The organism is Sphingomonas sp. GW821-FHT10F09, from assembly GCF_058809195.1.
Map to the genome: position 1 here is coordinate 338,775 of NZ_JBXASI010000001.1, position 105,675 is coordinate 444,449.

Genomic DNA, 105,675 nt, shown 5'->3' on the forward strand with positions numbered 1-105,675 from the left:
AGATTCGGTCTCGGCGCGCGGCCGGACCAGCCGCTCGCGGACGATCCCCGCGGCTGGCTGACCGCGCAGATGGCACGCTATCGCCCGGCGCCGCCGCCGGTCGCCGCGGCCCCGACCAGCGCGGCGGTGGCGACCGATCTCGTCGCCTATCAGGCCGAACAGCGCACGATCCGCCAGACGATGGGCGCGCCGACTCCGTCGTCGGGGCCGGAACCGTTGATGGCGGGGCAGGCGATGCAGCCCGCGGCGGTCCCGCCGGCGCGCGACGCCCGGATGGCGGCGCGGCAGGCGGCGCGCCGCGTCGCGCAGGATCGCTACGTCGCGCTCGTCGGCGCGCGCACCGCCGCCGCGGTCGCCACCGACACGCCGTTCGCCGAGCGGCTCGTCCATTTCTGGTCGAACCATTTCGCCGTCTCCGCCGACAAGCTGGAGCTGGTCGGCCTCGCCGGCACGCTGGAGATGGAGGCGATCCGCCCGCATGTGATGGGCCGCTTCGCCGACATGCTGTTCGCGGTCGAGCGGCATCCGGCGATGCTGCTCTACCTCGACCAGGCGGTGTCGGTCGGTCCCGACAGTCCGCTCGGCGCGCGCATCGCCGGGCGCGGCCGGCGCAAGGTCGGGCTCAACGAGAATCTGGCGCGCGAGATCATGGAACTGCACACGCTCGGCGTGCGCACCGGCTATACCCAGGCCGACGTCACCGAATTCGCCCGCGCGATGACCGGCTGGACGGTCGGCGGCATCGGCGGCGGTCCCGGCGCGCGTCTTGCCGGAGAGGCGACGCCGGGCAGCTTCGTCTTCGCCGCGGCGATCCATCAGCCCGGCGCGCGGACGATCATCGGCAGGACCTATCCCGAAGGCGGCGAGGCGCAGGCGCCGGCGGTGCTCGCCGACCTCGCGGTGCATCCCGCCACCGCGCGCCATGTCGCGACCAAGCTCGCCCGCCATTTCGCCGGCGACACGCCGCCGCCGGCGATGGTCGCGCGGCTGGAGCGGGCGTTCCTGTCGTCGGGCGGCGACCTGCCGACCGTCTATCGCGCGCTGATCGCCTCGCCCGAGGCGTGGACGCCTGCGCCGGCCAAGTTCCGCACGCCGTGGGAATGGACGATCGCCACCTATCGCGCGCTCGGGCTGGCGGAGGTGCGGCCGCAGACGGTGCTCGGCCTGCTCAACCAGCTCGGCCAGCCGGTGTGGAAGCCGGGGCAGCCGATCGGCTACGACGACACCGCGCCGTCATGGGCCGGCCCCGATGCGATCATGCGCCGGGTCGAGGCGGCAGAGCGCTTCGCCGCGCGGTCGGGCGCGAGCATCGACGCCCGCGCGCTCGCCCCCCGGCTGTTCCCCGCCGCGGTGTCGCCCGCGACGACGCAGGCGCTCGCGCGTGCCGAAAGCCCGGGGCAGGCGCTCGCGCTGCTGCTGGCATCCCCCGAAATGATGCGGAGATAATCCCATGGACCGTCGCGCCTTCATCGCCGCCGGCCTGCTCGGCAGCTTCGCGCCCCGGATCGCCTTCGCCAGGGCGGCGACCGCGAAGCGCTTCGTCTTCGTCATCCAGCGCGGCGCCGCCGATGGGCTCGGCACGATCGGGGCGATCGGCGACCCCGCCTTCGTCGGCGCACGCGGCGACCTCGCGGCGGACCTGACCGCGGGGACGAAGCTCGACGCGATGTTCGCGCTGCACCCGGCGATGGCCAATGCCGCCGGCCTGTACGGCAAGGGACAGGCGCTGTTCGCGCATGCCATCGCCTCGCCCTATCGCGACCGGTCGCATTTCGACGGGCAGAACGTGCTCGAGACGGGCGGGACGGGCGCGTATCAGCTCAAGGACGGCTGGCTGAACCGGCTGCTCGGCGTCGTGCCGACCGACGATGCGCGCGCGATCGCCATCGCGGCGACCGTGCCGATGGCATTGCGCGGGCGACGCGAGGTGGCGAGCTATGCGCCCTCGTCGCTGCCCGACGCCTCCGACGACCTGCTCGCGCGAGTGACGCAGCTGTATCAGGGCGATGCGCAATTGCATGCCCTGTGGGGCGAGGCGCTGGCGACGCGGCAGCTGACCAGCGACCTGGCGCAGGACAATGGCCGCAACGCCGCCGCCACCGGCGCGCTGGCGGCGCGGCTGCTCGCCCCCGCCAACGGGGCGCGGATCGCGATGATCGAGACCGGGGGCTGGGATACGCATGCGGGCCAGCGCGGGCGGCTCGCCGCGCAGCTCAAGGGGCTCGATGCGATGATCGGCGCGCTGCAGGCGGGGCTCGGCCCGGTGTGGGACGATACGCTGGTGCTGGTCGCGACCGAATTCGGCCGCACCGTCGCGGTCAACGGCACCGGCGGCACCGATCACGGCACCGGCACCGCGGCGATGCTGTTCGGCGGCACGGTGAAGGGCGGGCGGGTGGTGGCCGACTGGCCCGGCCTCGCCGCCGCCGATCTGTACGAGGCGCGCGACCTGAAACCGACGATGCAGCTCGACGCGTTCATCGGCGGCGCGGTGGCGAGCCACTTCGCGGTCGATCCCGCCCGGGCGATGGCGGCGCTGTTCCCCGCCAGCGCGCGGACTGCGGCGTCCGGGGGATTGTTGCGCAGCTGATTTGAACCCGCCCCCGTTGTGGGGTAGAGCGCGGCGCTTTTGCCGAACGGACGCTCATGACGCTTTACACCCGCTTCGCCGCGCATGTCGCGACGGCTCTCGACACGCTGACCGCCGCCGGCACGCTGCCGGACGGTCTCGATCGCAAACACGTGACGGTCGAGCCGCCGCGCGACGTCACCCATGGCGACCTCGCGACCAACGCCGCGATGGTGCTCGCCAAGCCCGCCGGCATGAACCCGCGTGCGCTGGGCGAGGCACTCGCGGCCGAACTCGGCAAGCTGGACGACGTCACCACGGCGAGCGTCGCCGGCCCGGGCTTCATCAACCTGACGCTGACCGATGCCGCGTGGCGCGACGAACTGACGCAGATCGACGCCGCCGGTGACGATTACGGCCGCTCGACGCTGGGGCAGGGGGTGACCGTCAACGTCGAATATGTCTCGGCCAACCCGACCGGACCGATGCACATGGGCCATTGCCGCGGCGCGGTGGTCGGCGATGCGCTGTCCAGCCTGCTCGAATTCGCGGGGCATACGGTCATCCGCGAATATTACGTCAACGATGCCGGCGGGCAGGTCGACGTGCTCGCCCGCTCCGCGCACCTGCGCTACCGCGAGGCGCTGGGCGAGACGATCGCGATCCCCGAGGGGCTGTATCCCGGCGACTATCTCGTCGGCATCGGGCAGGAACTCGCCGCCGAATATGGCGACCGCTACGTCGCGGCGCCCGAGGGCGAATGGCTCGCGCTGTTCCGCACCCGCGCGGTCGCGGCGATGCTGGTGATGATCAAGGACGACCTCGCGCTGCTCGGCATCCACCACGACCTGTTCTCGTCGGAGGCCGAGCTGCAGGCGGCGGGCAAGCCGGAGGCGGCGGAGGCGGAATTGCGTGCGCGCGGCCTCGTCTATGACGGCGTGCTCGAAGCGCCGAAGGGCGAGACGCCGGAGGATTGGGAGCCGGTCGAGCTGCCGCTGTTCCGCTCGTCGCAGTTCGGCGACGACCAGGACCGGCCGATCAAGAAGTCGAACGGGCAATGGACCTATTTCGGCGCCGACCTCGCCTATCATTTCCAGAAGAGCCAGTCGGCCGACCAGCTGATCGACATCTGGGGTGCCGATCATGCCGGCACCGTCAAGCGCATCGTCGCGGCGGTCGCGGCGCTGACCGGCGGCAAGACCCGGTTCGACGTCAAGCTCGTGCAGATGGTGCGGCTGCTGCGCGGCGGCGAGCCGGTCAAGATGTCGAAGCGCGCGGGCAATTTCGTGACGCTCGCCGACGTGGTGCGCGAGGTCGGCAAGGACGTGGTGCGCTTCACCATGCTGACCCGGCGCTCGGACGCGCAGATGGACTTCGACTTCGCCAAGGTGGTGGAGGCGTCGAAGGACAATCCGGTCTTCTACGTCCAGTACGCGCATGCGCGGATCGCCTCGCTGCACCGCCGCGCGGGTGAGGCGGGGATCGCCGCGGGGGCGGCCGACCTGTCCCGGCTTGACACGGAGGAGCTGGCGCTGGTGAAGCTCGCCGCGCAATTCCCGCGTGTCGTGGAAACCGCGGCGACGGCGCGCGAGCCGCATAGAATTGCGTTTTATCTCTATGACTTGGCCGCCGGTTTCCATGCCCTGTGGAACGTCGGCAACGACCGCCCCGACCGCCGTTTCCTGGTGGTCGAGGACCATGATGCGACGCGTGCACGTCTGTTCTTGGCGACGGCGGTCGCACAGATTATCCGTAACGGGCTGAGCATCATGGGTGTGGTCGCGGTTTCGGAGATGAAGTGATGGCGGACGACATGGACCTGCGTGAGGAGGACCGGCTGCCGTGGCTCGAGACCGTCGAGCCCGACGAGGATCGCGGCGCGCCGGTCGGCAAGGTGATCGCGCTGGTCGTTCTCGGCCTCGCGGTGCTCGCGGCGATCATCTACGGCATCTACGCGCTGCAGGCGCGGCAGGCCGCCGACGGCCAGCTGATCGCGGCGCAGGCGGGCGACTATAAGGTCAAGCCCGACGATCCCGGCGGCCTGAAGGTCAAGGGCGAGGGCGATGCTGCGATCGCGACCAGCGACGGCAAGGCGGGCAACGGCTCGATCGACCTCAATGCGGTGCCGGAAAAGCCGGTCGAGGGCCGCCGCGTCGCCCCGAGCGCGAAGCCGTCGGCGACCGGCGGCAGCAACGCCGTCGCGCAGGTGCCGGCATCGGGCGGGCGCCTCGTCGCCGCGGAGCCGGTGACGGTGCAGCGCAATCCGTCGGCGAATGCGGCGGGCAGCGGATCGCTGGTCCAGCTCGGCGCCTATCCGACGCAGGCGGCGGCGGACACGGCATGGAACGGCTTTTCGAAGCGGTTCAGCTATCTCGCCCCGCTCGGCAAGTCGGTCCAGTCGGTCGCCACCGGCGGTCGCACGTTGTACCGGCTGCGCGTGAATGCGGGCAGCGCCAATCAGGCCGCCGACATCTGCGGTCGCCTCCGCGTCGCCGGCGAAAGCTGCTTCGTCGCGAGCTGAGGCAATCCATCCGGGTACGGGGGGCGGGCCTTGCGCAGCCCCCCGTTCCGGGAAGGAATGGCGCATCGTTCGCGGTACGCCCGAACTAGCGTCGCCCCCGGCAACCGGCTAACCACGCGGCCATGAAGCCCGTCATCTTCGGCATCGCCGGCCTCGCGCTCACTCCCGACGAGCGCGCCTTCTTCGCCGCGGCGGAGCCCGCCGGCTATATCCTGTTCAAGCGCAACATCGAGACCCGCGCACAGGTCAGGGCGCTGACCGATTCCCTGCGCGACCTGACGGGGCGGGCGGACCTGCCGATCCTGATCGATCAGGAGGGTGGTCGCGTCGCGCGGATGGGACCGCCGGAATGGCCGGCCTTTCCCGCGGGACCGGCGTTCGACGCGCTCTATCAGAAGGCGCCGATGTCGGCGATCCAGGCGATGCGCGCCAACGGCCAGTCGCTCGGCCTGATGCTGTCCGAGGTCGGCATCACCGTCGATTGCGCGCCGATCGTCGACGTCGCGCAGCCCGATACGACCGAGGCGATCAGCTGCCGCAGCTATGGCAGCGAGCCGATGCAGGTCGCCGCGCTGGGCCGGGCGATGCTCGAAGGGCTGGCGGCGGGCGGCGTCGTCGGCGTGGTCAAGCATATGCCCGGCCACGGCCGTGCGCGCGTCGACAGCCATCACCTGCTGCCCACCGTCACCGCCGACGCCGCCGCGCTGGAGGTCGACCTCGAACCCTTCCGCACGCTGGCGCACGCACCGATGGGGATGACCTCGCACATCGTGTTCGAGGCATGGGATCGCGAACGCCCGGCGACGCTGTCGCCGATCGTCATCGACCGGGTGATCCGCGGCGCGATCGGCTTCGACGGGCTGCTGATGACCGACGATATCGACATGAAGGCGCTGTCCGGCACCGCCGGCGACAAGGCGGCGGGCGCGATCGCCGCGGGGTGCGACCTCGTGCTCGACTGCTGGGCGCGGATGGACGAGATGGTGGCGATCGCCGACCGGCTCGGCCCGATCGGCGAGGCCGCGCGCGCGCGGCTCGATCGCGCGATGGCGAGCGTCGGCGCGCCGACGGGCGATTTCGCCGAACTGATCGCCCGCCGCGACGCTTTCCTCGCGCTCGCCTGATGGGATGAGCGCGCCCGAACAGCTGACGCTCGATCTGGACGGCTGGGAAGGGCCGCTCGACCTGCTGCTGACGCTCGCGCGGTCGCAGAAGGTCGACCTGCGCCACATCTCGATCCTCGCGCTGGTCGAGCAATATCTGCGCTACATCCACCAGCGCCAGACGGTGCAGCTGGAGGTCGCCGCCGATTATCTGGTGATGGCGGCGTGGCTCGCCTATCTGAAATCGGCACTGCTGCTGCCGTGCGATCCCGGCGTCGAACCCGACCCCGAGGAACTGGCACTGCGGCTGCAAATCCGGCTCGAACGACTGAACGCGATGCGCGAGGCGGGTGCGCGGCTGATGGCGCGCGACCGGCTGGGCCGCGACGTCTTCGTCCGGCGCGCGCCCGAAGGGCTGCGGGTGGTGCGCCGCGCCCGCTGGCAGGCCGACATCTACGAACTGATCGCCGCTTATGGCCGGGTCAGCGCGCGCACCCGGCCGGTGATGCACGTCGTCGCCGACCGCGAGGTGATGACGCTGGAGGCGGCGCTGGAGCGCGTGTCGCGGCTGGTCGGCAGCCGCCTCGACTGGGCGACGCTGGACAGTTTCCTGCCCGACGGGTCGGGGCGGCTGCGCACGTCGGCGCTCGCCTCGTCCTTCCTCGCCGCGCTGGAACTCGCCAAGCAGGGCAAGGTCGAGCTGCGCCAGCATGCGCCCTTCGCGCCGCTCTATGTGCGGGCGATCGGATGAGCCCGCCCGACGCCGACGTGCGCGCGGTCGAGGCGCTGCTGTTCGCCGCGCCCGAGCCGATGAGCGTGGAATCGATCCGTGCCTATGTCGGCGACATCGACGTGCGCGCCGCGCTCGCCCGGCTGGAACGGGATTATGCCGGCCGCGGCATCGCGCTCGTCCGCCGTGGCGAACGCTGGCACTTCCAGACCGCGCCCGACCTCGCGCATTTGCTGCGCCGCGAATCCGACGAGCCGCGCCGGCTCAGCCGGGCGGGGATCGAGACGCTGGCGATCATCGCCTATCACGAACCCGTCACCCGCGCGGAGATCGAGGCGATCCGCGGGGTGCAGACCGCCAGGGGCACGCTCGACGTGCTGATGGAGGCGGGCTGGGTGCGCCCGGCGGGGCGGCGCGAGGTGCCGGGACGGCCGCTGATGTTCGCGACGACGCCGGGCTTCCTCGCGCATTTCGGGCTGGCGAGCCGCCGCGATCTGCCGGGCGTCGACGACCTCAGGGCGGCGGGACTGCTCGATCCCGTCGACGTTGCATTGGAAGGTGCGCTGGACGCCGCTTTGGAGGTGGAAAAGGCTAGCGATAGCGACTAGATGGAACGGCATTCTAGGAGATATGCCATGGGCAGCTTCAGCCCGATCCATCTGCTCGTTCTCGCCGTCGTTGCGATCCTGCTGCTCGGTGGTGGTCGATTCTCCAGCCTGATGGGCGACGTTGCCAAGGGCGTGAAGAATTTCAAGAAGGGCATGGCCGAACAGGACGACGACGTCCCCGCCAAGCCCGCGCCCCGCATCGAGGCGAAGAAGGCGGCCGAGCCCGCGTTCGACCGCGACGGCGAGCGCGTCCGCGACGACCGCTAAACCAGACCCGATACAGAGCTATAGCGCCCGATGTTCGGCGTCGATTCGTCCGAATTCCTGCTGATCGCCATCGTGGCGCTCGTGGTGATCGGACCCAAGGATCTGCCCAAGGCGATGCGGGTGGTCGGCTATTGGGTCGGCAAGGCGCGTGGCGTCAGCCGCTCGTTCCGCCAGGGCTTCGACAATATGGTCCGCGAGGCCGAGCTGGAGGAGATGGAGAAGCGCTGGGCCGCGGAGAATGCGCGGATCATGGCGGAACATCCCGCCTCCTCCGACGCCGAATCGCTCGCCGCCGCCGAGCCGGTCGCCGACCAGCCCCCGCCGGAACCTGGGCCGGAACCCGAGCCGGAACCCGAGCTTCACGCGCCGGTGATGGTCGAAAAGCCGGTCGTGGCGCCCGCACCCGACCACCAGCCGGCCCCGCGCCCCGATAGCACCCCGTCATGAGCGAACCCGAGATCGAAAACGAGATCGACGCCAGCCGTGCGCCGTTGCTCGATCACCTGATCGAGCTGCGCCGGCGCCTGCTCTATTGCATGGCCGCGCTCGTGGTCGCGTTCGGCGTCAGCTATTTCTTCGCCGAGGATATCTTCGCCTTCCTCGTCCAGCCTTTGCTGTCGGCGGGACAGAAGACGGTGATCTACACGCAGATCTTCGAGGCGTTCTTCGTCAAGGTGAAGGTCGCGTTCTTCGCGGCGATGATGATCTCCTTCCCGGTGATCGCCAACCAGCTCTGGCAGTTCATCGCGCCCGGCCTGTACCGCAAGGAAAAGCGCGCGCTGCTGCCCTTCATCCTCGCGACGCCGGTGCTGTTCATCGGCGGCGCGGCGCTGGCCTATTATATGGCGATCCCGATGGCGCTGCATTTCCTGCTGAGCTTCCAGGGCAATGTCGGCGGCGTCCAGCAGGAGGCCCTGCCGGCGATCGGCAACTACCTCTCCTTCGTCATGCAGTTCCTGTTCGCCTTCGGCCTCGCCTTCCTGCTGCCGGTGCTGCTGATGCTGCTGGAGCGGGCGGGGATCGTGACGCGCCAGCAGCTGATCGCGGCGCGGCGCTATGCGATCGTCGGTGCGACCGCGATCGCGGCGGTGCTGACGCCGCCCGACCTGATGAGCCAGGTGCTGCTCGCGGTGCCGCTGATCCTGCTCTACGAGGTGGCGATCATCGGCATCTGGTTCACCGAGCGCAAGCGGCAGAAGGACGCCGGTACCGACATCGTCGAGGCGTGACGCGCACGCCGTCGGTAGACGGCGGACGACGGCGCACGGCATGAAAAAAGCCCCCGCTCTTGCGAGCGAGGGCTTTCCAGCCGGGTGAGGCGAAACGCGCTTACTTGGCGTCGTCGGCCGTCTTGGCGACGGTGCTGCCGGCGGAGCTCACGTCCTTGCCGACGCCTTCGACCGTGTTGCAAGCGCTGACCATGAGCGCGCCGGCGACGACGACCAATCCGAGAACCTTACGCATAGAACCTCCTGATGCATGAATGCCGGGGATGAAATGTTCGGCACGGCCATTCGTTCCGGCTGCGCAACCCATCGATCAGGCCGGACCGGCAGTTCGCCGCCGTCATGCGATATCGCTGAAACGTAGAAGGCCCGAAAGCATCACCGGGGGGGGGGGGGGGGAGGGTGGATGCTTTCGGGCCTATGTCGTGGATCGCGAGAGCGGGGGGGCATAAGGTCGCGATCCGTATTGCATAACACCGACCCGGCGACCCGGTTCCGCACGTTTTGCACTTTTTGCGAATCTTTTTGGCGGGTCAGTCGCGGCCCAATATCGCGATCGCGATCTCATAGGCGCCGGTCATCGGATCGTGGTGCAGCGGCGCCCGCAGCTGGCGCGACAGCCCCTCGATCACGCGGCCGTAGCGGGTCGACAGCAGCGTCTCGAGCGTCTCGCTCTCGACGAAAGCGCGCGACACGACGCGCAGCTTGGCCTTCTTGTCGTCGTCGCCCGGCTTGACCGCGACGCGGATCTGCGCGGCGGGGTCGCAGCTCATCGCCAGTTCGATCGTCTCGGTGACGAGGAAGGCGACCGCGACCGCGACGTCCTGGCTGACCAGATAGGGATCGATGTCGAGCGCGATCGACAGGCTGGTTGCGCCTTCGGGGGCGGTGGCGCGGATGTTGGAGGACAGTTCGCCGATCACCGAGCGCAGGTTGAGGCCGCGATTGTCCTCCATTTCCGCAAAGTGGTTGCGGTGGACGACCGCCAGCGCATCCACCCGGCGCTGGATCGACGCATAGGCGGCGGTGGCGTCCGGGCTGGGTGCGCCGCGCGCGTGGAAGTTGATGAGGCTGGAGATGACCTGCAGGTTGTTCTTGACGCGATGGTGGACCTCGCGCGTCAGCTTGGTCTGGCGGACCACCGCCTCGGCGAGGCCGGCCTCGTGCAGCGCGACGGTGCGGCTGATCGCACGGAAGGTGTCGCCGAGTTCGCGGATCTCCTGCGCGGGCAGCGGGCCGAGCTTGCCCGGGTCGATCACCTCGCCCGGCGTATAGGCGGCGACGCTGGCGCGCAGCAGACGCAGCGGACGGATCAACAGCCGGTCGACGATGAACCACGACAGCCCCGCCGCCGCCGCCCACATCAGCAGCGGCAGCAGCAGCGCGACGAGGAAGGACGAGGTGATCGGCGCGCTGCGGATGCTGGTGCGCAGCGCCAGTCCGCCGAGGCCGAGGTCGGTTTCGACCGTTTCGACGCGATCCAGCCGGCCGAGATCGGGGATGGTGGCGAGTTGCAGCGCCTCGTCGTCGTGGATCAGCGCGCTCGCCAGCGGCATCGCCCGGCTCGCCGGCGCCGCGAGGCGGGCAAGGAAGGCCTGCGGGAAGAAAACGCGCGCGCTAGGCCCGCGACGGGGGCCGGCGACGGTGAGGATCAGCCCCTTGTCCGGCAGCACCGTCGCGCCGACCGCGGTGCCGGTATCGAGCGGGACGGTGGCATCGAGCGGTTCGCCGCAGAGCAGGCGTCCGTTGCGATCGACGATCGAGAAGCGCGTGCCGGTGGTCGCCTGTTGCGCGAAGACGCCCTGCGCGCGGGCGCAGCTGGGCGCGTCGGCGGCATCGACCTGCAGCGCGTTCACCGCGACGCGGAGCGCGGTCATGTCGCCGATCAGCTCGATCGCGATGCTGCGCGCGCTTTCGTTGGCCGCGATACGCAACCGCGCACGCGCCTCGGCATCGGCGGTGCGGCCGGTCTGCAGCGTCGCGCCGATCGCGATGAGCGCGAGCAGCAGCAACGCAATGCTCAATGTGATGAACAGCTTGGCCCCGGTCGGCAGGCGCGACAGCGCCGACACGGGGACCATGGCCGCGCGTCGGGTGGAGGAGGCGGCGTCGAAGGTGGAGGCCATGCCCCCTGCTAGGCGAGCTTGTTCAGCAGGTCGAGCATTTCATCGGGAACGCTCTCGTCGACCGTCCGCTGATAGGCGGAGCGCAGGGCCGCGCCCATGTCGCGATCCTTGCTCTGAACCTTGGCAGGAGACTTCTTGGAAGACGTTTTCGTGACCTTGTCGCTGGGCAATTCCAACATGTCCCCCTGGTGGCCCGGCGGTCCGGGCATCGACGCAAACGCAACTTGGGGCCGCTTTCGACGAAGCGGTTTACCCAATCAATGGCCGATGAAACCAAATTCGCGTTCGTTGGTTCCATCGACGCGCGAAAATTCCGCATGTCCGAGGGGGCGGGTGGGTTCTTCGACAAACATCGTTGCAAAGCCGCGGACGCAGGCACAGATCAGGCGTCCGCTCAGAATTTCAGGGAGTGATTACCACCCATGTCGCTTGGACAGCAACTCGCACCGCATCTTCCCTTCCTGCGGCGCTACGGCCGGGCCCTGACCGGCAGCCAGCACCAGGGCGACAAATATGTCCGCGCCACGCTGGAAGCGATCGTCGCGGCGCCCGACCAGTTCCCGCGCGACGTCGATCCGCGGCTGGGCCTGTACCGCATGTTCCAGGGCATCTGGGCATCGGCCAATATCGATGGCGAGGAGCAGACGTCGCCGAACGACGCCGAGGGCACCGAGGCGGTCGCCCGCGCGCGCCTCGCCCGGATGACGCCGCTGTCGCGTCAGGCGCTGCTGCTGACCGCGATGGAGGGCTTCACGCCCGAGGACGCGGCCTATCTGATCGAGGTCGACACCAGCGAGGTCGAGAGCCTGGTCGCCGAGGCGCTGGCCGAGATCGAGAAGCAGACCCGCGCCCGCGTGCTCATCATCGAGGACGAGCCGATCATCGCGATGGATATCGAGACGATCGTCCGCGACCTGGGTCATGAGGTGACCGGTGTCGCCGTGACCCGCGACGAGGCGGTTGCGCTGGCGATGGAGGATCGTCCGGGTCTGGTGCTCGCCGATATCCAGCTGGCGGACGACAGTTCGGGCATCGACGCGGTCAAGGACATCCTTGCCGAATTCGAGGTTCCGGTGATCTTCATCACCGCCTTCCCCGAGCGCCTGCTGACCGGCGAGCGGCCCGAGCCGACCTTCCTCATCACCAAGCCGTTCCAGCGGTCGACGGTGAAGGCGGCGATCAGCCAGGCGCTGTTCTTCGACGAAGCGACGATCCCGGCGGCGATGGCCTGACCGGGCCATCGATCGGTGGCGTGATCGGGAGCCCGGCAGGGCGCCCGATCACCGCCCGGCGCAGAAAGTTACGGACCCAAAACGGACTTCGGGGGTTTGACGATCATGGCTGATCCTGACGAAACCGTGCATGTGACCACCACCGAAGCGCGTGCAGGCGCGACACCGGGCGTAACGCGCTATGTCCTTGGCATATCGCTGGTTCTCGTGATCGCGATCTTCGCCTTCCTGATCCTGCGATAACGCAGCGTCTTCCGACGCTTCACTGGCATTTGCCGGAGAGGGCTCTTATCTTGCCGTCACAGGCGGCGATGATGTCCCCGGCTTCGAACGGATTTGCATGACCCAGCCCGCTCCGCGTGACGACGATTACGAAGACGACGACGCGCCCGTAGAGCCCGTTGAACACGTTGCGCTGTCCGATCCCGAATTCAAGAAACAGCTGGCGCAGGTCATTCCGCACCTGCGCGCGTTCGGCCGTTCGCTGTCGGGCAGTCGCGACCTCGCCGACGATCTGGTGCAGGAAACGCTGTTGAAGGCATGGGCAGCGCGCCAGCGCTTCCAGGCCGGCACCAACATGCGCGCCTGGACCTTCATCATCCTGCGCAACCTGTACCTGTCGCAGATGCGACGCGCGCGCTTCAAGGGCGAGTGGGACGATCTGGTCGCCGACCGGATTCTCGCGGCCCCGGCAAGCCAGGATCGCCACGTCGAACTGGGCGACATGCAGCGCGCATTGCTGCATCTGCCGCAGCCGCAGCGCGAGGCGCTGATCCTCGTCGGTGCCGGCGGTTTCGCCTATGAGGAAGCCGCGGAAATCTGTCAGGTCGCAGTCGGCACGATCAAGAGCCGGGTCGCACGCGGCCGCGTCGCGCTGGAGAATATCCTCAACGACGGATCCTTGCCGTCGCGGCGCGAGCATGAAACCGACGTCAACAAGACGGCGCTCGACACGATCATGGGCGAAGTCGACGAACTCAGCCGCGGCCGTTGAGGCTGCCGCGGGTTCGTCAGTGCGTCACCCGGTCCAGTCGATCCAGCAACGCCCGAAGGTCGTCGGGCAGCGGCGTGTCGTTGAACACGCCGCGCAACGTGTGGCCGAGCGCATCGGTCGAGCGCGGGGTGCGCACGACGTAATCGCCGTGTTTGGCCTTCCCGGACAGATGCATTTCGATGTTCATGTCCCCTCCAACGACCGGCCGACCGAAACGTTGCGCGCGTCTTACCGTGGTATGCGGCAATGTTGCCGGACATAAGCGGCGCGCTCGCCCGGGCGCGTGCCAATGCACCCTTCCTCGCGTTGCTGCTCGATCGCGAACCGGTCCTCGCGGAGCGGCTGGCGGCGGGGCAATTCGATCCTGCCTTCACCAGCGCGACACCCGATATGCCGACGGCACGGCGGCTGCGGCTCGACCGGCGCGCGCTGGCGCTGACCGTGGCGATCGGCGACCTGTCCGGCGCGATGGACCTGACCGCGGTGACGCAGACGTTGAGCGATTTCGCCGACCGTGCGCTCGACCAGGCGATCCGCGCCGCGATCGAGGAGCGCACGCCGGGGGCCGAGCCTCGCGGGTTCGCCGCGATCGCGCTGGGCAAGCAGGGCAGCCGCGAGCTCAATTATTCCTCCGACATCGACCCGATCCTGATCTTCGATCCCCGCACCTTGCCGCACCGGCCCCGCGAGGAGCCGGAAGAGGCGGCGGTGCGGATCGGCAAGCGCGTCGTCGAACTGCTGCAGGCGCGCGACGGGGACGGCTATGTGCTGCGCGTCGACCTGCGTCTGCGCCCCTCGCCGGAGGTGACGCCGATCGCCCTGCCGGTCGAGGGCGCGATCGGTTATTACGAATCGCAGGCGCTGGCGTGGGAGCGCGCCGCTTTCATCCGCGCGCGTGCCGCGGCGGGCGATCTGGCGCTGGGGCGCTATTTCCTCGACGCGATCCGGCCGTTCGTCTGGCGGCGCGGTCTCGATTTCGGTGCGATCGGCGAGATCCGCGACCTGTCACGCCGCATCCGCGATCATTATGCGAGCGGGCAGGCGCTCGGGCACGGCTACGACCTCAAGCGCGGGCGCGGCGGTATCCGCGAGGCGGAGTTCTTCGCGCAGATCCATCAGTTGATCCATGGCGGCCGCGATCCGGCGTTGCGCGCGCCCGCGACCCGCGACGCGCTGGCGCAGCTCGCCGCCGCCGGGTGGATCGCGGAGGAACAGGCGGCGGCGCTGACCGCATCCTACACCTTGCTGCGTACGATCGAACATCGCGTCCAGATGATCGACGACCGGCAGACGCATACCCTGCCGACCGGCGACGCGCTCGATCGCGTGGCGCGGTTGCACGGCGTGGCCGACGGGGACACGCTGGTGGCGGTGCTGCGCGGCCCGGTCGAGCAAGCGGGCCGGATCTACGACGCGCTCGACGAAGGCCGCTCCGCCGGCCTGCCGCATGAGGCGGGCGCGCTGGCGCAGGCTTTGGGCGAGGCCGGCTTCGGCGACGGGGACGCAGCCGCCGCACGCATCGCCGACTGGCGGGCGGGCCGCTATCCGGCGTTGCGCAGCCCCGCCGCGCGCGCGGCGCTGGAGGCGGTATTGCCCGTGCTGATGCCGGCGCTGGCCGGCGCGCCCGATCCGGCGGCGGCGCTGCTGCGGCTCGACCGGCTGCTCGAACGCTTGTCGAGCGCGATCAACATCCTGCGCCTGCTCGAGGCGCGGCCGGGTCTGGCAAACCTGCTGGCGACGATCCTCAGCCATGCCGCGCCGCTCGCCGATGCGCTCGCCGTCCGGCCCGAGCTGATCGACTGGCTGATCGATGCCAGCGCGTTCGAACCGCTCGGCAGCGTGGCCGATCTGGCGGTGGAGATGCGCGGCGACGGCGGCGATTATCAGGCGCTGCTCGACCATGTCCGCCGCTGCGTCGGCGAGAAACGGTTCGCGCTGGGATCCCAAGTGGTCGCCGGCGCCGCCGATCCGCTCGATGCCGCGGCGGGCTATGCGCGGCTGGCGGAGGCGGCGATCGCGGTGCTGGCGGCGGCGACGATCGCCGGCTTCGCAGAGGTGCACGGCCGGGTGGCGGACAGCGAGCTGGTCATCCTCGCCTTCGGCCGGCTCGGCGGCGGCGCGCTGACCCATGCGAGCGACCTCGACCTCGTCTATCTGTTCACCGGCAGCTTCAGCGCGGAATCGGACGGGGCGAAGCCGTTGGGCGCGACGCTCTATTACAACCGGCTGGCGCAGCGGATCACCGCGGCGCTGTCGGTCGCGACCGCGGCGGGGCCGCTCTATCAGGTCGATACGCGGTTGCGCCCGTCGGGGACGCAGGGGCCGTTGGTCGTCTCGCTCGAATCCTTCGCCCGCTACCAGCGCGAGGAGGCATGGACGTGGGAGCATATGGCGCTGACCCGCGCGCGGCCGGTGTTCGGCTCGGCGGGGGCGCGCGCGGCGGCGGCAGCGGTGATCGCCGGGGTGCTGGACGGCGCCCGCCCGGATCGTGACCTCGCCGGCGAGGCGGCGGGGATGCGTGCCGACATGGCGCGGCACAAGCCGCCGGCGGGGCCGCTCGATGCGAAGCTGCTGCCGGGCGGGCTGGTCGACCTCGAATTCGCCGTCCACCTGACGCAATTGCGCCATCGCACCGGCTTCGCCCCGCATCTCGCCACCGCGATCGCGGCGCTGGTCGATGCGGGACTGCTGCCGCCGGGGCTGGCGGCGGCGCACGATCTGCTCACCCGCCTGCTGGTGACGCTGCGTCTGGTCGCTCCCGATGCCGCCGAGCCGCCGCCGGCGACGCGGGCGCTGATCGCGCAGGTGCTGCGGCGTGACGACTGGGATGCGGTGCTTGCCGCCTTCGCGACGACGCGGCAGGAGGTCGAGGCGGCCTGGGCCGGTATGACAGGAGAGACGAATGGATGACGGTGCGACGATCCCCGCGGTGACGGTCACCGCGCCCGACGGCACGCCGATCCGGCTGACCGATATGGTGCTGCCGGCGGTCGTCTATTTCTACCCCAAGGACGATACGTCGGGTTGCACGCGCGAGGCGCAGGACTTTTCCGCGCTCTCGGACGATTTCGCCGCGGCGGGCACCAGCGTGATCGGGATCAGCAAGGACCCGCCCGCCAGCCACGGCAAGTTCATCGCCAAGCACGGCCTCACCGTCGGCCTCGCCAGCGACGAGGACGGCAGCGCCTGCGACGCCTTCGGGGTCTGGGGCGAGAAGCAGATGTACGGCAAGACCTATATGGGGATCGAGCGCGCGACCTTCCTGTTCGGCGCCGACGGCCGGCTGGCGAAGGCATGGCGCAAGGTGCGCGTGCCCGGCCACGCCGCCGCGGTGCTGGAGGCGGTGCACGCGCTGTAGCGCCCGGGGGACGTCCGCCGGGGCGGGGATCAGCCGCCCAGGACGATCGTCCCCTTGGCGGTATCGCCGCCGCTGCCGTCGAATTCGAGGCGGAAGGGCTTGTTCTCGTCGGTGGTGCCGGTGAGGCCGCGGCCGTCCTGCTTCAGCGTGAAGCCCGCCTTGGCGAGCCGCTCCTGGAACCAGCCGCGGACCTGTTCCGCGCTGGCCGGGCTGGTGAAGCCGAGCCGCAGCCCGCCGTCGCGCCCCGCGGTCGCGACGTTGACCGTGTCGATCGTCGATCCCGGGTAGAGGCGCACGCCGTTGAGGTCGAAATCGGTCGCGTCGAGCTGGACCTTGGGCAGCTTGAACTGGCCCGAGAAGCCCGGCACGTCGACCTTCACCTCGCCCGATGTCGCGTCGATCGAGCCGAGCGCGTTGCCGCCGTCGGCGTTGATCGACACCGACGTGCCGTCGCCCGAACGGTCGCAGGCGGCGAGCGGCAGCGCCAGCGTGGCGGCGAGGAGGAGCAGGCGCGTCATCGGCTTATCCCTTGTGTGTTGACGGTACAATACACGTAGGCGCGCGTGCCGGCCGGTTCAAGCGGGGTTCCGGAGGCGGCCCGATGCCGGTAGGGGAGGGCCATCGTGACGACCATGCCCAAATCCACCATACCGGTCGACGCCGGTACCGATCCCGACGTCGCCCCCGGCCCCGCCGGTGCGCCGATCGGTTTCGCCGAATTCGTCGCATTGGTCGCCGCGCTGATGTCGCTGGCGGCGCTGGGCATCGATTCGATGCTGCCCGCGCTGCCCGCGATCGGCACCGCGCTGGGCATCGCGACCGAGAACCAGCGCCAGTTCATCATCACCGCCTTCGTCCTCGGCTTCGGCATCGCGCAACTCGCGCACGGGCCGCTGGCGGATCGTTTCGGCCGGCGCACGGTGCTGCTGTGGGCGATCGGCGGCTATGCGATCGCCAACGTTGCCTGCGCGATCTCGGCGAGCTTCACGCTGCTGCTCGCCGCGCGCGTGTTCGGCGGCGCGATGGTCGCCGCGACGCGCGTCGCGACGGTGGCGATGGTGCGCGACTGCTATCACGGCCGGCCGATGGCGCGGGTGATGTCGATCGCCTTCATGGTGTTCATGATCGTGCCGGTGCTCGCCCCCGCCTTCGGCCAGACGGTGCTGCTGTTCGCCAACTGGCGCGGCATCTTCTGGGTGGTCGGCGCGCTCAGCATGGGCATCTGGACGTGGTTCTTCGTGCGGATGCCCGAAACGCTCCACGTCGATGCGCAGCAGCCGCTGTCGGTCGCGCGGATCGTGGCGGGGTGGAAGCAGACGCTGGGCGACCGCTGGTCGCTGGGCTACACGCTCGCCTCGACCTCGCTGATGGGCGCCCTCTACGGCTATCTCAATTCGGTCCAGCAGATCATGTTCGACACGTTCGAGAAGCCGAAGCTGCTCGCGGTGATGTTCGCGCTGACCGCGATGCTGATGGCCGCCGCCAACCTCACCAACGCACGCCTCGTGATGCGGCTCGGCACGCGGCTCATCAGCCACAGCGCGGTGACTGCGCTCGTGGTGCTGAGCGCGATCCATCTCGCCATCGCGCTCGCCGGTTACGAGACATTGGTCGGCTTCGTCGTGCTGCAGGCGCTGACGATGGGCTGTTTCGGTCTCGCCACCTCCAATTTCTCGTCGATGGCGATGGAGAATATGGGCGGGATCGCCGGCACCGCGTCGAGCGTGCAGGGCTTCACCAGCGTCACCTTCGGCGCGGTCATCGGCGTCGTCATCGGCCAGGCGTTCGACGGCAGCACCGCGCCGCTCGCCGCGGGCTTCCTGATCTGCGGCACGGTCGCGCTTGCCGTCGTGCTGGTGACCGAGCGCGGTCGCCTGTTCCGGTCGGCCTGACGCAAGCCCGCGGAACCGCCGTCCCCGTCCCGCCGTTCGCACTTCACACATATGGAGGTTGCAATGGGTGGACATCAGGTCATGGGCCATGGATCGGGCGACGACGGCTACGACGAGGAAGGCTATGACGAGAGCCAGCGCGCCGAGATCCTCGAGGCGACGCGCAACGGCCCCAGCGACGGCATCGTCCTGACCGATCTCGACCCCGACCTCGGCGACGACGACGCCGAAGAGGAATCGATCGACGACCTCGACATGGATTCGACCGAGGTCGGCGAAAGCGACGCCAGCGTCACCATGGACGAAGAGGACATGGACGAGGATGACGCGCAGGACGATTTCGACGCCGGCACCGGTGCCGACGATGCGGACGTGACCGACGCGGACGACGTCGCCCTGCGGCCCTGATCCCGTGCCGCCGGCCGGGGGACGATCCCCGGCCGGCGGGCGGAACGATGCGGCAGGGGCGGCGTTCGTGCTGCCTTCCTGTGTATCGGAACGGCCCCATGCGTATCTCTCGATCCCTTATCCTGCCGCCGGTCTGCCTCGGCCTGATGCTCGCTGCGGCGGGCTGCTCCGGTTCGGACGAGCGCAGCACGAACAGCGTCGACGTCGCGGCGGCGGCCTCGCAGGCGCAGTCCGACATCGCCAATTACGCCGCCGCGCCGCCGCACGGGCAGGTTGTGCCGACGCCCGCCCCCTCCGCCACGCTGGTCGCCGCACCCGCAGCCACCGCGGCACCGCTCCCGGATGACGCCGCGCCCGAAGCGGTCGTCCGGCGCTACACCGATGCGCTCGCCGCCCGTCGCTACGACGAGGCATGGGCCTTGTGGGATGAGGATGGTCAGGCGTCCGGCATGACGCAGGCGGCATTCGCGGCGAGCTTCGCCAAATATGCCAGCTATCGCGCCACGATCGGCACGCCGTTCGATGCGGATGCCGGCGCCGGCCAGCGCTATATCACGGTGCCGGTCACCGTCACCGGCACGCTGACCTCGGGCGGCCCGTTCCGGCTGGAGGGACCGGTCGTGCTGCACAAGGCGGCGGCCGGCATCGAGAGCGACGATCCGCATGCGCAGGCGTGGCGCATTCGCAGCAGCGAGATGAAACCGCGGCCCTCATCGTCCCGGATGGCGGAGCGCTGATCCACGCAATTCCGCCACTTCGTTCATCGGGGCGACAGGAAGTGTTGCGTGAACGCAACAGTTTCAGGGCATCGGTCCAAATGCGACAATGCGGTGCAACAAAGCCGTAATCCTGGTGTTTGGACGGGCCTGGGTTGATCGACGATGCGTCGTCGCGGCCCGAGTTGAGGCAATACAAGGTAATCACACATGCGTAAGCTCGCCCTCGCGGCCGCCGTTGCGGCCGCGTCCTTTGCCGTCCCCGCCTTCGCGCAGGACATGTCGACCACCGGCACGACCGACACCACCGTCGCCACCGATGCGCAGGTCGACACCGCCCCCAGGGCACCGGATGGCACCCGCGCGTTCGGTATCGAGCCGTACGTCGCCGTGATGGGCGGCTGGGAGCAGTTCGACCGTGAAGCGGTCGCCGGCATCCCTGCGCAGCCGCGCGGCTACAAGCTGGACGGCGCGCTGGTCGAAGGCATCGTCGGCGTCAACGTGCCGCTCGGCCCCGTCTTCGTCGGTGCCGAAGGTTCGGTCGCCAAGGGCGTGTCGGGCGACATCGACTGGCAGTATGGCGCCTATGGCCGCTTCGGCTTCCGCGCCGGCGACAGCGGCCTGTTCTACGGCAAGGTCGGCTACCGCTGGAACAACTTCGACAAGTTCGCTCCGGGCGTCGCCGGCGACCTGAACCGCGATTACCACGCGACCGTCTATGGCATCGGCGCCGAGATCGGCCCGAAGGACATCGGCCTGGGCGGCATCACCGGCAATTCCGGCCTGCGCCTGCGCATGGAGGTTTCGACCTTCGACGACGCGAACAGCTTCCGCCCGATGGCGGGTGTGGTCGCGCACTTCTAAGTCCCCCAACCGGGCAAGAGGTGAGGGCGGGTCTGCTTCGGCAGGCCCGCCCTTTGCCGTTCAAGCGGCGGAGCGCGTTCCTATATCCTGCGGCATGGTCGGACGGGTGAAGCGCAAGGCGGGACTGGCGGAGGCGGCGGCACGGGCGGCGCGCGAGGTCGCGATCCCGCCATGCCCGGTCTGCGAGCGACCGCTGGGGACGAAGGTGGAATGGCATCATCTGGTGCCCAAGGCGGAGGGCGGGCGGATCACCGCCGCGGTCCACCCCATCTGCCACCGCACCGTCCATGCGCTGATCCCCAACGCCGAGCTTGCGCGGACCTATGCCGATCCGGCGGCGCTGCGCGCGCATCCGGGCATCGCGCGCTTCGCGGCATGGATCGCGGACAAGCCCGCGGACTTCACCGTGCCGGTCCGCCGCCGACGATAATCGTCCCCGATTCGTTCCGGTCATTGATCCTTCAGTCTTTTATGTCCATGCCGGTCCCATGGAGTATGTCTTTGATTTTGCTCGCGCGATCAGCGGCGGGGCGTCGGGTCGCGGGCGGCGGCGACAGGGCGCGGGTGCATGGGCGCAGCTGCGGATCGCGATCCTGGGGGTGATGCTCGGGCTGGCCATACCATCGCTGCGCGGCACCGACTGGCAGGCGCTGCTGCCGGCAGGGATGACGGTCGAGCTGCCCCGCCCCGGCCGGGTGACATGGCCCGCGGGCGCGATCGCGCTGCCGCCGCTGCCCGCCGGCCTGTCGGTGCCGCCGCTGCCGCGCACCGCGCCGGCGGGCCCGACGGACGGAGCAGACGGAACGGCCGGGGTGGGCGGAACGGCCGGGGCGGTGACGGCGCAGTTCGCGCGCTGCCGCCGCGGCCATGCCGGCGATTGCGTCGTCGACGGCGACACCTTCAAACTCGCCGGCGAGACGATCCGCATCGCCGATATCGACACGCCGGAGACGCATCCGCCGCGCTGCGCGCGCGAGGCGCGGCTCGGTGAGCGCGCGACCGTGCGGATGCAGGAGCTGCTCAACGCCGGCCCGGTGACGATCGCACCCTATAAGCGCCCGCACGACCGCTATGGCCGGCGGCTGGCGCTGGTGACGCGCGACGGGGCATCGCTCGGCGAGCGGCTGGTCGCGGAAGGGCTCGCGCGCCGCTACGACGGCGGCCACCGCCGCGGCTGGTGCGGCTGGACCTGAGCGGCGGCGGACCGCGGCAACAAGGACAGGATGAATAGCTGACGCGAGCGATCCTCCCCGATCGTTTCCATTCCTGTGACGATCACGAGCAGCCGTGCGGCGCCCCGCCGGGGCGACGCCGCGGCGTGCAGGACCGCCAGATCGTGGCGGGGCTGGTGTCGGACGGCAAAAGCGGCGCCGTGGACCGGGGGGCCGATCCTATTCGTCGATGACGTTGGCCAGCGCGCGCAGGTCGGCGGCGTTGACGGCGTCGCTATCGGCATCCGTCAGCGCGGCGGCATTGTCCGTGCCGCCCGGTGCCGATCCGGCGACGTCATAGGCGAGCCACAGGATACCCCCGGCCCAGAGCAACGCCGTCCAGCGGCTGCGGAAGAGGCGCGGGGAGAGGAGCATGCCGGCGGCAGCATGGCGCAACCGGTCTTGCCGCCGGGTTAGCCGGGACGGTTAACCGCGCTTGACGGTCGGCGGCAAACGTGATGACATACCATCACATAGCCAGGAGATATCCGATGCCACGTCCGCGTGCTTTCTCCCCCGCCCGTCGTTTCGCCGGATCGCCGGCGTTCGAGGAGCCGCTATCGGAGCTGAACATCACGCCGCTGATCGACGTGATGCTGGTGTTGCTGGTGATGATGATCCTGACGCTGCCGACGGTGCTGCACAAGGTCGCGGTCGACCTGCCGCAGGGCAGCGCGCCGCCCGCCGAAACGGTGACGCACCCTCTGGTGCTGGCGCGGAACGGCACGGTGACGCTGGATGGTCGTGCGCTGACCGATGCGGCGATGCCGGCACGGTTCGGGGCGCTGCGCGCCGACCCCGCCGCCCTGCTGGTGATGCGCACCGCCCCGGAGGCGCGCTACGACCGCTTCGACGCCGTGCTCGCCGAGGTGAAGCGCGCGGGGATCACGCGGCTGGGGTTTGCGGGGAATGAGGCGATGGTGGAGTGAAGGTTATCCTGACGCCAGCTTCTTAGCGCCTTTTCGATCGACTTCAAATTCGATGCCAGTCGTTCCTATTTTCGCTCTGGCTGTCGCGTCAAAGAGTGCAGCAAATGCTTGCAGCGACTTAGATTCATTCTCTTCATTGTAAGAGGTTGCAAAAAGATCACGGCAAACACTCTGTAGCCATTGACTAGGAACGTCACTTTTTTCTGCGCTATTCATCTGCAGTATGGTTTCGACAATCCAACTGGCTCGGTCCATATCAAAAGCGTATCGCTGTATTGATTGTTCATAGTCCCTAGTCGCGACTGCTGAGCTCTTTAACCCGGCCAGTCCGGACCAAATAAAGGCTGCTCCTGCCGCACCTGCGGAAAATGCCTTTATCAGTCTCGCCCACAGTAGTACTGTGTAAGAAGTCCCTAAATTCTGGCTATTCGTAGATAGAAAGACTGATAGTGCTAAAAAAATAAGGCCAGCTATCAAGTAAAAATAATAAGAGCGCCGTTCGATAACGCCGGTTTGAAGACGAGGTTCTGCGATTGAGGATTGTAAGCGAAGAGTTAAGTGCTCGCGAAGACGTCTTCTCTCGTGTTGAGGTTCGCGGTCATTAAGCTCGTCGCGACGATTTTGGAGTTCGGTTTCCCGTTCGGCGAGGTATTGTTCCCGCTGAGATTGTATTTCATCAAGAGATTGTTGTCTTGCTAAAAATAGCCTGTCCGATTCTTGGCGGGCTTCTGCTAGGCCTCGCGTCATATCCAAGTTGAGCGAGCGAAGGTCTGCTATTTGGCTCGCGGTGGCATCGCTGACATTGGCCGCGCCCTCAATCTGTCCGACATGGGTCGAATCGACAGCATAGGAGTTTACAATACGTAGTATTGCAAACACGGTTTCTCTCTCCAGCGTATCTGGAGGAGCGGGTCGAGGATTGCCATAATTTGGTTCTGATCTTGCCTGCAAGAAGGCAAGTTCATCGAAATAGGTGTCAGGCAAGGTGGCGTTATATCCGCCCACGTATGGGTTGCTTTTCCATGTTTCAGGATCAACGACACCCCGGTGGAACGCGACTTTCTCTCTGACCGTGCCCGGGAAAGACACGGTCATTGTCTGAATAAGTTGGTCCTTACTGTTCAGAAGGGACTTCGTAAATTTTGTGTTCTTATTAATCTTGGCTGATTGCCCGGCCGGGTATTCGATCATCGCCTCACTATCAGGCAGTAGATCGATGATCTGCTTGGCTATATGATGAAGATCACCATCTTTTAGCTTGCCGGTGCGGACAATAGCGCTCGTCATACTTATTCAGCCGCCACGCCAGCGCGCGAGAACATGTCGCCGCTTTCCAGCAGCCCCAGATCCTGCTCGGTCGGGCGGATGATCTTCGCCTTCTGGCGCTTGTCGAACGAATCCCAGACGTCGTTCCACTGGCCCTTGGTCGCGGCCTTCGAATATTCGGTGGCGCGCTGTTCGAAGAAGTTGGCGTGCTCGACGCCGTTCAGCATCGGCGCGAGCCACGGCAGCGGGTGTTCGTCGATCATGTAGATCGGCTTCAGGCCCAATTGCCCCATCCGCCAGTCGGCGATGTAGCGGATGTACTTCTTGATCTCCTTGGGCGTCATGCCGTTGACCGGGCCCATCTCGAACGCGAGGTCGATGAAATTGTCCTCGAGCCGGATCGTGGTCTGGCAGACGTCGGCGATGTCGTCCTTCACCGCCTTGGTCAGGCACTGGCGCTCCTGACAGAAGGTGTGGAACATCTTGATGATGCCCTCGCAATGCAGGCTCTCGTCGCGGATCGACCAGGTGACGATCTGGCCCATGCCCTTCATCTTGTTGAAGCGCGGGAAGTTCATCAGCATCGCGAAGCTGGCGAACAGCTGCACGCCTTCGGTGAAGCCGCCGAACATGGCGAGCGTGCGGGCGATGTCCTGATCGTTGTCGACGCCGAAGTTCTGCATGTAATCATGCTTTTCCTTCATCTCGGCATATTCGAGGAAGGCGCCATATTCGCTCTCGGGCATGCCGATCGTGTCGAGCAGATGGCTGTAGGCGGCGATGTGCACCGTCTCCATGTTGCTGAACGCGGTCAGCATCATCTTGATCTCGGTCGGCTTGAACACGCGGCCGTATTTCTCGTGGTAGCAATCCTGCACCTCGACGTCCGCCTGCGTGAAGAAGCGGAAGATCTGGGTGAGCAGGTTGCGCTCGTGATCGGTCAGCTTCTGCGCCCAGTCGCGGCAATCCTCGCCCAAGGGCACCTCTTCGGGGAGCCAGTGGAGCTGCTGCTGACGCTTCCAGAATTCGAACGCCCAGGGATATTCGAACGGCTTGTACTGCTTGGAGGCTGCGAGAAGGGACATTGGGGGTACTCCGACGGGATTTCAGGAAAGGGGGGAGGCGGGGACGCTCCACTGCCACATGGCATGGGCGGAAAAGGCGAGGACGATGGCGAGGCTGACCGCCATGATGCCCGCCATGCGATAGACGTAGACGCGCGCGGGCGGCTGGGCATGGCGCAATTGCAGCAGCATCCACGCGCCGGCAAGGCCGAACACCGCGGCGACCGCGAACATGATGAGGCTTTGCAACGGCATCAGCGGCGCATCCCGGTGGCGGCGGATGCATCCAATTGCCGGGCGGCTCGTTGCACATCCGAACCCATCACAGGAGACGAACGATGCACGATCACAGCAACATCAAGGAGCATATGACGGTCATCGGCGCGGACGGCGTGCATGTCGGCACGGTCGACCATGTCGACGGCGAGCGCATCAAGCTGACCAAGAACGATTCGCCGAGCACGCAGGACGGGACGGGCGGCAAGCACCATTACCTCCCCGCCGGCCTGGTCGCCGAGATCGAGGGCGACACGGTGCGCCTCTCGGCCACGGCGGCGAATGCCGTGGACATGTTCGAAGAGGCCGAGTGAGACGCGGGCGGCCCGGGGCTGCTCCGGCAATCCCGGGACCCGCCGCGGCGTGCAGCGGAGCCAGCAGGGCTGGCTTCGTCTGACGGCACGGCGCGGACGCCGGTTGATGAGGGCGGTGCCGGTCATGCGGTGCCGCCCTTTTCGTGTGTGGTGCTGGCCTCATCCTTCCCACACGGCTGCGCCGTGCGGGCCCCTTCCTTCTCCCGCAGGGAGAAGGAGATGTGCGCGATTACGCCTTGCGGGTTGGTCATCACGTCGAGGTTGGTAAAGCGGAGCACGTGGTAGCCTTGGCGGGTGATATAGAGGGTGCGGGTGGCGTCTTGGTCGGTGGTGGCGGCGTGGGTGTTGCCGTCGACTTCGATGACGAGCCCGGCCGCGATGCAGAGGATGTCGGCGTAATAGGGACCCAGCGGGGCCTGATGACGCCACTTCAGATGCGGGAACGATTCCCGCAATGCCCGGAGCAGGCGGCGCTCGGGTTCGGGGGCGGCTTTGCGCAACTGTCGGGCGCGCGGGACCGTGCCGACCGGCTGGTTCGCATAGAGGCGCATCTGTCCTCACCCTTCCGCCGCTGCGCGGCTCCCTCCCTCTCCCGGAGGGAGAGGGAATTGTCTGCCTTCACCCCTCTCCCTCCGGGAGAGGGAGGGGCCCGCCCGGCATCGCCGGGTGGGAGGGTGAGGACAGCCGGTTACGCTCCGCTCACTGACACGCCAGACACTCGTCGTAATCCGTCGTCTCGCCGATCTCGAACGTCGGTGCGGCGATCGTGTTGTCGGCCTCGACCCCGCCGCTGCCGGCGAAACCGGCGCGCTGCACCGACTTGGACCGCAGGTAATAGAGCGACTTGATCCCCAGCTCCCACGCGCGGAAGTGGAGCATCAGCAGGTCCCACTTCTCGACGTCGGCCGGGATGAACAGGTTCAGCGACTGCGCCTGGTCGATGTACGGCGTGCGGTCGCCGGCGAGTTCGAGCAGCCAGCGCTGGTCGATCTCGAAGCTGGTCTTGTAGCAATCCTTCTCCTCGACAGAGAGGAAGTCGAGATGCTGCACCGAACCGCCATGTTCGAGGATCGAGCTCCACACCGCCTCGCTGTTCTTCGATTTCTCGTTGAGCAGCTTTTCGAGATAGGGGTTCTTGACCGAGAAGCTGCCCGACAGCGTCTTGTGCGTGTAGATGTTGGCCGGGATCGGCTCGATGCAGGCGCTGGTGCCGCCGCAGATGATGCTGATCGACGCGGTCGGCGCGATCGCCATCTTGCAGCTGAACCGCTCCATCACGCCGACGTCGGCGGCATCGGGGCAGGGGCCGCGCTCGACCGCGAGCTGCATCGACGCCTCGTTCACCTGCGCGTTGATGTGCTTGAAGATGCGCAGGTTCCACGACTTGGCCATCGCGCCCTCGAACGGCAGGCCACGCGCCTGGAGGAAGGAGTGGAAGCCCATCACGCCGAGCCCGACCGAGCGTTCACGCGCGGCGGAATAGGCGGCACGCTCCATGCCGGGTTCGTGGCGGTCGATATAATCCTGCAGGACGTTGTCGAGGAAACGCATCACGTCCTCGATGAAGACCTTGTCGTCCTTCCACTGGTCCCACGTCTCGAGGTTGAGCGAGGACAGGCAGCAGACCGCGGTCCGGTCGTTGCCGAGATGGTCCTTGCCGGTCGGCAGCGTGATCTCGGAGCAGAGGTTCGAGGTCGAGACCTTGAGGCCCAGGTCGCGGTGATGCTTGGGCATCGTCCGGTTCACATGGTCGGCGAAGACGATGTACGGCTCGCCGGTCTGCAGCCGCGTCTCGACCAGCTTCTGGAACAGCGAACGCGCATCGACCGTCTGGCGGACGGTCTGGTCCTTGGGGCTGAGCAGGTTCCACTCGGCGCCGTCGCGCACCGCCTCCATGAAGGCGTCGGTCAGCAGCACGCCATGGTGCAGGTTGAGCGCCTTGCGGTTGAAGTCGCCCGACGGCTTGCGGATCTCGAGGAACTCCTCGATCTCCGGATGGCTGATGTCGAGATAGCAGGCGGCCGAACCGCGGCGCAGCGAGCCCTGCGAGATCGCGAGGGTGAGCGAATCCATGACGCGGACGAAGGGGATGATGCCGCTGGTCTTGCCGTTGAGGCCGACCGGCTCGCCGATGCCGCGCACGTTGCCCCAATAGGTGCCGATGCCGCCGCCGCGCGAGGCGAGCCAGACGTTCTCGTTCCAGGTGTCGACGATGCCGTTGAGGCTGTCGGGCACCGAATTGAGGTAGCAGCTGATCGGCAGGCCGCGCCCGGTGCCGCCGTTCGACAGCACCGGCGTCGCGGGCATGAACCACAGGCGCGAGATATAGTCGTACAGGCGCTGCGCATGCGCGGCGTCGTCGGCATAGGCGGAGGCGACGCGGACGAACAGGTCCTGATAGCTTTCGCCCGGCAGCAGGTAGCGGTCGTTCAGCGTTTCCTTGCCGAAATCGGTGAGCAGGGCGTCGCGGCTGTGGTCGACCTCGACCGGATAGGGACGCGCGTGCACGGCCTTGCTGCCGGTGCCGACGTCCTGCGTCACGGCGCTGGTGGTGGCTTCGATCGTGTCGGTCATTGCTTCACCCTGCGTGTCCCTGAAATCCATCGAACCGATCCTTGCGTTCTCTAAGTGTTCGAATCGGCGGCGCATTTCCATGCTACCACCATGGCGGCCCCATGGAGAGAACAAAATGAGCACATCGCGGCGTCGCGGCGTGCGTCGGGCCGACATCCCATATGGGTGTCGGGCCTGCTCTCTACCAGCAATTGGGTCCGCCCCCGAACTCAACCCCCACAAATTGTGGCAAAGCGGCGCGGCAGGCAAGGGGGTAATGATCCGGAGGCGATGCCGTTCCCCCTTGATCCGGTCCGGCGCGATCCGCCGCCGCGAACGACGCGTGGACTTCCGCGGGTTTCGCAAAGCGCAAGGGAACAGAGCGGCAACGAAAATTTTTTGGATGACGCTGCCGGTGCCATGGGTGGGTGCGGAACGGACGTTTCCGGCGCGCCGCGACGGCGATCGGGCGAGGTCCGGCCGCCGCCGGCGTCACACCATCCGGCGCTGGCTGCGTCCGGGTTGCAACTGGTTGAGGCGGTTGAGATTGAACGCCTCGACGAACTCCAGGCCGGCCTTGCCGTCCTTCGCCCAGGCGACGCGGGCGGCGAACATCTGGTCCTCGATCAGCTCGATCAGCACGTCGAGGCCGATCGCCCCGTCGTCGATGTCGACGCCGTCGATCATCGCGCCGCTGGTCGAGATGTTGCGGATGCGCACGTCGCCCTGGTTGCGGCCGATCGCCAGCCGCGCCGACCGCAGCATCGTCGTCCGCGGCGCGCGGCTGATCTTGTGGCCGACGGGGTCGACCTGCACCACGCCGCCCAGCTGCTCGATCACCGCGTCCGCCGGCACGCTGCGGCCGTAGACATAGCCCTGGATGTGGCTGCACCCCAAGGCGCGGACCAGCTCGATCTCGTCCTGCACCTCGACCCCCTCGGCGGTGGTCTCCATGCCGAGCGTATCGGCCAGCGTCACGATCGCGCGGATGATCGCGGCGTTGCGACTGCCCGGCTGCGCGGCACCGCGCACGAAGCTCTGGTCGATCTTGATCTTGTCGAACGGCGCGGTGCGCAGATAGCCGAGGCTCGAATAGCCGGTGCCGAAATCGTCGAGCGCCAGCCGCACGCCGATGCCCTTCAGCGCCTTGAACATCGCATCGGTCGATCCCGATTCGTCGAGGAACACGCCCTCGGTGATCTCCAGCTCGAGCCGGTCGGCGGCGAGGCCGGCATGCGCCAGCGCCGATGTGACGAGGCCGGGAAAGGCCGGGTTGGCGAACTGGATCGGCGAGACGTTGACCGCGATGCGGACGTCGCGCGGCCAGCGCGCCGCCTGGACGCAGGCGGTGCGCAACACCCATTCGCCCAGCGCCTCGATCAGCCCGCATTCCTCGGCGACCGGGATGAAGTCGGCGGGCGAGATCGGCCCGCGCGTCGGGTGGGTCCAGCGCAGCAGCGCCTCATAGCCGATGATCTGCGTCGTCCGCGTCGACACGACCGGCTGGTAGCCGAGTGCGAATCCGCCCTCGTTCAGCGCGATGCGCATGTCGTCCTCGAGCGCCTTGCGGCTGCGCGCGCCGGCCAGCATGTCCTCGGAATAGAAACGATGCACGCCGCGCCCGTCGGCCTTGGCGGCGTAGAGCGCGAGATCGGCGTTGCGGATCAGCTCCTCGGCATCCTCGCCATGCTGCGGCGCGATCGCGATGCCGATCGAACAGCCGATCGTCACCGAGGCGCCGGCGATGAAATAGGGCTGCGACAGCGCGCCGATCAGGTCGCGCGCCAGCGTCGCCAGTGTCTCGCGATTGTCGATGCCGGGCAGCAGCACCTGGAATTCGTCGCCGCCGAGCCGCCCGACGAGGCCGGCATCGCCGACGCCGCGTTGCAGCCGCTGCGCGACCTGCTTGAGCAGCGCGTCGCCGGCCTGATGGCCGAGCGTGTCGTTGACCGCCTTGAACCGGTCGAGGTCCATCAGGAACAGCGAGGCGGGGCGATAGGGGCCGACCTGCTGCTGCAGCGTCTTGTCGAGGCTGGCGCGCATCCGCTGGCGGTTGGCGAGGCCGGTCAGCCCGTCGAACAGCGCGAGGCGGGTGATCTCCGCATCCGACCGGCGCTTCTCGGTCAGATCGCTGCCCGATCCGATGAAGCCCTGGAACCGGTCGAGCTCGTCGACGACGGGCCGGCCGGAGATCGACCACCAGCGCTCCGGCTCTTCGCCGCCGTCGCCGTCGTCGGCGGCGCGGACGGTATAGTCGGAGAAGGAGGTGCGCGAGGACAGGTGGAAGGCGAGCGTGCGTTCGGTGCCGGGCGCGGCACTGTCCATGCGGAACACGTCGGTCAGCAGCCGCCCGACCGGGTTGCGATGCGCCGCCGACAGCTCCGCGGCGACCTTCGCCGACAGATAGGTGAGCCGGCCGTGGCGGTCCGCCTCCCAGAACCATCCGGTGCCATGGCCTTCGAATTCGGCGATCATCTTGGCGGCGAGCCGGCCCTCGCGTGATTCCGCGTTGCGATCGTGCGCGTGGCAGGCATCGATGCGCGCGAGGCGGATCGTCGCCACCGCGAGGCAGGCGAGGAAGGCGCAGGCGACGACCGAGGGCAGGATGCTGACCGACAGGATCGGCAGCATCAGCACCAGGCCGGCACCGAACCCCAGCGTCGCGGCGCGCACCGGGTGCAGCGCGATCGCGGTCATGCCGATCGCGCCGGCGACGGCGACGAAACAGCCGACCTGCACGGGTCCGGCGGGCAGCCGCGTCGACGCCCAGAGCAGGGACGACAGCGCCGCCGCGATTCCCGTCGCCGCGATCGCGAGGCAGCGGACGCGCAGGTGCGGCGTCCACCGGCGCGAGCGGCGCGCGGTCAGGATTGCCCAGGCGGTGAGCGAGGGGACGATCAGCAGCAGGGCGGTCGCGGCGACCTCGACGAGGTTGCGGGTGGTGTCGGCGAGCGTCGCGCCGAGCAGCACGGCGCAGGCGACGACCTGCGCGGTCAGCCCGAACGGCCAGGCGGCCAGCACCGCGTCGAGGCGGGTGGCGTGGAGCCGGGCCTGATGGTCGGGTCCCTCGCCGCTCAGCCCGAGCAGCTGCCATATCGACGCGGTGACATGGCGCGTATCCGGCAGGGAACGGGAAACCAGATACGGCATGATCGCGACGATACGCGACGATGGTTGAGAAACCTTTGCACGGGCTCGCAATTTATCGGGGGGTGGGCGCATCCGGTCGCACGCGCTTGGCGAGGGCGCGGCGGCGTCCTAAAGGCGGCGGCGAAGGAGCCTCGCTTGTGACCACCATGATCCGCGCCGCAGACCTGATCGAGAGCGTCGCCGACGCGTTGCAGTTCATCAGTTACTATCATCCGATGGATTACATCCGCGCGCTCGGCGAGGCCTATGAGGCGGAGCAGAGCCCGGCGGCGAGGGACGCGATCGCGCAGATCCTGACCAACAGCCGGATGTGTGCCGAGGGGCACCGGCCGATCTGCCAGGACACCGGCATCGTCACCGTCTTCGTCCAATGGGGGCAGGATTGCCGGCTGGAGGGCGACCGCTCGCTGCAGGAGGTGATCGACGAGGGCGTGCGCCGCGCCTATCTGCACCCCGAGAACAAGCTGCGTGCGTCGATCCTCGCCGACCCCGCCTTCACCCGCCGCAACACGAAGGACAATACGCCGAGCGTCCTGCACGTCGAGATGGTGCCCGGCGCCAAAGTGTCCGTCGACGTCGCGGCCAAGGGCGGCGGGTCGGAGAACAAGTCGAAGTTCAAGATGATGAACCCCAGCGATTCGATCGTCGACTGGGTGCTCGAGATGATCCCGCAGATGGGCGCCGGCTGGTGCCCGCCCGGCATGCTCGGCATCGGCATCGGCGGCACCGCGGAAAAGGCGATGCTGCTCGCCAAGCAGTCGCTGATGGGCGCGATCGACATGGGCCAGCTCCGTGCCCGCGGCCCCCGGAACGACATCGAGGCGCTCCGCATCGAACTCATGGACAAGGTCAATGCGCTCGGCATCGGCGCGCAGGGGCTGGGCGGGCTGTCGACCGTGCTCGACGTCAAGATCCTCGACTGGCCGACGCATGCCGCGTCGAAGCCGGTCGCGATGATCCCCAATTGCGCCGCGACCCGCCATGCGCATTTCACGCTCGACGGCAGCGGGCCGGTGTATCTGGAGGCGCCGAAGCTGAGCGACTGGCCGCAGGTGAACTGGACGCCGGACAAGGCGGCGATCCGCGTCGACCTCGACACGCTGACGCCGGAGGTGGTGGCGACGTGGAAGCATGGCGACCGGCTGCTGCTCAACGGCAAGATGCTGACCGGGCGCGATGCGGCGCACAAGCGCATCGCCGACATGCTCGCGAAGGGCGAGGAGCTCCCGGTCGATTTCCGCGGCCGGGTCATCTACTATGTCGGCCCGGTCGATCCCGTCGGCGAGGAGGTGGTCGGCCCCGCCGGCCCCACCACCGCCACCCGGATGGACAAGTTCACCCGCATGATGCTCGACCAGGGCCTGCTTGCGATGGTCGGCAAGGCCGAGCGCGGGCCGGCGGCGACCGAGGCGATTGCCGAGGCGAAGAGCGCCTATCTGATGGCGGTGGGCGGCGCCGCCTATCTGGTCGCGCGCGCGATCAAGGGCAGCAAGGTCGTCGGCTTCGAGGATCTGGGCATGGAGGCGATCTACGAATTCGAGGTCGCGGATTTTCCGGTCACCGTCGCGGTCGATAGCGAGGGCAAGAACGTCCACCAGCTGGCGCCGCTGGTCTGGCGCGAGAAGATCGCGCGGGAGGGTCTGCTCCAGCCGGCGTGAGCATTTTAACCGGCTGGAAACCCGGATGTTGTTATCGTAGATCAAGTATCGCCGGTCAGGTGATGCGGGATGGGACGACGCCGCGGGAGAACAGGCGATGCTCGATCGGAAAATGCTGTCCGCGGAACATCGGGAGCTGGCGGAGCTGGCCGCCGCGCTGCTCGACCGCGTCGCCTCGTCCGAACCCGCGCCCGAACGGATCGCGCAGCTGCGCTGGCAGATGACGCGCAAGCTGCTCGCGCATCTCGCCAAGGAGGATACGTTGCTCTACCCGCGGCTGATCGCGGGCAGCGACCGGCGCACCGCGGCGCTGGCGGCGCGCTTCGCCGACGAGATGGGCGATCTCGCGCAGACCTATCGCGACTATGTCGCCAACTGGTCGTCGGACCGCATCGTCGCGGACTGGGGCAATTTCGCGAGCGAGACGCGCCGTGTCATGCAGGCGCTGATGCACCGGATCGGGCGGGAGGAGACGGTGCTCTACGCGCTGATCCCGCCGCCGCCGAAACAGCGCACCGTCGCCTGATCCGCGCGGCGCCCGGGCCGGGCGCGGCGGAACGGCCCGGGTGGCGGGGGGTTGGAGCCTGATCTCCTCTCATCATGTCCGGGACCCAAGCCATGAAGACGCTCCTTGCCGCGCTGCTGCTCGCCATCCCCGCACTGGCGGTCGCGCAGACCGTGCCGGCCCCGACGCCCACGGTCGCGCCGGCGACGACGGCGCGGAGCGGCGGCCTGCTCGGACAGGCCGGCGGTCTGCTCGGCGGCGGGCTGCCGCAGGTGGGTACGATCGGGGCGGGCAATGCCGCCGGGCTGCTCGGCTATTGCGTCAGGAACAAGCTGCTCGGCGCCACCGGCGGGCAGACCGGCGCGGCGGGCGTGCTCGGCCGGCTGACCGGGCAGAAGGACGTGACGACCCTGCCGGGCTATCAGGCGGGCCAGACCGGGCAGGTGCAGGCGGCGAACGGCCAGACGCTGTCAATCGATCCCCTCCGCGGCCAGATCAAGACGCAGTTGTGCAATCTCATCCTAAACCGCGCCCGCTCCTTCCTTTAAGGAGTGACGGTCGGGTTCTCATCAGCGGGGGCGTTTCGGGAAGAGTAGGGCGGGGTTCGCGCGGAGGCGCGGAGGGCGCAGAGGTGTTGCGACCGCGGTAGTTGTAGCCTTGCACATCGCTGCATAGCCACGACAGGGCCGTGCTGCCGGATGCGGCGTTCTTCCACGCTTACAGGGGCGCGTCATCAAACGCTGTCGCGCGATGGCGTATCCGCAGAAATGAGAAGAGGGTGCCGGGCGCCTCCCGGCGACCCGACACCCCCCAAACATGGTCAGCGGCCGGAGAGCTCCAGCCCGGGAGACCATGAGGCCTCTTCGAACCCTCGTCATGCCGTTGATTGGGGGAGGATACCCCCCGGCATGAGTATAACGGGTACTTAGAAGCCGATCCCCCGAACGAACTGAACCGACCCCACTGCTGAACCATGAGACATCGGATCACCTCCTTTCGCTTGTTGATAGCCATGTGACCGGTAGTCCGATCACGCGATCAATGTGCGCATGGCTTCGGATACATGCAAGACTTGTATTGCGCCGCGTTTTGCACGACCTTCGGCACTTCGCCCGCAGGCTCAGCCGCGGCAATCCTCCGTCACCCGCTCGATCTCCGCCCAGGCCGGCACGACCAACGTCGGGGCCCCGGGCTGCTCGACCACGAACCGCCCGCGGCTGAAGCCCATCGCGTCGAGCAGGCCATCGTTCGCCGCCAGCGCGGCGGCGACCTGCGCAGGCACGCCGCCGGTCGGCTGCACCGGCACCGCACGCGTCAGGCTGGTGGTGCGGATCGTCAGCGACGCCGGCGCGGCGCCCGCGACCGAGAGCATCACCTGATGGCGATCGACATCGCAGCGCAGCGTCAGGCGCGGGTCGGCACCGGCGACCCCGAATGCGGCGATGCTGCCGCGGCCATCGCGCCGATAGACCCAGGTGCCGGGTGTCAGCGGCCAGTCGCGCCAGTCGCTCGACGTCGCGACCGGCGGCGGCGCGGGGCGGACGACGGGGTCCGGCGCGGGCGCGGGCGGCGGCGCGACCGGCTGGGGCACGCAGGCGGTCAGCAGCGCGCCCGAAGCGGCGATGGTCATGGCGAGGCGGGGAAAGGCACGCATGCCGCGGCTTATGCGGGAAGGGCGGGCCGGCCTCAACCCGTCGCGGCGTGGAACCGGCGCGGGGGCCGGGCGGTTCACCGGCGTAACAATCAGGAGTATCCGATGTCGACCGATACGCAGGCCACCACCACCGCCACCCAGCTGCTAGTCCAGGCCAACATCCCCCATTCGCTCAAGGTGGAAAGCCGCGACGGAGACCAGGTCGGCTCGGTCTATGCGCTGATGGTCCACAAGGGCTCGGGTCGCTCGACCCATGCGGTGCTCAGCCTCGGCGGCTTTCTCGGCATGGGCAAGAGCTTTTACCCGCTCCCTTTCGAACTGCTGCAGTTCGATCCGGTCCGCGACCTCTATGTGGTGACGATCGACCGTCGCATGCTGGAAGGCGGCCCGAGCTGGGCGAACAACGCGCCGGTGTTCGACCAGGCCTATGCCGATCGTGTCGCGAGCTATTACGGGGTGAACGCAGCGAACCTGACGACGGGTTAAGCGATCACGCGGCAAATTTGGCTGCGTAGATCGCGGGGCGGTAGCGGGGTTCCGGTATGTCCTTGCCGGACGCCGTTGCCGCATCGAGCCAGCCGGCGATGGCGTCCTGAACGTTGGCCAGCGCCTCGTCCGGGTTTGCGCCATGGGTCGCGCAATAATGCAGGTCAGGCACGTCCGCGATCCAGCAATCGTCGTCCTGCGACCAGAACAGATTGATATGATAGCGCGGCGTATCCATCATTCGACATCTAGGCCATATTCGTCGACGATTTCAAGGAAGCGGCGCACGAGGTAGGGCTTCACGCCCTTGCCGTCCGGTAACGCCGTCAGGATGTAAGGCACCGTGGGGTGGCTGTAATGCCGATGGCTGCCCCTTATCCTGACCAGCTCAAATCCGGCGGCGGCAAGCAGACGTTCGAATTCCGCAAAGGTGATCGATGCCCGCGGGTTGGCTGTGATCGTCGCATAGAGCTTTGCGATGCGGGTCATCGGTGACGATGTATAGTCGGACGGTTTGATTGGCTACGGATCACGGCGTCATCCTTTCACCGCGATCCGTATCCGTCCCGCAAGACAATCTGTTACGGCTGATGGCGTCAGGCGACGCCCGACGCCATCTTCACCGCCCCCCGCGCTTGCCGCCCATCCGCATCGCCTGCGCCTTGCCGTAGCGCGTCTTGCGCGTGCCCGGCTTGCCTTCGTTGCTGCGGCCCATGATCGGCGCCTTCTGTTCGTCGACCGGCAGGCCGAGTTCCTCGTTCTCCAGCTGGCGGATCTCGTCGCGCAGCCGGCCGGCGGTTTCGAATTCCAGATCCGACGCCGCTTTCCGCATCTGCTTCTCGAGGTCCTCGATATAGGCGCGCAGATTGTGGCCGACCATGTGCGGGCGGTCCTCGTCGATCGGGATCGTGACCTGATCGCCCTGCGACACATGTGCGATGATGTCGCCGATGTTGCGCTTGATCGTCGTCGGCGTGATGCCGTGTTCGCGGTTATACTCTTCCTGCTTCTCGCGGCGGCGCGCGGTTTCGTTCATCGCCCGCTCCATCGATCCGGTGATCCGGTCGGCGTAGAGGATGACGCGGCCGTCGACGTTGCGCGCGGCGCGGCCGATCGTCTGGATCAGCGACGTCTCCGAACGCAGGAAGCCTTCCTTGTCGGCATCGAGGATCGCGACCAGCCCGCATTCGGGAATGTCGAGCCCCTCACGCAACAGGTTGATGCCGATCAGCACGTCGTAGACGCCCAGCCGCAGGTCGCGGATCAGCTCGATCCGTTCCAGCGTCTCGACGTCGGAATGCATGTAGCGGACCTTGATCCCCGCCTCGTGCATATATTCGGTCAGATCCTCGGACATGCGCTTGGTCAGCGTCGTCACCAGCGTGCGATAGCCGAGCGCGGTGGTCTTGTGGCATTCCTGGATCAGGTCCTGCACCTGCTCCTCGACCGGCTTGATCTCGACCGGCGGATCGATCAGCCCGGTCGGGCGGATGACCTGTTCGGCAAAGACGCCCCCGGTCTGCTCCATCTCCCAATTGCCCGGCGTCGCCGAGACGCTGACCGTCTGCGGCCGCATCGCGTCCCATTCGTTGAAGCGCAACGGCCGGTTGTCGATGCAAGAGGGCAAGCGAAAGCCGTATTCGGCGAGCGTGATCTTGCGGCGGTGATCGCCGCGCGCCATCGCGCCGATCTGCGGCACCGTCTGGTGGCTCTCGTCGACGAACAGCACGGCATTCTCGGGCAGATATTCGAAGAGCGTGGGCGGCGGTTCGCCGGGCAGGCGGCCGGTCAGGAAGCGGCTGTAATTCTCGATCCCCGCACAGCTGCCGGTGGCGGCGATCATCTCGAGGTCGAAATTCGTGCGCTGTTCCAGTCGCTGTGCCTCGAGCAATTTGCCCTCCACGACCAGCTCCTTGAGCCGTTCGGCCAGCTCGTGCTTGATCGCGTCGCCCGCCTGTTTGAGCGTCGGGCCGGGCGTGACGTAATGGCTGTTGGCATAGACGCGCACGCTGTTGAGGCTCGCGACCTTCTTCCCCGTCAGGGGATCGAATTCAGTGATGTCCTCGATATCGTCGCCGAAGAAGCTGATCCGCCACGCGCTGTCTTCGTAATGCGACGGGAAGATCTCCAGCGTGTCGCCCTTCACGCGGAAATTGCCGCGCTGGAACGCGGCGTCGTTGCGCTTGTACTGGAGCGCGACCAGCTTGCGGACGATCTCGCGCTGGTCGACCGCGGTCCCCTTCTTGAGGTCGAAGATCATCGCCGAATAGGTTTCGACCGAACCGATGCCGTACAGGCACGATACCGAGGCGACGATGATGCAATCGTCGCGTTCGAGCAGCGAGCGGGTCGCCGAATGGCGCATCCGGTCGATCGATTCGTTGGTCGAGGATTCCTTCTCGATGTACGTGTCCGACCGCGGCACATAGGCCTCGGGCTGGTAGTAATCGTAGTAACTGACGAAATACTCGACCGCATTCTCGGGAAAGAAGCTCTTGAACTCGCCGTAGAGCTGCGCCGCGAGGATCTTGTTGGGCGCGAGGATCAGCGCCGGGCGCTGCAATTCCTCGATCACCTTGGCCATGGTGAAGGTCTTGCCCGAACCGGTGACGCCGAGCAGCACCTGATCCTTCTCGCCCGCGCGCGCGGTCGCGGTCAGTTCCCGGATCGCGGTCGGCTGGTCGCCGCTGGGGCTGTATTCGCTGACCAGCTTGAACGGCCGGCCGCCCTCGACCTTGTCGGGGCGGGCGGGGCGATGGGGGACGAAGCTTTCGCCGGTTTCCGGCTCGGCGAGGCTGGTGCGGATCTGGATGGCCATATCGGGAACGAATATGGGGCCGCCGGGTAGGGAGAGCAATGCACGGCCAAGCTTTGCTTTGGTTGACCGTGGGCCGCAGGGTTCATAATGCGATCCCTTCGCAAACAACCCGAAGCCCCCGATCGATGACCGATGTCCGTACACCCGTAACCCTGCCCGAGACCAAGGCGTTCGCCAACGTCAAGGTGCTGTGGGTACGCCACTGGAACGACCGGCTGTTCAGCTTCGCAGTCGAACGCCCGGCGAGCTTCCGCTTCCGCTCGGGCGAGTTCGTGATGATCGGCCTGCCCGGTGACGGCGAGGGCGCCAAGCCGATCATGCGCGCCTATTCGATCGCCTCCCCGCATTATGCCGAGGAGCTGGAATTCCTCTCGATCAAGGTCGAGGACGGCCCGCTGACCTCGAAGCTCCAGCTGATCGAGCCCGGCGACGAGGTCTATATGGGCAAAAAGCCGACCGGCACGCTCGTCACCGACGCGCTGGTCGGCGGCAAGCGCCTGTTCTTCTTCTCGACCGGCACCGGCCTTGCGCCGTTCCTCAGCCTCGCGCGCGATCCCGACGTCTACAGCATGTTCGATCAGGTGATCCTGGTCCACTCGGTGCGGCAGGTCAGCGATCTCGCCTATCACGACGAACTGCAGGCGCGGCTGGCGGACGATCCCCTCGTCTCGGACGAGGCGGTGACGCAGTTCCACTATATCCCGACGGTGACGCGCGAACCGTTCCGCACCACCGGCCGCATCGGCGACCTGATCGAGAGCGCCGCGCTGTTCGGCGACCCGGTACAGGGCGCCAAGAAGCTCGATCCCGAGACGGACCGGATCATGCTGTGCGGGTCGATGGCGATGATCCGCGAAACCGCGGCGATGCTCGATTCGATCGGCTTCGAGGAAGGCTCGAATGCCAAGGCCGGGACCTATGTGATCGAGCGCGCCTTCGTCGACTGATCTATGGACGGGCAGGGGGCGTGCGATATCGCGCCCCCGCCCGTCATCCTGCGCTCAGCGCAACGCCCTGACCGCGGGCGTGTCCATGCACCGCAGCATCGCTTCGCGCGTCGTCGGCCGGCCCGCCTGCGGCGGCGCATAGACCGGCACCTTGAACGGCACGCCGATCCGCGCAGCATCGAATCCGCTGCCGCCGGTGCAACGCATCGCCAGCGCCAGCATCCTGGGCGGCGTGTCATAGCCTTCGTAGGACAGGCGGAACGTCCCCCAGTGGATCGCCAGCGATCGCGCCGCGCCGAGCCGCTGGTGGATCAGCGCCGCCTCCGCCGGTCCGACATGGCTGCCCGAACTCATCTGGCCGGGCGCGAAGCGGAAAGCGCCGATCGGGATCATCGCGAAGCGGATCGGGCCATAGGTCGCCGCCTCCGCCGGCCACAGGCCGTCGCCGAAGCCGGTGTCGCCGGCGAAGAAGATGTTGCCGCCGCCCGGCAGGGTGACGACGAAGCTCGACCAGAGCGCGCGGTTGCGGTCGGTGAACCAGCGGCTGCCCCAATGGTGGTTGCGGGTGATGAAGATGCGCGCGCGGTCACCGGGGCAGGCGCCGTCGGGGTCGCAGCGCAGGGCGTCGCTGCTGTTCTCCAGCCCCTTGTCGGTCAGCGTCGCATTGCCGCCCCAGTCGAGCGCCATCGCCTTCGCCCCCGTCGCCGCGATGACGCTGTCGTTGCCGAGGCTGGTGACGATATGCGGATGGTCGCGCTGCCACAGCCGCTTCAGCGTCGCCAGGTCGAGATGGTCGTAATGGTTGTGGCTGACGAGCACGAGGTCGATCCGCGGCAGGTCGTCGAAGGCGACGCCGGGCGCGGCGACGCGCTTGGGGCCGAAGCCGAGCGGGCCGGCGCGCTCCGCATAGACGGGGTCGGTCAGGATGTTGAGGCCGTGGGTCTGGACCAGCACGCTTGCATGGCCGATCCAGGTGACGACCATCCGGTCGCCCTCGACGCGGGCGGCGGGCTTCGCCGCGGCAACGGGCACGCGTACCGGCCAGACCGGGCGACCGTCGCGGCCGGTCAACTGGCGCCACAGGAACCCCGCACGCCCGCCGCCGCCCGGCGTGCCGGCCGTGTCGCCGTCATTGTCGGGGTTGAAGAAGCGTTCGCCGTCGTAATGGTCGCTGGCGTGGCCGCGATAATAGATACGGTCGAGGAAGCGCGGCACGATCGTCACCGCCAACCCGACCGCCACGACCAGCAGCAGCAGGATTCCACCGATGATCTTCGATACGCGCGCCACAGACGTCCTTATGGGTTGATGCAGATCAATGTCGAGGAGTGGCGCGGGATCGTCTCCGGGTCAATCCGGCGTCGCTCCCTTGCGCCGGCCCTGTCTGGCGGTAGCATCGCTTGGACAGGACAGGGGGTTCCATGCGCCGGATATTTCTAGGGTTTCTGCTCGCCGCCACCGTCATGCCGGTCGCACCGGCGGCGGCGAGGTCGGTCAAGGTCGAGGAGGTGTCGCTCGAACGGGCGCAGGCGCTGATGACCGCGGGACACGCGACCAGCGTCGATCTGACGCGCGCCTATCTCGACCGGATCGCCGCGATGGACCGCAAGGGGCCGACGCTGCGCAGCGTCATCGCGGTCAACCCGGATGCGCTGGCGCAGGCGAAGGCGCTGGATGCCGAGCGCCGGGCGGGGCGGCTACGCGGTCCGCTGCACGGCGTGCCGGTGCTCATCAAGGACAATATCGAAACCGCCGACCGGATGGCGACGACGGCGGGCAGCCTCGCGCTCCGGGACAATGTCACCGGCCGCGACGCGCCGGTGGTGGCGGCGCTGCGCGCGGCGGGCGCGGTGATCCTCGGCAAGACCAACCTGTCGGAATGGGCGAACATCCGCTCCAGTCACGCGATGAGCGGATGGAGCGCGGTCGGCGGGCTGGTGCGCAATCCCTATGCGCTCGATCGCACCGCCTGCGGATCGTCGTCGGGATCGGGCGCGGCGGTGGCGGCGAGCTTCGCCGCGGCGGCGGTGGGGACGGAGACCGACGGATCGGTGGTCTGCCCCTCGTCGATCAACGGGCTGGTCGGGCTGAAGCCGACGATCGGCCTCGTCAGCGGCGTGCATGTCGTGCCGATCAGCCATTCGCAGGACACGCCGGGGCCGATGGCGCGCAGCGTCCGCGACGTCGCCATCCTGCTGCAGGCGATGACGACCCGCGGCGGCGCGCCCGATTATGCCGCCGGCCTGTCGGTCAGCGCGCTGTCGGGAGTGCGCGTCGCGGTGCTGCGGCCGGACGGGCTGTCAGCCGATCTCACCCAGCGCTACGACGCCGCGCTCGCCGTGCTGCGCAGCGCCGGCGCGGTGCTGGTCGACGTCACCGCGCCGAAGCTCGACGGGATCGGCGACGCCGAATTCATCGTGCTCAAGACCGAGCTGAAGGCGGACCTCGACGCCTATCTCGCCACCACCCCGCCGACGGTGACCGCGCGCACGCTCGACCAGCTGATCGCGTTCAACCGCGCGCATGCGGCCGAAGAGATGCCCTTCTTCCAGCAGGAGATCTTCGAGGAGGCGGCGAAGACGAAGGGGCTGGACGATCCCGCCTACAAGGCAGCGCGGGCGAAATCGCTCCGGCTGGCGAGCGAGGCGATCGACTTCATGCTGCGCAGCGCGCGGGCGCAGGTGCTGGTCGAGCCGACCTATGCCGGCGCATGGCTCAGCGACCCGGTCTATGGCGACCAGTATAACGGCCCCTCCGCCTCCGAACTGCCCGCGGTCGCGGGCTATCCGCATCTGACGGTGCCGATGGGGCTGGTGAAGGGGCTGCCGGTCGGCCTGTCGTTCATCGCGACGCGCGGCGGCGACGCGACCGTGCTCGGCGCGGGCTATGCCTATGAACAGCGGGCGCAGGCGCGCGTCGCGCCGCGCTATCGCCCTCAGGCGGACGTCGGCGAGGGGCTGGAGGGCGCACGACGGTAGCGCCGCGCGAAGCGCGCCTGCCACAGCATCAGCAGCGGCACCGCGCCCAGTTCCATCGCGAAGCCGAACAGATGCCCCGTGGACGGCGCGCCGACCGCGGCCAGCGACACCAGCCGCGCCGCGCCGCCCGCCACCACCAGCGCGCCGAGCAGGCGAAAGCGCGGGCCTTTGGTCTCGATCCGCGGCACGCAGGTCGCGAACGCGACGCCGACCGCGAGGAAAATGCCCGAGATGTAGCGGAAATGGCTGTCGACATCGGTAGGGATCACCGGCGGATGGCCGAGGAAGCCGGGGCCGTGGAGCACGCTCTGCCCGCCGACGCTCAACGGCACGACACAGGCGAGCGCGACTACCGCCTGCAACAGCCGGCGCTCGCCTGCGAGGCTCACGACAGGATCTCCTTGCGGACGTGGATCGCGCGCAGGCTGACCCGCACCTCCCACATGAAGGCGGTGAGGCAGCAGATCAGCAGCGCCACCGCGAGGATGAAGGCGAGCGCGATCCAGGTGCCGATGTGAAAGCTCGCGATATTGGCGATGAACAGCAGCGCGATGACGATGCACGCCATCACCGCGCTCGACACCGACAGGAACAGGGCGGCGTTGATGATCGACATCCGCTCGTCGAGCAGCTTCAGTTCCCAGATGTAACGCTGCCGATCCGCGCCCTCGCTGTCGAGCACGCGATCCTCCAGCACCCGCGCGCGGTCGATCACCCGCGCCAGCCGCCCGGCGAGCACGTTGAGGATCTGCCCGATCGCCGCGAGCATGAACACCGGCGCGAGCGACAGCTGGATCGTCTGGGCGATCGTCGAAACCTGGAAGAACGTCGGCATGGCGCGTATCATAGGTCGATTCGCGCGGCGCGAAAGGGTGCACGGGCCGCCGCTTTCTGCACAGCTTGGTAACGCATCCCGGCTACACCCCGGTGCCGTGACCAGGCCGATGTTCCTCGCCGATTTCCAGCGGCTGCCCCCGGTGGCGCGCGGCAGCGTCGCCGACGGCCTCGCCGCCGCGATCGACACGGTGGCGCAGGGTGCGGCACCCACCCACGCCTTCCTGCGCTACGGCTGGTATGCCGCGGCGCTGGCGGCCTATGGCGGCCATGCCCGCACGTTGCTGGTCGAGGAGGATGGCGAACCGACGCTGGCGCTGCCGCTGGTCGGCGTCGGCCCCGCGATGCTCCGCCTCGCTGCGGTGCCGGGCTGCTACTGGCCGTTCCGCAGCTTCCCGCTTGCGCTGGGCGCCGGCGAGGCGACGATCCGGGCGGCGCTGTCGACGCTCGCGGGCGCGGTCAACGGCCTGCGCATCGGCCCGGTCTATGACGACGATGCCGCGGCGATGCCGCTGATCGCGGCGGCGCGGGCGAGCGGCTGGGCGGTGCTCGACCGGTTCGTCGCCGACAGCTGGCTGCTCGACATGACGGCATTGCAGGCGGAGGGCAGCTGGCCGCGCGGATCGACGCTGCGCAAGAACCGCTTCCACGAAAAGCATCTCGCCGCGCACGGCACGCCGGACTGGCGCTTCCTCACCGGTGCCGACTGGCCCGCCGCCTTCGACGCGCTCGCCGCGATCGAACAGGCAAGCTGGATCGCCGCGCGCACCGACGGGTCGGACGCGAAATTCACCACCACCGGCCATGGCGCCTTCTGGCGCGCCGCGGCGGCCGATCCGGTGATCGCCGGCATGCTCCGCGCCGCATTGCTGACGATCGACGGCAGGCCCGCGGCCTTCTCCTTCGACCTCGACGCCGGCGACCTCAAATATGCGATCGCCAACAGCTACGACCCGGCCTACGCCAAGCATTCGCCCGGCAAATTGCTCTATTACCGCAATCTGGTCGAGGCGCTCAGCCGCGGCATCGCGCGCGTCGATTGGGGCGCGGGCGACAGCGGCTACAAACAGGTGATCGGCGCCGAACGCGGCCCCGCGATTCGTGACTGGCTGCTGCTCCGACCGGGCCTGCCCGCGCTCGCCGGGCGCCTCGCCCGCGGCGCATGGCGGCGATCGGGTCACTAGACGGCACCCCTTTGCCGCGCCTAGGCGTTGACGCGTCATGCTGGTGTTCCTCGATTTCGAAGCCTCGTCGCTCGCCAAGAGAAGCTATCCGATCGAGGTCGCCTGGGTGTTCGAGGACGGGCGCGAGGAAAGCCACCTGATCCGCCCGCCGCTGCAATGGGACGACTGGGACGACGCGGCCGAGGCCATCCACCATATCCCGCGCGCAAAGCTGGAGGCCGAGGGCACGCCGCACGACGTCGTCGCGCGCCGAATGGTCGAGGTGCTGAGCGGCCACGACCTGTTCGCCAGCGCGCCGTCATGGGACGGCAAATGGCTGAGCGCGCTCCTGCGCGCCGCCAAGCTGCCGCGCCACGCGCTCCGGCTGCGCGACACCGAAGAGGCGCAGCGCGAGACGGCGACGGCGATCCTGCGCGATGCGGTGCCGGCAGCGGCGCTCGGCGTCGCGGTCGCCGACGTGGTCGCGCTCGCCGAATTCCGCGACCGCGACATACCCGCGCATCGCGCGCTCGCGGATGCGCGCGACGAATGGGAGCGCTGGTGCGCCGTCCGCCGCGCGGCCCAAGACCGCGCCGCCGGACGATAGCCGCGCGATGGCCGAGATCATCAACCTCCGCCGCGCCCGCAAGGCCCGCGACCGTGCCACCGCCGCGCAGGCGGCCGAAGCGAACCGCGCGAAATTCGGCCGCACGAAAGCGGAACGCGACGCCGACGCGGCCGACCGCGCAAGAGCGGACCGCACCCTCGACGGCGCGAAACGCGAAGACTAGGTCAGACCGACATCCGCGGGACCCCGAAAGTTCGTCATTCCCGCGAAGGCGGGAATCCATAGACGCTACCGCTTCGATTCCGTCCGCGAGGTCGGCGCGTATGGACTCCCGCCGTAGCGGAAGTGACGGCATGGATTGTCACGACCGACTATAGCCATCCCGCTCGTGGTCGATCGGCCCTCGCCATCCTCACCCGGCGCGTCCGACGGGAGAGGTAAGAGACGCCAAAGGCGGCGAAGGGTAAGGCCAGGCCATCAGCCCGACCGGCTATCCCCGCCGCCGCACCCGCCACGCCATCCCCGCGACCAACAGCGCCAGCCCGAACCACGTCAGCGCATAGACCATATGGCTGTTGCGGAACCGCACCACGGTCAGCCCGCCGCGCGGCCAACCGGTGCGCGGTGCGCCGGCGTCGATGAAATAGGGGGCGATCGTCCCGGCCCGCCCCGCCGCGGCGATCGCTGCGACGTCGCGCGAATACCAGCGGCCGGCGGCGGGATCGTTGCGGCGGAGGAAGCCGCCGCCCGGCTCGCTCAGCCGCAACAGCCCGCGCACTGTCTGTAAGTCGGGAGAGGGGGCGACGCGTCCGCGCTCGCCGGCGGGCACGAAGCCGCGGTTGACCAGCAGCGCGAAGCCGCGGGTCGTGTCGAACGGGGTCAGCACCCAGAAGCCGCCGCCGATCTCGGTCACCGCCTGGACATAGGTGTCGGCGTCGCGCCGGTAGCGGCCGGTGGCGACGACGGGCGTATAGACGTCGCCCGCACCGACCGCGGCCCAGCGGGCCGGTCCCGGCGCGGGGACCGGCGTCCGCGCCAGCTGCCGCTCGGTCTGCGCGATCAGCGCGAGCTTCCATGCCCGGCGCTCGAGCTGCCAGATGCCCAGCCCGACGAGCAGGGCGATCGCGGCCAGCAGCAGGCCGGTGACGATCGCCCGCCGCATGCTCACATGCCGGCCATGTCTCCGGAGGTCATGCCGGGCATCATGTTGGCGTTCATATGGAACATCACCCACAGCGATCCCGCCAGACAGATGGTGACGACGATGATCGTGAAGATCAGCGCCATCAGCGTCCAGCCGTTCTCCGACTTGGAGTTCATGTGGAGGAAATAGATCATGTGGACGACGATCTGCACCAGCGCGAACACCATGACGATGCCGGCGGTGATCCGCGTGTCGGCGATGATGCCGCTCATCACCAGACCGAACGGGATGGCGGTCAGGATGACCGACAGCACGAAGCCGATGATATAGTCCTTGCGGGTGCCGTGCGGGGCTCCGGACGCATGATCGTCATGGCCGTGGCCATGGGTGTCGGCGCTCATCGCAGCACTCCCAGCAGGTAGACGAAGGTGAAGACGCCGATCCAGATCACGTCGAGGAAGTGCCAGAACAGCGACAGGCATTGCAGGCGGCGCTGGTTGGCGTCGATCAGGCCCTTGCGACCGACCTGCACCATCAGCGTCACCAGCCAGATGATGCCGAAGGTGACGTGCAGCCCGTGCGTGCCGACGAGCGTGAAGAACGCCGACAGGAAGGCGCTGCGCTGCGGCCCGGCACCCTCGTGGATCAGCTCGGAGAATTCGTAGAGCTCGATCCCGAGGAAGGCGAGGCCGAACAGGCCGGTGATCGCCAGCCAGCCCTGCACCGCCTTTACCTTGCCGTCGTTCATCGACAGCATGGCGAAGCCATAGGTGATCGACGACAGCAGCAGCATCGACGTGTTGAGCGCGACCAGCGGCAGCTTGAAGATCTCGTGCGGCTGCGGACCGCCGGCATAGCTGCCGCCGAACACGCCGTACGAGGCGAACAGCATCGCGAAGATCAGGCAGTCGCTCATCAGGTACAGCCAGAAGCCCAGCATGGTGCTGCCGCCGGCGTCGTGATGATGCTCGTCCGTCTCGTAGAAGATCGGCGCCTCGGCGCCGGGCGGGATGGTTGCTTCGCTCATGGTCCTCAGGCCCCCGCCACCGCGGCGCGCGCGTCGAGCAGCCGGGTACGTTCGTCCTCGGCTTCCGTCACGTCGGCGGCGGGAATGTAATAATCGCGGTCGTAGTTGAAGGTATGGCCGATCGCGACCGCCAGCAGGGCGACGAACGCCAGCCCGGCAAGCCACCACATGTACCAGATCATCGCGACGGCGAAGACCGCGGACAGGCCCGCCAGGATCACGCCGGTGCCGGTGTTGCGCGGCATGTGGATGTCGCGGAAGCCCTTGAGCGGCCGCTCGGCGTGGTTCGACTTCATGTCGTACCAGGCGTCGAGGTCGCGGACGACCGGCGTGAACGCGAAGTTATAGGCCGGCGGCGGCGACGAGGTCGCCCATTCGAGGCTGCGGCCGTTCCACGGATCGCCGGTCGTGTCGCGCAGGGCCTCGCGGTTGCGGACGCTGACGAAGATCTGGATCAGGAAGGCGGCGATGCCGACCGCGATCATCGCGGCGCCGATCGCGGCGATGACGAACCAGATCTGCAGCGACGGATCCTCGAAATGGCGCAGGCGGCGCGTCACGCCCATCAGGCCGAGCACGTAGAGCGGCATGAAGGCGACGTAGAAGCCGATCGTCCAGAACCAGAAGCTGATCGTGCCCCAGAACTTGTCGAGCGTGAAGCCGAACGCCTTGGGGAACCAGTAGTTGATCCCCGCGAACATCCCGAACAGCACGCCGCCGATGATGACGTTGTGGAAATGCGCCACCAGGAACAGCGAGTTGTGCAGCACGAAGTCGGCGGGCGGCACCGCGAGCAGCACGCCGGTCATGCCGCCGATGACGAAGGTGATCATGAACGCGATCGTCCACATCATCGGCAGTTCGAAGCGGATGCGCCCCTTGTACATGGTGAACAGCCAGTTGAAGATCTTCGCCCCCGTCGGGATCGAGATGATCATCGTGGTGATGCCGAAGAACGAATTGACGCTTGCCCCCGACCCCATGGTGAAGAAGTGGTGCAGCCAGACGAGGTAGGCGAGGATGGTGATGACCAGCAGCGCGTAGACCATCGACGTATAGCCGAACAGGCGCTTGCCCGAGAAGGTCGAGGTGATCTCGCTGAACACGCCGAACGCCGGCAGGATCAGGATATAGACCTCCGGGTGGCCCCAGATCCAGATCATGTTGACGTACATCATGGGGTTGCCGCCCATGGTGTTGGTGAAGAAGTGCGTGCCCAGATAGCGGTCGAGGCTCAGCATCGCGAGCACCGCGGTCAGCACCGGGAAGGCGGCGACGATCAGCACGTTGGTGGCGAGCGCCGACCAGGTGAAGATCGGCATCTTCATCAGGCTCATACCCGGCGCGCGCATCTTGACGATCGTCGCGAGCAGGTTGACGCCAGATAGCAACGTGCCGACGCCCGCCACCTGCAACGCCCATATGTAATAGTCGACACCGACGTCGGGCGAGTAATCGAGCCCCGACAAAGGCGCCATCGCCAGCCAGCCGGTGCGCGCGAACTCGCCGACGAACAGGCTGACCATGACGATCGCGGCACCCGCCGCGGTCATCCAGAAGCTGAAATTATTGAGGAACGGAAAGCTGACGTCGCGCGCGCCGATCTGGAGCGGGACGACATAGTTCATCAGTCCGGTGACGAACGGCATCGCCACGAAGAAGATCATGATGACGCCGTGCGCGGTGAACACCTGGTCGTAATGGTGCGCGGGCAGGAAGCCGTCGTTGGCGCCGAACGCCATCGCCTGCTGGGCGCGCATCATCAGCGCGTCGGCAAAGCCGCGCAGCAGCATGACGATGCCGAGCACCATGTACATGATGCCGATCTTCTTGTGGTCCACGCTGGTGAACCACTCCTTCCACAGATAGCCCCACACCTTGAAATAGGTGAGGGCGCCGACCACCGCGGCCCCGCCGATCGCGACCATGGCAAAGGTCGCGATCAGGATCGGCTCGTGGATCGGGAAGCTTTCGAGCGTCAGCCGCCCGAAAATGGTCTTGAGCAATGCGTCGGACATCGTGCGGGTCCTAGGATCGAGCGGCCGCGGCACCGGCAAACGGCGCGCGCAGGGGGTCGATGGAAGTCATGGAGCGATTGTCTTCGCTGCCGGGCTTGCTGCTGCCGGGGGCGGCGTCGCGGGGCGCGTTGCGGTGCGGGCTGCTGCCCTTCTCCTCCGGCTCCTTGAGCAGCGCGCCCTTGGCCTCGCTGCCGCGCATATGGCCGCCGTTGTTGACCGGCGCACCATGGCCGCTGTCGCGTTTCGGATCGTGCGCACCGTCCTGCATCATCGTCGCCTGCATGCAGGTCTCGCCCGGCTTGGTGCACATGCCCAGGATCCGGTCGAACAGCTGCGGCGCGAAGGTGGCATAGCGGACCGCCGCGACCTTCTCGCTCGGCTTTTCGAGCTGGAGATAGGCCGGCATGTCGAGCCGCTTCGGCGCGGTCCGCGCTTCGGACGCCCATTTGGCGAAGCCGGCATCGTCCATGCTGTCGACGGTGAAGCGCATGTCCGAGAAGCCGGCGCCGCTGTAATTGGCGCTGAACCCGTCGAACCGGCCCGGCTTGTTGAGCACCGCGTGCAGCCGCGTCTCCATGCCCGGCATCGAATAGATCATGCCGGCCATCGCGGGGACGTAGAAGGTGTTCATCACCGACGACGAGGTGATCCGGAACCGGACCTGCCGGTTCATCGGCAGCACCAGCTCGTTGACCGTCGCGACGCCCTGTTCGGGATAGATGAACAGCCACTTCCAGTCGAGCGACACCACCTGGATCTCCAGCGGCTTGTCGTTCTTGGCCAGCAGCTTGCCCGGCTCTAGCCGCGCCAGCGGGCGATAGGGGTCGAGGCTGTGCGTGCTGATCCAGGTCAGCGCGCCGAGCGCGATGACGATCAGCAGCGGCGCCGACCAGATGATGAGCTCGAGGCCCGTCGAATGGTCCCAGTCGGGGGTATATTCCGCATCCTCGTTGGTGTGGCGGTATTTCCACGCGAACAGGATGGTGAGCGCGATCACCGGCACGATGATGAGCAGCATCAGGCCGGTCGACCACAGGATCAGGCTGGCCTGCTGCTTGGCGACATCGCCGGACGGGTTCATCACCACCCAGTCGCACCCACCCAGCAGGGCAGGCGCGAGGAGTGCGACGGCAGCGGTTCGAAGCCGCATGGGGGGGAACGAGGGAGTTCGCATCGTCATTGCCGCTACGCCTGTGTGCTGCAGCGCAAAATAGGACATTTTGTCCTATCCCGCGCGATCGACCTGTGCGGTAAGGGGACATGTTGGTGCTGCGTCCGTTTCCGGGCGAGGCGCGTTGATGACCGGTGGCCCTCGGGCTGCGAGACGACAGGACTGCGATACATGTCAGTGGCTTCCGCCCATTCCGCACCGCTCGAACGCGATGCCCGTGCCGTCAACACCCGGGGCGACCATGAGGTCCGCCCGGGCGAGATCGCGATCGGCGTCGTCATCGGTCGCACCTCCGAATTCTTCGACTTCTTCTGCTACGCGATCGCGTCGGTCATCGTCTTCCCGGCGCTGGTCTTCCCGTACGTCGATCGCCTGACCGGCACGCTCTGGTCGTTCGCGCTCTTTCCGCTGGCGTTCATCGCCCGCCCGATCGGCACGCAGATCTTCATGTGGGTCGACCGCGAATATGGCCGCGGCACCAAGCTGACGATCGCCCTGTTCCTGCTCGGCACCTCGACCGTGTCGCTCGCCTTCCTGCCCGGCTATGGCGAGGTCGGTGCCGCGTCGGCCTTCCTGCTCGCCGCCTTCCGCATCGGCCAGGGGCTGGCGCTCGGTGGCGCCTGGGACGGCCTCGCCTCGCTCCTCGCGCTCAACGCACCGCCCGAAAAGCGCGGCTGGTATGCGATGGTGCCGCAGCTTGGCGCGCCGCTCGGCCTGATCGTGGCGAGCGCGCTCTTCGCCTTCTTCCTCGCCAACATGGACATGGTCGACTTCCTGTCCTGGGGCTGGCGCTATCCGTTCTTCGTCGCCTTCGCGCTCAACGTCGTCGCGCTGTTCGCGCGGCTGCGCATCGTCGTGACGCCGGAATATACCGAGCTGTTCAAGAGCCGCGAGCTGACCCCGTCGCGCGTCACCGCGACGGTCAAGGCGCAGTGGCGCAACATCATCATCGGCGCCTTCGCCCCGCTGGCGAGCTTCGCGCTCTTCCACATGGTGACGGTGTTCCCGCTGTCGTGGATCGCGCTCTACACCAGCGAGAATATCGCGAGCTTCCTCGGTATCGAGATCATCGGCGCCTTCTTCGGCCTCGGTTCGGTGGTCATCTCCGGCCTGCTCGCCGATCGCATCGGCCGGCGCTCGGTGCTCGGCTATACCGCTGCGGCGATCGCGGTGTTCAGCGGCTTCGCGCCGCAATTGCTCGCCGGCGGCCGCTCGGGCGAACTGGCGTTCATGATCGGTGGCTTCGTGCTGCTCGGCCTCGCCTTCGGCCAGTCCTCGGGCGCGGTGACCAACAACTTCCCCAAGCGGGCGCGCTACACCGGCGCGGCGCTGACCTCGGACCTCGCCTGGCTGTTCGGTGCCGGCTTCGCGCCGCTCGCCGCGCTGGTGCTGGCGAGCCAGTTCGGCCTGATCGCCGCGGGCGGCTACCTGCTGTCGGGCGCCATCGCCACGCTGGTCGCGCTCGGCCTCAACAAGGAACTCGCGCGCCGGCTGGACTGATCGATGCCGGTGCGTCACCCCCTGATATCCCGCGGAAACATTTCTGCGGCATGAGGGGGCGATGACGCACCGACATGCCGATACCGCCGCGGGGGACGAACCGGCCGCGATCCTCGTCGTCGACGACGATCGCGAGATCCGCACCCTGTTGACGCAGAGCCTCGGCGCGCGGGGCTATCGTGTCAGCGCCGCCGCCAACACGCGCGAGATGGATGCGGTGCTGGAGCGTGAGCGGATCGATGCGATCCTGCTCGACGTGATGATGCCGGGCGAGGACGGCATCTCCGCCTGCCGCCGCATCACCCGCGACGGCGGCCCCGCGGTCATCATGCTCAGCGCGTTGGGCGAGGAGCGCGACCGCATCGTCGGGCTGGAGATCGGCGCGAGCCATTACCTCCCCAAACCGTGCAGCGCGCGCGAAGTGCTCGCCACCGTTCGCGCCGCCTTGCGCAGCCGCCAGCAGGCCGAGCCGCAGGATCGTTCGCGCCTCACCTTCGACGGCTGGACGATGGACCTGTTCGCGCACGAATTGTTCGACGCGCAGGGCGTGCTGGTCGGCCTGACCGACGGCGAATTCGCCCTGCTGCGCGTCTTCGCCGAACGGCCACGCCGGGTGCTGTCGCGCGAATGGCTGCTCGAGGCGGCGCGCGGCCCCAATTCCGACGCCTTCGATCGCGCGATCGACGTCCAGATCAGCCGGCTGCGGCGCAAGCTGCGCAGTGGCGGCGACGAGATCATCCGCACCATCCGCAACGAAGGCTATCTGTTCGTGCCGGCGGTCAGCCGCGCATGACCCGGCCGGACCGGCCCGCCCGGGGGCCATGGGGCGGGGTGCGCCGGTCGTTGTTCTGGCGGGTGTTCCTCGTCATGCTGCTCAGCGTCGCGGCGGTGCAGGCGCTCAATGTCGCGCTGGTCGTGTCGATCGCGCCGCCGACGCCGCGCATCTATTCGGTCCCGCAGGTGGTGGCGGCGCTGCGCCATGGCGGCGACGCAAGCGGCGAGCTGCTGCTGTCGCGCGATGCGGAGGACCCGGAGCCGTTCGACGATCGCGGCAACCATCTCGCCGGGGTGATCGCCGGTCAGCTCGGCGTCGCTGCGGAGCGGGTGCGCGTCCATTTCGGTGGCGGCCCACCGCCGATGGTCTTCGGCCCGATCCCCCGTCGCGCGGGGCCGCCGGAGCGGCGCCGCTCTCCCGATGCGCGCAGCCAGATCATGTTCGGCCATTTCACCGTCTCGGTGCAGCAGCCCGACGGCAGCTGGCTGAGCGCGCGGGGCGCGCGCACCGGCTTCGAAAGCTGGCGCGGGCGGGCGTTGCTGTGGCTGCTCGCGGCAATGCTCGCGGTGGCGCCCTTCGCCTGGCTGCTCGCGCGGCGGCTGACCAAGCCGATCGCCGCCTTCGGCGCTGCGGCGGAACGGCTGGGCCGCGATCCGCGCGCCGCGCCGGTGCCGCTCGGCGGCCCGGCGGAGATCGCCGATGCCGCGGCGGCGTTCAACCGGATGCAGGCGCGGCTCAACCGCTATGTCGAGGATCGCACGACGATGATCGCGGCGATCGCGCACGACCTGCGCACGCCGCTGATGCGGCTCGGGCTGCGCCTCGAACAGGCGCCCGAGCCGCTGCGCACCACCAGCGAATCGGACATCCGCGACATGCAGGCGATGATCCAGGCCGCGCTCGCCTTCTTCCGCGACGACAATCGCATCGGCGAGCGTCGGCGGCTCGACCTGCGTTCGCTGGTCGAGAGCGTCACCGACGATCTTGCCGACCGCGGCGAGCCGGTAACGCTGCACGACGGCGACCCCGTGGTGATCGAGGGCGATGCGGCGGGGCTCAAGGCGTTGGTTGCCAATCTGGTCGGTAACGCCCTGAAATATGCCGGCGACGCCGAAGTGACGCTCGCCGAGCTCGATGGCCATGCGGTGATCGCGGTGCGCGACCACGGCCCGGGTATCGACCCCGACGACCTCGACCGCCTGTTCGAACCCTTCTTCCGCGGCGAACGCTCGCGCAATCGCGACACCGGCGGCATCGGCCTCGGCCTCAGCAGCGTCCGCGGCGTCGCCCGCGCGCACGGCGGCGACGCGACCATCGCCAACCACCCCGACGGCGGCGCCATCGCCCGCGTCACGCTGCCGCTGTAACCGAAACCCGTCATCCCCGCGCAGGCGGGGATCCGGACACGCTGGCGTTTCGACTCTTTCCGTACCCTTCGCGTCCCAAGACCCCCCTTGCACAGGGGGGGGACGAAAACAGATCGCGCCAGTCGGTTCGCCCCATCGACGCCGGACCGCGAGAATCACCCAAGCCGGTCGGCGATGATCCAGCGCCGGCTGATCGCGGTGCGCATCAACTGCAGCCCGCAACACAGGCAGCGCGCGCGGCGCACGCCGCCGACGCTGGTCTGCTTGCGCGCGGGCCGGTGCCGGCTCGCGAGACAGGGGGCAGGGCTGGGGGCGGGGCCGGAAGCGGACGGGACGGGCGGCGAGGCGGACATGCGCGGGGCTCCTTCGCCCCATGCATCGCCGTCCCGGATTGCACCGCGATGTCCCGGCGGAAATATCGCCGCAACATGAGGGCGATATCCCACGTTGGTCGGCGGCGTTCTCTCCCAGACACGGCACCGCCGGCATTCGGGTGCTCCCCGGTGCCCGACGGTCGAGCTACGGGACCAGCGATGGTCGCGTAGCTCGGCTCATATCCGGGCCCGGCCGCTCAGACCCCGTCGATCGGCTCGACCCCCAGCACTCTGATCGCATCGTCCCGGCCGTTGAACGGCAGCACGTCGCCCGGCTCCGCGCCGATCAGCGCCCGCGCCAGCGGCGCGCCGAACGCCAGCCGGTCGGCATGCGGATCGGCCTCGTCGTCGCCGACGATCGCGATCGTACGCGGCTTGCCGCCGATCGTCGCATGCACCCGCGTGCCGAATCCGGCGCTGCCGTCCTCCGGCGCCGCCGTCGGGATCGCGGTCGTCCGCCGCGTCTGCCAATAGCGCAGGTCGCGGCGGATCGCTTCGGCATCCTCGGTCGCCGCCTGCGCCAGCGCCGCCTCCAGCGCCGCGATCCGCGTCTCGATCAACGCCTTGCCCGCCCGCGTCACCAGATTGGGACCGGCGGGGATGGGCAGCTCGAACTTCGGCTCCAGATGCTCTTCGTCGCTCTCGCGGCGGAACGCGACACTCATGGCACGGCCTCTCTCATTGTGTCCCATCCGCGGACAGGTCCGGTTTAACCACCTTTGCGGCTGGTCGTAATCGTAAACAGGACGTTAACATGTCCATGATGACCAGACGCCTTGTCCTGACCAACGAAGCCGCCCGCCATCCGTTTCGGCAGACCCTGCCGCCACCGGTGACGCCCGATGTCCGCAAGCGCGACGACGAGGACTGGAAGCTGTTCCTGCTCAGCTTCGCCGCCTTCTTCACCTGCTTCTACACGCTGATCTTCTGATCGCCTCGCCGCCGGGGGTATGAGCGGTTCGCCCAGAGGCGGGGAGATGGGGCTCGTACGGCCCTGTCATCTTCTTGCCCGGGAAGCGAAGGCTGCCGATGCCGGCACCGCGACCCCTCTGCGTCCTCCGCGCCTCCTCGCGAATTTATTCTTCCCGAACGCGCGCGGATCGCCGCGAACCCCCGGTACGTCCTAGTCGCAGGCGGCGTGCAGCTTCTGCGCGATCCAGGCCGATACCAGGCACATCGCCGCGACGAGGAACAGCATGTCGACCGACCGGACGCCCATCAGGTCGATGCCGATCGCGGCGATCGACCCCAGGGTCATCGCGCCCGAATTGACGACGTTGTTCGCGGCGACGGTGCGCGCGGTCTGGTCCTTCTCGACCGTCGTCGTCAGGAACGCATAGAGCGGCACGACGAACATGCCGCCGGTCGTCGCGATCGCGAGCAGGCACAGCATGATCGGGATCGCGCGCGGCTGCGCGACGAACTGGCTCCAGTCGTAGAAGCTGCCCGGCGCCGCCGGCACCCAGCTGCGGCACAGGAACGAGAAGATCACGACGAACACGCCCATCGCGATCACCGAGACGGGCGAATAGCGCGCGCTGATCTTGCCCTTCAGCATTGTGTTGATGACCACGGACCCGATCGCTACCCCGACCGAGAAGACCGCGATCGCCCCGCTCGCGACGCGCTCGTCGGCGGTGAGCACGTTCTTCACCAGCGGCGGGAAGATGATGATGAGCAGCGCCCCGATCGTCCAGAAGAAGCTGATCGCGCAGATCGCGAGGAACAGCCGGGGGATGTGCATCGTCGTGCGGATCAGCCGCCACGATGCGGTGAACGGATTGTAGTTGAGCTTCAGCCGCGGTCCCTCGCGCGGGGCGGGCGGCACCTGCCGCGCGGTCGCCCAGCCGATCAGCGCGACGACGATCACCAGGATCGCGGCGCCCTCGATCGGCACCCAGCCGGCCATGATCGTGCCGAGCAGGATGGCGAGATACGTTCCCGCCTCGACCAGCCCGGTGCCGCCGAGCACGTCGCAGGGCTTCAGATGCTGCGGCAGGATCGCATATTTGATCGGCCCGAAGAACGTCGAATGCACGCCGAGGAACAGCACCGCGCCCAGCATCAGGCCGATGCCCAGCGTCGGATAGCCCGCGCGCGCCACCATCAGCCCGCCCGCGCCGAGCAGCATGATGCCGATCTCCGCGGTCTTGACGATGCGGATGATCCGCGCCTTGTCGTGGCTGTCGGCGAGCTGCCCGGCGAGCGCGGAGAGCAGAAAGAAGGGCAGGATGGCGATGCCGGTCGCCAGCGCGTTGAAGTTCGATTCCATGTGCGGATCGTTGAAGATCGCATAGGTCGCGAACAGCACCATCGACGTCTTGAACAGATTGTCGTTGAACGCGCCGAGGAATTGCGTGGCGAAGAGGGGCAGGAAGCGGCGCTGCTTCAGCAACCCCATGGCATTCAGCATGCGAACGTCGGCCTTCGATCGTGGCGAGATTGCGGCAGGCATAGCCCAGCCGGTCGGGCACGCCAACGGCTTAGGTCATGCAAGCCGCTGCACGGGGGTTACGTCCGCCCGCCGGCCGCGGTAGGAGGGGGGTACGATGCTGACCCTGCCCAACCTTTTGACGCTGTCGCGCATCGTCGCGGTCCCGCTGCTCGTCGCCTTCCTGTGGTGGCCGCGGTGGGAGGCGGGGTTCGGCATCGCTTTCGCGCTCTACTGCCTGATGGGCATCACCGATTATTTCGACGGCTATCTCGCGCGTGCGCAGGGCGCGGTGTCGAAGCTTGGCGTGTTCCTCGATCCGATCGCGGACAAGATCATGGTCGCCGCGGTGATCCTGATGCTGGTCGGCACCCGCCACGACGACATGGCGCTCATCACCGGCGTCCACCTGATCGCCGCGCTCATCATCCTGCTGCGCGAGATCGCGGTGTCGGGCCTGCGCGAATTCCTCGCCGGACTGCAGGTGTCGCTGCCGGTGTCGAAGCTCGCCAAGTGGAAGACGACGCTGCAGCTCGTCGCCTTCGGCGCACTGATCCTCGCCGGCGCGCTGCCCGCGCAGGCGTGGATCAAGGTGACCGGCCTCGGTTGCCTGTGGGCGGCGGCGGCGCTGACCTTGGTGACGGGCTGGGATTACCTGCGCGTCGGCATCCGGCACATGGACTGATCCGATGGCGATCGAGATGCTCTATTTCGCCTGGGTGCGCGAACGCATGGGCTGCGCGCAGGAAATCGTGTCGCCGCCGCCGACCGTGACGACGGTCGCCGCGCTGGTCGACTGGCTCGCGGCCCGCGACGCCACCAGCGCCGATGCGCTCGCCGACCGTGCCCGGCTGCGCGCCGCGGTCGATCAGGATTTCGTCGCCATGGACGCGGGCATCGCCGGCGCGCGCGAGATCGCTTTGTTCCCCCCGGTGACCGGCGGATGATCCGCATCGTCGTCGGCCGCGACCCGATCGACATCGCCGCGGAAATGACGCGGGCGGAGGGTGCCGCCGGCGCCGGCGCGGTCGCGACCTTCACCGGGCTGGTCCGTGCCGACGATTCGGTCGGCGTGCTCGAACTCGAACATTATCCCGGCGCGACCGAAGCGGCGCTGGCCCGCGTCGCCGAAGGCGCGGTCGCGCGCTGGTCGCTCGGCGCGGCGACGATCGTCCACCGCGTCGGCCCGATGATCCCGGGCGAGCGCATCGTCTTCGTTGCCGCCGCCGCCCCGCATCGCGCCGCCGCGCTCGAGGCCTGCGCCTATCTGATTGACCGGCTCAAGACCGACGCCCCCTTCTGGAAGCGCGAAACCCGCGGCACCGACGCCCGCTGGGTCGAGGCGCGGGATACCGACACCGCCGCCGCGGAACGCTGGAAAAAGCTCTGACGCCAGCGTCGCGGACCGTCGATCGGCCCTACGGCAGCACCGGCACCAGCACGCCATTCACGACATGGATGACGCCATTGACCTGCGCGACGTCCGCCGCCTCGACATAGCTGCGGTTGCCGGTGACGCTGGTCAGCGTGATGACGTCGCCGGTCATCGTCGCGGCGATCGGCTGCCCGCCCAGCGTCGTCAGCGTCACGCGCCCGCCGCCGGCGCGGATGCGGTCGGTCAATTGCTCGGTCGTCACCGTCCCCGCGACGACGTGATAGCGCAGCAGCGCGACCAGCGCCGCGCGATTCTCCGGCGCCAGCAGGTCGCTGGCGATCCCCGGCGCGAGGCGGGTGAACGCCGCATCGGTCGGTGCGAACAGCGTATAGGGCCCGTCGCCGCCGAGCAGCTGGTCCAGCTCCGCGATCCGCAATTCGGTCGCCAGCGTGCGCAGCCCCGGGGTCGCCGCGATCGAGGTCGCGATCGTCGCCTCCGATTCGATCCGTGACGGGTCGACCGGCACCGGCGCGCTGGCCACCGGCGGCGGTGCGACGACGGGAGCGGTCGCCGGCGGCACGCAGCCGGCGAGCAGGACGAGCGAGGCATAGACGGCGATCCGCCGCGCCTGGCTGGTAAGGGACCGGGGGCTGGTCAAGGACCGGGGGTTGGGAAAGGACTGGGTCACGTACCCTCTTCTACGCCCGAAGCCGGGCGGGGTTGCATCAGCGCGCCTCGGCCAGCGCCTCGGCGAGCAGCTGGAAATCCTTCTCGCGCGGGGAAGCGCGGCGCCAGACCAGCGCGATCCGCCGCACCGCATTGTCGGCGTCGAGCGGCCGCGCGACGATATTGGTATGGTCGAGAATCCCCGCCTTCAGCGCCATTTCCGGCAGCATCGTCATGCCCAGGCCATTGTCGACCATCTGCACGATCGTGTGCAGCGAGGTGCCGAGCATCGTCGCCTCCGCGCGCAGTTCGGGCCGGTTGCACGCGGACAGCGCATGGTCCTTCAGGCAATGCCCGTCCTCGAGCAGCAGCAGCCGCGTCTCGTCGATCAGCGCCGCGGGAATCGTCGGCGGATCGCTCGGCATGTCCTGCGGCTGATAGGCGACGAACAGCCGGTCGTCGAACAGCGGGTGCGACGCGACGTCGCCGCAGGCGAAGGGCAGCGCGAGCAGCACGCAATCGGTGCGGCCGTTGTGCAGCCCCTCGCATGCCGCGCCCGACGGTTCCTCGCGCAGGAACAGCTTGAGGTCGGGATAGTCACGGCGCAGCCGCGGCAGGATATGCGGCAGCATGAACGGCGCGATCGTCGGGATGACGCTCATCCGCATCTCGCCCGACAGCGGCCGCCCGGCGGCGCGCGCGATATCGCCCAGCTCCTCCGCCTCGCGCAGCACGCGCCGCGCCTTGTCGGCGATCCGGTCGCCCAGCGGCGTGAAGCGGACGACGCGGCGGGTGCGCTCGACAAGGGTGACGCCGATCAGCGTCTCCAGTTCGCGCAAGCCCGCCGACAGGGTCGACTGGGTGACGAAACACGCCTCCGCCGCCCGTCCGAAATGGCCGGCGTCCTTCAACGCGACCAGATATTGCAGCTGTTTGAGCGTGGGAAGATAGGTCGCCGCCATGCCCCGCCGGATAGAGGCGCCGCCGCCGCGACGCCACCCTCATAATCCTCCCCGGTACGGGGAGGAGCGCACCCTTACTCCGCCGCTTCCTCCCAGTCGTGCGTCTCTTCCGCCGGCAGGCGGATGAGGTGGTCGAACGCCGACAGCGCCGCCTTCGACCCTTCGCCCATCGCGATCACGATCTGCTTGAACGGCACCGTCGTCACGTCGCCCGCGGCGAACACGCCCGGCTGCGAGGTATGGCCGCGATGGTCGATCTCGATCTCGCCGCGCGGGCTCAGCGCCACCGCGCCCGCCAGCCATTCGGTGTTCGGCACCAGCCCGATCTGGACGAAGATCCCCTCCAGCGCGACGCGGTGCATCGCGTCGGTGTTGCGGTCGCGATACGACAGCGCCGTCACCTTTTCGCCGTCGCCATGCACCTCGGTGGTCAGCGCCGAGGTGATGATCGCGACGTTGGGCAGGCTGGCGAGCTTGCGCTGCAGCACCGCGTCGGCGCGCAGGTCGCTGTCATATTCGATCAGCGTGACGTGCGCGACGATCCCGGCGAGGTCGATCGCCGCCTCGACGCCCGAATTGCCGCCGCCGATCACCGCGACGCGCTTGCCCTTGTAGAGCGGGCCGTCGCAATGCGGGCAGTACGCCACCCCCTTGTTCCGGTACGCATCCTCGCCCGGCACGTTCATCTGCCGCCAGCGCGCGCCGGTCGACAGGATGACGGTGCGTGCATGCAGCGACGCGCCATTCTCCAGCACGACCTCGTGCAGCCCGCCTTCGCCCGCCGCCGGGATCAGCTTTTCCGCACGCTGCAGGTTCATGATGTCGACATCGTAATCGCGGACGTGGCGCTCCAGCTCGGCGGCGAGCTTCGGCCCCTCGGTATGCGGCACCGAGATGAAATTCTCGATCGCCATCGTGTCGAGCACCTGCCCGCCGAACCGCTCCGCCGCGATGCCGGTGCGGATGCCCTTGCGCGCGGTGTAGATCGCCGCCGCCGCACCGGCCGGGCCGCCACCGACGACAAGCACGTCGAACGGCGCCTTTGCCGCGATCTTTTCGGCGGCGCGCGCGGCCGATCCGGTGTCGAGCTTGGCGACGATCTGTTCCAGCTCCATCCGGCCCTGGCCGAACGGTTCGCCGTTCAGGAACACCGTCGGCACCGCCATCACCATGCGGGTCGCGACCTCGTCCTGGAACAGCGCACCGTCGATCGCGGTGTGCGTCACCCGCGGGTTGAGCACCGCCATCAGGTTGAGCGCCTGCACCACGTCGGGGCAGTTCGCGCAGGACAGCGAGAAGAACGTCTCGAAATGGAAGTCGCCGTCCAGCGCCTCGACCTGCTGGATCAGCTCCTGCGCCGCCTTGGACGGATGGCCGCCGACCTGCAGCAGCGCGAGCACCAGCGAGGTGAATTCATGTCCCATCGGCAGGCCGGCGAAGCGCACGCCGATATCGGTGCCGGCGCGGCGGATCATGAAGCTCGGGCGGCGGCGGTCGTCGGCGGTGACGACCGCGATCTTGTCCGACAGCGCGGCGATCTCGTCGAGCAATTCGCCCATCTGGCGCGACTTGGCGTCGTCGCCCAGGCTCGCGACCAGCTCGATGGGCTGGCGGATGTTGACCAGATAGGCCTTCAACTGCTGCGTCAGATTGGCGTCGAGCATGGCGGAAACTCCTGGGTAATGCGGGTCGTCATAAACAAGCGGCCCGGGGTGGAAGGCTTCCACCCCGGGCCGCGATCACCCTGACCCTCGGGGAAGGGCGGGGATGGGGCTGGACGGGACGCCGGCTACGGATGCAGCCGGACGGTCCGTCCGAAACCTCAGATCTTGCCGACGAGGTCGAGGCTGGGGGCGAGCGTCTCTTCGCCCTCTTCCCACTTCGCCGGGCAGACTTCGCCCGGATGCGCGGCGATGTACTGCGCGGCCTTGATCTTGCGCAGCAGCTCGGCGGCGTTGCGGCCGACGCCTTCCGACGTCACTTCGATCAGCTGGATCACGCCCTCGGGATCGATCACGAACGTGCCCCGATCGGCCAGGCCCTGGCCCTCGCGCAGGATCTCGAAGTTGTTGCTGATGCTGTGGTTCTGGTCGCCCAGCATGAAATAGTTGATCTTGCCGATCGCGGGCGAGCTGTCGTGCCACGCCTTGTGGCTGAAGTGGGTGTCGGTCGACACGCTGTACACCTCGACGCCCATTTTCTGGAGCGTCGGATACACGTCGGCGAGGTCTTCCAGCTCGGTCGGGCAGACGAACGTGAAGTCCGCCGGGTAGAAGAAGAAGACCGCCCACTTGCCCAGCACGTCCGCGTCGCTGACGCTGACGAACTTGCCCTCCTTATAGGCCTGGGTGGTGAACGGCTTCAGCTTGCTGCCGATGAGGGCCATGTTGGTCTCCGGTTGAATGGTGTGGACCGGATATGGGTGCCTCATGCCGCAGTGCAAAATTAATCTATTTGCGTTGCGTGATCGAATGAGGCGATCAGCAGCATTTCCGCGGGTTTAGCTGTTCGCAGGCGCGAAACATTCAGTGCGCGAACGCCGCATAGACCGACCAGGCGCTGGTGAGGGTCAGCAACACGCCGACCAGCGCCATCAGCCCGCGAGTCGGCACCCGCTTCGCCAGCACGCCGCCCAGCGGGGCCGCGACCAGCCCGCCGATCAGGATGCCGAGCGTGTGCAGCGTGAACGCCGACCAGCCGAGCGCGATGAAGAAGGTCACCGACGCGGTCGCGGTCAGGAAGAATTCCGCGGTGTTGACGGTGCCGATCGTGTGCCGCGGCGTCGCCCCCTGGATCAGCAGGTTGCTGGTGACCACCGGCCCCCAGCCGCCGCCGCCCGCCGCATCGAGGAACCCGCCGACGAGGCCCAGCGGCGCGATCACCTTGGGCGTGCGCGGCTCGATCCGGCCCTTCACCGCGCGGAACAGCAGGTAGAGGCCGATACAGGCGAGATAGAGCATGACGAACGGCTTGGCGACCGAGGCGTCGATGTTGCTCAGCAGCGTCGCCCCCAGGATCGCGCCGATCACGCCGGGGATGACCAGCCGGCGAAACAGCTTCCAGTCGACGTTCCGGTGGACGATGTGGCTGACCCCCGACGCCGCGGTGGTGAAGGTCTCGACCGCGTGCACGCTGGCGGAGGCGACCGCCGGCGGCACCCCCATCACGGTGACCAGCAGCGTCGAATTGATGACGCCGAACGCCATGCCGAGTGCCCCGTCGACCACCTGTGCGGCAAAGCCGATCGCGATGAACGGCAGCACCTGGCTCCAGTCGATGGCGGTAAGAAAATCGGGCATCGGCGGCAGGCACTCCGGAGGGATACGAACGGGTAGGACGTGCCGCATCGTGCACGGCGCGCGCAATCCCTACAACAAAGCTGGAGTTTGCTACGCCAAAGCTGCGGCGGGTCGGGCATGGAAATCGGCTGGCGGAAGGATTACATGCGCGGGTCTGTAAGGGGAACGACGGATGTTCGGACGGTTGGCCGCCTATCTCGATTCGATCCGGGCGCGCGACCCGGCACCGCATTCGCGGGCCGAAATCCTGCTTTATCCGGGCGTCTGGGCGCTGGCGCTGCACCGCGTCGCGCATGCGCTCTACCGCCGGCGCTGGTTCTTCCTCGCGCGCCTCGTCAATCACATCGCCCGCGCCTGGACCGCGATCGACATCCACCCCGGCGCGAAGATCGGCCGCAACTTCTTCATCGATCACGGCTTCGTCGTGATCGGCGAGACCGCGGAGATCGGCGACGACGTCACCATCTACCAATGCGTGACGCTGGGCGGGACCAGCCCCGACAATGGCGTCGCGGGCAAGCGCCATCCGACGCTCGCCGACGGCGTCATCATCGGGTCGGGCGCGCAGGTGCTCGGCCCGATCCTCGTCGACCGGCGTGCGCGCGTCGGCGCCAATGCGGTGGTGACGAAGGACGTGCCCGCGGGCGCGGTGATGGTCGGCATCCCGGCGCGCGCGACGATGGTCGAGGGCGGGGCCGCGACCAGCCCGTCGCGCTTCGTCCCGTACGGCACGCCGTGCAGCGACATGTTCGACCCCGCGACGCAGAAGATGGAGATCATGCGCTGCGAGCTCGAATCGATGCGCAAGCGCCTCGACGCGCTGCTCGCCGAACAGCTGCCCGAGCAGGAGCGCGACCGCGCCTGATGGGAATCGTCACGCCGTTTCCGCAGGGCGGACAGCCGTCGCAGGTCGGTTTCGACCGCGCCGAACTCAACCGCATCCTCGACCTGTACGGCCGTATGGTCGCCGCCGGTCACTGGAAGGATTATGCGATGCAGCTCGGCAGGGACGCCGCGATCTTCGCCGCCTTCCGCCGCGCCGCCGAACGCCCCGAATTCCGCATCGAGAAACGCCCCGCGCTACGCGCCCGGCAGGGCATGTGGGCGCTGATCGGCGAACAGGGCATGGTCCTGAAGCGCGGCCACGACCTCGGCCCGATCCTCGCCCCCGTCGAACGCCGCCTGATGAAGCTCGTCGACTAGAACGACATTCGCCTTCGCCGCCAGCTGCCGCGCGAACCAGAAATCGCCTATTCGTCGCCCCGCGCCGCCGCCAGCCGCTCCAGCGCCGGGATCAGCTCGCCATAGCCGTCGATGACCGTATCTGCCCCCAGCTCGGCGACCGGCTGCATCAGGAAGCCGAACGAGCAGGCCACCGTCGGCAACCCCGCCGCCTGTCCGGCGCGGATGTCGAAGATCGAATCGCCGACGAACGCCGCCGTGCCGCCGCCGCACCGCGCCAGCATCTCGTAGATCGGCTTGGGGCTCGGCTTGGCGTTGCCCGGTCCCATCGTGTCGCCACCGATGATACAGGCGAACCGCCCGGTCAGGTCCAGTGCATCCAGCACCTTGCGCGCCAGCGCCTCCAGCTTGTTGGTAACGATTCCGATCCGCGCACCGCGCGCCGCCAGCGCGTCGAGTGTCGCCAGCGCGTCCGGATAGGGCCGGGTCAGCACCGCGATATGCTCCTCGTAATAAGCGAGCAGCCGCCGGTGCAGCACGTCCAGCGTCGCCTCGTCGCAGCCGCCGGTCGCCGCCATGCCCTGCGCCAGCATATGCCGCGCGCCGCCGCCGATCATCGGCTTGACCGCCTCGACGCCCAGCGCCGGCCGCCCCACCGAGGCGAGCGCATGGTTGACCGCCGCGGCCAGGTCGCCGCTGGTGTCCAGCAGCGTGCCGTCGAGGTCGAATCCGACGATGTCGAACGGCGAACGGGGCGATGAATTCTGCGTCATAACCGCGCGCGGTGACGGCTACCTATGGAAATGGCAAGACTTCCATGGCAGGCGATGGGGCCATGAGCGATCCTCTTGCCGTCATCATCCTCGCCGCGGGTAAAGGCACGCGGATGAAGTCCGACCTGCACAAGGTCCTGCATCCCGTCGCCGGGCGGCCGATGCTGCTCCACCTGATCGACAGCCTGAACCGCGCCGGCGCGACCCGCCGCGTCGTCGTCGTCGGCGCGTCGGGCGAACAGGTCGAGGCCGCCGTCGCCGCGACCGGGGTGGAGATCGCGTGGCAGCGCGAACAGCTCGGCACCGCGCATGCGGCGCTGCAGGCGAAGGCGGCACTCGCCGGGTTCGACGGCATCGCCATCGTCTGTTTCGGCGATACGCCGCTGCTCGCCACCGACACCGTCGCGCGGCTCGCGGCGCGGCTCGATGCGGCGGATGCGCCGACCGTCGCGGTGCTCGGCTTCCGCCCCGCCGACGCGCGCGCCTATGGCCGCGTCATCGCCGGCGCCGACGGCACGATCGCCAAGATGGTCGAATACAAGGATGCGACCGAGGCGGAGCGCGCGGTCGACCTGTGCAATTCGGGCGTCACCGCGGTCCGCACCCGCGACCTGTGGCGCCTGCTCGAGGCGGTCGGCAACGACAATGCCGCGGGCGAATATTACCTTCCCGACGTGGTGACGCTGGCGATCGCCGAGGGCGGCCGCGCGGTATGCATCGAGACGGGCGAGGACGAGGTCGCCGGCATCAACAGCCGCGGCGAGCTGGCGGCGGTCGAGGCCGGCTGGCAGGCGGCGCGGCGCGCACAGGCGATGGCCGACGGTGCTACGCTGATCGCCCCCGACACCGTCTGGTTCAGCCACGACACGCGCCTCGGCCGCGACGTGGTGATCGCACCCAACGTCGTCTTCGGCCCCGGCGTCACCGTCGCCGACGGCGTCACCATCCACGCCTTCAGCCATATCGAGGGCGCCACCATCGGCACGGGTGCGGAGGTCGGCCCCTATGCCCGCCTGCGTCCCGGCGCGACGCTCGGTGCGGGCTCCAAGGTCGGCAATTTCGTCGAGATGAAGAAGGCGACGCTGGGCGAGGGCGCCAAGGTCAACCACCTCTCCTACATCGGCGATGCCGAGGTCGGGGCAAAGGCGAACATCGGCGCCGGCACGATCACCTGCAATTACGACGGGTTCTTCAAATACCGGACGACGATCGGCGCGGGCGCGTTCATCGGCTCCAATTCCGCGCTCGTCGCGCCGGTGACGGTCGGCGAGGGCGCGATCGTCGCCGCCGGATCGGTGCTGACGCAGGACGTCGAGGCGGGTGCGCTCGCGCTCGTCCGCCCGCCGCAGGTCGCCAAATCCGGCTGGGCCACGCAATTCCGCGCCCGGATGCGCGCGAAGAAGGACAAGCAGTAACATGTGCGGAATCGTGGGAATCATCGGCACCGAAGACGTCGCCGACCGGCTGCTCGACGGCCTGAAGCGGCTCGAATATCGCGGCTACGATTCGGCGGGCATCGCCACCGACCATGACGGCCGGATCGAGCGCCGCCGCGCCTCGGGCAAGCTCGTCAACCTGACGAAGGAACTCGCCGCCGCGCCGCTGCCCGGCACCACCGGCATCGCGCACACCCGCTGGGCGACGCATGGCGGCCCGACCACCAACAACGCGCATCCGCACGCCACCGAAGAGGTCGCGGTGGTCCACAACGGCATCATCGAGAACTTCAAGCCGCTCCGCGACGAACTGATCGCCCGCGGCCGCGTCTTCACCAGCGAGACGGATACCGAGGTCGTCGCGCATCTCATCAGCGAAAAGGTCGAGGCGGGGATCGAGCCCGTCGCCGCTGTGCGCGAGGTGCTGCCGCGCCTCCACGGCGCCTTCGCGCTCGCCATCCTGTTCCGCAAGCATCCCGAACTGCTGGTCGGCGCGCGGCTCGGCTCGCCGCTGGTCGTCGGCCATGGCGACGGCGAGACCTATCTCGGCTCGGACGCGCTCGCACTCGCGCCGCTGACCCAGCGTATCGCCTATCTCGACGAGGGCGACTGGGTCGTCTGCACCACCGAGGGCGCGCAGGTCTACGATCGCGACAACCGGCCGGTCGAGCGGCCGGTCACCATCTCCGGCATCACCGGCGAACTCGTCAGCAAGGGCAACCACCGCCATTACATGCTGAAGGAGATCTACGAACAGCCGATCGTCGTCGCGCAGACGCTGCGCTCCTACCTCCAGCGGATGGAGGAGCGGGTAACGCTGCCGATCCCCGATTTCGATCTCGCCGGGATCAAGCGCGTCACCATCGTCGCCTGCGGCACCAGCTATTACGCCGGCATGGTCGCCAAATACTGGTTCGAACAGTTCGCGCGCGTGCCGGTCGACATCGATGTCGCCTCCGAATTCCGCTATCGCGCGCCGGTGATGGAGCCGGGCGGGCTGATGATCGTCATCAGCCAGTCGGGCGAGACCGCCGACACGCTCGCCGCATTGCGCCATGCCAAGGCGGAGGGGCAGACGATCGCCGCGGTGGTCAACGTGCCGACCAGCAGCATGGCGCGCGAGGCGGACCTGCTGCTGCCGACGCATGCCGGGCCGGAGATCGGCGTCGCCAGCACCAAGGCGTTCACCTGCCAGCTCGCCGTCCTCGCCGCGCTCGCCGCCAACCTCGCCCGCGCCAAGGGCAAGTTCAAGGACGGCGAGGAGCGCGAGATCGTCCGCCACCTCGCCGAGGCGCCCGCCGCGCTCAACGGCGCGCTCGCCTATGACGAATCGATCGAGGCGATGGCCGGCGTCATCGCCAGCGCGCGCGACGTCCTCTACCTCGGCCGCGGCACCGACTATCCGCTGGCGCTGGAGGGGGCGCTCAAGCTCAAGGAGATCAGCTACATCCACGCCGAGGGCTATGCCGCCGGCGAGATGAAGCACGGCCCGATCGCGCTGATCGACGAAAACGTCCCCGTCATCGTCATCGCGCCGTCAGGCCCGCTGTTCGACAAGACCGTCAGCAACATGCAGGAGGTGCAGGCCCGCGGCGGCAAGGTCGTGCTCATCAGCGACTATGACGGCATCCAGGCGGCGGGCGAGAATTGCATCGCCACGATCACCATGCCCAAGGTCCACCCGCTGATCGCACCCCTGGTCTATGCGGTCCCGGTCCAGCTGCTCGCCTATCACGTCGCCGTCGCCAAAGGCACCGACGTCGACCAGCCCCGCAACCTCGCCAAGTCGGTGACGGTGGAGTAACCGGCCCGCCGTCACGCCCCTCCCCGGACGGGAGGGGCAGAGGACGGGCAGGCCAGCGAAGCAGCGCAACGTCCCTCCACGGACCGCCTCACCGATATGCTTTCACGCAGAGGCGCGGAGGACGCAGAGCCCTATCCCGCGCGACAGCGCGATCCCGTCATCGCGACGCCGGGTCGCAGGCGTCAGCCGATGCCGCAAACGCACCCCCTCCGCGCCCTCCGCGCCTCTGCGCGCACCATATCGCTCTCACGCCCGTACCCCGAGCGCAGGGGCGACCGATCAGACCTGCCGATAGAAGAGCACGCGTCCGGACGGCACCAGCTGCTCGATCAGGTCCATGTCGCCGATGTTCCGGGAGAGCAGCACGGCACCGTTCTCCAGCGCCTGCAGGAACAGCGTCGCATCGTTCATGAACGGCTGGCGGTCCGTCCGGGGCAGGTCGCGCAGCCGGGCGACGACGCCGGTGACGATGCCGGCCTCGGCAACAGCCTGAACGCTCGGCGTGGACAGGCGGTGGGCGGGGATGCTCTCGATCGCCGTGCGGATCGCGCCGAGGACCGCACCGGTGCCCGGATGCGCCGGATCGAGCCGCCCGAAAGGATGCACCAGCTCGCCGATCGCCACGGACGAATGGGTCACCTGCCGTACGCGCAGCAGATCGTCCAGCGCAGGTGGCGCACGGTCCTGAAGGACGTCGATATAGACGGTGGTATCGAGCAGCAGCGGCGGTCCGGCCAGCGCCGCGTCATCGACGAAATCAAGTGCCCCGTCCGGTCGGCGAACCAGTGGCTGGGTCCGCTTCTCCGGTTTCAGCCGGCGCAGGGCACCCGCAAGGTCAAGCGCCAAGGTCCACGTCCTTGGGGATCGATCCCTTCAACGCGATCAGCCGGTCGGCGAAGTCGTCTTCGAGCGCGACCTTGGCCAGCGCATAATCGATCAGTTCCGTACCGCGCAGGCCGGATCTGGCGGCGGCGGCCTCGAACAGCGTCTCATGTACGCGGCCCGACAATTGCTTGCCCTTCCGGCCCGCGGTCAGCCCGGTGGCGGCGGCCGTCGTCAGCGTGGCGTTGACGCGCTGGCTCATCGCAGCATCGGCAATGCCCTTCCGGCGCGTCGTGCCGCGGGGCGATTCCTCCGTCCGTTCCGTAGCCATGCCTGCCTCCCATGCGCCGACGTATGACATATAGTCGATTTTGAATGACACGACAACGCGCTGCGTCTGCCGCCGTTTTGCCCGGCCCGACAGGGCGTATCTGCGCCACGTTAGCGCTCTCGCAAAACCGTCCATTCTCCGCTAACCACCCCGCCCGAAGGAGAACAAGATCGTGGTGAGCGTCCCCCCGTTGGTAGCCGGCATCGAATTGGGCGGGACGAAGATCGTCTGTCTGCTGGCGCGCGGGCCCGACGCGATCGAGGACCGGGTGCAGCTGCCGACCACCCGGCCCGAGGAAACGCTCGCCGGGATCGAGGGCGTGCTCGACGGCTGGGGCGCGTTCGACGCGCTCGGCATCGCCAGCTTCGGCCCGATCTCGATCGACCATGAGTCCGCCGATTACGGCCACATCACCTCGACGCCCAAGCCGCACTGGGCCGGGACCGACGTCGCCAAACGGCTCGCCGCGCGCTACGACGTGCCGACCGGCTTCCACACCGACGTGGTCGGCGCCGCGCTCGCCGAGGCGCGCTGGGGCGCCGCCAGGGGGCTGCGCGACATCGCCTATGCGACCGTCGGGACCGGCATCGGCGTCGGCCTGATCGCCGGCGGCCTGCCCGTCGACGGGCTGACCCACAGCGAATTCGGCCATATCCGCCCCGATCGCCTCGCCGGCGACGACTGGATGGGCGTCTGCCCGTTCCACGGCGGCTGCCTCGAAGGGCTCGCCGCCGGTCCCGCGATCGGCGCGCGCGCGGGCAAGAAGGGCGAGGATATCGCCGCCGACGATCCCGTCTGGGATCCGGTCGCCCACGTCCTCGGCCAATTGTGCCATACTCTGGTGCTCACCGGCGTACCGCGCCGCATCGTCATGGGCGGCGGCGTGATGGTCGGCAACGACCACCTCTTCCCCCGCGTCCGCGCCGCGATGGTCAAGAGCCTCGCCGGCTATATCGCGCTGCCCGAGATCACCGAGCCCGGCTTCGTCGTCCCGCCTGCGCTTGGCGGCAACGCCGGACCGCTCGGCGCGATCGTGCTCGGCGCGCAGGCGCTCGAAGGGCAGCTGAAGACGTTTACGACCCTTTAACCGTGTCTGCTTACGCCCTCGTCAACCATCTGAGGGAAGTATGCCGCCATGATCGCCGTTGCCCCGAAGCGCCTGCTGATCGTCGACGACGAGCCGGCGATGCACGACAGCTACGCCCGCAGCTTCGGGGGCCAGCGCGGCGTGGCGGAGGATGCGCTCGGCGCGATGGCGGCGGAGCTGTTCGGCGACGACGCGCCGGATGCGGTCGATGACGGCGAACGCTTCGACCTGACGCACTGCCATCAGGGTCTGGACGCGGTCGCCGCGGTCGAGGCTGCGCGCGCCGCCGGCACGCCCTATGCGGTCGCCTTCATCGACGTGCGCATGCCGCCGGGGATCGACGGCCGCGAGACCGCGCGCCGCATCCGCGCGCTCGATCCCGAGATCAACCTCGTCATCGTCACCGGCTATTCCGACTTCTCCCCGCTCGAGATCAGCAAGGTCGCCGGCCCCGCCGACAAGATCTTCTACATCGCCAAACCGTTCGAGGTCGCCGAGGTGGTGCAGACCGCCACCGCGCTCGCGCACCGCTGGCAGGTCGACCGCGAACTCGCCGCCGCCCGCGCGCAGCTCGCCGCCCAGATCGTCCAGCTCGAGGAACAGAGCGCGGAACTCGCCGCCAACGAAAGCCGCGCGATCCACATGGCGACGCACGATTCGCTCACCGACGCGCCCAACCGGCTCGCCTTCCTGCGCGCGCTCGGCGAACGCGCCCGGCGCCCCGGCCTGTTCGCCACCGCGATGTTCGATCTCGACCGGTTCAAGATCGTCAACGACACGCTCGGCCATCTGGCGGGCGACGCGCTGATCCGCGAGGTCTGCGGCATCCTGCAGGCGCAGGCGCCCGCCGGCGCGATCGTCGCGCGGCTCGGCGGCGACGAATTCGGCATCCTGTTCGACACCCCGGGGGAAGAGGCCGCGGCGATGGCCTGCGACCGCATCGTCGCCGCCTGCGCCGGCACGCATCAGGTGTTCGGCAATTCGGTGCAGAGCGGCGCCTCCGGCGGCGTCGTCGTCGTCGAGGGCGCGGACTGCGACCCGATCGACGCGCTGCGCCGCGCCGACCTCGCGCTCAACGACGCCAAGCGCGCCGGCCGCGGCGTCACCCGCGTCTTCGACGAGAGCATGGACGAGGGCATCCGCTTCCGCCGCCGCATCGAACAGGGCCTCGCGCAGGCGATCGACAAGGGCGAGCTCAGCCTCGTCTACCAGCCGATCGTCAGCCGCAGCGAGATGGAGGTGATCGGTTTCGAGGCGCTGGTGCGCTGGAACACCGAGGAATATGGCCCGATCAGCCCGGCGACCTTCATCCCGATCGCCGAGGAATCGAACGTCATCCACGAACTCGGCGACTGGATCCTCGATGCCGCGCTGACCATGGTGCAGCGCTTCCCCGACCAATATGTCTCGGTCAATTTCTCGCCGCGCCAGTTCCGCCGCAGCAATTTCGTCGGCCATATCATGGAAAGCGTCCAGCGCGCCGGCGTGCTGCCCGGCCGCGTCCAGATCGAGATCACCGAGACCGCGATCTTCGACGACGCCGAACGCGCCGCCGAAACGCTCTACAAGCTGCGCCAGATGGGCTTCCGCATCGCGCTCGACGATTTCGGCACCGGCTATTCCAGCCTCTACAACATCCGCAAGTTCGCGCTCGACAGTCTCAAGATCGACCGCAGCTTCATCGACGGCATGGGCCGCGAGCGCGAAAGCGCGGCGATCGTCCATTCGATCATCCACCTCGGCCGCGCCCTGGGGCTGGAGGTGATCGCGGAGGGGGTCGAGACCGCGGCGCAGGTACAGGCGCTCCGCCTCGCCGGCGCCAGCCACCTGCAGGGCTATTATTTCTCGCGCCCGGTCGCGCCGGACCTCGCGGTCGAACTCGCCGCGCAGCGCTTCCTGGGCAGCGACCTGACGCAGCCGCAGCCGGGCACCGGGACGCACGGCTGATGCGTCGCGCCCGGCCCCGGGCCTGGTTCCGCGGCCCCGCCTCGCTCGGCGCCAAGCTGGTGCTGATCCTGACCGTGGTCGGCGTCGCCGGCGCGCTCGGCATCACTCTGCTGCTCGCCGGCGTCATCACTCCCAGCTTCAGCGCGCTGGAAACCAAGGCGATCGACGGCCATGTCGAGCGCACCCGCGCCGCGCTCGGCGAATATGCCGCGAAGGTCGAGAATGCCGTCCGCGACTATGGCGACTGGACGCAGAGCTACGCCTACATGGGCGCGCCCTCCTCGGCGCAATCGGCGGCGTTCGAACGCGACAGCTTCTCGCCGCTCGCGATGACCAACCTCGGCGTGCAGGGCATGGCCTATGTCCGCCTCGACGGCCGCGTCCAGATCGCCCGCTGGCTCGACGCGGCGACCGGCCGCGAACGGGCCGACCTGCGCGCGGCGATGGTCCGCCTCGCCACCCGCACCGATCTCGCCCGCATCGTCGGCGCCGGCAATTCCGGCCATGTCTACGCCCGGCTCGGATCGACCGTCGCCGCGGTCGGCGTCGCGCAGGTCCGCCGCTCCGACGGCACCGGCACGCCGCGCGGCTATGTGCTGATGGCGCGCCAGATCACCTCGCGCCAGATCTCCGACCTGCTCCAGCTCGACGCGCGCATCGATCTCGCGGCGACCGGCGACCGCGAGGGGGTCGTGCCCGGCCGCAACACGATGGGGATCGCGGTGCCGATCCCCGGCGCGGACGGCCATGCGATCGCCGCCGCGCGCTTCCACATCGTCCGCGACGTCTCGCTGCTCGGTCGCCGCATGCTGCTGCTCGCCGTCGCCGGCTCGACATTGTTGCTGCTGATCGTCCTCGTCGTCCTGCGCCGCGTCATCGCGCGGCTGGTGCTCGGCCCGTTGCAGCGCGTCGAGCGCCACATGCAGCGCGTCCGCGCCTCCGGCTCGATGGCGCTGTTCGACGACGACGGCCGCCGCGACGAATTCGGCTCGCTCGGCCGCAGCCTCAACGCGATGCTCTCGCAGCTCAAGGATCTGCGCGAACAGATCGAGGTGCAGAGCTTCGCGCTCGGCCGCAGCGAGAGTGCGGTCGCGGTGATGCACAACGTCCGCAACGCGCTCAACCCGATCAGCACGATCCTCAGCCACGGCATCGCCCAGGCGCCGCCGATCGACCGCGCCACCGTCGAGCGCGCGCTTGCCGAGCTCGGCCGCGACGACCTCGCCCCCGGCCGCCGCGCCAAGCTCGCCGCCTTCGTCACCGCCGCGCTCGCCGCCGAGGTGCAGGGCCGCGAGACGATGCGCGGCGAATTGCAGGTCGGTCGCGAGGCGATGGCGCACGTGCTCGAAATCATCGGCCAGCAGCAGCAGCAGGCGCACGAACGCCCGACGTTGGAGGTTTGCGACCTCAGCGAGATCGTCGCGCGCAACGCCGCCATCGCGCGCTATTCCGACGCCGCGTCGATCGCCTTCAGCTTCCCCGCCGGCTCGCACCACGCGCTCGCCAACCGCGTCATCCTCAGCCAGGTGATCGGCAACCTGCTCGGCAACGCCGCCGAGGCGATCGCCGCCAGCGGCCGCGACAGCGGCTCGATCGGCGTCACCATGTACGAGAACGGCACCAGCGTCGTCGTTCACATCCGTGACGACGGCGAGGGCTTCGACGCCGCGACCGGCGCGACCCTGTTCCAGCGCGGCTTCTCGACCCGCGCGCACAAATCGGGCGGCCTCGGCCTCCACTGGTGCGCCAATTCGATGAACGCGATGGACGGCAGCCTGCGCCTCGAGAGCGAGGGCCGGGGCAGGGGCGCGGTCGCCGTCCTCACCCTCAGGGGCGCGCAGCCCCACACCATCGCACAGGCCGCCTGACGCCGCCGGTCGCCGGTCGCCACGCGACGGCGCGCGGTTCGCGGTCGCAACGGCCGCCCCATCGCATCGTCACCCCGGACGGGTTCCGGGATCCACGGTTCCGCACACCGAAGGTCCATCGCGCTTGCGCAACGGTGGCCGCCGGGGGGCGGCATGACGGAACGGCGGCCGAGGTTCGTCGGCCCCGCGGCCACGGCCGTTCGCCATGCCCGCTCCGATCCGGTGCTTTCCCCCACCGCGCCCTCTTCCAATGTTGGATCGGCCGGCGCACGCCATGCGAATCATGCCGAGACCCTTTACCCGCGCACAGGCGCTGCAGAACGCGGCCTTCCTCGCCATCCTCCGCCGCACCGGCAACGTCCGCGCCGCCGTGCGCGAGATGGGGGTCCACCGCGCGATGTTCACCCGACGCCGCGCCCGGCACCCCGCCTTCGCCGCCGAATGGGACGCCGCGCTCGCCATCGCCCATGCCCGCCTGCAACGCGCGGCCGACGCGTCACCCGCCGAACCCGTCCCCGAACCCGTCCCCGAACCCAGGGCGATCCGCACCCGCAACGGCCGGCTCCAGCTCCGCGCCCACCGCAAGGGCCAGCTCACCCGCGCCGCCGAACAGGCGTTCCTCGCCGCCTTGTCCGCCACCGCCAACGTCCGCCTGTCCGCCGCCGCCGCGGGGTTCAGCCACGCCACCTTCTACGCCCGTGCCCGGGCCAACCCCGGCTTCGCCCGCGAGATGCGGCTCGCGCTGCAATGGGGCTACGACCGGGTCGAGGGTGCCTTGCTCGACAGCTTCGACGTCGCCGCCGCGCGCGACGACGGCTGGCGCCACAATGATTTGCCGCCGGTCGCGCAGGTCACCGGCGACCACGTCATCCACCTGCTCAACCTCCACCACAAGGCCGCCCGCCTGTGGGCGACCCGTCCCGACTACCGGCGCCGCCGCGGCGAGACCGGCGACCAGCAATCCGCCCGCATGGCGCTGCAATGGCAGGCCGAACGCGCCCGGGATGCCGAAGACGACGCGATCGCCCGCACCGCGCTCGCCGAACCCGCCCGCCGCGACCCCCACGAACACCCGCCCGCGATCCTCCCCGCGCTCGACCAGGTCACCGGCTGGAGCAAGGCCGACCCGGCCCGGACGCCCCGTCGCCCCGGACACGGCATCGCCGGCGGCTGGCGGATCGAGGACTGGAAGGGCGGGGGCGGGTAGGGGGGGCATAACCGACACCCAAGGTCCCGCCGGGCACGATCCGTACATCCGCCGTTTCTCGCAATGCGATCCATTGGGAACACCCCGCCCGGTATTCCCGCCCCGCGCGATCGGCCGAGCCAAACAGCCTCGGCCGGGGCACCGGCGATCCGGTAGGCGACCCGCGCCGCTCACATGTCCTCCGCGACCGCATAGACGCGCAGCCCGTGTCCATCGGGATCGAGCGCGACGAAGCTGCGCCCGAAGTCGAGGTCGGTCGGCGGCAATGCGGTGGTCGCACCTTTGGCCTGCCAATCCCCGTGCATGCTGTCGATCCGTGCCGCGCCGTCCACCCGGAAGCCGACCTCGCTGCCGCCCCCTCCCGCGACCGGCGCCGGCTCCACGCCGTCCTTCCCCCACAGGCCGAGCGCGAGGCCCGAGCGCAGGAGGAAGAGCGCAAAGGGCGGGCTCGTCTCGACAGGCGCGATCCCGAGCAGCCGGGCACGAGCCCGTCCGGGGTTTCACGCGCCGGCAGTCGACTAGGTGATCGAAGAGAGAACGGCATTCGTGCCGACAAGACCATTCCTCAGTTGCGACGAAACCGGACCAATGGAAAGTCCCGGAATCGGGCATCCGACGAAGAGGAATAGTATCTTCCTTCTTTGTCTTTATATATCGTGATGCAGAACGGATAATGCACGGACATACAGACCCGATCCTTCTCGATCCGATAGGGAGCCTGAAAGTCCCAGTTCTCGAACCTGCTTATAAAGCTGAAACGCATGTCTTCCCGGAACACGTACCACGTAGTCGGCGGTTGATGAGCGTCGGCGAATTCCATCGTCGAGCCCACGACCAGCTCGCGGAGTGCTTTGCCCGTAACGAGACGGATATGTTCCCTGGCCGGGTTGGCGATCGATGGTCTGGCCGGGCTGGCCACCGCTGGAGATGCGATCGTCATCGCGGCAGACGCCAGAAACAGACCGGCAGCAAGATGGCGTGATCGTACAGTCATAAGAGACACGATATCCCTTTCCAGCCGCATGGTGCGCGACTCCGGAAACTTGTCGTGGACCCGTATGCAGGCACAACTCTTGGGGTGCGGGTGTCAATATCCGCCAGACAAGCTGCTGATATCGGAAGGTTGTACGCACGGCCTTGCGGCGAAGAGGATCGGCAATGACGCGATCCGTCGAATTGCTGGCCGCATCAGAGTGCGCCGATCGCGACGGGCGACCCCGTCACCCGGTAGTCTTGATCGGGCATCCGGCAGGCAATACCCGGTCGGTACCGGACGCCGGGACGCCAACCCGCCGCGCCTGTGAAAAAAGGCTGCATGGTGGCCCGCAACCTGCTCACGCCACGTTCGGCATCGCCTTGTGCCGCGCCAAAAGCCGGCGTTACGGCGCCGGATTCATCACCGCTTCGATCCGGTAGCCATCCGGATCGAACACGAACGCCGCATAGTAACGGTCGCCATAGTCGGGCCGTGGTCCCGGCGGCCCATTGCAGCGTCCGCCATGGCGCAGCGCGGCCGCGTGGAAGCGATCGACATGATCCGGCTCGGACGCGGCAAATGCCAGATGAAATCCCTCGCCGGGGACGTTCACCCGGTCCTCGAGGTTCAGCAGCAGCTTGTCCCCCTGTCCGGGATAGCCATAGCCGACGGCCTCATCGCCGGTGAAGACGCGGGCATAGCCCAGCGGCGTCAGCGCCGCATCATAGAAGGCGGCTGCGCGACCCAGATCGGTGACGGCGATAGAGAGATGATGCAGCATGTGTTCGGTGATCCTGATCGGGGCCTCGCATGACCTGTAACGGTGATGCCGTCCTTTCGCGAACCATAAGGCAGGCCCCTGTCCTCACCGGACGCTGGTCGCTCAGGGTGCCGTTCAGCGCGGTCGGCCCCCGCGCCGATCCGCGCCAACATCCACGCAAAGGGCAGCGGCAATGCCGTTTCGCGAACTGTGCTCGTGCGTGGACGCGGGCAGCGCCGCGCCTGTCGTGGCGATGCGTCGATGACGATCTGCGGCGGCGCGCACCCGATCGCGACGGGCGACCCCGTCACCCGATTGCCCGATCGGGCATCCGGCCGGCACGCCCCGACCGCGCACGACGAAAACCGGAGCGTCGCCGCCCCGGCTTGCCTGTGGTTGAGTGATGATGCCCGCGCCGGCGATGTCCCGCCGGCCGCGTGCGCCTTACTTCGAGCGTTCGACCTGTTCGAAATCGAGTTCGACCGGGGTGGCGCGGCCGAAGATCGACACCGACACCTTGACCTTCGACTTGTCGAAATCGAGTTCCTCGACGATGCCGTTGAAGCTCGCGAACGGGCCTTCCAGCACCTTGACCGCGTCGCCGATCTCGTAATCGACCTTGACCTTGGTCTTGGGGGCGGCGGCCGCCTCTTCCTTGCTGTTGAGCATGCGCGCGGCCTCGGCCTCGCTGATCGCCTGCGGCTTGCCCATGCTGCCGAGGAAGCCGGTGACCTTGGGCGTGTTCTTGACGAGGTGATAGACGTCGTCGTTCATGTTGAGCTTGGCGAGGACGTAGCCGGGCATGAACTTGCGCTCGACCGCGATCTTCTTGCCGCGGCGGGCCTCGGTCACCGTCTCGGTCGGGACCTCGATCTGTTCGACCAGCTGCTCGAGGCCGAGCCGCGTCGCCTCGGCCATGATCGCGTCGCGGACCTTGCCCTCGAAGCCCGAATAGGCGTGAATGATGTACCAGCGCGCCATTGGATCTACCCTTACTTCGCGAGCTTGAGCAGCGCCTGGACGACCGCGTTGAAGAACGTGTCGACGCCCAGGAAGAACAGCGCGAGGATGGTCGTCATGATGACCACCATGACGCCCGTCATGATCGTTTCGCGCCGGGTCGGCCAGACGACCTTCTTGGTCTCGGCCTGAACCTGGCGGATGAATTCGATGGGGGTCGTCTTCGCCACTGTTTTGTCTCAAAACCCGCTGGAATCACGAAAACCGGATCGCGAGGCATAAGACCGCTGCCGCTTCCCCTGGGGTGGGGAACCGGCGTGGCCCGTCCTCGCTGTCGGATGGCCTGCGCAGATAGCCGTACGGGGCGGCGAACGCAAGGCCGGTGCGCGGGGCCGGTGCGCGGGGGTGTCGGCGGGGCGGCTCAATGGCCGTAGCGCTTGATCCCGCGGCGGCGCAGCTTCTCGCGTTTGCGGCGGCGCAGGTGGACGATCAGCGCGGGGACGCCGATCAGCAGCAGCGTTCCGACGATCGCATAAACAAGGGTGTATCGCGTGGCCTCATCCATGGCCCGCCTATAGCAGCCCGGACGCGTGCGTCATCGCCTCGCGTGACAAAAATTTCATGGGCGTACCGGCGCGCGATACTGGCAGGAGTGCACGGACTCGAACCGTGGGCCCTCGGTTTTGGAGACCGATGCTCTACCAACTGAGCTACACTCCTGCAGCGCCGCACCCCCTACCTCCCCCAAAAAGAAAGGGCAAGTCGCTCTTGTGGCATCACGATGAAACCTGAATCGCGGCTGTTCGCGGACCGGGGAGTGTCAGGCGGCAAGTCGAATCGTTCGCTGGCCAAGAACATTGTCATTGGCAGCATCGAGACGCGGTCGCTTAGGCAGGGGGAGGACTGCAAGCATCAATACGATACCGAGGGCGCTCATTGGTAATGGCAGCACGCCCGCCATCAGGATCGCGCCCAATCGCGCTTCATGCATCAGCCCGCTTGGGGTCGAGACGGACGCGCGTGCCGCCAGCCACGCGGCTATGCCGATACCGACTGCCGCGCTCAGGGCCAAAGTATCGGGATACGTAGCGACCACCGCCACGAGATTGGGAAGCGGCGGCGCCGGTGTGGGCCACGGGAGCGCAATATTTGCGAGCGCCGCAGTCACCGCTGCATATGGCAACAGCTGTATTGCGCGACGCTTCATCGCAAGGCCCAGGCACAATGGCGCGAGCAGCAATCCTGCAGGCGCCAGTCCGGCAGCCAGGCCCGCCGCCACAATCATTACGCCGGTGCGTCTTTCATGTGCTGCGCAGAGCGCCGCGATCGACGCAAGCAGGGCCAGGCCGTCGCTCCACCGCCCGCCCGGCAGCAAGACCGCAAGCATTGCCCCCGCAACAACGGGCACAACGAGCGAGATAGGAGGGGTAGGCGCGGTAGAACGCGAGATGGGCGTCATCGCGGCGTCATGCGCGCGGTCCGGTTGCGGCCGCGTTAAGGGGCCGCCCCGTTGACCATTGGCGCGACTCTGCGTATAGGCCCGCCCCGTTCGCCGGAGTGATCCGGTGGGCAAGCTTGAACATTGCTGGATGCAAAGTTGTGGGGCCGGGGTGGCGCGTGTCGCTGCCCACGTCCCTTTTTGTATTCCGAAGTGCTGTGATGGCTCCAGCAAAGTAACCCATTCACGAGGTGAAGGCTTCATGCCAACGATCAACCAGCTGGTCCGCAAGGGCCGCGAACCGCAGAAGGCCAAGTCCAAGGTCCCTGCGATGGAGCAGAACCCGCAGAAGCGCGGCGTCTGCACCCGCGTCTACACGACGACCCCGAAGAAGCCGAACTCGGCGCTGCGCAAGGTGGCCAAGGTCCGCCTGACCAACAGCCGCGAAGTGATCAGCTACATTCCGGGTGAAGGCCACAACCTGCAGGAACACTCGGTGGTCCTGATCCGCGGTGGCCGTGTGCGCGATCTTCCCGGCGTCCGCTACCACGTCCTGCGCGGCGTGCTCGATACGCAGGGCGTCAAGGATCGTCGCCAGTCCCGCTCCAAGTACGGCGCCAAGCGTCCGAAGTAAGCCGGTCGGCCTCCCGCCAACCGACGCAAGTCGGACATCTGGCACACAGGCTCGACCGTCAGGCTGAAGTTAGAAAGGTTTTTGAAATGGCACGTCGTCGTCGCCCGGAAAAGCGTATCATCCTCCCCGATCCCAAGTTCGGTGATGAGGTCCTCTCGAAGTTCATGAATTCCGTCATGCTGGACGGCAAGAAGTCTGTCGCGGAACTGATCGTCTACGGTGCCCTGGAAACCGTCGAGCAGCGCGCCAAGCGCGAGCCGATCGGCGTGTTCCATGATGCGCTGAACAACATCAAGCCCGGTATCGAAGTGCGTTCGCGCCGCGTCGGTGGTGCGACCTATCAGGTCCCCGTCGAGGTTCGTCCGGAGCGCGCCCAGGCACTGGCGATCCGCTGGCTCATCACTGCCGCCCGCGCCCGCAGCGAGAACACCATGGCCGCCCGCCTGTCGGGCGAGTTGATGGACGCCGCCAACAACCGCGGCAATGCGGTGAAGAAGCGCGAAGACACGCATCGCATGGCCGAAGCCAACCGCGCCTTCAGCCACTATCGCTGGTAAGGCTTGGAAGCTCCAAACCTTTAACCTATATCGTGGGGAGCCGGCGGAAGCTGCGCTCCCCACATCGCTAAGGAAACACGATCATGGCCCGCAGCCATCCGCTCGATCGCTATCGCAACATCGGCATCATGGCGCACATCGACGCCGGCAAGACGACCACGACCGAGCGCATCCTCTATTATACCGGTAAGTCTTACAAGATCGGCGAAGTGCATGAAGGCACCGCGACGATGGACTGGATGGAGCAGGAGCAGGAGCGCGGGATCACGATCACGTCCGCCGCGACGACCTGCTTCTGGTCGGCCGAAGAGGGCAAGGGTCCCGAGCACCGCATCAACATCATCGATACGCCGGGCCACGTTGATTTCACCATCGAGGTCGAGCGTTCGCTGCGCGTGCTTGACGGCGCGGTTGCGTGCTTCGATGGCGTCGCCGGTGTCGAGCCGCAGTCGGAAACCGTGTGGCGTCAGGCTGACAAGTACGGCGTGCCGCGCATGTGCTTCGTCAACAAGCTCGATCGTACCGGTGCGGACTTCTACTTCTGCGTCGATTCGATCATCGAGCGTCTCGGCGCGCGTCCGGCCGTCCTGTATCTTCCGATCGGTATCGAGGGCGGTTTCAAGGGTCTCGTCGACCTAGTTGAGAACCGCGCGATCATCTGGCTCGAAGAGTCGCTGGGCGCGAAGTTCGAATATCAGGACATTCCTGCGGACATGGCCGACAAGGCCGCCAAGTATCGCAGCGAGCTGATCGAGATGGCCGTCGAGCAGGACGATGCGCTGATGGAAGCGTATCTCGAGGGCAACGAGCCGAGCGTCGCCGACCTCAAGAAGCTGATCCGTAAGGGTACGCTCGAGATGGCCTTCGTTCCGATTGTGTGCGGTTCGGCGTTCAAGAACAAGGGCGTCCAGCCGCTGCTCGACGCGGTGGTCGACTATCTGCCGAGCCCGCTCGACGTGCCGGCGATCAAGGGCGTCAAGCTCGACGGCGAAACGCCGGACGAGCGTCCGTCCTCCGACAGCGAGCCGTTCTCGGCGCTGGCGTTCAAGATCATGAACGATCCGTTCGTCGGCACGCTGACTTTCGCACGCATCTATTCGGGCAAGCTCGAGGCGGCGTCGCAGGTCCAGAATTCGGTGAAGGACAAGAAGGAAAAGGTCGGTCGCATGCTGCTGATGCATGCGAACAGCCGTGAGGACATCCAGGAGGCTTTCGCGGGCGACATCGTCGCTCTCGCCGGCCTGAAGGATACCACGACCGGTGACACGCTCTGCGCGCAGAACGCCCCGATCATCCTCGAGCGGATGGAATTCCCCGAGCCGGTGATCGAGCTGTCGGTGGAGCCGAAGACCAAGGCCGACCAGGAGAAGATGGGCGTCGCGCTCAATCGCCTCGCCCGCGAGGACCCGTCGTTCCGCGTGTCGTCGGACGCCGAATCCGGCCAGACGATTATCAAGGGGATGGGCGAGCTCCACCTCGAGATCCTGGTCGACCGCATGAAGCGCGAGTTTAAGGTCGAGGCGAACGTCGGTGCGCCGCAGGTGGCGTATCGCGAATACCTCAAGAAGCCGGTCGACATCGACTATACGCATAAGAAGCAGTCGGGCGGCACCGGCCAGTTCGGTCGCGTCAAGGTGAAGCTGTCGCCGGGCGAGCGTGGCAGCGGCTTCGTGTTCAAGGACGAGATCAAGGGCGGTAATATTCCCAAGGAATATATCCCTGCGATCGAGAAGGGCTTCCGCGAGACCGCGGAAACCGGTTCGCTGGTCGGCTTCCCGATCATCGATTTCGAAGTCCTGCTGTACGACGGCGCATACCACGACGTCGACTCGTCGGCGCTGGCGTTCGAAATCTGTGCCCGTGGCGCGATGCGCGAAGCGGCACAGAAGTCGGGCATCACGCTGCTCGAGCCGGTCATGAAGGTCGAGGTCGTCACCCCGGAGGACTATCTGGGCGACGTCATCGGCGACATGAACAGCCGTCGTGGTCAGATCCAGGGCACCGACAGCCGCGGCAACGCACAGACTGTCGAGGCGATGGTGCCGCTGGCGAACATGTTCGGCTATGTGAACGCGCTCCGCTCGTTCACCCAGGGCCGTGCACAGTACAGCATGCAGTTCTCGCACTATGACGAAGTGCCGCAGAACGTCGCTGACGAGGTGAAGGCGAAGCTCGCCTGAGGTGCGCGGGGCTAAGGCGACTTGGCCCCGAGACACCGAAGGCCGGACGAGGGGCCCCGCAAAGTAGTACTTTGCGGGGAACCCCGGCGGGGCGACGCAGTCGAACCCGTCCGACGACGGATTTACTCCGTCGTTGGCCCCGCCGTACAGGGGCTGGCGTTACATACCAACTACCGCTACAGGGCCGCGTTCGCGTGGCCCCGGCGGCACCGAATTCGAATCAGAAGGTAGGAAAATGGCTAAGGCAAAATTCGAGCGGAACAAGCCGCACCTCAACATCGGCACCATCGGCCACGTCGATCACGGCAAGACGTCGCTGACCGCCGCGATCACCAAGGTGCTGGCGGAGACGACCGGCGGCACCGCGGTCGACTTCGCGAACATCGACAAGGCTCCGGAAGAGCGCGAGCGCGGCATCACCATCTCGACCGCACACGTCGAGTATGAGACGACAAACCGCCACTATGCGCACGTCGATTGCCCGGGCCACGCCGACTATGTGAAGAACATGATCACCGGCGCGGCGCAGATGGACGGAGCGATCCTGGTCGTGTCGGCGACCGACGGTCCGATGCCGCAGACCCGCGAGCACATCCTGCTCGCCCGTCAGGTCGGCGTGCCGGCGATGGTCGTGTTCATGAACAAGGTCGATCTGGTCGACGACGAGGAAATCCTCGAGCTGGTCGAGCTGGAAATCCGCGAGCTGCTCAGCTCGTACGAGTTCCCGGGCGACGATATCCCCATCATCAAGGGGTCGGCGACCTGCGCGCTGTCGGGTTCGAACGACAAGTTCGGCAAGGATGCCGTCACCGAGCTGATGCAGGCGGTTGACGACTACATCCCGCAGCCCGAGCGTCCGCTCGACAAGCCGTTCATGATGCCGATCGAGGACGTGTTCTCGATCTCGGGTCGTGGCACGGTCGTCACCGGCCGCGTCGAGACCGGCATCGTTAAGGTTGGCGAGGAAGTCGAGATCGTCGGTATCCACCCGACCGTCCGCAAGACCACCGTCACCGGCGTCGAGATGTTCCGTAAGTTGCTCGACCAGGGCCAGGCCGGCGACAACGTCGGCGCGCTGATCCGCGGCGTCGCTCGCGACGAAGTCGAGCGTGGCCAGGTTCTCTGCAAGCCGGGCTCGATCAAGCCGCACACCGACTTCCAGTCGGAAGTGTACGTGCTGTCGAAGGAAGAGGGTGGCCGTCACACGCCGTTCTTCGCCAACTATCGTCCGCAGTTCTACTTCCGCACCACGGACGTGACCGGCACCGTCGAGCTGCCCGAGGGCACCGAGATGGTGATGCCGGGCGACAACATCGCCCTCGGCATCAAGCTGATCGCACCGATCGCCATGGACGTCGGCCAGCGCTTCACCATCCGTGAGGGCGGTCGTACCGTCGGCGCGGGCGTCGTGAGCGGTATCGACAAGTAAGATAGCGGATCGGCGCCCCGGCGCCGGCCCGATACGCGGCGGCCCGGCTTTCCTAAAAAAGGAGAGTCGGGCCGTTGCCATTTAGTGAGGGCTCCTTTAAAGGTGCCCGTTCAAGTTTTATTGAGTTACGGCTCTTTCTCGTCGCTCCCGCCCAGCGTGGGGGTCTCATCCCGCCGGTCCAGCACCAGCGGCACGAGTCCTACGCTTTCCATGCGCAGGAGACGGCCGGGGTCGTGCTCCATCGCATCGGTAGGGATCATGGACAGCAACATCCGCATTCGCCTCAAGGCGTTCGATCATCGCGTGCTCGACCAGGCGACCGGCGACATCGCCGACACCGCGCGTCGTACCGGCGCGCTCATCCGCGGTCCGATTCCGCTGCCCACGCGCATCGAGAAGTTCACGGTCAACCGCGGTCCGCACATCGACAAGAAGTCGCGCGAGCAGTTCGAGGTCCGCACCTACAAGCGCATGCTCGACATCGTGCAGCCTACCCCGCAGACGGTCGACGCGCTGATGAAGCTCGATCTCGCGGCAGGCGTTGACGTCGAGATCAAGCTGGCGTAATGGCCCGCATCCCGCGGTCGACGTCGAGTCCCGCGGGTTTGCCGTTTCCGCCCTGGCGGAGCGGCAGGTTTGGGAACTCCGCCCTGCGGAGCACCTGACAGACACGAGATACCGCCGGCTCCCCGGAGCCGGGACAGCGTCTCCCGTCATGTTCCCGGCAACGGGGACGACCAGCCCGGGACGGGGCGACGCAAAGACTTACGGGCTGGACTGACACCGTTTCGACGGTGTCGCACGCACGCACGGGAATGGTCCCGGGCGTGCCTCTGTAAAAGGAGTGCAGGATCATGCGTACTGGCGTGATCGCGAAGAAAATGGGTATGACCCGCCTGTTCCAGGACGACGGCCGCCACGTGCCGGTCACCGTTCTGCAACTCGAAGGCCTCCAGGTCATTGCCCGTCGCGAACAAGATCGTGATGGCTATACCGCCGTCCAGCTCGGTGCTGGCGTCGCGAAGGCCAAGAATGTCGCCAAGCCGCAGCGCGGCCACTTCGGCAAGGCCGAAGTCGAGCCCAAGGCGGTCGTCGCCGAATTCCGCGTCACCGAGGACAATCTCCTCGACGTCGGCGCAGAGATTTCGGCAGAGCATTACGTCGCTGGCCAGCTGGTCGATATCCAGGGTCGTACCCAGGGTAAGGGCTTCGCCGGCGGCATGAAGCGCTGGAACTTCGGCGGTCTGCGCGCGACGCACGGCGTCTCGGTGTCGCACCGTTCGCTCGGTTCGACCGGTCAGCGTCAGGATCCGGGTCGCGTCTTCAAGAACAAGAAGATGGCCGGCCACATGGGCGACAAGTATCGCACGCAGCAGAACCTCGAGGTCGTCGGCACCGACGCGGAGCGCGGTCTGATCTTCGTGAAGGGTTCGGTCCCCGGTTCCAAGGGCGGCTGGCTGTTCGTGAAGGACGCGGTCAAGGTCAAGGCGCACGCCGAGGCTCCCTATCCCGCCAGCCTGAAGCAGGCTGCCAACAGCAACACCGCAGCCGACACGCCCGCACAGACGAGCGCGCCGGAAGCTACCGACGGCCAGGAGGGCTGAACGTGAAGGTCAAGGTTCAATCCTTCGCCGGTACCGCTGCGGCGGACGTCGAGCTCAACGATGAGGTCTTCGGCCTCGATCCGCGCGCCGACATCCTGCACCGTGTGGTCACCTGGCAGCTCGAGAAGCGTCGCGAGACGGCTCGTGGCACCCGCGAGCGTGCGGACGTCGCCCGCACCGGTAAGAAGTTCGGTCGCCAGAAGGGCGGCGGTACGGCTCGCCACGGCGATCGCCGCGCTCCCGTCTTCATCGGCGGTGGTAAGGCTCACGGCGCCCGCGTCCGCGACTTCAACCCCGGCCTGAACAAGAAGGTTCGTGCGCTCGGTCTCAAGATGGCTCTGTCGAGCCATGCCAAGGCCGGCTCGCTGATCGTCATGGACAGCATCGTGGTCGAGGGTAACAAGACCAAGACGCTGGTCGGCGATCTCGCCAAGGTCGGCTTCGGCAAGACCTCGCTGGTCATCGACGGCGATGCCGTCGAGACGAGCTTCGCGCTGGCCGCTGGCAACCTCCATGGCATCAACGTGATGCCGTCGGCCGGTGCCAACGTCTATGACATCCTGAAGGCTGACACGCTGGTGCTGACCCGCGCGGCGGTCGAGAAGCTGGAGGCTCGCTTCAATGGCTAAGCAGCAGAAGGCCGTCGACAACCGTCATTATGACGTGATCGTCGCGCCGCACATCACCGAGAAGGCGACGCTGCTCTCCGAGCACAACGCCGTCGTGTTCAAGGTCGCGAACGACGCGACCAAGCCGCAGATCAAGGCTGCCATCGAAGCGATCTTCGATGTCACCGTGACCGGCGTGAACACGATCGTCCAGAAGGGCAAGACCAAGAAGTGGAAGGGCGCTCCCTACCAGCGCTCCGACATGAAGAAGGCCATTGTCACCCTGAAGGACGGCCAGTCGATCGACGTAACCGAGGGGGCCAAGTAAGATGGCACTCAAGCATTATAACCCGACGAGCCCGGCCCGCCGCGGCCTGATCCTCGTCGACAAGTCCAGCCTGTACAAGGGCAAGCCGGTCAAGGCGCTGACCGAAGGCAAGCGCAAGACCGGTGGCCGCAACAACAAGGGCCATGTGACCTCGCGCGGCATCGCCGGCGGTCACAAGCAGAAGTACCGCTATGTCGACTTCAAGCGTCGCAAGTGGGACGTCGAAGGCACCGTCGAGCGGCTCGAGTACGATCCCAACCGCACCGCATTCATTGCGCTGGTGAAGTATGCCGACGAAGAGTTGGCCTACATCATCGCGCCGCAGCGTCTGGCGCCGGGCGACAAGGTCCTTGCGGCCAAGAAGACCGACACCAAGCCGGGCAATGCGATGGAGATCGGCCAGGTCCCCGTCGGCACCATCGTCCACAACGTGGAGATGAAGCCGGGCAAGGGTGGTCAGATCGCCCGTTCGGCCGGCACCTACGTGCAGGTCGTCGGTCGTGACCGCGGCATGGTCATCGTCCGTCTCAACTCGGGTGAGCAGCGCTACATCCGTGGCGAGTGCATGGCGACGGTCGGTGCGGTGTCGAACCCGGACAACCAGAACCAGAACCTCGGCAAGGCCGGGCGTTCGCGCTGGATGGGCAAGCGTCCGCTGACCCGCGGCGTCGCCAAGAACCCGGTCGACCATCCGCACGGCGGTGGTGAAGGCCGGACCTCGGGCGGCCGTCATCCGGTCACCCCGTGGGGCAAGCCGACGAAGGGTGCGCGCACCCGTCACAATAAGTCGACCGACAAGATGATTATCCGGTCGCGTCATTCGACTAAGAGGAAGGGCTAACCATGGCTCGTTCAGTCTGGAAGGGCCCGTTCGTCGAACTGAGCCTTCTGAAGAAGGCGGAAACCGCGCAGGACGCCGGTGGCCGCGCGCCGATCAAGACCTGGTCGCGTCGTTCCACCATCCTGCCGTCGTTCGTCGGCCTCACGTTCAACGTCTACAACGGCCGCAAGTTCGTGCCGGTGTCGGTCAATGAAGACATGGTTGGCATGAAGCTGGGTGAATTCGCGCCGACGCGCTATTTCCCCGGCCACGCCGCCGACAAGAAGGGCAAGCGCTGATGAGCAAGCCAGTCTCCCCCCGCAAGGTCGGCGAAAAGGAAGCCCTTTCCGTCGGCACGCAGATCCGCGGTTCGGCGCAGAAGCTGAACCTCGTTGCTGCCCTGATTCGCAACAAGCCGGTCGGTGACGCGATGAACATCCTTGCCTTCTCGACGAAGGCGATGGCGGTCGACGCGCGTAAGGTGCTGGCCTCGGCTATCGCCAATGCCGAGAACAACCACAACCTCGACGTCGACGCACTCGTCGTCGCCGAGGCGTCGGTCGGCAAGTCGATCACCATGAAGCGCTTCGCGACCCGCGGCCGTGGCAAGTCCACCCGCATCCTGAAGCCGTTCAGCCGTCTGCGCATCGTCGTGCGCGAGCAGGAAGAAGCATAATGGGCCACAAGAGCAACCCCATCGGCATGCGTCTCCAGATCAACCGGACCTGGGACAGCCGCTGGTTCGCCGAGGGCCATGATTATGGCCAGCTGCTGCTGGAGGATCTGAAGATCCGCGCCTTCATCATGAAGACGCTGCCGCAGGCCGCCATCTCCAAGGTCGTTATCGAGCGCCCGGCCAAGCTGTGCCGCATCTCGATCTTCGCTGCCCGCCCCGGTGTCATCATCGGCAAGAAGGGCTCGGACATCGAGAAGCTGCGCAAGACGATCGGCGCGATGACCAAGTCCGACGTGTCGTTGAACATCGTCGAGATCCGCAAGCCGGAAATCGACGCCAAGCTCGTCGCACAGGGGATCGCCGATCAGCTCGAGCGTCGTATCGCCTTCCGCCGCGCCATGAAGCGTGCGGTTCAGTCGGCGATGCGTCTGGGCGCCGACGGCATCCGCGTCGCCTGCGGCGGCCGACTCGGCGGTGCCGAGATCGCGCGTTCGGAAAGCTATCGCGAAGGTCGGGTTCCGCTGCACACGCTGCGCGCGAACATCGATTATGCCGAGGCCCAGGCCCACACGTCTTACGGCGTGTGCGGCGTGAAGGTCTGGGTCTTCAAGGGCGAGATCCTCGGCCATGACCCGATGGCGCAGGACAGGCTGATGATGGAGGCTCAGACCTCCGGCGTCCGCCCGGCCCGCGACGACCGTCGTTAAGGACTGACACGATATGTTGCAGCCAAAGCGCACCAAATTCCGCAAGGCCTTCAAGGGCCGCATCCATGGCGACGCCAAGGGTGGCACCAGCCTCAATTTCGGGTCGTACGGCCTGAAGGCGATGGAGCCGGAGCGGATCACCGCACGCCAGATCGAGGCGGCCCGCCGCGCGATCACGCGCCACATCAAGCGCCAGGGGCGTTTGTGGATCCGCATCTTCCCGGACGTGCCCGTCTCGTCGAAGCCTGCCGAAGTCCGCATGGGCTCGGGCAAGGGTTCGCCCGAGTTCTGGGCCGCCCGCGTCAAGCCAGGCCGGATCCTGTTCGAGCTCGACGGCGTCGAAGGCAAGATCGCTGCCGAAGCGTTCGAGCGCGCCGCGATGAAGCTCCCGATCAAAGTCAAGGTCGTCGCCCGCCTGGGTGACACCAGCCACCTCGGAGGCGAATGATATCATGGCAAAGACCGATTTCGTCAGCCAGAGCGACGATCAGCTGTCCGAGAACCTCGGCCAGCTGAAGCGCGAGCAGTTCAACCTCCGCTTTCAGGCGGCGACGAACCAGCTCGAGAAGCCGAGCCGCGTCAAGGAAGTCCGTCGCGACATCGCGCGGATCAAGACCCTCCAGGCGCAGCGCACCAGCGCCGCGGCTGCCAAGTAAGGATAGTAGCACATGCCTAAGCGCGTGCTGACCGGGCTGATCGTCTCCGACAAGGGCGACAAGACGGTGGTTGTGAATGTCGAGCGCAAGGTCAAGCACCCGCTCTACGGCAAGATCATCCGTCGTTCGAAGAAGTACCACGCCCATGACGAGGCGAACGAGTACAAGCAGGGCGAGACCGTGCGCATCGAAGAGACTGCGCCGATCTCGAAGCTGAAAACCTGGAAGGTCGTCGATCGGGTCAACACCCACGCGACGCCCGAGCGGGTCGACGTCGACGCATAATCCGGTGCCGGCCTCGGCCGGCTGACCGGAGGAGGGCAGGGGGCTTGCCTCCTGCCAGCGGAGTGGTTACAGGGCCGCTCCCCCGGTGCAGTTCGCTGCGCCGGGGTCATTATTTTAGGCGGGGTTGGGTCGGTATCCACCCCATAGACGAGAAGGAAATGGATCGATGATCCAGATGCAATCCAATCTCGACGTCGCTGACAACAGCGGCGCGAAGCGGGTGCAGTGCATCAAGGTGCTGGGCGGCTCGAAGCGTCGCACGGCATCGGTTGGCGACATCATCGTCGTCAGCATCAAGGAAGCACAGCCCCGCGGCAAGGTGAAGAAGGGTGACGTGCATCGCGCCGTCATCGTCCGCACCGCCAAGGACATCCACCGTGCCGATGGCTCGACCATCCGCTTCGACGGCAACGCCGCCGTCCTGGTCAACAAGAACGAGGAGCCGATCGGCACCCGTATCTTCGGCCCGGTCGTGCGCGAGCTGCGTGGCAAGAAGCACATGAAGATCATCTCTCTCGCTCCCGAGGTGCTGTAATGGCTGCCGCGAAGATCAAGAAGGGTGACCGCGTCGTCGTTCTGTCCGGCAAGGACAAGGGCAAGACCGGTACCGTAACGTTGGCGATGCCGAAGGACGGCAAGGTCGTGGTCGAGGGCGTGAACATCGCGACCCGCCACAAGAAGCCGACCCAGGCAAACCCGCAGGGTGGCCTCGAGAAGATCGAAGCGCCGCTGCACATCTCGAAGGTCGCGCACGTGACCGCCGACGGCAAGCCCACCCGCGTCCGGTTCGAGGCGCAGGACGGCAAGAAGGTCCGCGTGGCCGTCAAGACCGGAGACAAGATCGATGGCTGATGCAGTCTACAAGCCCCGGATGAAGGGTCTTTACGAAGAGACCATCATCAAGGCGATGGTCGAGAAGTTCGGCTACAAGAACGTCAACGAGATCCCGCGTCTGGACAAGATCGTCCTGAACATGGGTGTCGGCGAGGCGACCCAGGACAAGAAGCGCGTCGACCAGGCCGCTTCCGAAATGGAACTGATCGCCGGTCAGAAGCCGGTCATCACCAAGGCGAAGAAGTCGATCGCGCAGTTCAAGCTGCGTGAAGGCATGCCGATAGGCGTGAAGGTCACCCTTCGCCGCGAGCGCATGTACGAATTCCTCGACCGGTTCATCACGATCGCGCTTCCCCGCGTCCGCGATTTCCGCGGGCTCAACCCGAAGAGCTTCGACGGCCGTGGCAATTACGCCTGCGGCATCAAGGAGCAGATCGTGTTCCCGGAGATCAACTATGACCGCATCGACAAGGTGCGCGGCATGGACGTGATCGTCACCACCACTGCGAAGACCGACGACGAGGCGCGCGAACTGCTGCGTCTGTTCGGCTTCCCGTTCCCTCAGCCCGAGGCTGAAGAGCAGAAGCAGGCTGCGTGAGCAGCCTCGCTTGTCTGAAGTAAGGAAGAGAGCTTAAGTCCATGGCGAAACTGAGTTCGATCAACAAGAATGAGCGTCGCAAGAAGCTTGTGAAGCAATATGCTCCCAAGCTGGCGAAGCTGAAGGCGATGGCCAATGACCAGAGCCTCGAGGAGAGCGAGCGTCTGATTGCTCGCCTCAAGATGGCGGAACTGCCGCGCAATTCGAACCCGACCCGGATCCGCAACCGTTGCGAGATCACCGGTCGTCCGCGCGCTTACTACCGCAAGTTCCGTCTCGCTCGCGTGATGCTTCGTGATCTGGCCAACAAGGGCATGATCCCGGGCCTCACCAAGTCGAGCTGGTAAGGATTCAATCATGGCATTGACCGATCCCCTGGGTGATTTGCTCACCCGCATCCGCAACGGCCAGCGTGCGAAGAAGGACTCCGTCCTCTCGCCCTCGTCGAAGCTGCGCATCCGCGTCCTCGACGTGCTCCAGCGCGAAGGCTACATCCGTGGCTACAGCGACGAGCAGATGGGCCCGGCCGCCGGCGTCCGTATCGAGCTGAAGTATTTCGAGGGCCAGCCGGCAATCAAGCACGTCGCGCGCGTCTCGAAGCCCGGCCGCCGCGTCTATTCCGGTTCGCAGGAACTGCCGCGCGTCCGCAACGGCCTCGGCATCACCATCGTCTCGACGCCTCGCGGCGTTCTGTCCGACGCGGAAGCGCGCGAGCAGAATGTCGGCGGCGAAGTCCTTGCGGAGGTCTTCTGATGAGCCGCATCGGTAAGAAGCCGGTTCCCGTACCGGCCGGCGTGACGCCGACGATCGACAAGGGCATCATCAGCGTGAAGGGCCCCAAGGGCACCCTCACCATGCCGATGCGCGACGAGATCAGCTACACGATCGAGGACGGTGGCATTTCGGTGCAGCCGGCGAACGACACCAAGCGCGCCCGTGCCTTCTGGGGCATGCAGCGCACGATGGTGCAGAACCTGGTGACGGGCGTGACCGACGGCTTCACCAAGAAGCTGCTCATCACCGGCGTCGGCTATCGTGCCGCGGCACAGGGTCGCAACCTCAAGCTGCAGCTCGGCTACAGCCACGACGTCAACATCGACGTGCCGGAAGGCATCGAGGTCAAGACGCCGGACGCCACCACCGTCGAGATCAGCGGCTCCGACAAGCAGAAGGTCGGCCAGCTGGCCGCCGAGATTCGTCAGTGGCGCAAGCCGGAGCCCTACAAGGGCAAGGGCATCAAGTACGACGGCGAGTTCATCTTCCGCAAGGAAGGGAAGAAGAAGTAATGACCAAGGGTCTCTCTCTTTTCGCGAAGCGCCGTCGGCGCAATCGTACCGCGCTGAAGGCGCGTGCCGGCACCCGTCCGCGGTTGTCGATCCATCGTTCGGGTAAGCACATCTATGCCCAGGTCATCGACGACGTCGCCGGCAAGACCGTCGCGTCGGCGTCGACCCTGGAGAAGGACGTGCGCGACCAGTCGGGCGCCAACGTCGCGGCAGCGACCGCAGTCGGCACCCGCGTGGCGGAAAAGGCCAAGGAAGCGGGCGTGACGCAGGTCGTGTTCGATCGTGGCGGCTTCCTCTATCACGGTCGTGTCAAGGCGCTGGCCGAGGCCGCGCGTGAAGCCGGATTGGAGTTCTAATAATGGCTGACGAGAACAACGTGCAGCCGGCAGCGGCTGAAGGCGCTCCTCAGGAGGCCAATGCGGCCCCCCAGGGTGGCCAGCAGGGCGGCTTCGGCGGTCCCGGCGGTGGTCGTGGTGGCCCCCGCGGTGGTCGCGGTGGCGGCGGTGGCGGTCGCGGTCCGGGTGGTCCCGGCGGCAATCGCGGCGGTCGTGACGGCGGTCGCGGTCGCGACAACCGCGGCGGTCGTCCCGGTCAGGACGATGGCGGCGAAGAGCTGATCGAGAAGCTGGTCCACATCAACCGCGTCTCGAAGACGGTGAAGGGCGGCAAGCGCTTCGGCTTCGCGGCGCTGGTCGTCGTCGGCGACGGCAAGGGTCGGGTCGGCTTCGGTCATGGCAAGGCGCGCGAAGTGCCTGAAGCCATCTCCAAGGCCACTGCGGCTGCGAAGAAGGCGATGGTTCGCGTTCCCCTGAAGGACGGGCGTACGCTGCATCATGACGGCAACGGCCACTTCGGTGCCGGTCGCGTGACGCTCCGTTCGGCGCCGCAGGGCACCGGCATCATCGCAGGTGGCCCGATGCGCGCCATCTTCGAGAGCCTGGGTGTCGCCGACGTCGTGACCAAGTCGATCGGGACGTCCAACCCCTACAACATGATCCGCGCCACGTTCGAGGCACTGGGTGAGCAGACTTCGCCGAAGTCGGTCGCGCAACGCCGTGGCAAGAAGATCGCCGACCTGCTCGGCCGCGGTGGTTCGCAGACCGCCGAGGCGGATGCTGCGGCCGTCGTGGAGTAATCGACATGGCGACTATCAAGATCAAGCAGACCGGTTCGCCGATCCGCCGGACCAAGGACCAGCGCGCGACGCTGATCGGTCTCGGCCTCAACAAGATGCACAAGGTCTCGGAGCTGGAAGACAGCCCCGAGGTCCGCGGGATGATCCGCAAGGTGCAGCACATGGTCGAGGTGCAGGGCTAACGCCCTTCACGTCACCGCGTGACAAATACGGGGAAGGGGGCTAACCGGCCCCCTTCCTTTTTCCATATTCTTTAGTCCGCGCGACAAAAGCGAAAGCGAGTGCATATCATGAAGCTCAACGAACTCCGCGACAACCAGGGCGCCCGTAAGTCCAAGATCCGCGTCGGACGCGGCATCGGCTCGGGCAAGGGCAAGACCGGCGGCCGCGGCCAGAAGGGTCAGAAGAGCCGCGAGGGCGTCAGCATCGCCGGCTTCGAGGGCGGTCAGATGCCGCTCCACATGCGTCTGCCGAAGCGTGGCTTCAACAACATCTTCGCCAAGGATTATGCCGAGGTGAACACCGGCGCGATCCAGAAGGCGATCGACGCGGGCAAGCTGTCGACCGACGGCACGATCGATCAGGCGGCGCTGAAGGCGGCCGGCCTCGTCCGTGGTGGCAAGGACGGCGTCCGTCTGCTTGCCAAGGGCGAACTGACAACCAAGCTGGCGTTCCGCGTCGCGGGTGCATCGGCCGGCGCAAAGGCGCAGGTCGAGAAGACCGGCGGCTTGCTGGATATCCCGGTCGTCGTTCCTGCCGCCGAGAAGGCCGCCGCCAAGAAGGGCGTGCAGTATAAGGCGCGCCAGGAAAAGAAGGCGTCGTTCAAGGCGTAAGCGCATCTGTTCCCCGGCGGAGGCCGGGGCCCAGAACGAGCCGCTCGCGACTGGGCCCAGCAGTCCTCGCCGGGGAACATCGCTCTACGGGTTAGACAACCTTCGGAGCATGACTATATGAGCGGCGGGGCGGTTCAAACGCATCCCGCCGTTTTTGTTTCCAGGACACCGACACGCATGGCATCCGCAGCCGACCAAATGGCGCAAAGCATCAGCCTCGCGAAATTCGCGAAGGCGACCGACCTCAAAAAGCGGCTGTGGTTCACGATCGGTGCGCTGATCGTCTTCCGTCTGCTCAGCTATGTGCCGCTGCCGGGCATCGACCCGACCGCGCTCAACCTGTTGAGCGAGCGGACCACGGGTGGCGTGCTCGACTTCTTCAACACCTTCTCCGGCGGCTCGCTCAGCCGCATGTCGTTGATCGCGCTGGGCGTGATGCCGTACATCACCGCCTCGATCGTCGTACAGCTCGCCACATCGCTGTCGCCGCAGCTCGCCGCGATCAAGAAGGAAGGCGAATCGGGCCGCAAGAAGCTCAACCAGTACACCCGCTACGGGACTGTCGGGCTGACCGCGATCCAGGGCTATTTCATCGCCGTCGGGCTTGAGGCGCTCAGCGCCACCAACGGCGTCGCCGCGGTGATCGAGCCGGGCATGACCTTCCGCATCGCGGCGGTCATCAGCCTGATCGGCGGCACGATGTTCCTGATGTGGCTGGGCGAACAGATCACCAGCCGCGGCATCGGCAACGGCGTGTCGCTCATCATCATGGCCGGCATCGTCGCGCATCTGCCGACCACGCTCGTCAACCTGCTCGAAGGCGGCCGTTCGGGCTCGATCGACGCCGTGCGCCTGATCGGCATCGTCATCGCGGTCGTCGCGCTGATCCTGTTCATTTGTTTCATGGAGCGCGCCCAGCGCCGCATCCTGATCCAATATCCCAAGCGGCAGACGCAGCGCGGGATGCAGGCGGATCGCAGCCACTTGCCGTTGAAGATCAACACGGCCGGCGTCATCCCGCCGATCTTCGCCTCGTCGCTGTTGCTGATGCCGCTGACCATCTCGCAGTTCGCCGGACAGCGCGTCGCCGGCGAATCGAAGTGGGGCGATTTCATCATCACCCTCAACCAGTATCTGGCGCACGGGCAGCCGGTGTACATGGCGCTCTATGCCGCCGGCATCATCTTCTTCTCGTTCTTCTACACCGCGGTGGTGTTCAACCCGGAAGAGACGGCCGACAATCTGAAGCGCTACGGTGGCTTTATCCCCGGCATCCGGCCGGGCAAGAACACCGAAACCTACTTCGACTACGTGCTGACCCGCATCACCGTCATCGGTGCGGCCTATCTGACGATCATCTGCCTGTTGCCGGAGTATCTTGTCTCGGCGCTGTCGATTCCGTTCTACCTTGGTGGCACCAGCCTGCTGATCGTCGTCAACGTCACCATGGATACGGTGACGCAGATCCAGTCGCACCTGCTGGCCCACCAGTATGGCGATCTCATCAAGAAGGCGAAGCTGAAGGGCGGACGTCTCCGCTAAAGGCGGAGCGACGCGTGTAAACAGGGGAGTGCGGCTGTGAACATCATCCTTCTTGGGCCGCCGGGTGCGGGCAAGGGCACCCAGGCGCAGCGGCTGATGGCTGCGCGCGGTATGGTCCAGCTGTCGACCGGCGACATGTTGCGCGCTGCGGTCAAGGCGGGAACACCCGTCGGATTGCAGGCGAAGGCGGTGATGGAAGCCGGCGAACTCGTTTCCGACGACATCGTTTCGGCGCTGATCGGCGAACGGCTCGACCAGGGCGTCGCCGGCGGGGCGATCTTCGACGGCTATCCGCGCACCGCCGCGCAGGCGCAGGCGCTCGATTTGCTGCTCGAATCGCGCGGCCTGACGCTCGATCACGTCATCGAACTCGAAGTCGACGAAGCCGCGCTGATCGAGCGCGTCGAGGGTCGATACACCTGCGCCAAGTGCGGCGAGGGCTATCACGACCGGTTCAAGCATCCCAGGACGGATGGCGTCTGCGACGTCTGCGGCTCGACCGAGTTCAAGCGCCGCCCGGACGACAATGCCGAGACGGTCCGTACCCGCATGCAGGAATATCGCGCAAAGACCGCGCCAATCCTGCCGATCTACCAGACCCGCGGGTTGGTGCAGCGCGTGAACGGCATGGCGGACATCGACCATGTGTCGCAGGCGATCGCAAGCATTCTGGACGGATGACGTCCTGCCCCCTTCCCGGCACGGGGAGGGGGCGTCCCGCGCTACGGCATGGGTGAGCGGGCATTCTCGCGCGATGCTCGGAAGGATGGCCGCTCGACCAGAGCCGTTACGATGCCCCTCCCCATGCCGGTCAGAGGATCGACCCGTTTCGACCATGACGCGTTTGTCATGTCGCGGTCACCACCTTGCTACTCTGCCACGTCTAAACGTCATTCCACGGTCGCAGCGCGGCCCACAAGTTTGACGAGATCGGTGCCCGACACTCCCGGGGGTGCCGTAGGGGGCCGGCGGAAGGGATGCTTTCCGCCGGCCTTTCCTGTAGAAGAATGGCGTGAGGAAGCACCCGTGACCCGCAAGATCCTGATCGTGGAGGATGACAGCTCGACCGCGGCCTATCTCGCCAAGGGGCTGTCGGAGGCTGGTTATTCGGTCGAATCGGCACGCGACGGACGCGACGGCCTGTTCCTTGCGAGCGAAGGGATCTTCGACCTCATCATCGCCGACCGGATGCTACCCGGCCTTGACGGCCTGGCGATGGTCAGCGCGATCCGCGCGGCGGGCATCGCGACGCCGGTGCTCGTTTTGTCGGCCCTCGCCGCGGTCGACGATCGCGTCGACGGGCTGAGGGCAGGTGCCGACGATTATCTGTGCAAGCCCTTCTCCTTTGCCGAATTGTCGGCGCGGATCGAGGCGCTGGTCCGCCGGTCCGACCGTGCGGCGACCGAGCCGACCAGGACGCGGCTCGCGGTCGGCGATCTCGAGATCGACCTGCTCGCGCGCCACGTCACCCGCGCCGGACGGGCGATCCCGCTCGGTGCGCGCGAATTCAACCTGCTCGAATTCCTCGCCCGCCACGCTGGTCAGGTCGTCACCCGCACGATGATGCTGGAGAAGATCTGGAACTATCATTTCGACCCGGGCAGCAACGTCGTCGACGTTCATATCGGCCGCCTCCGCCGCAAGCTAGAGGATGGCTTCGCCTCGCCGATCCTCCATACGGTACGCGGAGCGGGATACCGGCTTGCGGCCGATCCGGTCTGACCCCGGTTCGCATTCGTCCGTGAACCGGTTAAGGCAGGTCATGCGCCTGTCCGTCACCGCCCGCATCGCCTTGCTGTCGATCGGTCTGGCTCTCGTCTCCAACCTCGTGCTGGTCGGGTTCGTCTGGAAGCAGACGGATGCGGCGGTGATCGGGACCGTCCGCCGCGAGACGATCGAGCAGTCGGATGCGATGCGGTCGATCTATCATGTCGGCGGCCTGCCCGCGGTGGTCGAGGCGATCGGCCATGCCCGCGCGACGGGCGATACGTCGCTGCTGCTGGCGGTTCTCGACAGCCGCGGTGTGCGGATCGCCGGCTTCGCGCCCGCGGGGATCGCGCTGCCGCTGACGCCCAGCCCGTTCCGGATCGCCGATCTCGATCCGGTGCGTGCCACCGGCGACATCGGCTATACGCTGCGACCGATCGGCCGCCACTGGCTGCTCACCGGCCGTCGCCTCGATCTGGTCGAGGCGGAACGGCGCGCGATCGAGGGGGCGCTGGCGGTCGCGGTGCTGCTGTCGCTGATACTCGGCGTCGGCGCGGGGCTGGTGCTGGCGCGCTATGTCGGCATGCGGCTCAACCGCATCGCTGCGGTGATCGAGGTGGCGGGGGAGGGCGACCTGTCGCGGCGCGTGCCGGTGGCGGCGAGCCGGCGCGACGCCTTCGATCGGCTCGCCAACCAGCTTAACCTGATGCTCGGCAAGCTCGAACGGCTGATGGTCGAATTGCGCCTCGTGACCGACAGCCTCGCGCACGACCTGCGTTCGCCGCTCAGCCGGCTGCGGACCAAAACCGAGCAGGCGGTGCTGATCGCGGATCCGGCCGCACGCGAGGCGGCGCTGGGCGGGCTGCTCGCCGAAACCGATCTGGTCATGCGGATGCTGACGATGCTCATCGAGATCAGCCGGTCGGAGGCGGTGTCGCGCGACCGCTTTATTCAGGTCGAGCCCGCCGAACTGGTCGAGGAAATCGCCGAACTCTACGAACCGGTCGCGGAGGAGGCGGGGTTGGACTTCACCACCGCGATCGACGATTCGGCACCGGCGATGCTGCTCCATCGCGAATTGTTGAGCCAGGCGATCACCAACCTGATCGACAATGCGCTGAAGCATGCGGCTAGCGGCGGGGTGTTGACACTCCGGCTCGTCTGCCTGCCGCAGGCGATCGCGATCCAGGTCGAGGATCGCGGCAGCGGTATCGCGGAGGCGGATCGGGCGCAGGCGCTGAAGCGCTTCGGCCGGCTCGATTCCGCGCGGACGACGCCGGGGGCGGGGCTCGGCATGGCGCTGATCGAGGCGGTGGCGCGGTTGCACAACGGCCGGTTCGAGCTCGCCGACAATGCGCCGGGGCTGATCGCGCGGATCGTCCTGCCCGTCTGACGCCGCGACTTCGTCGCATTTCCGCCCCGGCTGAGGGTTAACCACTTGCTAGCCCGGGTCCGATAGTGTGTTGGACGGGCGCGGCCGGGGGGCTGCATCTTATCGAGGGGCTTTGCGCCGGGTTCGGCAAGAAGGAGCGTTATGCTTGGGGCGATCGTGTTCACCTATGGCATGCTGATGAGCTTCGTGTTGCAGGGGGCGTCCCGCAACGCGAAGCTGAAGCGGCCCAATCCGCCGATGCTGCAATATGTCGGCTACGTGCTGTGCGGCCTGTCCGCCGGGCTGTCGGGGCTGCTGTTGCTCATGGCCTTCACCGCGAAGGCCCCGTTTCCGCTGATGTGACCGGCAGGCGCGCTCAGGCCGCGCGTCGTGTGCCGAGGGCCGTGTCGATCCGGGCGATCAGCTCGCCAAGTGCGGGTGGTGACCATGGCGTACCGGCGCCGGGCGCGGGGGCCTGCATCTTTCTGGCGATGCGACTATAAGCGTGTTGCGACGGAGCCATCTGCATTTCCTCTGACCGGGATGCGCTGTGGTCCGTCCGCCGCTACCAAATGGTTAACGGGCCGGCAGGACGTTGACCGAACCGTCGAAACCGGAACCGCCGGCCCCGCGGCTCTCGCACAGGATCATCATGGACGCCCTCAGTCTGTTCGGCCTTTTTGCCATTCTGTTCATGCTCCTGTGCTATCTGATGGAGGAACGGTCGCCGTGGTGGACGTTCGGGTTCGCGATCGGATGCCTCCTCAGCTCGACCTACGGGTTCCTGCAGGGGGCTTGGCCGTTCGGTGCGGTTGAACTGTTGTGGACCGTGATCGCGCTGCGCCGCTGGTGGATCGCGCTCGCCAAGCGACGGATGGTGGAACCGGTCGCTTGACACGGCGTTTGCGCACGCCTACCTGCCTTTCCCTCCGAAATACCGGTTGCTCCGGCGGCGCTCGTTTGCGCTCGCCGCGTTTTGCGTAGACGCAAACAGGGGCGGGCGGTGTTGCTCGGAAGATGCGACGAGATGGGGGTCGTGCGGCCATGCCGAACCCCGTGGAGCTAGGAGAAACATTTCATGGCACGTATCGCGGGTGTCAATATCCCGACCAACAAGCGCGTGGTGATCGCGCTGACCTACATCCACGGCATTGGTCTGACCAAGTCGAAGGAAATCACGGCCAAGCTGAACATCGCTCCCGAGCGTCGCGTTCAGGACCTGACCGATCAGGAAGTTCTGCAGATCCGCGAGACGATCGACGCCGACCACACGGTCGAGGGCGATCTGCGTCGCGAAACCGCGATGAACATCAAGCGCCTGATGGATCTGGCCTGCTATCGCGGCCTGCGTCATCGCAAGGGTCTGCCGGTCCGCGGCCAGCGCACGCACACCAATGCGCGCACCCGCAAGGGCAAGGCAAAGCCGATCGCCGGCAAGAAGAAGTAAGCGCAGGTCGCTTACTTCTCCGCCGGGGGCAGGTCTGAAGAAGATCGTCCGGCGCTTTCAGTAATCCAGGTCAGGATTTCAACCAATGGCACGTGAACCGCAGCGTATTCGCCGTCGCGAACGCAAGAACATCACCGCCGGCGTCGCCCATGTGAACGCCAGCTTCAACAACACCATGATCACCATCACCGACGCGCAGGGCAACGCCATCTCGTGGTCGTCCGCCGGCATGATGGGCTTCAAGGGCAGCCGCAAGTCGACTCCGTACGCCGCTCAGGTGGCCGCGGAAGACGCCGGCAAGAAGGCCGCCGAGCACGGCGTCCGTACCCTGGAAGTCGAAGTGAAGGGCCCGGGTTCGGGCCGCGAATCGGCGCTGCGCGCGTTGCAGGCGGTCGGTTTCCAGATCACCTCGATCCGTGACGTTACCTCGATCCCGCACAATGGCGTGCGGCCGTCGAAGCGTCGTCGCGTCTGATCTCTCACGCGCCGGCTGACGAGTCGGCGCGTCTTTCTCCCGGCTGGAGCTGCCCCCTGTTCCGGCCCAAATTAGGGGACACCTGTGTCTGTCAATGCAAAGAACTGGCAGGAACTGAAGAAGCCCAACGGCCTTGAGAAGAAGGGCGGCGATGGCAAGCGCAAGGCTACCTTCGTGGCCGAGCCGCTGGAGCGTGGTTTCGGCCTGACGCTCGGCAACGCGCTGCGCCGCGTGCTGCTCTCGTCGCTGCAGGGTGCCGCCGTGACCTCGATCAAGATCGAGAACGTGCTGCACGAATTCTCCAGCCTGGCCGGCGTCCGCGAGGACGTCACCGACATCGTCCTGAACGTCAAGCAGATCGCCATCCGCATGCAGGGCGAGGGGCCGAAGCGCCTCCAGCTCTCGGCGACCGGTCCCGGCGAAGTGAAGGCCGGCGACATCGCCGTGTCGGGCGATATCGAGGTGATGAACCCCGATCTGGTGCTCTGCCATCTCGACGAAGGCGCGACGCTCAACATGGAGCTGACCGCCGACATCGGTAAGGGCTATGTCCCCGCGACCGCCAACCGTCCGGCCGACGCGCCGATTGGCCTGATCCCGGTCGATGCGCTGTATTCGCCGGTACGTCAGGTGTCGTACAAGGTCGATCCGACCCGCGTCGGGCAGGACCTCGATTACGACAAGCTGACGCTGACGATCGAAACCGACGGCACGGTGACCCCGGAAGACGCGGTGGCCTATGCCGGCCGCATCCTTCAGGACCAGCTCGCGCTGTTCGTCCACTTCGACGATTCGGCAATCACGCGCTCGTCCGCTCCGATCGGCCAGGCGGCTGCTCCGGCGGCCGGTGGCGAGACGGCGGGAGACACCCAGCAGATCAATCGTTACCTTCTTAAGAAGGTCGACGAGCTCGAACTTTCGGTGCGCTCGGCGAACTGCCTCAAGAACGACAACATTATCTACATCGGTGACCTGGTCGGCAAGACCGAGGCTGAGATGCTCCGGACCCCGAACTTCGGCCGCAAGTCGTTGAACGAGATCAAGGAAGTCCTCTCGTCCATGGGCCTGCGCCTTGGCATGGAAATCCCGGGCTGGCCGCCCGAGAACATCGAAGAGATGGCGAAGAAGCTCGAGCAGGAAATCATGGGCTAAGCTGCACCGGGATAGCCACGCTATCCCGGAGACGGCGCAAGCCCGGCCGGCGGGCGGGGAAGCGGCAATGCCGCGACACCGTCCTGTTCGACGTGACCGGTGCGGCTTTGCCGCACCGCCACCCGGCCACCGAAGGACATGCTCCCGGGCGTGACCTTTGTGACTTTCCAAAGGGCGAATGGTGGTGGCCCTTCCACAACACCGCCTGGATCGGGGTACCTCATCCGGCCCCCCTACGAACGAAGGAATTACCCATGCGTCATCGCGTTGGCGGTCGTAAGCTGCAGCGTACCTCGGCCCATCGTACGGCCCTGTTCCGCAACATGTCGGCCGCGCTCATCAAGCATGAGCAGATCACCACCACCGTCGCCAAGGCGAAGGAACTGCGCCCCTACGTCGAAAAGCTCATCACGCTGGCGAAGAAGGGTGGCCTATCCAACCGTCGTCTGGCGCATGCGCGGTTGCTCGACGATGCACAGCTGGTGAAGCTGTTCGACGTGCTCGCGTCGCGCTATGCCGCCCGTAACGGCGGCTACACCCGCATCATCAAGGCCGGCATCCGCGCGTCGGACGCCTCGCCGATGGCGATCATCGAATTCGTCGATCGCGACGTGTCGGCGAAGGGCCAGGATTCGGGTCCGGTCCAGTCGGACGAGGACTTCGACGAGGCCGCATAAGCGATCGCGCCTGCATAGGCAGGAATTTGGAATGGCGAGGGGGCTGCACCAGCGATGGTGCGGCCCCTTTCGTTATCGGCGCCACCTCGCTACACGCCCGCCATGCAGCACACCGACAGCATCCTCATCGTCGATTTCGGCAGCCAGGTGACCCAGCTCATCGCCCGCCGCGTCCGCGAAGCCGGCGTCTATAGCGAGATCGCCCCCTTCCAATCCGCCGAAGAGGCATTCGACCGGATCAGGCCCGCCGGCATCATCCTGTCGGGCGGCCCCGCGTCGGTGACGCTGGCGACCAGCCCGCGCGCGCCGCAGCGCTTCTTCGAGGCGGGCATTCCCATTCTCGGCATCTGCTACGGGCAGCAGCTGATGAGCGCGCAGCTTGGCGGCAACGTCGTCATCTCCGGCGACGGTGGCGAATTCGGCAAGGCGTTCGTCGACGTCAAGTCCGACTGCGGGCTGTTCCACGGCCTGTGGGCCGAGGGCGAGCGCCATCAGGTCTGGATGAGCCATGGCGACAAGGTCGACGCGTTGCCGCCCGGCTTCGTCCCCGTCGCCACCTCCGAAGGCGCGCCCTTCGCGATCGTCGCCGACGAGGCGCGCCGCTTCTACGGCGTCCAGTTCCACCCGGAGGTCGTCCACACCCCCGACGGCGGCAAGCTGATCGCCAATTTCGCCCGTCATGTCTGCGGCCTCGCCGGCGACTGGACGATGGCCGAGTTCCGCGACGCCAAGATCGCCGAGATCCGGGCGCAGGTCGGCAAGGGCAAGGTGATCTGCGGCCTGTCGGGCGGGGTCGATTCCTCCGTCGCCGCGCTGCTAATCCACGAGGCGATCGGCGACCAGCTGACCTGCGTCTTCGTCGACGGCGGTATCCTACGGGCCGGGGAGGCGGAGCAGGTCGTCGGCCTCTTCCGCGGCCATTACAACATTCCGCTCGTCCATGTGCAGGCGCAGACGCTGTTCATGAACGGCCTCGCCGGCGTCACCGACCCCGAGGCCAAGCGCAAGTTCATCGGCAAGACTTTCATCGACGTGTTCGAGGCGGAGGCGAAGAAGATCGGCGGTGCCGAATTCCTCGCGCAGGGGACGCTCTATCCCGACGTGATCGAGAGCGTCAGCTTCACCGGCGGTCCGTCGGTGACGATCAAGAGCCACCACAATGTCGGTGGCCTGCCCGAGCGCATGAAGATGAAGCTGGTCGAGCCGTTGCGCGAACTGTTCAAGGACGAGGTCCGCGCGCTGGGGCGCGAACTGGGCCTGCCCGACGTCTTCGTCGGTCGCCATCCGTTCCCCGGACCCGGCCTCGCCATCCGCATCCCCGGCGAGGTGACGCAGGAGCGCTGCGACATCCTGCGCAAGGCGGACGCGGTGTATCTGGAGGAGATCCGCAACGCCGGCCTCTATGACGCGATCTGGCAGGCGTTCGCGGTGCTGCTGCCGGTGCGTACCGTCGGGGTGATGGGCGATGGCCGCACCTACGACCACGTTCTCGCGCTGCGTGCGGTGACGTCGACGGATGGCATGACCGCGGAGGTGTTCGACTTCCCGAGCGACTTCCTGCCGCGCGTCGCGACCCGGATCGTCAACGAGGTGAAGGGCGTCAACCGCGTCGTCTACGACTACACCTCCAAGCCGCCCGGCACGATCGAATGGGAATGACCCGGTCCATGCGCCCCTGACGTAGCGGCACCCTTGACCTCCGCCGCATCTTGTCTGACAAGATGGCAACAAGGGGAGGTTCGAAAGCTCCCCGGAGCATGGCGGCAGCGCCGGCGGTAAAGGGAGATGGACCGATGAAGACGATGGTGACCGCGCTGGCTCTGGTTCTGGCCGCTCCCGCGCTGGCGCAACAGGCCGGCGCCCCGGCCGAGACGGTCGTCGTCCATGGTGATCGGCCCGCACCCAGGTTCGACAAGCGCATCTTCGGCCAGTTCGCCGAGCATCTCGGCACCGGCATCTACGGCGGCATCTGGGTCGGCAAGGGCAGCCGCATCCCCAATGTCGACGGCTACCGCCGCGACGTGCTCGACGCGCTGAAGGCGATCCGTGTTCCCGTCGTTCGCTGGCCCGGCGGTTGCTTTGCCGATGAATATCACTGGCGCGAGGGGATCGGCGCACCGTCGAAGCGCAAGGTGAAGATCAACACCAACTGGGGCGGCGTGACCGAGGACAATGCGGTCGGCACTCACGAATTCATGAACTATTCCGAGATGCTCGGCGCCGAACCCTATGTATCGGGCAACGTCGGCAACGGCACGCCGAGCGAGATGGCGGAATGGGTCGAATATATGACCTCGCCGACCGGATCGAGCCTAGCGAGGGAGCGCGCCGCCAACGGCCGCAAGACGCCCTGGGCGCTGCCGATGTTCGGGATCGGCAACGAATTGTGGGGCTGCGGCGGCAACATGCGCCCCGAATATGCCGCGGACATCACACGGCGCTACG

Annotated in this window: 127 protein-coding genes and 2 tRNA genes (2 of these 129 running past the window's edge); 84 read left to right on the top strand and 45 right to left on the bottom strand. The window is 67.5% G+C overall.

All coding sequences use genetic code 11. The features are described 5' to 3' along the window. The 10 genes from AC1RTO_RS01500 to tatC all read left to right on the top strand — a co-directional run. Positions 1-1,446 carry the 3' portion of a DUF1800 domain-containing protein gene (locus tag AC1RTO_RS01500; protein WP_493159198.1) on the top strand. The gene continues 27 nt to the left of window position 1, outside the view, so only the last 1,446 of its 1,473 coding nucleotides appear in the window; its start codon lies off the left edge, out of view; the stop codon is at positions 1,444-1,446. 4 nt (positions 1,447-1,450) lie between these two features. Then, a complete protein-coding gene (locus tag AC1RTO_RS01505) occupies positions 1,451-2,590 on the top strand; it encodes a DUF1501 domain-containing protein (protein WP_493159199.1) in 1,140 nt (379 codons plus the stop codon). A 56-nt stretch (positions 2,591-2,646) separates the two neighbouring features. Next, entirely contained in the window at positions 2,647-4,371 is a 1,725-nt protein-coding gene (gene argS, locus AC1RTO_RS01510) for an arginine--tRNA ligase (protein WP_493159200.1), read from the top strand. Continuing rightward, positions 4,371-5,090: an SPOR domain-containing protein gene (locus AC1RTO_RS01515; protein WP_493159201.1), complete on the top strand. Its 720-nt coding sequence runs from the start codon at positions 4,371-4,373 to the stop codon at positions 5,088-5,090. The genes argS and AC1RTO_RS01515 overlap by 1 nt, the downstream gene beginning before the upstream one ends. 122 nt (positions 5,091-5,212) lie before the next feature. Further along, positions 5,213-6,214: a glycoside hydrolase family 3 N-terminal domain-containing protein gene (locus AC1RTO_RS01520; protein ID WP_493159202.1), complete on the top strand. Its 1,002-nt coding sequence runs from the start codon at positions 5,213-5,215 to the stop codon at positions 6,212-6,214. 4 nt (positions 6,215-6,218) lie between these two features. Next, positions 6,219-6,944 carry a segregation and condensation protein A gene (locus tag AC1RTO_RS01525; RefSeq protein ID WP_493159203.1) on the top strand — a complete coding sequence of 242 codons (726 nt, stop codon included), beginning with the start codon at positions 6,219-6,221 and terminating at the stop codon, positions 6,942-6,944. Further along, on the top strand, positions 6,941-7,531 hold the full coding sequence (gene scpB / locus AC1RTO_RS01530) for an SMC-Scp complex subunit ScpB (RefSeq protein ID WP_493159204.1): 591 nt from the start codon (positions 6,941-6,943) through the stop codon (positions 7,529-7,531). Before AC1RTO_RS01525 ends, scpB begins: the two co-directional genes overlap by 4 nt. Positions 7,532-7,558: 27 nt before the next feature. Beyond that, positions 7,559-7,798 carry a twin-arginine translocase TatA/TatE family subunit gene (locus AC1RTO_RS01535; RefSeq protein ID WP_293876655.1) on the top strand — a complete coding sequence of 80 codons (240 nt, stop codon included), beginning with the start codon at positions 7,559-7,561 and terminating at the stop codon, positions 7,796-7,798. 30 nt (positions 7,799-7,828) lie between these two features. Continuing rightward, positions 7,829-8,245: a Sec-independent protein translocase protein TatB gene (tatB, locus tag AC1RTO_RS01540; protein ID WP_493159205.1), complete on the top strand. Its 417-nt coding sequence runs from the start codon at positions 7,829-7,831 to the stop codon at positions 8,243-8,245. Continuing rightward, positions 8,242-9,027: a twin-arginine translocase subunit TatC gene (gene tatC, locus AC1RTO_RS01545; protein WP_493159206.1), complete on the top strand. Its 786-nt coding sequence runs from the start codon at positions 8,242-8,244 to the stop codon at positions 9,025-9,027. The genes tatB and tatC overlap by 4 nt, the downstream gene beginning before the upstream one ends. Before the next feature lie 100 nt (positions 9,028-9,127). Here the strand turns inward: tatC and AC1RTO_RS01550 are convergent, their stop codons facing one another. The 3 genes from AC1RTO_RS01550 to AC1RTO_RS01560 form a co-directional block, all read right to left on the bottom strand. Further along, complete coding sequence (locus AC1RTO_RS01550; RefSeq protein ID WP_293876661.1) at positions 9,128-9,262, bottom strand: entericidin A/B family lipoprotein; 135 nt, start codon at positions 9,260-9,262, stop codon at positions 9,128-9,130. A gap of 295 nt (positions 9,263-9,557) precedes the next feature. Beyond that, a complete protein-coding gene (locus AC1RTO_RS01555) occupies positions 9,558-11,105 on the bottom strand; it encodes a sensor histidine kinase (protein ID WP_493160307.1) in 1,548 nt (515 codons plus the stop codon). A gap of 53 nt (positions 11,106-11,158) precedes the next feature. Then, positions 11,159-11,329 carry a NepR family anti-sigma factor gene (locus AC1RTO_RS01560; RefSeq protein ID WP_293876663.1) on the bottom strand — a complete coding sequence of 57 codons (171 nt, stop codon included), beginning with the start codon at positions 11,327-11,329 and terminating at the stop codon, positions 11,159-11,161. Between the two features lie 243 nt (positions 11,330-11,572). On the opposite strand from AC1RTO_RS01560, the gene AC1RTO_RS01565 reads away from it, so the two are divergent. The 3 genes from AC1RTO_RS01565 (at position 11,573) to AC1RTO_RS01575 (ending at position 13,376) form a co-directional block, all read left to right on the top strand. Then, positions 11,573-12,382, top strand: coding sequence for a response regulator (locus AC1RTO_RS01565; protein WP_493159207.1), 810 nt, complete (start codon positions 11,573-11,575; stop codon positions 12,380-12,382). A 105-nt stretch (positions 12,383-12,487) separates the two neighbouring features. After that, entirely contained in the window at positions 12,488-12,625 is a 138-nt protein-coding gene (locus AC1RTO_RS01570; RefSeq protein ID WP_293876667.1) for a hypothetical protein, read from the top strand. Between the two features lie 97 nt (positions 12,626-12,722). Continuing rightward, positions 12,723-13,376, top strand: a complete 654-nt coding sequence (locus tag AC1RTO_RS01575) for a sigma-70 family RNA polymerase sigma factor (protein WP_493159208.1) — start codon at positions 12,723-12,725, stop codon at positions 13,374-13,376. Between the two features lie 16 nt (positions 13,377-13,392). Here the strand turns inward: AC1RTO_RS01575 and AC1RTO_RS01580 are convergent, their stop codons facing one another. Further along, complete coding sequence (locus AC1RTO_RS01580; protein ID WP_493159209.1) at positions 13,393-13,563, bottom strand: hypothetical protein; 171 nt, start codon at positions 13,561-13,563, stop codon at positions 13,393-13,395. A gap of 59 nt (positions 13,564-13,622) precedes the next feature. Between AC1RTO_RS01580 and AC1RTO_RS01585 the strand changes: the two genes are divergently transcribed. After that, positions 13,623-16,286 (top strand): [protein-PII] uridylyltransferase family protein, encoded by a 2,664-nt coding sequence (locus AC1RTO_RS01585; RefSeq protein WP_493159210.1) that lies wholly within the window; start codon positions 13,623-13,625, stop codon positions 16,284-16,286. Further along, on the top strand, positions 16,279-16,734 hold the full coding sequence (locus AC1RTO_RS01590) for a peroxiredoxin (RefSeq protein WP_493159211.1): 456 nt from the start codon (positions 16,279-16,281) through the stop codon (positions 16,732-16,734). The genes AC1RTO_RS01585 and AC1RTO_RS01590 overlap by 8 nt, the downstream gene beginning before the upstream one ends. 29 nt (positions 16,735-16,763) lie before the next feature. Here the strand turns inward: AC1RTO_RS01590 and AC1RTO_RS01595 are convergent, their stop codons facing one another. Beyond that, positions 16,764-17,252, bottom strand: a complete 489-nt coding sequence (locus tag AC1RTO_RS01595; protein WP_493159212.1) for a hypothetical protein — start codon at positions 17,250-17,252, stop codon at positions 16,764-16,766. Positions 17,253-17,366: 114 nt separating this feature from the next. Here AC1RTO_RS01595 and AC1RTO_RS01600 point away from each other — a divergent pair, with 114 nt between their 5' ends. The 6 genes from AC1RTO_RS01600 (at position 17,367) to AC1RTO_RS01625 (ending at position 21,807) form a co-directional block, all read left to right on the top strand. Continuing rightward, positions 17,367-18,626 carry a multidrug effflux MFS transporter gene (locus tag AC1RTO_RS01600; protein WP_493159213.1) on the top strand — a complete coding sequence of 420 codons (1,260 nt, stop codon included), beginning with the start codon at positions 17,367-17,369 and terminating at the stop codon, positions 18,624-18,626. A gap of 63 nt (positions 18,627-18,689) precedes the next feature. Then, positions 18,690-19,034, top strand: a complete 345-nt coding sequence (locus AC1RTO_RS01605; protein WP_493159214.1) for a DNA primase — start codon at positions 18,690-18,692, stop codon at positions 19,032-19,034. 98 nt (positions 19,035-19,132) lie between these two features. Further along, positions 19,133-19,771, top strand: coding sequence for a hypothetical protein (locus AC1RTO_RS01610; RefSeq protein ID WP_493159215.1), 639 nt, complete (start codon positions 19,133-19,135; stop codon positions 19,769-19,771). A 189-nt stretch (positions 19,772-19,960) separates the two neighbouring features. Beyond that, the gene (locus AC1RTO_RS01615) at positions 19,961-20,614 is read left to right on the top strand and encodes an opacity protein (RefSeq protein ID WP_493159216.1); all 654 of its coding nucleotides are present in this window, start codon (positions 19,961-19,963) and stop codon (positions 20,612-20,614) included. Between the two features lie 94 nt (positions 20,615-20,708). Next, a complete protein-coding gene (locus AC1RTO_RS01620; RefSeq protein ID WP_493159217.1) occupies positions 20,709-21,044 on the top strand; it encodes an HNH endonuclease family protein in 336 nt (111 codons plus the stop codon). Between the two features lie 58 nt (positions 21,045-21,102). Next, the gene (locus AC1RTO_RS01625) at positions 21,103-21,807 is read left to right on the top strand and encodes a thermonuclease family protein (protein ID WP_493159218.1); all 705 of its coding nucleotides are present in this window, start codon (positions 21,103-21,105) and stop codon (positions 21,805-21,807) included. Positions 21,808-22,005: 198 nt separating this feature from the next. Here AC1RTO_RS01625 and AC1RTO_RS01630 read toward each other — a convergent pair whose 3' ends face one another. Next, the gene (locus AC1RTO_RS01630) at positions 22,006-22,200 is read right to left on the bottom strand and encodes a hypothetical protein (RefSeq protein WP_493159219.1); all 195 of its coding nucleotides are present in this window, start codon (positions 22,198-22,200) and stop codon (positions 22,006-22,008) included. A 116-nt stretch (positions 22,201-22,316) separates the two neighbouring features. On the opposite strand from AC1RTO_RS01630, the gene AC1RTO_RS01635 reads away from it, so the two are divergent. Beyond that, positions 22,317-22,754, top strand: coding sequence for an ExbD/TolR family protein (locus tag AC1RTO_RS01635; protein WP_493159220.1), 438 nt, complete (start codon positions 22,317-22,319; stop codon positions 22,752-22,754). Positions 22,755-22,757: 3 nt separating this feature from the next. Here the strand turns inward: AC1RTO_RS01635 and AC1RTO_RS01640 are convergent, their stop codons facing one another. From AC1RTO_RS01640 to AC1RTO_RS01650, 3 genes are read right to left on the bottom strand one after another with little or no spacing between them, the layout of a single operon-like run. Next, positions 22,758-24,041 carry a hypothetical protein gene (locus AC1RTO_RS01640; protein ID WP_493159221.1) on the bottom strand — a complete coding sequence of 428 codons (1,284 nt, stop codon included), beginning with the start codon at positions 24,039-24,041 and terminating at the stop codon, positions 22,758-22,760. Positions 24,042-24,043: 2 nt separating this feature from the next. Continuing rightward, positions 24,044-25,105: a ribonucleotide-diphosphate reductase subunit beta gene (locus AC1RTO_RS01645; RefSeq protein WP_493159222.1), complete on the bottom strand. Its 1,062-nt coding sequence runs from the start codon at positions 25,103-25,105 to the stop codon at positions 24,044-24,046. Positions 25,106-25,126: 21 nt separating this feature from the next. Beyond that, a complete protein-coding gene (locus AC1RTO_RS01650; RefSeq protein ID WP_293876699.1) occupies positions 25,127-25,339 on the bottom strand; it encodes a hypothetical protein in 213 nt (70 codons plus the stop codon). A gap of 83 nt (positions 25,340-25,422) precedes the next feature. Between AC1RTO_RS01650 and AC1RTO_RS01655 the strand changes: the two genes are divergently transcribed. Further along, positions 25,423-25,674 carry a DUF2171 domain-containing protein gene (locus tag AC1RTO_RS01655; RefSeq protein WP_293876701.1) on the top strand — a complete coding sequence of 84 codons (252 nt, stop codon included), beginning with the start codon at positions 25,423-25,425 and terminating at the stop codon, positions 25,672-25,674. A 122-nt stretch (positions 25,675-25,796) separates the two neighbouring features. Here AC1RTO_RS01655 and AC1RTO_RS01660 read toward each other — a convergent pair whose 3' ends face one another. The 3 genes from AC1RTO_RS01660 to AC1RTO_RS01670 all read right to left on the bottom strand — a co-directional run bounded on the left by AC1RTO_RS01660 (position 25,797) and on the right by AC1RTO_RS01670 (position 31,377). Then, positions 25,797-26,225 (bottom strand): endonuclease domain-containing protein, encoded by a 429-nt coding sequence (locus AC1RTO_RS01660; RefSeq protein WP_493159223.1) that lies wholly within the window; start codon positions 26,223-26,225, stop codon positions 25,797-25,799. Between the two features lie 148 nt (positions 26,226-26,373). Further along, a complete protein-coding gene (locus AC1RTO_RS01665; RefSeq protein WP_493159224.1) occupies positions 26,374-28,278 on the bottom strand; it encodes a ribonucleoside-diphosphate reductase subunit alpha in 1,905 nt (634 codons plus the stop codon). Between the two features lie 441 nt (positions 28,279-28,719). Further along, complete coding sequence (locus AC1RTO_RS01670; protein WP_493159225.1) at positions 28,720-31,377, bottom strand: EAL domain-containing protein; 2,658 nt, start codon at positions 31,375-31,377, stop codon at positions 28,720-28,722. Between the two features lie 146 nt (positions 31,378-31,523). Here AC1RTO_RS01670 and AC1RTO_RS01675 point away from each other — a divergent pair, with 146 nt between their 5' ends. The 3 genes from AC1RTO_RS01675 to AC1RTO_RS01685 all read left to right on the top strand — a co-directional run bounded on the left by AC1RTO_RS01675 (position 31,524) and on the right by AC1RTO_RS01685 (position 34,088). Further along, on the top strand, positions 31,524-33,035 hold the full coding sequence (locus AC1RTO_RS01675; protein ID WP_493160308.1) for a fumarate hydratase: 1,512 nt from the start codon (positions 31,524-31,526) through the stop codon (positions 33,033-33,035). A 97-nt stretch (positions 33,036-33,132) separates the two neighbouring features. Then, positions 33,133-33,561 (top strand): hemerythrin domain-containing protein, encoded by a 429-nt coding sequence (locus tag AC1RTO_RS01680; RefSeq protein ID WP_493159226.1) that lies wholly within the window; start codon positions 33,133-33,135, stop codon positions 33,559-33,561. Between the two features lie 92 nt (positions 33,562-33,653). Then, complete coding sequence (locus tag AC1RTO_RS01685; RefSeq protein WP_493159227.1) at positions 33,654-34,088, top strand: DUF2501 domain-containing protein; 435 nt, start codon at positions 33,654-33,656, stop codon at positions 34,086-34,088. Between the two features lie 572 nt (positions 34,089-34,660). Here AC1RTO_RS01685 and AC1RTO_RS01690 read toward each other — a convergent pair. Continuing rightward, positions 34,661-35,194 (bottom strand): hypothetical protein, encoded by a 534-nt coding sequence (locus AC1RTO_RS01690; RefSeq protein ID WP_493159228.1) that lies wholly within the window; start codon positions 35,192-35,194, stop codon positions 34,661-34,663. Positions 35,195-35,296: 102 nt separating this feature from the next. Here AC1RTO_RS01690 and AC1RTO_RS01695 point away from each other — a divergent pair, with 102 nt between their 5' ends. Beyond that, positions 35,297-35,680: a PRC-barrel domain-containing protein gene (locus AC1RTO_RS01695; RefSeq protein ID WP_493159229.1), complete on the top strand. Its 384-nt coding sequence runs from the start codon at positions 35,297-35,299 to the stop codon at positions 35,678-35,680. Positions 35,681-35,684: 4 nt separating this feature from the next. Here the strand turns inward: AC1RTO_RS01695 and AC1RTO_RS01700 are convergent, their stop codons facing one another. The 3 genes from AC1RTO_RS01700 to uvrB form a co-directional block, all read right to left on the bottom strand. After that, positions 35,685-35,918 (bottom strand): type II toxin-antitoxin system HicB family antitoxin, encoded by a 234-nt coding sequence (locus AC1RTO_RS01700; protein WP_493159230.1) that lies wholly within the window; start codon positions 35,916-35,918, stop codon positions 35,685-35,687. Next, entirely contained in the window at positions 35,918-36,169 is a 252-nt protein-coding gene (locus AC1RTO_RS01705) for a type II toxin-antitoxin system HicA family toxin (protein ID WP_493159231.1), read from the bottom strand. The genes AC1RTO_RS01700 and AC1RTO_RS01705 overlap by 1 nt, the downstream gene beginning before the upstream one ends. 130 nt (positions 36,170-36,299) lie before the next feature. After that, positions 36,300-38,498, bottom strand: a complete 2,199-nt coding sequence (gene uvrB, locus AC1RTO_RS01710; protein ID WP_493159232.1) for an excinuclease ABC subunit UvrB — start codon at positions 38,496-38,498, stop codon at positions 36,300-36,302. Positions 38,499-38,623: 125 nt separating this feature from the next. Here uvrB and AC1RTO_RS01715 point away from each other — a divergent pair, with 125 nt between their 5' ends. Further along, complete coding sequence (locus AC1RTO_RS01715) at positions 38,624-39,445, top strand: ferredoxin--NADP reductase (RefSeq protein ID WP_493159233.1); 822 nt, start codon at positions 38,624-38,626, stop codon at positions 39,443-39,445. A 54-nt stretch (positions 39,446-39,499) separates the two neighbouring features. On the opposite strand, the gene AC1RTO_RS01720 is transcribed toward AC1RTO_RS01715, so the two are convergent. Continuing rightward, positions 39,500-40,735 carry an MBL fold metallo-hydrolase gene (locus AC1RTO_RS01720; protein WP_493159234.1) on the bottom strand — a complete coding sequence of 412 codons (1,236 nt, stop codon included), beginning with the start codon at positions 40,733-40,735 and terminating at the stop codon, positions 39,500-39,502. Between the two features lie 131 nt (positions 40,736-40,866). Here AC1RTO_RS01720 and AC1RTO_RS01725 point away from each other — a divergent pair, with 131 nt between their 5' ends. After that, entirely contained in the window at positions 40,867-42,423 is a 1,557-nt protein-coding gene (locus AC1RTO_RS01725; protein ID WP_493159235.1) for an amidase, read from the top strand. On the opposite strand, the gene AC1RTO_RS01730 is transcribed toward AC1RTO_RS01725, so the two are convergent. Both AC1RTO_RS01730 and AC1RTO_RS01735 read right to left on the bottom strand, forming a co-directional pair. Then, entirely contained in the window at positions 42,381-42,812 is a 432-nt protein-coding gene (locus AC1RTO_RS01730) for a DUF4345 domain-containing protein (protein ID WP_493159236.1), read from the bottom strand. The genes AC1RTO_RS01725 and AC1RTO_RS01730 overlap by 43 nt on opposite strands. Then, positions 42,809-43,258 carry a DUF2721 domain-containing protein gene (locus AC1RTO_RS01735; RefSeq protein ID WP_493159237.1) on the bottom strand — a complete coding sequence of 150 codons (450 nt, stop codon included), beginning with the start codon at positions 43,256-43,258 and terminating at the stop codon, positions 42,809-42,811. The genes AC1RTO_RS01730 and AC1RTO_RS01735 overlap by 4 nt, the downstream gene beginning before the upstream one ends. Before the next feature lie 97 nt (positions 43,259-43,355). Here AC1RTO_RS01735 and AC1RTO_RS01740 point away from each other — a divergent pair, with 97 nt between their 5' ends. The 3 genes from AC1RTO_RS01740 to AC1RTO_RS01750 are packed head-to-tail and all read left to right on the top strand — an operon-like array spanning position 43,356 to position 45,211. After that, complete coding sequence (locus AC1RTO_RS01740; RefSeq protein WP_493159238.1) at positions 43,356-44,441, top strand: GNAT family N-acetyltransferase; 1,086 nt, start codon at positions 43,356-43,358, stop codon at positions 44,439-44,441. Positions 44,442-44,478: 37 nt separating this feature from the next. Then, positions 44,479-45,027 carry a transcriptional regulator gene (locus tag AC1RTO_RS01745; RefSeq protein ID WP_493159239.1) on the top strand — a complete coding sequence of 183 codons (549 nt, stop codon included), beginning with the start codon at positions 44,479-44,481 and terminating at the stop codon, positions 45,025-45,027. Between the two features lie 7 nt (positions 45,028-45,034). Beyond that, positions 45,035-45,211, top strand: coding sequence for a DUF4169 family protein (locus AC1RTO_RS01750; protein ID WP_493159240.1), 177 nt, complete (start codon positions 45,035-45,037; stop codon positions 45,209-45,211). Between the two features lie 267 nt (positions 45,212-45,478). On the opposite strand, the gene AC1RTO_RS01755 is transcribed toward AC1RTO_RS01750, so the two are convergent. Genes AC1RTO_RS01755 through cyoA form a run of 5 tightly spaced genes read right to left on the bottom strand, consistent with a single transcriptional unit; the run spans position 45,479 to position 50,327 of the window. Next, complete coding sequence (locus AC1RTO_RS01755; protein WP_493159241.1) at positions 45,479-46,156, bottom strand: SURF1 family protein; 678 nt, start codon at positions 46,154-46,156, stop codon at positions 45,479-45,481. Beyond that, positions 46,153-46,533, bottom strand: a complete 381-nt coding sequence (cyoD, locus tag AC1RTO_RS01760; RefSeq protein ID WP_493159242.1) for a cytochrome o ubiquinol oxidase subunit IV — start codon at positions 46,531-46,533, stop codon at positions 46,153-46,155. Before cyoD ends, AC1RTO_RS01755 begins: the two co-directional genes overlap by 4 nt. Then, on the bottom strand, positions 46,530-47,159 hold the full coding sequence (cyoC, locus tag AC1RTO_RS01765; protein ID WP_493159243.1) for a cytochrome o ubiquinol oxidase subunit III: 630 nt from the start codon (positions 47,157-47,159) through the stop codon (positions 46,530-46,532). Before cyoC ends, cyoD begins: the two co-directional genes overlap by 4 nt. Before the next feature lie 5 nt (positions 47,160-47,164). After that, the gene (gene cyoB / locus AC1RTO_RS01770; protein WP_493159244.1) at positions 47,165-49,177 is read right to left on the bottom strand and encodes a cytochrome o ubiquinol oxidase subunit I; all 2,013 of its coding nucleotides are present in this window, start codon (positions 49,175-49,177) and stop codon (positions 47,165-47,167) included. A 10-nt stretch (positions 49,178-49,187) separates the two neighbouring features. Next, the gene (cyoA, locus tag AC1RTO_RS01775; protein WP_493159245.1) at positions 49,188-50,327 is read right to left on the bottom strand and encodes a ubiquinol oxidase subunit II; all 1,140 of its coding nucleotides are present in this window, start codon (positions 50,325-50,327) and stop codon (positions 49,188-49,190) included. Positions 50,328-50,519: 192 nt separating this feature from the next. Between cyoA and AC1RTO_RS01780 the strand changes: the two genes are divergently transcribed. The 3 genes from AC1RTO_RS01780 (at position 50,520) to AC1RTO_RS01790 (ending at position 53,990) form a co-directional block, all read left to right on the top strand. Next, positions 50,520-51,848, top strand: a complete 1,329-nt coding sequence (locus AC1RTO_RS01780) for an MFS transporter (RefSeq protein ID WP_293876745.1) — start codon at positions 50,520-50,522, stop codon at positions 51,846-51,848. Between the two features lie 61 nt (positions 51,849-51,909). Beyond that, positions 51,910-52,641: a response regulator gene (locus AC1RTO_RS01785; protein ID WP_493159246.1), complete on the top strand. Its 732-nt coding sequence runs from the start codon at positions 51,910-51,912 to the stop codon at positions 52,639-52,641. After that, positions 52,638-53,990: a sensor histidine kinase gene (locus tag AC1RTO_RS01790; RefSeq protein ID WP_493159247.1), complete on the top strand. Its 1,353-nt coding sequence runs from the start codon at positions 52,638-52,640 to the stop codon at positions 53,988-53,990. The genes AC1RTO_RS01785 and AC1RTO_RS01790 overlap by 4 nt, the downstream gene beginning before the upstream one ends. 155 nt (positions 53,991-54,145) lie before the next feature. On the opposite strand, the gene AC1RTO_RS01795 is transcribed toward AC1RTO_RS01790, so the two are convergent. Then, positions 54,146-54,343 (bottom strand): hypothetical protein, encoded by a 198-nt coding sequence (locus AC1RTO_RS01795; RefSeq protein ID WP_493159248.1) that lies wholly within the window; start codon positions 54,341-54,343, stop codon positions 54,146-54,148. A 218-nt stretch (positions 54,344-54,561) separates the two neighbouring features. Continuing rightward, complete coding sequence (locus AC1RTO_RS01800; RefSeq protein WP_493159249.1) at positions 54,562-55,029, bottom strand: GreA/GreB family elongation factor; 468 nt, start codon at positions 55,027-55,029, stop codon at positions 54,562-54,564. Between the two features lie 98 nt (positions 55,030-55,127). On the opposite strand from AC1RTO_RS01800, the gene AC1RTO_RS01805 reads away from it, so the two are divergent. Then, positions 55,128-55,295, top strand: a complete 168-nt coding sequence (locus AC1RTO_RS01805) for a hypothetical protein (protein ID WP_493160355.1) — start codon at positions 55,128-55,130, stop codon at positions 55,293-55,295. 192 nt (positions 55,296-55,487) lie between these two features. Here the strand turns inward: AC1RTO_RS01805 and AC1RTO_RS01810 are convergent, their stop codons facing one another. Then, positions 55,488-56,777: an MFS transporter gene (locus tag AC1RTO_RS01810; RefSeq protein WP_493159250.1), complete on the bottom strand. Its 1,290-nt coding sequence runs from the start codon at positions 56,775-56,777 to the stop codon at positions 55,488-55,490. A gap of 136 nt (positions 56,778-56,913) precedes the next feature. On the opposite strand from AC1RTO_RS01810, the gene pgsA reads away from it, so the two are divergent. From pgsA to AC1RTO_RS01825, 3 genes are read left to right on the top strand one after another with little or no spacing between them, the layout of a single operon-like run. Next, positions 56,914-57,480: a CDP-diacylglycerol--glycerol-3-phosphate 3-phosphatidyltransferase gene (gene pgsA, locus AC1RTO_RS01815; protein ID WP_493159251.1), complete on the top strand. Its 567-nt coding sequence runs from the start codon at positions 56,914-56,916 to the stop codon at positions 57,478-57,480. A gap of 4 nt (positions 57,481-57,484) precedes the next feature. Further along, a complete protein-coding gene (gene moaD, locus AC1RTO_RS01820; protein ID WP_493159252.1) occupies positions 57,485-57,742 on the top strand; it encodes a molybdopterin converting factor subunit 1 in 258 nt (85 codons plus the stop codon). After that, positions 57,739-58,185 carry a molybdenum cofactor biosynthesis protein MoaE gene (locus AC1RTO_RS01825; protein WP_493159253.1) on the top strand — a complete coding sequence of 149 codons (447 nt, stop codon included), beginning with the start codon at positions 57,739-57,741 and terminating at the stop codon, positions 58,183-58,185. Before moaD ends, AC1RTO_RS01825 begins: the two co-directional genes overlap by 4 nt. Positions 58,186-58,213: 28 nt before the next feature. Here AC1RTO_RS01825 and AC1RTO_RS01830 read toward each other — a convergent pair whose 3' ends face one another. From AC1RTO_RS01830 to AC1RTO_RS01850, 5 genes are all read right to left on the bottom strand, one after another. Continuing rightward, complete coding sequence (locus AC1RTO_RS01830) at positions 58,214-58,828, bottom strand: fasciclin domain-containing protein (RefSeq protein WP_493159254.1); 615 nt, start codon at positions 58,826-58,828, stop codon at positions 58,214-58,216. A 67-nt stretch (positions 58,829-58,895) separates the two neighbouring features. Next, on the bottom strand, positions 58,896-59,798 hold the full coding sequence (locus tag AC1RTO_RS01835; protein ID WP_493159255.1) for a hydrogen peroxide-inducible genes activator: 903 nt from the start codon (positions 59,796-59,798) through the stop codon (positions 58,896-58,898). A gap of 74 nt (positions 59,799-59,872) precedes the next feature. Next, complete coding sequence (gene ahpF / locus AC1RTO_RS01840) at positions 59,873-61,462, bottom strand: alkyl hydroperoxide reductase subunit F (RefSeq protein WP_493159256.1); 1,590 nt, start codon at positions 61,460-61,462, stop codon at positions 59,873-59,875. A gap of 158 nt (positions 61,463-61,620) precedes the next feature. Beyond that, positions 61,621-62,184 carry an alkyl hydroperoxide reductase subunit C gene (ahpC, locus tag AC1RTO_RS01845; RefSeq protein ID WP_493159257.1) on the bottom strand — a complete coding sequence of 188 codons (564 nt, stop codon included), beginning with the start codon at positions 62,182-62,184 and terminating at the stop codon, positions 61,621-61,623. 139 nt (positions 62,185-62,323) lie between these two features. Further along, a complete protein-coding gene (locus AC1RTO_RS01850) occupies positions 62,324-63,097 on the bottom strand; it encodes a sulfite exporter TauE/SafE family protein (RefSeq protein WP_293876769.1) in 774 nt (257 codons plus the stop codon). A gap of 172 nt (positions 63,098-63,269) precedes the next feature. On the opposite strand from AC1RTO_RS01850, the gene epsC reads away from it, so the two are divergent. Next, positions 63,270-63,962: a serine O-acetyltransferase EpsC gene (epsC, locus tag AC1RTO_RS01855; RefSeq protein ID WP_293876771.1), complete on the top strand. Its 693-nt coding sequence runs from the start codon at positions 63,270-63,272 to the stop codon at positions 63,960-63,962. Continuing rightward, positions 63,962-64,300, top strand: coding sequence for a DUF2794 domain-containing protein (locus AC1RTO_RS01860; RefSeq protein WP_293876772.1), 339 nt, complete (start codon positions 63,962-63,964; stop codon positions 64,298-64,300). Before epsC ends, AC1RTO_RS01860 begins: the two co-directional genes overlap by 1 nt. A 47-nt stretch (positions 64,301-64,347) precedes the next feature. On the opposite strand, the gene AC1RTO_RS01865 is transcribed toward AC1RTO_RS01860, so the two are convergent. Beyond that, positions 64,348-65,052 carry an HAD-IA family hydrolase gene (locus tag AC1RTO_RS01865; protein ID WP_493159258.1) on the bottom strand — a complete coding sequence of 235 codons (705 nt, stop codon included), beginning with the start codon at positions 65,050-65,052 and terminating at the stop codon, positions 64,348-64,350. A gap of 62 nt (positions 65,053-65,114) precedes the next feature. Between AC1RTO_RS01865 and glmU the strand changes: the two genes are divergently transcribed. Together glmU and glmS are read left to right on the top strand one after the other, a co-directional pair. After that, complete coding sequence (gene glmU / locus AC1RTO_RS01870) at positions 65,115-66,467, top strand: bifunctional UDP-N-acetylglucosamine diphosphorylase/glucosamine-1-phosphate N-acetyltransferase GlmU (protein WP_493159259.1); 1,353 nt, start codon at positions 65,115-65,117, stop codon at positions 66,465-66,467. A 1-nt stretch (position 66,468) separates the two neighbouring features. Beyond that, complete coding sequence (gene glmS / locus AC1RTO_RS01875; RefSeq protein ID WP_493159260.1) at positions 66,469-68,292, top strand: glutamine--fructose-6-phosphate transaminase (isomerizing); 1,824 nt, start codon at positions 66,469-66,471, stop codon at positions 68,290-68,292. A 279-nt stretch (positions 68,293-68,571) separates the two neighbouring features. Here the strand turns inward: glmS and AC1RTO_RS01880 are convergent, their stop codons facing one another. After that, on the bottom strand, positions 68,572-69,138 hold the full coding sequence (locus AC1RTO_RS01880) for a type II toxin-antitoxin system VapC family toxin (protein WP_493159261.1): 567 nt from the start codon (positions 69,136-69,138) through the stop codon (positions 68,572-68,574). Then, positions 69,128-69,445: a hypothetical protein gene (locus tag AC1RTO_RS01885; RefSeq protein WP_493159262.1), complete on the bottom strand. Its 318-nt coding sequence runs from the start codon at positions 69,443-69,445 to the stop codon at positions 69,128-69,130. Before AC1RTO_RS01885 ends, AC1RTO_RS01880 begins: the two co-directional genes overlap by 11 nt. 175 nt (positions 69,446-69,620) lie before the next feature. Here AC1RTO_RS01885 and AC1RTO_RS01890 point away from each other — a divergent pair, with 175 nt between their 5' ends. From AC1RTO_RS01890 to AC1RTO_RS01905, 4 genes are all read left to right on the top strand, one after another. Next, on the top strand, positions 69,621-70,532 hold the full coding sequence (locus AC1RTO_RS01890) for an ROK family protein (RefSeq protein ID WP_493160309.1): 912 nt from the start codon (positions 69,621-69,623) through the stop codon (positions 70,530-70,532). A 48-nt stretch (positions 70,533-70,580) separates the two neighbouring features. Beyond that, positions 70,581-72,479, top strand: coding sequence for a putative bifunctional diguanylate cyclase/phosphodiesterase (locus AC1RTO_RS01895; RefSeq protein ID WP_493159263.1), 1,899 nt, complete (start codon positions 70,581-70,583; stop codon positions 72,477-72,479). Then, positions 72,479-74,347 (top strand): CHASE4 domain-containing protein, encoded by a 1,869-nt coding sequence (locus tag AC1RTO_RS01900; RefSeq protein ID WP_493159264.1) that lies wholly within the window; start codon positions 72,479-72,481, stop codon positions 74,345-74,347. The genes AC1RTO_RS01895 and AC1RTO_RS01900 overlap by 1 nt, the downstream gene beginning before the upstream one ends. Positions 74,348-74,630: 283 nt before the next feature. Beyond that, complete coding sequence (locus tag AC1RTO_RS01905) at positions 74,631-75,554, top strand: hypothetical protein (RefSeq protein ID WP_493159265.1); 924 nt, start codon at positions 74,631-74,633, stop codon at positions 75,552-75,554. A gap of 170 nt (positions 75,555-75,724) precedes the next feature. On the opposite strand, the gene AC1RTO_RS01910 is transcribed toward AC1RTO_RS01905, so the two are convergent. The 8 genes from AC1RTO_RS01910 to AC1RTO_RS01945 all read right to left on the bottom strand — a co-directional run bounded on the left by AC1RTO_RS01910 (position 75,725) and on the right by AC1RTO_RS01945 (position 79,658). Then, positions 75,725-75,937, bottom strand: coding sequence for a VOC family protein (locus AC1RTO_RS01910; protein ID WP_493159266.1), 213 nt, complete (start codon positions 75,935-75,937; stop codon positions 75,725-75,727). Positions 75,938-76,119: 182 nt separating this feature from the next. Then, the gene (locus tag AC1RTO_RS01915; protein ID WP_493159267.1) at positions 76,120-76,578 is read right to left on the bottom strand and encodes a hypothetical protein; all 459 of its coding nucleotides are present in this window, start codon (positions 76,576-76,578) and stop codon (positions 76,120-76,122) included. Positions 76,579-76,933: 355 nt separating this feature from the next. Further along, positions 76,934-77,311: a VOC family protein gene (locus tag AC1RTO_RS01920; RefSeq protein ID WP_493159268.1), complete on the bottom strand. Its 378-nt coding sequence runs from the start codon at positions 77,309-77,311 to the stop codon at positions 76,934-76,936. Positions 77,312-77,734: 423 nt separating this feature from the next. Then, positions 77,735-78,271, bottom strand: coding sequence for a transcription termination/antitermination protein NusG (gene nusG, locus AC1RTO_RS01925; protein ID WP_037534189.1), 537 nt, complete (start codon positions 78,269-78,271; stop codon positions 77,735-77,737). Positions 78,272-78,282: 11 nt separating this feature from the next. Continuing rightward, a complete protein-coding gene (gene secE, locus AC1RTO_RS01930; RefSeq protein WP_017979500.1) occupies positions 78,283-78,480 on the bottom strand; it encodes a preprotein translocase subunit SecE in 198 nt (65 codons plus the stop codon). A gap of 191 nt (positions 78,481-78,671) precedes the next feature. Then, positions 78,672-78,815, bottom strand: a complete 144-nt coding sequence (locus AC1RTO_RS01935) for a hypothetical protein (RefSeq protein ID WP_293876794.1) — start codon at positions 78,813-78,815, stop codon at positions 78,672-78,674. Between the two features lie 79 nt (positions 78,816-78,894). Further along, positions 78,895-78,970 (bottom strand) — tRNA-Trp (locus tag AC1RTO_RS01940). Between the two features lie 100 nt (positions 78,971-79,070). After that, positions 79,071-79,658 carry a hypothetical protein gene (locus AC1RTO_RS01945; protein WP_493159269.1) on the bottom strand — a complete coding sequence of 196 codons (588 nt, stop codon included), beginning with the start codon at positions 79,656-79,658 and terminating at the stop codon, positions 79,071-79,073. Between the two features lie 292 nt (positions 79,659-79,950). Here AC1RTO_RS01945 and rpsL point away from each other — a divergent pair, with 292 nt between their 5' ends. The 3 genes from rpsL to fusA all read left to right on the top strand — a co-directional run bounded on the left by rpsL (position 79,951) and on the right by fusA (position 83,059). Further along, complete coding sequence (rpsL, locus tag AC1RTO_RS01950) at positions 79,951-80,322, top strand: 30S ribosomal protein S12 (RefSeq protein ID WP_112381158.1); 372 nt, start codon at positions 79,951-79,953, stop codon at positions 80,320-80,322. An 86-nt stretch (positions 80,323-80,408) separates the two neighbouring features. Next, positions 80,409-80,879 (top strand): 30S ribosomal protein S7, encoded by a 471-nt coding sequence (gene rpsG / locus AC1RTO_RS01955; protein WP_230629367.1) that lies wholly within the window; start codon positions 80,409-80,411, stop codon positions 80,877-80,879. Positions 80,880-80,962: 83 nt separating this feature from the next. Continuing rightward, the gene (gene fusA / locus AC1RTO_RS01960; protein WP_293876804.1) at positions 80,963-83,059 is read left to right on the top strand and encodes an elongation factor G; all 2,097 of its coding nucleotides are present in this window, start codon (positions 80,963-80,965) and stop codon (positions 83,057-83,059) included. Between the two features lie 78 nt (positions 83,060-83,137). Here the strand turns inward: fusA and AC1RTO_RS01965 are convergent. Beyond that, positions 83,138-83,245 (bottom strand) — tRNA-OTHER (locus AC1RTO_RS01965). 49 nt (positions 83,246-83,294) lie between these two features. On the opposite strand from AC1RTO_RS01965, the gene tuf reads away from it, so the two are divergent. Further along, positions 83,295-84,488 (top strand): elongation factor Tu, encoded by a 1,194-nt coding sequence (gene tuf / locus AC1RTO_RS01970; protein ID WP_037534177.1) that lies wholly within the window; start codon positions 83,295-83,297, stop codon positions 84,486-84,488. A gap of 125 nt (positions 84,489-84,613) precedes the next feature. Here tuf and AC1RTO_RS01975 read toward each other — a convergent pair whose 3' ends face one another. Continuing rightward, complete coding sequence (locus AC1RTO_RS01975; RefSeq protein WP_493159270.1) at positions 84,614-84,748, bottom strand: hypothetical protein; 135 nt, start codon at positions 84,746-84,748, stop codon at positions 84,614-84,616. Here AC1RTO_RS01975 and rpsJ point away from each other — a divergent pair. The 33 genes from rpsJ to AC1RTO_RS02140 all read left to right on the top strand — a co-directional run. Next, entirely contained in the window at positions 84,747-85,055 is a 309-nt protein-coding gene (gene rpsJ, locus AC1RTO_RS01980) for a 30S ribosomal protein S10 (RefSeq protein ID WP_007406109.1), read from the top strand. The genes AC1RTO_RS01975 and rpsJ overlap by 2 nt on opposite strands. Before the next feature lie 287 nt (positions 85,056-85,342). Continuing rightward, positions 85,343-86,092 carry a 50S ribosomal protein L3 gene (gene rplC, locus AC1RTO_RS01985; protein ID WP_493159271.1) on the top strand — a complete coding sequence of 250 codons (750 nt, stop codon included), beginning with the start codon at positions 85,343-85,345 and terminating at the stop codon, positions 86,090-86,092. Positions 86,093-86,094: 2 nt separating this feature from the next. Next, entirely contained in the window at positions 86,095-86,721 is a 627-nt protein-coding gene (rplD, locus tag AC1RTO_RS01990) for a 50S ribosomal protein L4 (RefSeq protein WP_493159272.1), read from the top strand. After that, positions 86,714-87,028 carry a 50S ribosomal protein L23 gene (locus AC1RTO_RS01995; RefSeq protein ID WP_493159273.1) on the top strand — a complete coding sequence of 105 codons (315 nt, stop codon included), beginning with the start codon at positions 86,714-86,716 and terminating at the stop codon, positions 87,026-87,028. Before rplD ends, AC1RTO_RS01995 begins: the two co-directional genes overlap by 8 nt. 1 nt (position 87,029) lies before the next feature. Beyond that, complete coding sequence (gene rplB, locus AC1RTO_RS02000; RefSeq protein ID WP_293877711.1) at positions 87,030-87,869, top strand: 50S ribosomal protein L2; 840 nt, start codon at positions 87,030-87,032, stop codon at positions 87,867-87,869. 2 nt (positions 87,870-87,871) lie between these two features. Then, entirely contained in the window at positions 87,872-88,147 is a 276-nt protein-coding gene (gene rpsS / locus AC1RTO_RS02005; protein WP_017979490.1) for a 30S ribosomal protein S19, read from the top strand. Next, positions 88,147-88,524: a 50S ribosomal protein L22 gene (gene rplV, locus AC1RTO_RS02010; RefSeq protein ID WP_163959481.1), complete on the top strand. Its 378-nt coding sequence runs from the start codon at positions 88,147-88,149 to the stop codon at positions 88,522-88,524. Before rpsS ends, rplV begins: the two co-directional genes overlap by 1 nt. Further along, positions 88,524-89,231: a 30S ribosomal protein S3 gene (gene rpsC / locus AC1RTO_RS02015; protein ID WP_037534164.1), complete on the top strand. Its 708-nt coding sequence runs from the start codon at positions 88,524-88,526 to the stop codon at positions 89,229-89,231. The genes rplV and rpsC overlap by 1 nt, the downstream gene beginning before the upstream one ends. 13 nt (positions 89,232-89,244) lie before the next feature. Further along, on the top strand, positions 89,245-89,679 hold the full coding sequence (gene rplP, locus AC1RTO_RS02020) for a 50S ribosomal protein L16 (RefSeq protein ID WP_293877716.1): 435 nt from the start codon (positions 89,245-89,247) through the stop codon (positions 89,677-89,679). A gap of 4 nt (positions 89,680-89,683) precedes the next feature. Further along, complete coding sequence (gene rpmC, locus AC1RTO_RS02025) at positions 89,684-89,887, top strand: 50S ribosomal protein L29 (protein ID WP_163959479.1); 204 nt, start codon at positions 89,684-89,686, stop codon at positions 89,885-89,887. 12 nt (positions 89,888-89,899) lie between these two features. Continuing rightward, entirely contained in the window at positions 89,900-90,172 is a 273-nt protein-coding gene (gene rpsQ, locus AC1RTO_RS02030; RefSeq protein WP_037534161.1) for a 30S ribosomal protein S17, read from the top strand. Between the two features lie 166 nt (positions 90,173-90,338). Next, a complete protein-coding gene (gene rplN / locus AC1RTO_RS02035; protein WP_017979484.1) occupies positions 90,339-90,707 on the top strand; it encodes a 50S ribosomal protein L14 in 369 nt (122 codons plus the stop codon). Beyond that, positions 90,707-91,024 (top strand): 50S ribosomal protein L24, encoded by a 318-nt coding sequence (rplX, locus tag AC1RTO_RS02040; RefSeq protein ID WP_493159274.1) that lies wholly within the window; start codon positions 90,707-90,709, stop codon positions 91,022-91,024. The genes rplN and rplX overlap by 1 nt, the downstream gene beginning before the upstream one ends. Further along, a complete protein-coding gene (gene rplE / locus AC1RTO_RS02045; RefSeq protein WP_293877718.1) occupies positions 91,017-91,604 on the top strand; it encodes a 50S ribosomal protein L5 in 588 nt (195 codons plus the stop codon). Before rplX ends, rplE begins: the two co-directional genes overlap by 8 nt. 41 nt (positions 91,605-91,645) lie before the next feature. Next, positions 91,646-91,951, top strand: coding sequence for a 30S ribosomal protein S14 (rpsN, locus tag AC1RTO_RS02050; protein ID WP_493159275.1), 306 nt, complete (start codon positions 91,646-91,648; stop codon positions 91,949-91,951). Positions 91,952-91,961: 10 nt separating this feature from the next. Beyond that, positions 91,962-92,357 carry a 30S ribosomal protein S8 gene (gene rpsH, locus AC1RTO_RS02055; RefSeq protein ID WP_163959475.1) on the top strand — a complete coding sequence of 132 codons (396 nt, stop codon included), beginning with the start codon at positions 91,962-91,964 and terminating at the stop codon, positions 92,355-92,357. Next, positions 92,357-92,890 carry a 50S ribosomal protein L6 gene (gene rplF / locus AC1RTO_RS02060; RefSeq protein ID WP_493159276.1) on the top strand — a complete coding sequence of 178 codons (534 nt, stop codon included), beginning with the start codon at positions 92,357-92,359 and terminating at the stop codon, positions 92,888-92,890. The genes rpsH and rplF overlap by 1 nt, the downstream gene beginning before the upstream one ends. After that, positions 92,890-93,246 carry a 50S ribosomal protein L18 gene (gene rplR / locus AC1RTO_RS02065; RefSeq protein WP_293877719.1) on the top strand — a complete coding sequence of 119 codons (357 nt, stop codon included), beginning with the start codon at positions 92,890-92,892 and terminating at the stop codon, positions 93,244-93,246. The genes rplF and rplR overlap by 1 nt, the downstream gene beginning before the upstream one ends. A gap of 2 nt (positions 93,247-93,248) precedes the next feature. Then, on the top strand, positions 93,249-94,025 hold the full coding sequence (rpsE, locus tag AC1RTO_RS02070; RefSeq protein WP_293877720.1) for a 30S ribosomal protein S5: 777 nt from the start codon (positions 93,249-93,251) through the stop codon (positions 94,023-94,025). 5 nt (positions 94,026-94,030) lie between these two features. Then, positions 94,031-94,207, top strand: coding sequence for a 50S ribosomal protein L30 (gene rpmD / locus AC1RTO_RS02075; RefSeq protein WP_017979476.1), 177 nt, complete (start codon positions 94,031-94,033; stop codon positions 94,205-94,207). Between the two features lie 108 nt (positions 94,208-94,315). Next, positions 94,316-94,858: a 50S ribosomal protein L15 gene (rplO, locus tag AC1RTO_RS02080; protein WP_493159277.1), complete on the top strand. Its 543-nt coding sequence runs from the start codon at positions 94,316-94,318 to the stop codon at positions 94,856-94,858. A gap of 177 nt (positions 94,859-95,035) precedes the next feature. After that, entirely contained in the window at positions 95,036-96,400 is a 1,365-nt protein-coding gene (gene secY, locus AC1RTO_RS02085) for a preprotein translocase subunit SecY (protein ID WP_493159278.1), read from the top strand. A 36-nt stretch (positions 96,401-96,436) separates the two neighbouring features. Further along, on the top strand, positions 96,437-97,081 hold the full coding sequence (locus AC1RTO_RS02090; protein ID WP_493159279.1) for an adenylate kinase: 645 nt from the start codon (positions 96,437-96,439) through the stop codon (positions 97,079-97,081). Between the two features lie 345 nt (positions 97,082-97,426). Beyond that, on the top strand, positions 97,427-98,122 hold the full coding sequence (locus tag AC1RTO_RS02095; RefSeq protein WP_493159280.1) for a winged helix-turn-helix domain-containing protein: 696 nt from the start codon (positions 97,427-97,429) through the stop codon (positions 98,120-98,122). Positions 98,123-98,162: 40 nt separating this feature from the next. Next, on the top strand, positions 98,163-99,500 hold the full coding sequence (locus AC1RTO_RS02100; RefSeq protein WP_493159281.1) for a sensor histidine kinase: 1,338 nt from the start codon (positions 98,163-98,165) through the stop codon (positions 99,498-99,500). Positions 99,501-99,641: 141 nt separating this feature from the next. Next, on the top strand, positions 99,642-99,842 hold the full coding sequence (locus AC1RTO_RS02105; protein WP_293877727.1) for a hypothetical protein: 201 nt from the start codon (positions 99,642-99,644) through the stop codon (positions 99,840-99,842). A 289-nt stretch (positions 99,843-100,131) separates the two neighbouring features. Further along, complete coding sequence (locus AC1RTO_RS02110) at positions 100,132-100,374, top strand: hypothetical protein (RefSeq protein ID WP_493159282.1); 243 nt, start codon at positions 100,132-100,134, stop codon at positions 100,372-100,374. A gap of 183 nt (positions 100,375-100,557) precedes the next feature. After that, complete coding sequence (gene rpsM / locus AC1RTO_RS02115; protein WP_037534131.1) at positions 100,558-100,926, top strand: 30S ribosomal protein S13; 369 nt, start codon at positions 100,558-100,560, stop codon at positions 100,924-100,926. A gap of 85 nt (positions 100,927-101,011) precedes the next feature. After that, a complete protein-coding gene (gene rpsK, locus AC1RTO_RS02120; protein WP_007405180.1) occupies positions 101,012-101,401 on the top strand; it encodes a 30S ribosomal protein S11 in 390 nt (129 codons plus the stop codon). Positions 101,402-101,485: 84 nt separating this feature from the next. Then, positions 101,486-102,553, top strand: a complete 1,068-nt coding sequence (locus AC1RTO_RS02125; RefSeq protein ID WP_293877731.1) for a DNA-directed RNA polymerase subunit alpha — start codon at positions 101,486-101,488, stop codon at positions 102,551-102,553. A 254-nt stretch (positions 102,554-102,807) separates the two neighbouring features. Continuing rightward, positions 102,808-103,230, top strand: a complete 423-nt coding sequence (gene rplQ, locus AC1RTO_RS02130) for a 50S ribosomal protein L17 (RefSeq protein WP_493159283.1) — start codon at positions 102,808-102,810, stop codon at positions 103,228-103,230. 102 nt (positions 103,231-103,332) lie between these two features. Further along, positions 103,333-104,889, top strand: a complete 1,557-nt coding sequence (gene guaA, locus AC1RTO_RS02135; RefSeq protein WP_493159284.1) for a glutamine-hydrolyzing GMP synthase — start codon at positions 103,333-103,335, stop codon at positions 104,887-104,889. 134 nt (positions 104,890-105,023) lie between these two features. Then, positions 105,024-105,675: the 5' end (the start) of an alpha-N-arabinofuranosidase gene (locus tag AC1RTO_RS02140; RefSeq protein ID WP_493159285.1), read on the top strand. It continues 896 nt past the right edge of the window; the window shows 652 of its 1,548 coding nt (coding positions 1-652); it begins with the start codon at positions 105,024-105,026; its stop codon lies beyond the right edge, outside the window.

What these genes read in the sequence shown, in the direction of transcription:
- AC1RTO_RS01620 (WP_493159217.1), top strand. Translation starts at nt 20,709, where the DNA reads ATGGTCGGACGGGTGAAGCGCAAGGCGGGACTGGCGGAGGCGGCGGCA.
- AC1RTO_RS01670 (WP_493159225.1), bottom strand. Translation starts at nt 31,377, where the DNA reads ATGCCGTATCTGGTTTCCCGTTCCCTGCCGGATACGCGCCATGTCACC.
- rpsM (WP_037534131.1), top strand. Translation starts at nt 100,558, where the DNA reads ATGGCACGTATCGCGGGTGTCAATATCCCGACCAACAAGCGCGTGGTG.
- AC1RTO_RS01865 (WP_493159258.1), bottom strand. Translation starts at nt 65,052, where the DNA reads ATGACGCAGAATTCATCGCCCCGTTCGCCGTTCGACATCGTCGGATTC.
- AC1RTO_RS01555 (WP_493160307.1), bottom strand. Translation starts at nt 11,105, where the DNA reads ATGGTCCCCGTGTCGGCGCTGTCGCGCCTGCCGACCGGGGCCAAGCTG.
- glmU (WP_493159259.1), top strand. Translation starts at nt 65,115, where the DNA reads ATGAGCGATCCTCTTGCCGTCATCATCCTCGCCGCGGGTAAAGGCACG.
- AC1RTO_RS01635 (WP_493159220.1), top strand. Translation starts at nt 22,317, where the DNA reads ATGCCACGTCCGCGTGCTTTCTCCCCCGCCCGTCGTTTCGCCGGATCG.
- AC1RTO_RS01695 (WP_493159229.1), top strand. Translation starts at nt 35,297, where the DNA reads ATGTCGACCGATACGCAGGCCACCACCACCGCCACCCAGCTGCTAGTC.
- rpsJ (WP_007406109.1), top strand. Translation starts at nt 84,747, where the DNA reads ATGGACAGCAACATCCGCATTCGCCTCAAGGCGTTCGATCATCGCGTG.
- AC1RTO_RS01895 (WP_493159263.1), top strand. Translation starts at nt 70,581, where the DNA reads ATGATCGCCGTTGCCCCGAAGCGCCTGCTGATCGTCGACGACGAGCCG.
- rplO (WP_493159277.1), top strand. Translation starts at nt 94,316, where the DNA reads ATGAAGCTCAACGAACTCCGCGACAACCAGGGCGCCCGTAAGTCCAAG.
- AC1RTO_RS01515 (WP_493159201.1), top strand. Translation starts at nt 4,371, where the DNA reads ATGGCGGACGACATGGACCTGCGTGAGGAGGACCGGCTGCCGTGGCTC.
- rpsL (WP_112381158.1), top strand. Translation starts at nt 79,951, where the DNA reads ATGCCAACGATCAACCAGCTGGTCCGCAAGGGCCGCGAACCGCAGAAG.
- AC1RTO_RS01655 (WP_293876701.1), top strand. Translation starts at nt 25,423, where the DNA reads ATGCACGATCACAGCAACATCAAGGAGCATATGACGGTCATCGGCGCG.
- AC1RTO_RS01975 (WP_493159270.1), bottom strand. Translation starts at nt 84,748, where the DNA reads ATGATCCCTACCGATGCGATGGAGCACGACCCCGGCCGTCTCCTGCGC.
- AC1RTO_RS01685 (WP_493159227.1), top strand. Translation starts at nt 33,654, where the DNA reads ATGAAGACGCTCCTTGCCGCGCTGCTGCTCGCCATCCCCGCACTGGCG.
- tuf (WP_037534177.1), top strand. Translation starts at nt 83,295, where the DNA reads ATGGCTAAGGCAAAATTCGAGCGGAACAAGCCGCACCTCAACATCGGC.
- AC1RTO_RS01650 (WP_293876699.1), bottom strand. Translation starts at nt 25,339, where the DNA reads ATGCCGTTGCAAAGCCTCATCATGTTCGCGGTCGCCGCGGTGTTCGGC.
- cyoC (WP_493159243.1), bottom strand. Translation starts at nt 47,159, where the DNA reads ATGAGCGAAGCAACCATCCCGCCCGGCGCCGAGGCGCCGATCTTCTAC.
- AC1RTO_RS01935 (WP_293876794.1), bottom strand. Translation starts at nt 78,815, where the DNA reads ATGGATGAGGCCACGCGATACACCCTTGTTTATGCGATCGTCGGAACG.
- AC1RTO_RS01575 (WP_493159208.1), top strand. Translation starts at nt 12,723, where the DNA reads ATGACCCAGCCCGCTCCGCGTGACGACGATTACGAAGACGACGACGCG.
- AC1RTO_RS01560 (WP_293876663.1), bottom strand. Translation starts at nt 11,329, where the DNA reads ATGTTGGAATTGCCCAGCGACAAGGTCACGAAAACGTCTTCCAAGAAG.
- rplB (WP_293877711.1), top strand. Translation starts at nt 87,030, where the DNA reads ATGGCACTCAAGCATTATAACCCGACGAGCCCGGCCCGCCGCGGCCTG.
- AC1RTO_RS01585 (WP_493159210.1), top strand. Translation starts at nt 13,623, where the DNA reads ATGTTGCCGGACATAAGCGGCGCGCTCGCCCGGGCGCGTGCCAATGCA.
- AC1RTO_RS01725 (WP_493159235.1), top strand. Translation starts at nt 40,867, where the DNA reads ATGCGCCGGATATTTCTAGGGTTTCTGCTCGCCGCCACCGTCATGCCG.
- guaA (WP_493159284.1), top strand. Translation starts at nt 103,333, where the DNA reads ATGCAGCACACCGACAGCATCCTCATCGTCGATTTCGGCAGCCAGGTG.
- rplQ (WP_493159283.1), top strand. Translation starts at nt 102,808, where the DNA reads ATGCGTCATCGCGTTGGCGGTCGTAAGCTGCAGCGTACCTCGGCCCAT.
- AC1RTO_RS01615 (WP_493159216.1), top strand. Translation starts at nt 19,961, where the DNA reads ATGCGTAAGCTCGCCCTCGCGGCCGCCGTTGCGGCCGCGTCCTTTGCC.
- AC1RTO_RS01805 (WP_493160355.1), top strand. Translation starts at nt 55,128, where the DNA reads ATGACCAGACGCCTTGTCCTGACCAACGAAGCCGCCCGCCATCCGTTT.
- AC1RTO_RS01665 (WP_493159224.1), bottom strand. Translation starts at nt 28,278, where the DNA reads ATGGATTTCAGGGACACGCAGGGTGAAGCAATGACCGACACGATCGAA.
- rpsG (WP_230629367.1), top strand. Translation starts at nt 80,409, where the DNA reads ATGGCACGTCGTCGTCGCCCGGAAAAGCGTATCATCCTCCCCGATCCC.
- AC1RTO_RS01520 (WP_493159202.1), top strand. Translation starts at nt 5,213, where the DNA reads ATGAAGCCCGTCATCTTCGGCATCGCCGGCCTCGCGCTCACTCCCGAC.
- AC1RTO_RS01680 (WP_493159226.1), top strand. Translation starts at nt 33,133, where the DNA reads ATGCTCGATCGGAAAATGCTGTCCGCGGAACATCGGGAGCTGGCGGAG.
- nusG (WP_037534189.1), bottom strand. Translation starts at nt 78,271, where the DNA reads ATGGCGCGCTGGTACATCATTCACGCCTATTCGGGCTTCGAGGGCAAG.
- rplN (WP_017979484.1), top strand. Translation starts at nt 90,339, where the DNA reads ATGATCCAGATGCAATCCAATCTCGACGTCGCTGACAACAGCGGCGCG.
- AC1RTO_RS01835 (WP_493159255.1), bottom strand. Translation starts at nt 59,798, where the DNA reads ATGGCGGCGACCTATCTTCCCACGCTCAAACAGCTGCAATATCTGGTC.
- AC1RTO_RS01525 (WP_493159203.1), top strand. Translation starts at nt 6,219, where the DNA reads ATGAGCGCGCCCGAACAGCTGACGCTCGATCTGGACGGCTGGGAAGGG.
- moaD (WP_493159252.1), top strand. Translation starts at nt 57,485, where the DNA reads ATGGCGATCGAGATGCTCTATTTCGCCTGGGTGCGCGAACGCATGGGC.
- AC1RTO_RS01785 (WP_493159246.1), top strand. Translation starts at nt 51,910, where the DNA reads ATGACGCACCGACATGCCGATACCGCCGCGGGGGACGAACCGGCCGCG.
- rplX (WP_493159274.1), top strand. Translation starts at nt 90,707, where the DNA reads ATGGCTGCCGCGAAGATCAAGAAGGGTGACCGCGTCGTCGTTCTGTCC.
- AC1RTO_RS02100 (WP_493159281.1), top strand. Translation starts at nt 98,163, where the DNA reads ATGCGCCTGTCCGTCACCGCCCGCATCGCCTTGCTGTCGATCGGTCTG.
- rpsH (WP_163959475.1), top strand. Translation starts at nt 91,962, where the DNA reads ATGGCATTGACCGATCCCCTGGGTGATTTGCTCACCCGCATCCGCAAC.
- AC1RTO_RS01750 (WP_493159240.1), top strand. Translation starts at nt 45,035, where the DNA reads ATGGCCGAGATCATCAACCTCCGCCGCGCCCGCAAGGCCCGCGACCGT.
- AC1RTO_RS01780 (WP_293876745.1), top strand. Translation starts at nt 50,520, where the DNA reads ATGTCAGTGGCTTCCGCCCATTCCGCACCGCTCGAACGCGATGCCCGT.
- cyoA (WP_493159245.1), bottom strand. Translation starts at nt 50,327, where the DNA reads ATGCGGCTTCGAACCGCTGCCGTCGCACTCCTCGCGCCTGCCCTGCTG.
- AC1RTO_RS01810 (WP_493159250.1), bottom strand. Translation starts at nt 56,777, where the DNA reads ATGCTGAATGCCATGGGGTTGCTGAAGCAGCGCCGCTTCCTGCCCCTC.
- tatB (WP_493159205.1), top strand. Translation starts at nt 7,829, where the DNA reads ATGTTCGGCGTCGATTCGTCCGAATTCCTGCTGATCGCCATCGTGGCG.
- AC1RTO_RS02105 (WP_293877727.1), top strand. Translation starts at nt 99,642, where the DNA reads ATGCTTGGGGCGATCGTGTTCACCTATGGCATGCTGATGAGCTTCGTG.
- AC1RTO_RS01905 (WP_493159265.1), top strand. Translation starts at nt 74,631, where the DNA reads ATGCCGAGACCCTTTACCCGCGCACAGGCGCTGCAGAACGCGGCCTTC.
- AC1RTO_RS01675 (WP_493160308.1), top strand. Translation starts at nt 31,524, where the DNA reads ATGATCCGCGCCGCAGACCTGATCGAGAGCGTCGCCGACGCGTTGCAG.
- AC1RTO_RS01790 (WP_493159247.1), top strand. Translation starts at nt 52,638, where the DNA reads ATGACCCGGCCGGACCGGCCCGCCCGGGGGCCATGGGGCGGGGTGCGC.
- AC1RTO_RS01505 (WP_493159199.1), top strand. Translation starts at nt 1,451, where the DNA reads ATGGACCGTCGCGCCTTCATCGCCGCCGGCCTGCTCGGCAGCTTCGCG.
- scpB (WP_493159204.1), top strand. Translation starts at nt 6,941, where the DNA reads ATGAGCCCGCCCGACGCCGACGTGCGCGCGGTCGAGGCGCTGCTGTTC.
- AC1RTO_RS01610 (WP_493159215.1), top strand. Translation starts at nt 19,133, where the DNA reads ATGCGTATCTCTCGATCCCTTATCCTGCCGCCGGTCTGCCTCGGCCTG.
- AC1RTO_RS01900 (WP_493159264.1), top strand. Translation starts at nt 72,479, where the DNA reads ATGCGTCGCGCCCGGCCCCGGGCCTGGTTCCGCGGCCCCGCCTCGCTC.
- AC1RTO_RS01660 (WP_493159223.1), bottom strand. Translation starts at nt 26,225, where the DNA reads ATGCGCCTCTATGCGAACCAGCCGGTCGGCACGGTCCCGCGCGCCCGA.
- AC1RTO_RS01745 (WP_493159239.1), top strand. Translation starts at nt 44,479, where the DNA reads ATGCTGGTGTTCCTCGATTTCGAAGCCTCGTCGCTCGCCAAGAGAAGC.
- uvrB (WP_493159232.1), bottom strand. Translation starts at nt 38,498, where the DNA reads ATGGCCATCCAGATCCGCACCAGCCTCGCCGAGCCGGAAACCGGCGAA.
- pgsA (WP_493159251.1), top strand. Translation starts at nt 56,914, where the DNA reads ATGCTGACCCTGCCCAACCTTTTGACGCTGTCGCGCATCGTCGCGGTC.
- AC1RTO_RS01705 (WP_493159231.1), bottom strand. Translation starts at nt 36,169, where the DNA reads ATGACCCGCATCGCAAAGCTCTATGCGACGATCACAGCCAACCCGCGG.
- epsC (WP_293876771.1), top strand. Translation starts at nt 63,270, where the DNA reads ATGTTCGGACGGTTGGCCGCCTATCTCGATTCGATCCGGGCGCGCGAC.
- AC1RTO_RS01550 (WP_293876661.1), bottom strand. Translation starts at nt 9,262, where the DNA reads ATGCGTAAGGTTCTCGGATTGGTCGTCGTCGCCGGCGCGCTCATGGTC.
- AC1RTO_RS01625 (WP_493159218.1), top strand. Translation starts at nt 21,103, where the DNA reads ATGGAGTATGTCTTTGATTTTGCTCGCGCGATCAGCGGCGGGGCGTCG.
- AC1RTO_RS01535 (WP_293876655.1), top strand. Translation starts at nt 7,559, where the DNA reads ATGGGCAGCTTCAGCCCGATCCATCTGCTCGTTCTCGCCGTCGTTGCG.
- ahpC (WP_493159257.1), bottom strand. Translation starts at nt 62,184, where the DNA reads ATGGCCCTCATCGGCAGCAAGCTGAAGCCGTTCACCACCCAGGCCTAT.
- AC1RTO_RS01595 (WP_493159212.1), bottom strand. Translation starts at nt 17,252, where the DNA reads ATGACGCGCCTGCTCCTCCTCGCCGCCACGCTGGCGCTGCCGCTCGCC.
- rpsN (WP_493159275.1), top strand. Translation starts at nt 91,646, where the DNA reads ATGGCGAAACTGAGTTCGATCAACAAGAATGAGCGTCGCAAGAAGCTT.
- cyoB (WP_493159244.1), bottom strand. Translation starts at nt 49,177, where the DNA reads ATGTCCGACGCATTGCTCAAGACCATTTTCGGGCGGCTGACGCTCGAA.
- glmS (WP_493159260.1), top strand. Translation starts at nt 66,469, where the DNA reads ATGTGCGGAATCGTGGGAATCATCGGCACCGAAGACGTCGCCGACCGG.
- cyoD (WP_493159242.1), bottom strand. Translation starts at nt 46,533, where the DNA reads ATGAGCGCCGACACCCATGGCCACGGCCATGACGATCATGCGTCCGGA.
- AC1RTO_RS01590 (WP_493159211.1), top strand. Translation starts at nt 16,279, where the DNA reads ATGGATGACGGTGCGACGATCCCCGCGGTGACGGTCACCGCGCCCGAC.
- AC1RTO_RS01565 (WP_493159207.1), top strand. Translation starts at nt 11,573, where the DNA reads ATGTCGCTTGGACAGCAACTCGCACCGCATCTTCCCTTCCTGCGGCGC.
- rplC (WP_493159271.1), top strand. Translation starts at nt 85,343, where the DNA reads ATGCGTACTGGCGTGATCGCGAAGAAAATGGGTATGACCCGCCTGTTC.
- rpsS (WP_017979490.1), top strand. Translation starts at nt 87,872, where the DNA reads ATGGCTCGTTCAGTCTGGAAGGGCCCGTTCGTCGAACTGAGCCTTCTG.
- rpmC (WP_163959479.1), top strand. Translation starts at nt 89,684, where the DNA reads ATGGCAAAGACCGATTTCGTCAGCCAGAGCGACGATCAGCTGTCCGAG.
- AC1RTO_RS01580 (WP_493159209.1), bottom strand. Translation starts at nt 13,563, where the DNA reads ATGAACATCGAAATGCATCTGTCCGGGAAGGCCAAACACGGCGATTAC.
- AC1RTO_RS01800 (WP_493159249.1), bottom strand. Translation starts at nt 55,029, where the DNA reads ATGAGTGTCGCGTTCCGCCGCGAGAGCGACGAAGAGCATCTGGAGCCG.
- AC1RTO_RS01690 (WP_493159228.1), bottom strand. Translation starts at nt 35,194, where the DNA reads ATGCGTGCCTTTCCCCGCCTCGCCATGACCATCGCCGCTTCGGGCGCG.
- tatC (WP_493159206.1), top strand. Translation starts at nt 8,242, where the DNA reads ATGAGCGAACCCGAGATCGAAAACGAGATCGACGCCAGCCGTGCGCCG.
- AC1RTO_RS01920 (WP_493159268.1), bottom strand. Translation starts at nt 77,311, where the DNA reads ATGCTGCATCATCTCTCTATCGCCGTCACCGATCTGGGTCGCGCAGCC.
- AC1RTO_RS01570 (WP_293876667.1), top strand. Translation starts at nt 12,488, where the DNA reads ATGGCTGATCCTGACGAAACCGTGCATGTGACCACCACCGAAGCGCGT.
- ahpF (WP_493159256.1), bottom strand. Translation starts at nt 61,462, where the DNA reads ATGCTCGACGCCAATCTGACGCAGCAGTTGAAGGCCTATCTGGTCAAC.
- AC1RTO_RS01605 (WP_493159214.1), top strand. Translation starts at nt 18,690, where the DNA reads ATGGGTGGACATCAGGTCATGGGCCATGGATCGGGCGACGACGGCTAC.
- AC1RTO_RS01640 (WP_493159221.1), bottom strand. Translation starts at nt 24,041, where the DNA reads ATGACGAGCGCTATTGTCCGCACCGGCAAGCTAAAAGATGGTGATCTT.
- rplV (WP_163959481.1), top strand. Translation starts at nt 88,147, where the DNA reads ATGAGCAAGCCAGTCTCCCCCCGCAAGGTCGGCGAAAAGGAAGCCCTT.
- AC1RTO_RS01915 (WP_493159267.1), bottom strand. Translation starts at nt 76,578, where the DNA reads ATGCGGCTGGAAAGGGATATCGTGTCTCTTATGACTGTACGATCACGC.
- AC1RTO_RS02110 (WP_493159282.1), top strand. Translation starts at nt 100,132, where the DNA reads ATGGACGCCCTCAGTCTGTTCGGCCTTTTTGCCATTCTGTTCATGCTC.
- rplE (WP_293877718.1), top strand. Translation starts at nt 91,017, where the DNA reads ATGGCTGATGCAGTCTACAAGCCCCGGATGAAGGGTCTTTACGAAGAG.
- secY (WP_493159278.1), top strand. Translation starts at nt 95,036, where the DNA reads ATGGCATCCGCAGCCGACCAAATGGCGCAAAGCATCAGCCTCGCGAAA.
- rplP (WP_293877716.1), top strand. Translation starts at nt 89,245, where the DNA reads ATGTTGCAGCCAAAGCGCACCAAATTCCGCAAGGCCTTCAAGGGCCGC.
- AC1RTO_RS01645 (WP_493159222.1), bottom strand. Translation starts at nt 25,105, where the DNA reads ATGTCCCTTCTCGCAGCCTCCAAGCAGTACAAGCCGTTCGAATATCCC.
- AC1RTO_RS01715 (WP_493159233.1), top strand. Translation starts at nt 38,624, where the DNA reads ATGACCGATGTCCGTACACCCGTAACCCTGCCCGAGACCAAGGCGTTC.
- rpsC (WP_037534164.1), top strand. Translation starts at nt 88,524, where the DNA reads ATGGGCCACAAGAGCAACCCCATCGGCATGCGTCTCCAGATCAACCGG.
- rpsE (WP_293877720.1), top strand. Translation starts at nt 93,249, where the DNA reads ATGGCTGACGAGAACAACGTGCAGCCGGCAGCGGCTGAAGGCGCTCCT.
- rpmD (WP_017979476.1), top strand. Translation starts at nt 94,031, where the DNA reads ATGGCGACTATCAAGATCAAGCAGACCGGTTCGCCGATCCGCCGGACC.
- fusA (WP_293876804.1), top strand. Translation starts at nt 80,963, where the DNA reads ATGGCCCGCAGCCATCCGCTCGATCGCTATCGCAACATCGGCATCATG.
- rplF (WP_493159276.1), top strand. Translation starts at nt 92,357, where the DNA reads ATGAGCCGCATCGGTAAGAAGCCGGTTCCCGTACCGGCCGGCGTGACG.
- rpsK (WP_007405180.1), top strand. Translation starts at nt 101,012, where the DNA reads ATGGCACGTGAACCGCAGCGTATTCGCCGTCGCGAACGCAAGAACATC.
- rpsQ (WP_037534161.1), top strand. Translation starts at nt 89,900, where the DNA reads ATGCCTAAGCGCGTGCTGACCGGGCTGATCGTCTCCGACAAGGGCGAC.
- AC1RTO_RS01700 (WP_493159230.1), bottom strand. Translation starts at nt 35,918, where the DNA reads ATGGATACGCCGCGCTATCATATCAATCTGTTCTGGTCGCAGGACGAC.
- AC1RTO_RS01995 (WP_493159273.1), top strand. Translation starts at nt 86,714, where the DNA reads ATGGCTAAGCAGCAGAAGGCCGTCGACAACCGTCATTATGACGTGATC.
- AC1RTO_RS01825 (WP_493159253.1), top strand. Translation starts at nt 57,739, where the DNA reads ATGATCCGCATCGTCGTCGGCCGCGACCCGATCGACATCGCCGCGGAA.
- AC1RTO_RS01850 (WP_293876769.1), bottom strand. Translation starts at nt 63,097, where the DNA reads ATGCCCGATTTTCTTACCGCCATCGACTGGAGCCAGGTGCTGCCGTTC.
- AC1RTO_RS01600 (WP_493159213.1), top strand. Translation starts at nt 17,367, where the DNA reads ATGCCCAAATCCACCATACCGGTCGACGCCGGTACCGATCCCGACGTC.
- argS (WP_493159200.1), top strand. Translation starts at nt 2,647, where the DNA reads ATGACGCTTTACACCCGCTTCGCCGCGCATGTCGCGACGGCTCTCGAC.
- AC1RTO_RS01860 (WP_293876772.1), top strand. Translation starts at nt 63,962, where the DNA reads ATGGGAATCGTCACGCCGTTTCCGCAGGGCGGACAGCCGTCGCAGGTC.
- AC1RTO_RS01630 (WP_493159219.1), bottom strand. Translation starts at nt 22,200, where the DNA reads ATGCTCCTCTCCCCGCGCCTCTTCCGCAGCCGCTGGACGGCGTTGCTC.
- AC1RTO_RS01885 (WP_493159262.1), bottom strand. Translation starts at nt 69,445, where the DNA reads ATGGCTACGGAACGGACGGAGGAATCGCCCCGCGGCACGACGCGCCGG.
- rplR (WP_293877719.1), top strand. Translation starts at nt 92,890, where the DNA reads ATGACCAAGGGTCTCTCTCTTTTCGCGAAGCGCCGTCGGCGCAATCGT.
- AC1RTO_RS01795 (WP_493159248.1), bottom strand. Translation starts at nt 54,343, where the DNA reads ATGTCCGCCTCGCCGCCCGTCCCGTCCGCTTCCGGCCCCGCCCCCAGC.
- AC1RTO_RS01735 (WP_493159237.1), bottom strand. Translation starts at nt 43,258, where the DNA reads ATGCCGACGTTCTTCCAGGTTTCGACGATCGCCCAGACGATCCAGCTG.